This window comes from Eubacterium sp. LMAG:50 (assembly GCF_008680265.1).
Classification (GTDB): Bacteria; Bacillota; Clostridia; order Lachnospirales; family Lachnospiraceae; genus Eubacterium_U; species Eubacterium_U album.
The window spans coordinates 230,687-346,029 of the sequence record NZ_NALP01000006.1 but is presented as its reverse complement, the minus strand read 5'-3'; the positions used below and the strand labels follow the sequence as shown (position 1 = coordinate 346,029).

General features: G+C 31.9%; 93 protein-coding genes, 4 tRNA genes, 2 other RNA genes, 1 pseudogene and 2 other annotated features (2 of these 102 running past the window's edge). Of the genes and pseudogenes, 84 read left to right on the top strand and 16 right to left on the bottom strand.

The window, feature by feature from the left end; genetic code table 11:
* The 8 genes from feoB to CCC31_RS04335 form a co-directional block, all read left to right on the top strand.
* On the top strand, nucleotides 1–2,410 hold the 3' portion of the coding sequence (feoB, locus tag CCC31_RS04370) for a ferrous iron transport protein B (protein ID WP_290849905.1). 101 nt of this gene lie to the left of the window's left edge; the window shows 2,410 of its 2,511 coding nt (coding positions 102–2,511); the start codon falls outside the window, past its left edge; the stop codon is at nucleotides 2,408–2,410.
* 286 nt (nucleotides 2,411–2,696) lie between these two features.
* On the top strand, nucleotides 2,697–3,407 hold the full coding sequence (locus tag CCC31_RS04365; RefSeq protein ID WP_118565433.1) for a LytTR family DNA-binding domain-containing protein: 711 nt from the start codon (nucleotides 2,697–2,699) through the stop codon (nucleotides 3,405–3,407).
* Nucleotides 3,407–4,732, top strand: a complete 1,326-nt coding sequence (locus CCC31_RS04360; protein WP_290849901.1) for a sensor histidine kinase — start codon at nucleotides 3,407–3,409, stop codon at nucleotides 4,730–4,732. Before CCC31_RS04365 ends, CCC31_RS04360 begins: the two co-directional genes overlap by 1 nt.
* Before the next feature lie 186 nt (nucleotides 4,733–4,918).
* On the top strand, nucleotides 4,919–7,846 hold the full coding sequence (locus CCC31_RS04355) for a glycoside hydrolase family 3 N-terminal domain-containing protein (protein ID WP_290849900.1): 2,928 nt from the start codon (nucleotides 4,919–4,921) through the stop codon (nucleotides 7,844–7,846).
* Between the two features lie 500 nt (nucleotides 7,847–8,346).
* Nucleotides 8,347–10,770: a glycoside hydrolase family 3 C-terminal domain-containing protein gene (locus CCC31_RS04350; protein ID WP_290849898.1), complete on the top strand. Its 2,424-nt coding sequence runs from the start codon at nucleotides 8,347–8,349 to the stop codon at nucleotides 10,768–10,770.
* Between the two features lie 90 nt (nucleotides 10,771–10,860).
* Nucleotides 10,861–11,445 carry a hypothetical protein gene (locus CCC31_RS04345; protein ID WP_290849896.1) on the top strand — a complete coding sequence of 195 codons (585 nt, stop codon included), beginning with the start codon at nucleotides 10,861–10,863 and terminating at the stop codon, nucleotides 11,443–11,445.
* Between the two features lie 200 nt (nucleotides 11,446–11,645).
* Entirely contained in the window at nucleotides 11,646–12,824 is a 1,179-nt protein-coding gene (locus CCC31_RS04340) for an iron-containing alcohol dehydrogenase (RefSeq protein ID WP_290849894.1), read from the top strand.
* 106 nt (nucleotides 12,825–12,930) lie between these two features.
* Entirely contained in the window at nucleotides 12,931–14,283 is a 1,353-nt protein-coding gene (locus CCC31_RS04335) for an MATE family efflux transporter (protein ID WP_290849892.1), read from the top strand.
* Nucleotides 14,284–14,345: 62 nt separating this feature from the next.
* On the opposite strand, the gene CCC31_RS04330 is transcribed toward CCC31_RS04335, so the two are convergent.
* Complete coding sequence (locus CCC31_RS04330; RefSeq protein WP_290849890.1) at nucleotides 14,346–15,137, bottom strand: YibE/F family protein; 792 nt, start codon at nucleotides 15,135–15,137, stop codon at nucleotides 14,346–14,348.
* A complete protein-coding gene (locus CCC31_RS04325) occupies nucleotides 15,128–16,171 on the bottom strand; it encodes a YibE/F family protein (RefSeq protein WP_290849888.1) in 1,044 nt (347 codons plus the stop codon). Before CCC31_RS04325 ends, CCC31_RS04330 begins: the two co-directional genes overlap by 10 nt.
* 479 nt (nucleotides 16,172–16,650) lie before the next feature.
* Here CCC31_RS04325 and CCC31_RS04320 point away from each other — a divergent pair, with 479 nt between their 5' ends.
* On the top strand, nucleotides 16,651–17,205 hold the full coding sequence (locus CCC31_RS04320) for a phosphatase PAP2 family protein (RefSeq protein WP_290849886.1): 555 nt from the start codon (nucleotides 16,651–16,653) through the stop codon (nucleotides 17,203–17,205).
* Between the two features lie 184 nt (nucleotides 17,206–17,389).
* Here the strand turns inward: CCC31_RS04320 and CCC31_RS04315 are convergent, their stop codons facing one another.
* Complete coding sequence (locus CCC31_RS04315; RefSeq protein WP_117909585.1) at nucleotides 17,390–18,934, bottom strand: M15 family metallopeptidase; 1,545 nt, start codon at nucleotides 18,932–18,934, stop codon at nucleotides 17,390–17,392.
* A 555-nt stretch (nucleotides 18,935–19,489) separates the two neighbouring features.
* On the opposite strand from CCC31_RS04315, the gene CCC31_RS04310 reads away from it, so the two are divergent.
* The 7 genes from CCC31_RS04310 (at nucleotide 19,490) to CCC31_RS04280 (ending at nucleotide 25,154) form a co-directional block, all read left to right on the top strand.
* On the top strand, nucleotides 19,490–19,864 hold the full coding sequence (locus CCC31_RS04310; protein WP_022089797.1) for a GntR family transcriptional regulator: 375 nt from the start codon (nucleotides 19,490–19,492) through the stop codon (nucleotides 19,862–19,864).
* A gap of 1 nt (nucleotide 19,865) precedes the next feature.
* A complete protein-coding gene (locus tag CCC31_RS04305; protein ID WP_290849883.1) occupies nucleotides 19,866–20,729 on the top strand; it encodes an ABC transporter ATP-binding protein in 864 nt (287 codons plus the stop codon).
* Complete coding sequence (locus CCC31_RS04300) at nucleotides 20,726–21,379, top strand: ABC-2 transporter permease (RefSeq protein WP_117909581.1); 654 nt, start codon at nucleotides 20,726–20,728, stop codon at nucleotides 21,377–21,379. Before CCC31_RS04305 ends, CCC31_RS04300 begins: the two co-directional genes overlap by 4 nt.
* A gap of 66 nt (nucleotides 21,380–21,445) precedes the next feature.
* Nucleotides 21,446–21,685, top strand: a binding site (T-box leader).
* Between the two features lie 101 nt (nucleotides 21,686–21,786).
* Nucleotides 21,787–23,004, top strand: a complete 1,218-nt coding sequence (locus tag CCC31_RS04295; protein ID WP_290849880.1) for an aminotransferase class I/II-fold pyridoxal phosphate-dependent enzyme — start codon at nucleotides 21,787–21,789, stop codon at nucleotides 23,002–23,004.
* 138 nt (nucleotides 23,005–23,142) lie between these two features.
* Entirely contained in the window at nucleotides 23,143–23,655 is a 513-nt protein-coding gene (locus CCC31_RS04290) for a flavin reductase (protein WP_022089801.1), read from the top strand.
* A 45-nt stretch (nucleotides 23,656–23,700) separates the two neighbouring features.
* Nucleotides 23,701–24,399, top strand: coding sequence for a GTP pyrophosphokinase family protein (locus CCC31_RS04285; protein WP_022089802.1), 699 nt, complete (start codon nucleotides 23,701–23,703; stop codon nucleotides 24,397–24,399).
* Complete coding sequence (locus CCC31_RS04280) at nucleotides 24,396–25,154, top strand: exodeoxyribonuclease III (protein WP_260978741.1); 759 nt, start codon at nucleotides 24,396–24,398, stop codon at nucleotides 25,152–25,154. The genes CCC31_RS04285 and CCC31_RS04280 overlap by 4 nt, the downstream gene beginning before the upstream one ends.
* A 128-nt stretch (nucleotides 25,155–25,282) precedes the next feature.
* On the opposite strand, the gene CCC31_RS04275 is transcribed toward CCC31_RS04280, so the two are convergent.
* Genes CCC31_RS04275 through CCC31_RS04265 form a run of 3 tightly spaced genes read right to left on the bottom strand, consistent with a single transcriptional unit; the run spans nucleotide 25,283 to nucleotide 28,335 of the window.
* Entirely contained in the window at nucleotides 25,283–26,716 is a 1,434-nt protein-coding gene (locus CCC31_RS04275) for an ABC transporter permease (RefSeq protein WP_290849876.1), read from the bottom strand.
* The gene (locus tag CCC31_RS04270; RefSeq protein ID WP_147586485.1) at nucleotides 26,709–27,662 is read right to left on the bottom strand and encodes an ABC transporter ATP-binding protein; all 954 of its coding nucleotides are present in this window, start codon (nucleotides 27,660–27,662) and stop codon (nucleotides 26,709–26,711) included. Before CCC31_RS04270 ends, CCC31_RS04275 begins: the two co-directional genes overlap by 8 nt.
* Nucleotide 27,663: 1 nt before the next feature.
* Entirely contained in the window at nucleotides 27,664–28,335 is a 672-nt protein-coding gene (locus tag CCC31_RS04265) for a hypothetical protein (RefSeq protein ID WP_290849873.1), read from the bottom strand.
* A gap of 357 nt (nucleotides 28,336–28,692) precedes the next feature.
* Here CCC31_RS04265 and CCC31_RS04260 point away from each other — a divergent pair, with 357 nt between their 5' ends.
* Nucleotides 28,693–29,667 carry a Gfo/Idh/MocA family oxidoreductase gene (locus CCC31_RS04260; RefSeq protein WP_117909570.1) on the top strand — a complete coding sequence of 325 codons (975 nt, stop codon included), beginning with the start codon at nucleotides 28,693–28,695 and terminating at the stop codon, nucleotides 29,665–29,667.
* A gap of 226 nt (nucleotides 29,668–29,893) precedes the next feature.
* Here the strand turns inward: CCC31_RS04260 and CCC31_RS04255 are convergent.
* From CCC31_RS04255 to CCC31_RS04245, 3 genes and pseudogenes are all read right to left on the bottom strand, one after another.
* Nucleotides 29,894–30,217, bottom strand: a pseudogene (locus tag CCC31_RS04255) (DUF1349 domain-containing protein); the annotation flags it as partial.
* 164 nt (nucleotides 30,218–30,381) lie between these two features.
* Nucleotides 30,382–30,725, bottom strand: a transfer-messenger RNA (tmRNA) gene (gene ssrA / locus CCC31_RS04250).
* Between the two features lie 78 nt (nucleotides 30,726–30,803).
* Nucleotides 30,804–31,604 carry a formate/nitrite transporter family protein gene (locus CCC31_RS04245; RefSeq protein WP_290849870.1) on the bottom strand — a complete coding sequence of 267 codons (801 nt, stop codon included), beginning with the start codon at nucleotides 31,602–31,604 and terminating at the stop codon, nucleotides 30,804–30,806.
* 294 nt (nucleotides 31,605–31,898) lie between these two features.
* Between CCC31_RS04245 and CCC31_RS04240 the strand changes: the two genes are divergently transcribed.
* The 8 genes from CCC31_RS04240 to CCC31_RS04205 all read left to right on the top strand — a co-directional run bounded on the left by CCC31_RS04240 (nucleotide 31,899) and on the right by CCC31_RS04205 (nucleotide 39,988).
* Complete coding sequence (locus tag CCC31_RS04240) at nucleotides 31,899–33,026, top strand: hypothetical protein (RefSeq protein WP_290849868.1); 1,128 nt, start codon at nucleotides 31,899–31,901, stop codon at nucleotides 33,024–33,026.
* A gap of 103 nt (nucleotides 33,027–33,129) precedes the next feature.
* On the top strand, nucleotides 33,130–33,807 hold the full coding sequence (locus CCC31_RS04235) for a response regulator transcription factor (protein WP_022089811.1): 678 nt from the start codon (nucleotides 33,130–33,132) through the stop codon (nucleotides 33,805–33,807).
* Complete coding sequence (locus CCC31_RS04230; protein WP_022089812.1) at nucleotides 33,807–35,318, top strand: HAMP domain-containing sensor histidine kinase; 1,512 nt, start codon at nucleotides 33,807–33,809, stop codon at nucleotides 35,316–35,318. The genes CCC31_RS04235 and CCC31_RS04230 overlap by 1 nt, the downstream gene beginning before the upstream one ends.
* Entirely contained in the window at nucleotides 35,302–35,910 is a 609-nt protein-coding gene (gene hisH, locus CCC31_RS04225) for an imidazole glycerol phosphate synthase subunit HisH (RefSeq protein WP_118565427.1), read from the top strand. The genes CCC31_RS04230 and hisH overlap by 17 nt, the downstream gene beginning before the upstream one ends.
* A 60-nt stretch (nucleotides 35,911–35,970) precedes the next feature.
* Nucleotides 35,971–36,732 (top strand): imidazole glycerol phosphate synthase subunit HisF, encoded by a 762-nt coding sequence (gene hisF, locus CCC31_RS04220; protein WP_117909561.1) that lies wholly within the window; start codon nucleotides 35,971–35,973, stop codon nucleotides 36,730–36,732.
* A gap of 101 nt (nucleotides 36,733–36,833) precedes the next feature.
* A complete protein-coding gene (locus CCC31_RS04215) occupies nucleotides 36,834–37,721 on the top strand; it encodes a YegS/Rv2252/BmrU family lipid kinase (protein WP_117909559.1) in 888 nt (295 codons plus the stop codon).
* A gap of 14 nt (nucleotides 37,722–37,735) precedes the next feature.
* On the top strand, nucleotides 37,736–38,410 hold the full coding sequence (locus CCC31_RS04210) for a uracil-DNA glycosylase (RefSeq protein WP_022089816.1): 675 nt from the start codon (nucleotides 37,736–37,738) through the stop codon (nucleotides 38,408–38,410).
* Between the two features lie 24 nt (nucleotides 38,411–38,434).
* Nucleotides 38,435–39,988, top strand: coding sequence for an ABC-F family ATP-binding cassette domain-containing protein (locus CCC31_RS04205; RefSeq protein ID WP_022089817.1), 1,554 nt, complete (start codon nucleotides 38,435–38,437; stop codon nucleotides 39,986–39,988).
* Between the two features lie 103 nt (nucleotides 39,989–40,091).
* On the opposite strand, the gene CCC31_RS04200 is transcribed toward CCC31_RS04205, so the two are convergent.
* Nucleotides 40,092–44,336: a 2-hydroxyacyl-CoA dehydratase gene (locus CCC31_RS04200; protein ID WP_290849858.1), complete on the bottom strand. Its 4,245-nt coding sequence runs from the start codon at nucleotides 44,334–44,336 to the stop codon at nucleotides 40,092–40,094.
* Nucleotides 44,337–44,606: 270 nt separating this feature from the next.
* Here CCC31_RS04200 and CCC31_RS04195 point away from each other — a divergent pair, with 270 nt between their 5' ends.
* The 11 genes from CCC31_RS04195 to CCC31_RS04150 all read left to right on the top strand — a co-directional run bounded on the left by CCC31_RS04195 (nucleotide 44,607) and on the right by CCC31_RS04150 (nucleotide 55,674).
* Nucleotides 44,607–45,530, top strand: coding sequence for a hypothetical protein (locus tag CCC31_RS04195; RefSeq protein WP_290849856.1), 924 nt, complete (start codon nucleotides 44,607–44,609; stop codon nucleotides 45,528–45,530).
* Nucleotides 45,531–45,555: 25 nt separating this feature from the next.
* A complete protein-coding gene (locus CCC31_RS12675; protein ID WP_363347593.1) occupies nucleotides 45,556–45,876 on the top strand; it encodes a 4-alpha-glucanotransferase in 321 nt (106 codons plus the stop codon).
* The gene (gene malQ / locus CCC31_RS04190) at nucleotides 45,873–47,051 is read left to right on the top strand and encodes a 4-alpha-glucanotransferase (RefSeq protein WP_363347589.1); all 1,179 of its coding nucleotides are present in this window, start codon (nucleotides 45,873–45,875) and stop codon (nucleotides 47,049–47,051) included. Before CCC31_RS12675 ends, malQ begins: the two co-directional genes overlap by 4 nt.
* Before the next feature lie 20 nt (nucleotides 47,052–47,071).
* Nucleotides 47,072–48,328, top strand: a complete 1,257-nt coding sequence (locus tag CCC31_RS04185) for a diaminopimelate decarboxylase (RefSeq protein ID WP_117909548.1) — start codon at nucleotides 47,072–47,074, stop codon at nucleotides 48,326–48,328.
* Between the two features lie 14 nt (nucleotides 48,329–48,342).
* Nucleotides 48,343–49,707, top strand: a complete 1,365-nt coding sequence (locus tag CCC31_RS04180) for a hypothetical protein (protein WP_290849854.1) — start codon at nucleotides 48,343–48,345, stop codon at nucleotides 49,705–49,707.
* Between the two features lie 13 nt (nucleotides 49,708–49,720).
* Nucleotides 49,721–50,044 (top strand): hypothetical protein, encoded by a 324-nt coding sequence (locus CCC31_RS04175; protein WP_290849852.1) that lies wholly within the window; start codon nucleotides 49,721–49,723, stop codon nucleotides 50,042–50,044.
* Nucleotides 50,045–50,063: 19 nt separating this feature from the next.
* Entirely contained in the window at nucleotides 50,064–51,059 is a 996-nt protein-coding gene (locus tag CCC31_RS04170) for a DUF2953 domain-containing protein (protein ID WP_117909542.1), read from the top strand.
* Nucleotides 51,060–51,073: 14 nt separating this feature from the next.
* The gene (locus tag CCC31_RS04165; RefSeq protein ID WP_022089825.1) at nucleotides 51,074–51,424 is read left to right on the top strand and encodes a GerW family sporulation protein; all 351 of its coding nucleotides are present in this window, start codon (nucleotides 51,074–51,076) and stop codon (nucleotides 51,422–51,424) included.
* 287 nt (nucleotides 51,425–51,711) lie between these two features.
* The gene (gene metF, locus CCC31_RS04160; protein WP_117909540.1) at nucleotides 51,712–52,587 is read left to right on the top strand and encodes a methylenetetrahydrofolate reductase [NAD(P)H]; all 876 of its coding nucleotides are present in this window, start codon (nucleotides 51,712–51,714) and stop codon (nucleotides 52,585–52,587) included.
* 8 nt (nucleotides 52,588–52,595) lie between these two features.
* Nucleotides 52,596–53,273: a vitamin B12 dependent-methionine synthase activation domain-containing protein gene (locus CCC31_RS04155; protein WP_290849849.1), complete on the top strand. Its 678-nt coding sequence runs from the start codon at nucleotides 52,596–52,598 to the stop codon at nucleotides 53,271–53,273.
* Nucleotides 53,263–55,674: a homocysteine S-methyltransferase family protein gene (locus tag CCC31_RS04150; RefSeq protein WP_290849847.1), complete on the top strand. Its 2,412-nt coding sequence runs from the start codon at nucleotides 53,263–53,265 to the stop codon at nucleotides 55,672–55,674. Before CCC31_RS04155 ends, CCC31_RS04150 begins: the two co-directional genes overlap by 11 nt.
* A 142-nt stretch (nucleotides 55,675–55,816) precedes the next feature.
* Here CCC31_RS04150 and rpmB read toward each other — a convergent pair whose 3' ends face one another.
* Nucleotides 55,817–56,002: a 50S ribosomal protein L28 gene (gene rpmB / locus CCC31_RS04145; protein ID WP_022089829.1), complete on the bottom strand. Its 186-nt coding sequence runs from the start codon at nucleotides 56,000–56,002 to the stop codon at nucleotides 55,817–55,819.
* Nucleotides 56,003–56,385: 383 nt separating this feature from the next.
* On the opposite strand from rpmB, the gene CCC31_RS04140 reads away from it, so the two are divergent.
* From CCC31_RS04140 to rlmB, 23 genes are all read left to right on the top strand, one after another.
* Nucleotides 56,386–56,745, top strand: a complete 360-nt coding sequence (locus CCC31_RS04140; RefSeq protein ID WP_022089830.1) for an Asp23/Gls24 family envelope stress response protein — start codon at nucleotides 56,386–56,388, stop codon at nucleotides 56,743–56,745.
* Nucleotides 56,746–56,767: 22 nt separating this feature from the next.
* Nucleotides 56,768–58,429: a DAK2 domain-containing protein gene (locus CCC31_RS04135; protein WP_363347711.1), complete on the top strand. Its 1,662-nt coding sequence runs from the start codon at nucleotides 56,768–56,770 to the stop codon at nucleotides 58,427–58,429.
* A 16-nt stretch (nucleotides 58,430–58,445) separates the two neighbouring features.
* The gene (locus CCC31_RS04130) at nucleotides 58,446–58,952 is read left to right on the top strand and encodes a DUF6106 family protein (protein ID WP_022089832.1); all 507 of its coding nucleotides are present in this window, start codon (nucleotides 58,446–58,448) and stop codon (nucleotides 58,950–58,952) included.
* 117 nt (nucleotides 58,953–59,069) lie between these two features.
* A complete protein-coding gene (guaB, locus tag CCC31_RS04125; protein WP_022089833.1) occupies nucleotides 59,070–60,524 on the top strand; it encodes an IMP dehydrogenase in 1,455 nt (484 codons plus the stop codon).
* Nucleotides 60,525–60,788: 264 nt separating this feature from the next.
* Nucleotides 60,789–61,868: an FKBP-type peptidyl-prolyl cis-trans isomerase gene (locus tag CCC31_RS04120; RefSeq protein WP_022089834.1), complete on the top strand. Its 1,080-nt coding sequence runs from the start codon at nucleotides 60,789–60,791 to the stop codon at nucleotides 61,866–61,868.
* Nucleotides 61,869–62,015: 147 nt separating this feature from the next.
* On the top strand, nucleotides 62,016–62,312 hold the full coding sequence (locus tag CCC31_RS04115; protein WP_022089835.1) for a CAP domain-containing protein: 297 nt from the start codon (nucleotides 62,016–62,018) through the stop codon (nucleotides 62,310–62,312).
* Nucleotides 62,313–62,704: 392 nt separating this feature from the next.
* Nucleotides 62,705–64,669 (top strand): threonine--tRNA ligase, encoded by a 1,965-nt coding sequence (gene thrS, locus CCC31_RS04110; RefSeq protein ID WP_022089836.1) that lies wholly within the window; start codon nucleotides 62,705–62,707, stop codon nucleotides 64,667–64,669.
* A 108-nt stretch (nucleotides 64,670–64,777) separates the two neighbouring features.
* Nucleotides 64,778–65,101 (top strand): DUF1540 domain-containing protein, encoded by a 324-nt coding sequence (locus tag CCC31_RS04105; RefSeq protein ID WP_117909529.1) that lies wholly within the window; start codon nucleotides 64,778–64,780, stop codon nucleotides 65,099–65,101.
* A gap of 302 nt (nucleotides 65,102–65,403) precedes the next feature.
* Nucleotides 65,404–65,898, top strand: a complete 495-nt coding sequence (infC, locus tag CCC31_RS04100) for a translation initiation factor IF-3 (RefSeq protein WP_022089838.1) — start codon at nucleotides 65,404–65,406, stop codon at nucleotides 65,896–65,898.
* Nucleotides 65,899–65,928: 30 nt separating this feature from the next.
* Nucleotides 65,929–66,126, top strand: a complete 198-nt coding sequence (gene rpmI / locus CCC31_RS04095) for a 50S ribosomal protein L35 (protein WP_022089839.1) — start codon at nucleotides 65,929–65,931, stop codon at nucleotides 66,124–66,126.
* A gap of 22 nt (nucleotides 66,127–66,148) precedes the next feature.
* Complete coding sequence (gene rplT / locus CCC31_RS04090; RefSeq protein ID WP_290849841.1) at nucleotides 66,149–66,505, top strand: 50S ribosomal protein L20; 357 nt, start codon at nucleotides 66,149–66,151, stop codon at nucleotides 66,503–66,505.
* 166 nt (nucleotides 66,506–66,671) lie between these two features.
* On the top strand, nucleotides 66,672–67,724 hold the full coding sequence (locus CCC31_RS04085; RefSeq protein ID WP_347993420.1) for an ABC transporter ATP-binding protein: 1,053 nt from the start codon (nucleotides 66,672–66,674) through the stop codon (nucleotides 67,722–67,724).
* On the top strand, nucleotides 67,724–69,892 hold the full coding sequence (locus CCC31_RS04080) for a Gldg family protein (RefSeq protein ID WP_290849839.1): 2,169 nt from the start codon (nucleotides 67,724–67,726) through the stop codon (nucleotides 69,890–69,892). The genes CCC31_RS04085 and CCC31_RS04080 overlap by 1 nt, the downstream gene beginning before the upstream one ends.
* Nucleotides 69,892–70,548, top strand: coding sequence for a DUF4340 domain-containing protein (locus tag CCC31_RS04075; RefSeq protein ID WP_290849837.1), 657 nt, complete (start codon nucleotides 69,892–69,894; stop codon nucleotides 70,546–70,548). The genes CCC31_RS04080 and CCC31_RS04075 overlap by 1 nt, the downstream gene beginning before the upstream one ends.
* 338 nt (nucleotides 70,549–70,886) lie before the next feature.
* A tRNA-Val gene (locus CCC31_RS04070) sits at nucleotides 70,887–70,959 on the top strand.
* Between the two features lie 7 nt (nucleotides 70,960–70,966).
* A tRNA-Met gene (locus CCC31_RS04065) sits at nucleotides 70,967–71,040 on the top strand.
* A 274-nt stretch (nucleotides 71,041–71,314) separates the two neighbouring features.
* Nucleotides 71,315–71,782 carry a 2-C-methyl-D-erythritol 2,4-cyclodiphosphate synthase gene (gene ispF, locus CCC31_RS04060; RefSeq protein ID WP_022089844.1) on the top strand — a complete coding sequence of 156 codons (468 nt, stop codon included), beginning with the start codon at nucleotides 71,315–71,317 and terminating at the stop codon, nucleotides 71,780–71,782.
* 3 nt (nucleotides 71,783–71,785) lie between these two features.
* On the top strand, nucleotides 71,786–72,697 hold the full coding sequence (locus tag CCC31_RS04055; RefSeq protein ID WP_022089845.1) for a phosphatidylglycerol lysyltransferase domain-containing protein: 912 nt from the start codon (nucleotides 71,786–71,788) through the stop codon (nucleotides 72,695–72,697).
* A gap of 47 nt (nucleotides 72,698–72,744) precedes the next feature.
* Complete coding sequence (locus tag CCC31_RS04050; RefSeq protein WP_022089846.1) at nucleotides 72,745–73,746, top strand: GNAT family N-acetyltransferase; 1,002 nt, start codon at nucleotides 72,745–72,747, stop codon at nucleotides 73,744–73,746.
* A 92-nt stretch (nucleotides 73,747–73,838) separates the two neighbouring features.
* A complete protein-coding gene (cysE, locus tag CCC31_RS04045) occupies nucleotides 73,839–74,492 on the top strand; it encodes a serine O-acetyltransferase (protein ID WP_022089847.1) in 654 nt (217 codons plus the stop codon).
* 4 nt (nucleotides 74,493–74,496) lie between these two features.
* Nucleotides 74,497–75,903: a cysteine--tRNA ligase gene (gene cysS / locus CCC31_RS04040; RefSeq protein ID WP_117909527.1), complete on the top strand. Its 1,407-nt coding sequence runs from the start codon at nucleotides 74,497–74,499 to the stop codon at nucleotides 75,901–75,903.
* Complete coding sequence (locus tag CCC31_RS04035) at nucleotides 75,888–76,340, top strand: ribonuclease III domain-containing protein (RefSeq protein WP_022089849.1); 453 nt, start codon at nucleotides 75,888–75,890, stop codon at nucleotides 76,338–76,340. The genes cysS and CCC31_RS04035 overlap by 16 nt, the downstream gene beginning before the upstream one ends.
* A gap of 24 nt (nucleotides 76,341–76,364) precedes the next feature.
* Complete coding sequence (gene rlmB, locus CCC31_RS04030; protein ID WP_022089850.1) at nucleotides 76,365–77,105, top strand: 23S rRNA (guanosine(2251)-2'-O)-methyltransferase RlmB; 741 nt, start codon at nucleotides 76,365–76,367, stop codon at nucleotides 77,103–77,105.
* Between the two features lie 170 nt (nucleotides 77,106–77,275).
* On the opposite strand, the gene CCC31_RS04025 is transcribed toward rlmB, so the two are convergent.
* Nucleotides 77,276–77,348 (bottom strand) — tRNA-Thr (locus CCC31_RS04025).
* 261 nt (nucleotides 77,349–77,609) lie between these two features.
* On the opposite strand from CCC31_RS04025, the gene CCC31_RS04020 reads away from it, so the two are divergent.
* The 7 genes from CCC31_RS04020 (at nucleotide 77,610) to CCC31_RS03990 (ending at nucleotide 89,700) form a co-directional block, all read left to right on the top strand.
* Complete coding sequence (locus CCC31_RS04020) at nucleotides 77,610–79,577, top strand: family 16 glycosylhydrolase (protein ID WP_290849831.1); 1,968 nt, start codon at nucleotides 77,610–77,612, stop codon at nucleotides 79,575–79,577.
* A 176-nt stretch (nucleotides 79,578–79,753) separates the two neighbouring features.
* Entirely contained in the window at nucleotides 79,754–84,442 is a 4,689-nt protein-coding gene (locus CCC31_RS04015) for a leucine-rich repeat domain-containing protein (RefSeq protein ID WP_022089852.1), read from the top strand.
* 180 nt (nucleotides 84,443–84,622) lie between these two features.
* Nucleotides 84,623–85,105 (top strand): acetolactate synthase small subunit, encoded by a 483-nt coding sequence (gene ilvN, locus CCC31_RS04010; protein ID WP_022089853.1) that lies wholly within the window; start codon nucleotides 84,623–84,625, stop codon nucleotides 85,103–85,105.
* Between the two features lie 87 nt (nucleotides 85,106–85,192).
* Nucleotides 85,193–86,218, top strand: coding sequence for a ketol-acid reductoisomerase (gene ilvC, locus CCC31_RS04005; protein WP_290849826.1), 1,026 nt, complete (start codon nucleotides 85,193–85,195; stop codon nucleotides 86,216–86,218).
* Between the two features lie 253 nt (nucleotides 86,219–86,471).
* Nucleotides 86,472–87,944, top strand: coding sequence for a nicotinate phosphoribosyltransferase (locus CCC31_RS04000; RefSeq protein ID WP_147585993.1), 1,473 nt, complete (start codon nucleotides 86,472–86,474; stop codon nucleotides 87,942–87,944).
* Nucleotides 87,945–88,142: 198 nt separating this feature from the next.
* Complete coding sequence (locus CCC31_RS03995) at nucleotides 88,143–88,676, top strand: RNA polymerase sigma factor (protein WP_290849824.1); 534 nt, start codon at nucleotides 88,143–88,145, stop codon at nucleotides 88,674–88,676.
* A 7-nt stretch (nucleotides 88,677–88,683) separates the two neighbouring features.
* Nucleotides 88,684–89,700 (top strand): hypothetical protein, encoded by a 1,017-nt coding sequence (locus CCC31_RS03990; protein ID WP_147365036.1) that lies wholly within the window; start codon nucleotides 88,684–88,686, stop codon nucleotides 89,698–89,700.
* 4 nt (nucleotides 89,701–89,704) lie between these two features.
* On the opposite strand, the gene CCC31_RS03985 is transcribed toward CCC31_RS03990, so the two are convergent.
* Both CCC31_RS03985 and CCC31_RS03980 read right to left on the bottom strand, forming a co-directional pair.
* Nucleotides 89,705–90,613, bottom strand: a complete 909-nt coding sequence (locus CCC31_RS03985; RefSeq protein WP_290849820.1) for a TIGR01212 family radical SAM protein — start codon at nucleotides 90,611–90,613, stop codon at nucleotides 89,705–89,707.
* Between the two features lie 651 nt (nucleotides 90,614–91,264).
* Nucleotides 91,265–91,354, bottom strand: a tRNA-Ser gene (locus tag CCC31_RS03980).
* Between the two features lie 145 nt (nucleotides 91,355–91,499).
* Between CCC31_RS03980 and CCC31_RS03975 the strand changes: the two genes are divergently transcribed.
* The 11 genes from CCC31_RS03975 (at nucleotide 91,500) to CCC31_RS03925 (ending at nucleotide 104,945) form a co-directional block, all read left to right on the top strand.
* The gene (locus CCC31_RS03975; RefSeq protein ID WP_022089068.1) at nucleotides 91,500–92,030 is read left to right on the top strand and encodes a sigma-70 family RNA polymerase sigma factor; all 531 of its coding nucleotides are present in this window, start codon (nucleotides 91,500–91,502) and stop codon (nucleotides 92,028–92,030) included.
* Between the two features lie 2 nt (nucleotides 92,031–92,032).
* Nucleotides 92,033–94,234: a beta-propeller domain-containing protein gene (locus tag CCC31_RS03970; RefSeq protein WP_290849817.1), complete on the top strand. Its 2,202-nt coding sequence runs from the start codon at nucleotides 92,033–92,035 to the stop codon at nucleotides 94,232–94,234.
* A gap of 88 nt (nucleotides 94,235–94,322) precedes the next feature.
* Nucleotides 94,323–95,588 (top strand): 3-isopropylmalate dehydratase large subunit, encoded by a 1,266-nt coding sequence (leuC, locus tag CCC31_RS03965; RefSeq protein WP_022089070.1) that lies wholly within the window; start codon nucleotides 94,323–94,325, stop codon nucleotides 95,586–95,588.
* 9 nt (nucleotides 95,589–95,597) lie between these two features.
* Entirely contained in the window at nucleotides 95,598–96,083 is a 486-nt protein-coding gene (gene leuD, locus CCC31_RS03960) for a 3-isopropylmalate dehydratase small subunit (protein WP_022089071.1), read from the top strand.
* 21 nt (nucleotides 96,084–96,104) lie between these two features.
* Nucleotides 96,105–97,592: a threonine synthase gene (thrC, locus tag CCC31_RS03955; protein ID WP_117910160.1), complete on the top strand. Its 1,488-nt coding sequence runs from the start codon at nucleotides 96,105–96,107 to the stop codon at nucleotides 97,590–97,592.
* A 235-nt stretch (nucleotides 97,593–97,827) separates the two neighbouring features.
* Complete coding sequence (gene yfbR / locus CCC31_RS03950) at nucleotides 97,828–98,400, top strand: 5'-deoxynucleotidase (protein ID WP_022089073.1); 573 nt, start codon at nucleotides 97,828–97,830, stop codon at nucleotides 98,398–98,400.
* A gap of 24 nt (nucleotides 98,401–98,424) precedes the next feature.
* Nucleotides 98,425–100,497, top strand: a complete 2,073-nt coding sequence (locus tag CCC31_RS03945; protein ID WP_290849813.1) for a DNA topoisomerase — start codon at nucleotides 98,425–98,427, stop codon at nucleotides 100,495–100,497.
* Complete coding sequence (glmS, locus tag CCC31_RS03940) at nucleotides 100,497–102,317, top strand: glutamine--fructose-6-phosphate transaminase (isomerizing) (RefSeq protein WP_022089075.1); 1,821 nt, start codon at nucleotides 100,497–100,499, stop codon at nucleotides 102,315–102,317. The genes CCC31_RS03945 and glmS overlap by 1 nt, the downstream gene beginning before the upstream one ends.
* An 87-nt stretch (nucleotides 102,318–102,404) precedes the next feature.
* Nucleotides 102,405–103,064, top strand: a complete 660-nt coding sequence (locus CCC31_RS03935; protein WP_022089076.1) for a transferase — start codon at nucleotides 102,405–102,407, stop codon at nucleotides 103,062–103,064.
* Nucleotides 103,065–103,222: 158 nt separating this feature from the next.
* Nucleotides 103,223–103,430, top strand: a non-coding RNA gene (gene ssrS / locus CCC31_RS03930) — 6S RNA.
* A gap of 102 nt (nucleotides 103,431–103,532) precedes the next feature.
* Nucleotides 103,533–104,945: a SpoIID/LytB domain-containing protein gene (locus CCC31_RS03925; protein WP_260978763.1), complete on the top strand. Its 1,413-nt coding sequence runs from the start codon at nucleotides 103,533–103,535 to the stop codon at nucleotides 104,943–104,945.
* Here the strand turns inward: CCC31_RS03925 and CCC31_RS03920 are convergent.
* A complete protein-coding gene (locus tag CCC31_RS03920) occupies nucleotides 104,935–105,783 on the bottom strand; it encodes a YihY/virulence factor BrkB family protein (protein ID WP_022089078.1) in 849 nt (282 codons plus the stop codon). The genes CCC31_RS03925 and CCC31_RS03920 overlap by 11 nt on opposite strands.
* A 262-nt stretch (nucleotides 105,784–106,045) precedes the next feature.
* Nucleotides 106,046–106,273: a binding site (T-box leader), on the top strand.
* A 72-nt stretch (nucleotides 106,274–106,345) separates the two neighbouring features.
* Here CCC31_RS03920 and pheS point away from each other — a divergent pair.
* From pheS to aroA, 6 genes are all read left to right on the top strand, one after another.
* On the top strand, nucleotides 106,346–107,365 hold the full coding sequence (gene pheS / locus CCC31_RS03915) for a phenylalanine--tRNA ligase subunit alpha (RefSeq protein ID WP_260978764.1): 1,020 nt from the start codon (nucleotides 106,346–106,348) through the stop codon (nucleotides 107,363–107,365).
* Nucleotides 107,366–107,395: 30 nt separating this feature from the next.
* Complete coding sequence (pheT, locus tag CCC31_RS03910) at nucleotides 107,396–109,813, top strand: phenylalanine--tRNA ligase subunit beta (RefSeq protein WP_022089080.1); 2,418 nt, start codon at nucleotides 107,396–107,398, stop codon at nucleotides 109,811–109,813.
* A gap of 9 nt (nucleotides 109,814–109,822) precedes the next feature.
* Nucleotides 109,823–110,320, top strand: a complete 498-nt coding sequence (locus CCC31_RS03905) for an HD domain-containing protein (RefSeq protein ID WP_022089081.1) — start codon at nucleotides 109,823–109,825, stop codon at nucleotides 110,318–110,320.
* 249 nt (nucleotides 110,321–110,569) lie between these two features.
* Nucleotides 110,570–111,022, top strand: a complete 453-nt coding sequence (gene dtd, locus CCC31_RS03900; RefSeq protein WP_022089082.1) for a D-aminoacyl-tRNA deacylase — start codon at nucleotides 110,570–110,572, stop codon at nucleotides 111,020–111,022.
* An 11-nt stretch (nucleotides 111,023–111,033) separates the two neighbouring features.
* On the top strand, nucleotides 111,034–112,077 hold the full coding sequence (queA, locus tag CCC31_RS03895) for a tRNA preQ1(34) S-adenosylmethionine ribosyltransferase-isomerase QueA (RefSeq protein WP_117910201.1): 1,044 nt from the start codon (nucleotides 111,034–111,036) through the stop codon (nucleotides 112,075–112,077).
* 27 nt (nucleotides 112,078–112,104) lie between these two features.
* Entirely contained in the window at nucleotides 112,105–113,391 is a 1,287-nt protein-coding gene (gene aroA / locus CCC31_RS03890; protein WP_290849804.1) for a 3-phosphoshikimate 1-carboxyvinyltransferase, read from the top strand.
* A gap of 51 nt (nucleotides 113,392–113,442) precedes the next feature.
* Here aroA and CCC31_RS03885 read toward each other — a convergent pair whose 3' ends face one another.
* Entirely contained in the window at nucleotides 113,443–114,543 is a 1,101-nt protein-coding gene (locus tag CCC31_RS03885) for a prephenate dehydrogenase (RefSeq protein WP_022089085.1), read from the bottom strand.
* A gap of 360 nt (nucleotides 114,544–114,903) precedes the next feature.
* Here CCC31_RS03885 and CCC31_RS03880 point away from each other — a divergent pair, with 360 nt between their 5' ends.
* Nucleotides 114,904–115,343: the start of an elongation factor G gene (locus CCC31_RS03880; RefSeq protein WP_290849803.1), read on the top strand. Its footprint extends 1,651 nt past the window's final position; 440 of the gene's 2,091 nt are visible here — the first part of the coding sequence; it begins with the start codon at nucleotides 114,904–114,906; its stop codon lies off the right edge, out of view.

Sequence of the window (115,343 nt, the reverse complement as noted above, 5' to 3'; positions counted from 1 at the left end):
CGTTACAGTTGAAAAGAAAGAGGGTAAAATCAAGGGAAATAAGGAAGCTACATTGGTCGATTTACCAGGAATTTATTCTTTATCTCCATATACGCTCGAAGAAGTGGTTGCAAGAAATTATCTTATAACAGAAAAGCCGGATGCAATAATTAATATTGTTGATGGTACAAACATTGAAAGAAACTTATATCTTTCAACTCAGATTATGGAACTTGGTATTCCTGTAATCATGGCTGTTAACATGGTTGACGTATTAGAGAAAAACGGTGACAAAGTTAACATCGAAAAATTAAGCCAGAAACTTGGATGCGAAGTAGTGGAAATTTCAGCTCTTAAGGGAAAAGGAATTGATACACTTGTAAAAAAAGCAGTTGCTTTAGCTAACAAAAAACAGGCTTCAACAGCAGTTCATGAATTTACATTAGAAGTTGAAAATGTAATTAAAGATGTAGAAAATATGCTTGGAAGCAGTGTTGCTCCTGAGCAGAAAAGATTCTTTGCAATAAAGCTTCTTGAAAAAGATGATAAAATCAGTGAAATGATGACAGAAATTCCTGATGTATCAAATGAAATAGCAAAGCTTGAAAAAGAATTTGATGATGATACAGAAAGTATTATTACAAATGAAAGATATACATATATTTCTTCTATTATCGGAGAATGTATTAAGAAGTCTTCAAAGAAGGGATTATCAGTATCAGATAAAATTGATAAAGTAGTAACTAACAGATGGGTTGCGCTTCCAATCTTTGCAGTAGTAATGTTTGTTGTTTACTTTGTATCAGTAACAACAGTTGGTTCATGGGCTACTGACTGGGCTAACGATGGTGTATTTGGTGACGGATGGCATTTATTTGGCATAGGAACAAGTTCTTATGAAGATGCATCAGGCGATTATGAAAAGCAGACAGCAGCAGTGGATGCTTTCATTGAAGCAGCTAAGGACAAAGGAATCAGCACAGATAATATCGAAGAAGTTCTTGGGGACGAAGAAGCAAGTGAAGCTGATAAAACAGCAACAGTTGACGCATTTGTTGCTGAAGCCGGAGTATCAGACATTACTGCAAAAGCAGAAATTGAAGATGAAGATGGAAATGTAAAAGACAAGTTTGACGTAACAGTTAATGATTTTAAGACAGCAACAGAAGCTGAAGAACCTGATCCTGCAGATTATGGAGTTTGGGTACCAGGTGTTCCTGTGATTATTGGAAATGCACTTGAAGCAATTAACTGTGCAGGCTGGTTGCAGGGATTAATCCTTGATGGTATTGTAGCCGGTGTTGGTGCTGTACTTGGTTTCGTACCACAGATGCTTGTATTATTTATTTTCTTAGCTTTCCTTGAAAGCTGTGGATATATGGCAAGAGTTGCGTTTATCATGGACAGAATTTTTAGAAAGTTCGGTCTTTCAGGAAAATCATTCATTCCAATGTTAATTGGTAGTGGATGTGGTGTTCCGGGTATCATGGCATCAAGAACAATTGAAAATGACCGTGACCGTAAGATGACAATTATGACAACAACATTTGTTCCTTGTGGAGCAAAACTTCCTATTATCGCATTAATAGCAGGTGCGTTTTTTGGAAATGCAGGTTGGGTAGCAACAAGTGCATACTTTATTGGTATTGCAGCAATTATCTGCTCAGGTATTATTTTAAAGAAAACAAAAATGTTTGCAGGCGATCCGGCTCCATTCGTAATGGAACTTCCTGCATATCATTGGCCAACAGTTAGCAACGTACTTAGAAGTATGTGGGAAAGAGGATGGTCATTCATTAAGAAGGCAGGAACAATTATTCTTCTTTCAACAATCGTACTTTGGTTCTTAATGAGCTTTGGTTGGGTAGATGGAAAATTTGGAATGTTAGAAGCAGAACAGTTAAACGACAGTATTCTTGCTTCAATTGGTAGTGTAATCGCCCCTATCTTCACACCACTTGGATGGACAAAAGCAGGTGAAGGATGGAAGATGGCTGTAGCAGCTATTTCAGGTTTAATTGCAAAAGAAAATGTAGTAGCAACATTTGGTATGTTATTCGGTTTTGCAGAAGTTGCAGAAGATGGTACAGAAATCTGGGGAAATCTTGCACAGATTATGACACCAATCGCTGCTTATGGTTTCTTAGTATTTAACCTTCTTTGCGCACCATGTTTCGCAGCTATGGGTGCTATTAAGAGAGAGATGAACAACAAAAAATGGTTCTTCTTTGCAATTGGATACCAGACAATTCTTGGATATGTAGTTGCATTATGTATTTACCAGTTAGGTACATTATTTACAGCAGGAACATTTGGAGTTGGAACAGTAGTGGCAATCTTACTTGTAATCGGATTTGGATACTTATTATTCAGACCATACAAGGAAAGTACATCTTTAAAAATTGACTCTAAAAAATTAGCAAAAAACTAATTTAAACATAATAAAATATTTATACAGAGGACTTTATAGGATATGTAGGTTAATGCCAATCGTATCCTGTAAAGTCCTTTTTTGTTTTTAGCGTACTATCTTCCAATATATGGTGTAAACAAGACATTAAGGTTTTGTTTACACTAATTTTTTTGTATGTTAAGATATAATTTATAAGGAGTTTTACAATAGTTGCACAGTTATAAATAACGGATTTTAATATTTGAAAATAAAGTTATGAGGGTGTAGTGGTTAATTTTAAAATTACGAAGAGTAGGAGGATACAATGATTAATATTGCAATAGTTGAGGATGAAAAATTATACGTATCTCAATTTAAGGAATATATATCACGATATGAGAAGGAAAGTGGAAACAGAATTAATGTAAGTGTATTTCCAGATGGAGCAGAGATAGTGGAAAATTATTCAGGAGATTTTGATATAATTCTTATGGACATTCAGATGAAATATATGGACGGAATGACAGCTGCTGAACAGATTAGAAAATTAGACAGCGAAGTAATTATAATGTTTATAACAAATATGACTCAATATGCAATCAGAGGATATGAAGTTGATGCATTAGATTATGTTGTAAAACCGGTTGAATATTTTTCATTTTCACAGAAACTTGATAGGGCAATAGGAAGATTGCAAAATAAAAAGAAAGTGTTTGTATCCATTCCTGTAGAAGATGGTGTATTAAAAATGGAAATTGATGATATATATTATGTTGAAAGTATGGGACATTCTCTTATATATAGAACTAAAAAAGGCGAATTTACTGCAAGAGGTACAATGAAAGATATGGAGGAAATATTATCGCCATATGGATTTTTCAGATGCAATAAAGGATATATTGTTAATCTCAAATACGTCGATGGGGTAAAAGAGGGAGTGTGCCTTATTAATGACGAGGAGTTATTAATAAGTAGAGCAAAGAAAAAGCCGTTTATGGAGGCTTTAGTTAATTATATGAGTGGGGTGACTGAATAATGGAAACAATTTATCAGGATATTCCAAGATTTTATACGGCATTAGCAGAATGGGGAGCGTGTGTAATTTATATTTGCCTTATTAAGAATAGGTTCAATAATAAAATAACAGTTGCATTATCAACGTTATTTTTAGTTGCACAGATTGCGTTGTTAGTTCCAACGGGAGATTTGCCAACAGTATGGTGGATTCCATGTATGGTGGCTGCGGCACTTTTAATGTATTTATTCATATATACGGTAGGAAATGTGCATTCAATTACGGCGGCATATTTATGTGCGAGAGCATTTCTTATTGCTGAGTTTACAGCATCATTTCAGTGGCAGTTGGATTGTTATCTGAATGCAAGAGTTGATGTTGAGCATTTTGTATTTGCAAAGATAGTAATGCTGGTTGTTATATATACAGCAATTTTTGTATTAGTTGCATTTATGGAAAAGCCGTTAATGAATCCTGAATATTTAAATAAAATTACATATAAAGAATTTATTGCAGTTATAGCTATAGTGGCAGTAGCATTTACATTTAGTAATTTAAGTTTTATTTGGAAAAATACTCCATTTTCAAGTGGATTTAGAAGTGACATATTTAACATTAGAACATTATTTGATTTAGCAGGAATGACAATTCTTTATGCTTATCAAAGTAGAGTTTGTGAACTTATGGCTGAGTCAGAAATTGTAACAATGGATTCAATGTTAAAGAGCCAGTACAATCAATATAGAAATTATCAGGAAAGCATAGATTTAATTAATATGAAATATCATGATTTAAAGCATCAGATTGCAGGTCTTAGGGCAGAAACGGATATCGATAAAAGAACAGAGTGGCTTGATGCAATGGAAGATGATATTAGAGGATTTGAGAGTGTTACTAATACAGGAAATAAGGTATTAGATACTATTATAGCGGGAAAGATAATGCATGGACAGAAATATGATATTAAGTTTACCTGTGTTATTGATGGAAAATTACTTGAGTTTATGCATGTTACTGATATTTGTACTATATTTGGAAATGCAATTGATAATGCAATTGAAAATGTAGTAATGATTAAGGATATTGAAAAAAGAATTATACACGTGACTGTTTCTGCAAAGAATAAATTTGTACTTATTCAATTTCAGAATTATTGCGAAGTTAAACCAAATGAGGATAAAAGAGGAATTAGATTATTTGAGAGTTCAAAGGCTGACAAAAGAAATCATGGATTCGGACTTAAGAGTATTCAATATACAGTTGACAAATATGACGGAACCATGAAAGCAGGAATGAATAAAGATTGGTTTGAACTCACAATATTAATTCCTTGTAGTAACAAATAATTGTTAAATAAATGTGAAAAGTGCACATATAAGTGCACTTTTTTTGTGCAAAAAGTATATGTAAAATGCAGTTGATGAGTGATTTTCGACAGTTTATGACAGAAAACTCAAATTAAATTAGGATGTGGTAAATTATAGTTACAAGGAAACAGCGGATATCGCTCAGATGAAAAAGGAGGAAATGAGATGTTAGCTATTAACTGGGATGACGTTATAGGAGTTATTCAGAGTATTTCAACACATTTAATAGTAGGTGTAATAGCAATTATTGTCGGTATAATTGCTATCGTAGCAGTAAAAGGATTAAAGAAACCTTTAAAGCGTTTGGTTCGTGGAGAGGTTTTGGTAGCAATGGTATTGGTAATTGTTGTGTTAGCAAATTTAATTTGTACAGGACCAATGAACACATTGTTAACATCAGTAGCAGGAAAGCCGGTTAGCAAAATCGACGCAAAGACAACTGAAGAAGCTACTGATTTAGTTTCAGAAATTGTGGAAGAAGGAGCAGTTCTTTTAAAGAATGATGATAACGTTCTTCCTGTAACAAGTGGTAAGTTAAACGTATTTGGCTGGGGTTCAACAAATCCTTGCTATGGTGGTACAGGTTCAGGTGCATTAAATGATGCATATCCTACAGTTAATTTAATCAAAGGTTTAAATGACGCAGGAATCGAAACAAACAAGGAATTAACAAAATTTTACACAGATTATGAAGATAAACATCCTGAAGTAGGAATGATGAGTTGTGATTGGACATTACCTGAGCCAAATGTAAGTCTTTACACAGATGAAATGATGAACAATGCAAAAGAATTTTCAAACACAGCAATGGTAGTTATTTCACGTGTAGGTGGTGAAGGTGCTGACCTTCCAACAGATATGGCAGCAGTTGCTGACGGAACATACAAAGCAGATATTCCGATGACATATGATGATTCAGTAAATGAAGGAAAAGACTGGGACAAAGGAGATCATTTCTTACAGTTGTCAAACAGAGAAGAAGAAATGCTTGATTTTGTATGTAAAAACTTTGACAACGTAATTGTTGTATACAATGGTGCAAACCCATTTGAATTAGGATTTATTAATGATTACAAACAGATTAAGGGTGCATACTGGTGTGCAGGTGCAGGTCAGTCAGGATTTGACGGATTTGGACGTATCGTATCAGGTGAAGTTAACCCATCAGGTAGATTAGTTGATACATTTGTATATGATTTGACAAAAGCTCCAACATGGAATAACATGGGAGAATTTGAATATACAAATATGAGTGATTTCAAGGTTGATGCAACAGCTTTCAGTCCTGAAACACAGCCAACTTTTGTAAATTATGTTGAAGGAATTTATGTAGGATATAAGTTCTATGAAACAGCAGCTACAGAAGGTCTTATTGATTATGATAAGACAGTTCAGTACCCATTTGGATACGGACTTAGCTACAGCACATTTGAACAAAAAATTGTAAATTCAAGCACAGAAGGTGATACTGTAACATTGACAGTTGAAGTTAAGAACACAGGATCAGTTGCTGGTAATGATGTTGTAGAAGTATATTATAATCCTCCATATACAAATGGTGGTATTGAAAAATCAAGTGCAAACTTAGTTACATATACTAAGACAGGTTCAATTGAACCGGGTGCAACTCAAACAGTTGAGGTTTCATTTGATAAAGAAGATATGGCATCTTATGATTCAAAGACAGCTAAAGCATATGTTTTAGAACAAGGTGACTATGTGGTATCTATAAATTCAGATTCACATACAGTATTAGACAGCGTTAATGTAAATGTTCCTGAAACAATTACATATGGCGAAGATAACAAACGTGAAAGTGATGTATCAGTTGCAACAAACGAATTTGATTTCGCAGAAGGTGATGTAACATACCTTTCAAGAGCAGATAAATTTGCAAACTATGAAGAAGCAACAAAGGCTCCAACAAGTACAGAGATGTCAGATGAAGCTAAAGCAGGATTTTATAATGTATCAAATTATGATGCAAAAGCAGGTGAAAAAGATGAAGATCCTGATGCAGAATATCCAACAACAGGAAAGAATGCAGGAATTAATTTAGTTGACATGCGTGGTGTAGACTATGATGATGAAAAATGGGATACATTTATGGATCAGTTAACAATTAAGGAAATGAACAGTATGACATCTCTTGGTGGATATCAGACTGCAGCAATTAAATCAGTAGGAAAATATAGAACAAATGACTGTGATGGTCCGGCTTCTATTAATAACAACTTTACAGGACAGGGTTCTGTAGGATTCCCTGCAGCAGTAGTAATTGCAGCTACATGGAATAATGAATTAGCAAATAAATTTGGTGATTCAATTGGAACAATGGCAGATCAGATGGATACAGCAGGTTGGTATGGCCCGGCTATGAACATTCATCGTACAGCATTTGCAGGACGTAACTTTGAATACTATTCAGAAGATGGTGTATTGTCAGGAGATATCGCTACAAGCGCAATTCAGGGTGCACAGGCTCACGGAGTATATGCATATATGAAACACTTTGCATTAAATGATCAGGAAACAAATAGAACAAGTATGCTTTGCACATGGGCAAATGAACAGGCAATCCGTGAAGTTTACTTAAAGCCATTTGAAAAATCAGTTAAAGACGGTGGCTCATTAGCAGTTATGTCATCATTCAACTACATTGGAAACTGCTGGGCTGGTGGATGCTCAGAATTATTAGAAGATGTTCTCCGTGGTGAATGGGGATTCAAGGGATTTGTTGAAACTGACTACTTTGGTGTATATGGTTACATGAACGCTGACCAGGCAATTCGTAACGGTACAGACCTTATGTTAGTAAACTATGCAACAGAAGCAAATGATATGAAATATACTGAAACAGCAGGAGCACAGCAGAAATTACGTCAGTCAGCAAAGCGTATTCTCTATGTTGTAGCAAATAGCCGTCAGTACAGTGAACTTGGAATTGAACAGTCACAGCAGCCAAACCGTTGGGAAACAATTCTTAAAGTTGTAGATGTTTGCGCAGCAATTATCTTAATTGCCTGGGAAATCTTATTAATAGTAAACTTCAACAAGAGAAGAAAAGAAGTTGTTGTAGAACAGGCAGAATAATATAGTTGTTTAAGAATAATTATAGATTATAACTAAAGGTAATCATGCTACTTGTAGAGCATGACGACCGGAAAACTCCCTCAAATGCATCCTTACTTAAGTGATTAAAACTTAAGTAGGGATGCATCTTTTTTATGCACAATGAAAGAGTTTCAGCCTGATTAATGTCAAACTGATTTAAAGATATAATGTCCTGGGTTTAAGATAGTATTTATGCTTACAAATAGTGAAAGTGCTCTGCTAGTCCGGCTGACAATTATGCTTATAAGTAGTGAAAGTATTCTACTAATATATCTACAACTGTGATTACAATCAGTAAAAGCATTCCTTAAAGATACCCTTATAAAAGCACCGTTTATGTCTCCAAAACGGCAGTTTATGACAAAAGAATATATTTGATATTTTAGATGATATATTAAGATTAACAAAATGAAAGAAGAATTTAGCAACAAAAAAAGAAAGTTAGTACATAAATATTGCGATTAGAAAAGGAGAGTAAAATGAAACATCAGGACTTACTTAATAAAATGACTTTGGACGAAAAAGCAGCAATATTAAGCGGAATGACAGAGTGGGAAACAAGAAATATTGACAGATTAAATATACCGTCAATGTTTTGCTCTGACGGACCTCATGGGATTCGTAAGCAGGAAGGTGATGGCGATCATTTAGGATTAAATGCATCAGTTCCAGCAACATGTTTCCCAACAGCAGCAACAGTTGCAAACAGCTGGGATCCGGAATTAGGCGAAGAAATAGGAAAAGCTTTAGGCGAGGAAGCAGTAGCTTTAAATGTAAATGTAATACTTGGTCCGGGATTAAATGTAAAAAGAAATCCTTTATGTGGAAGAAATTTTGAATATTTTTCAGAAGACCCATATTTAGCAGGAAAAATGGCTGCTTCATATATTAAGGGAATTCAAAGTAAAGGTGTTGCAGCATGCCCAAAACATTATGCAGTAAATAGTCAGGAATTAAGAAGAATGGCTTCTGATTCTGTATTAGATGAAAGAACATTAAGAGAAATATATTTAACAAATTTTGAAATTGCTGTAAAAGAGGGAAATGCCAAAGCTATTATGAGTGCATATAATCAGGTAAATGAAGTATATGCAAATGAGAATAAGCATTTATTACAGGAAATTTTAAGAGATGAATGGGGATTTGACGGAATAGTTATTACAGACTGGGGAGCATCAAATGACCATACAGCAGGCGTTGCGGCAGGTTCTAATTTAGAGATGCCGGCACCGGGACTAGGTTCAGCAAGAGAACTTTTAAAATCAATTGAAGAAGAAAGACTTACTGAAAAAGAATTAGATGAGTGTGTAGATACATTGTTAGATGCAATTTTAACATTTGCAAAAAAAGAAAAAAGCAATAGTAAGTATGATAAAGAATTGCATCATGAGATAGCAAAAAAAGCAGCAGGAAAGAGTGCTGTATTACTCAAGAACGAAGAAAATATTCTTCCATTAAAAGAAGGAACAAAGGTAGCGGTTATAGGAGATTTTGCAATTGAACCAAGATTTCAGGGAGCAGGTTCCTCAGTTGTAAATGCTACAAAAATAGAAACAATAGCAAATACAATAGCACAATATAAACTTGAAAATATAGGAATAGCAAAAGGTTATGACAGAATAGGTAAGGAAAATAATCAATTGCTTGAAGAAGCAAAGGAAATAGCTTCAAAAGCAGATGTAGTTCTCTATTTCTTTGGATTAGATGAATTAAGCGAGTCAGAAGGATTAGACAGACAACATATGAAAATTCCTGCAAATCAGATTAAATTACTTGAAGAATTAAGCAAGGTGAATAAAAACATTGTAGGAGTATTAAGTGCAGGTTCAGCAATTGAAACATCTTGGGATGTTAATTGTAAAGGACTCTTGCATGGATATTTGTCAGGACAGGCAGGAGCAGGCGCATTACTTGATATTATTACAGGAAAGATAAATCCATCAGGAAAATTAAATGAAACATTACCTGTAAAATATGAAGATGTACCATCATATAATTATTTCCCATCAAAGGAACGAACATCAGAATACAGAGAAGGAATATTTGTAGGATATCGTTACTATGACACAGCTAAAGTTCCTGTAAAATATCCATTTGGATACGGGCTTTCATATACAACATTTGAATATTCAGATATAAATGTTGCAGAGGACAAGGTTACATTTACAATCACAAATACAGGAAAAATGGATGGCGAAGAAATTGCCCAGATGTATGTAAGCTGTAAGTCAGATAAAATATACAGACCTAAAAAAGAATTAAAAGGATTCAAAAAAGTATTTTTGAAGGCAGGCGAAAGCAAACAGGTTGAAATACCATTTGATGATAAGACATTTAGATATTTCAATGTAAAAACAAATAAGTTTGAAATTGAAACAGCAGAATATGTTATTAGTATAGCTTCAAATGTAGAAGACGTAAGAATTTCTGCAGAAATTTCTATAAAAGGAACAGAGGCAGAAAATCCATACGTCAAAGAAAAAATGCCATCATATTACAAAGCAGATATAAAAAATGTAGATGATAAGCAGTTTGAAACTTTGCTTGGAAGAAAAATCCCTGATGGAAGCTGGTCAGGTGAACTATCAATGTATGATGCATTTTGCCAGTTATATTATGCTAAAAGATGGGTTGGACGATTAGTTTACAAAATTTTAACAAGCATAAAGAAGAAGAGCGAAGCAAAAGGAAAACCAGATTTGAACATATTGTTCATTTACAACATGCCTTTTTATGCATTAGCAAAAATGACAGGTGGAATGGTTAGTACAGAAATGGCACAGGGAATTGTAAGCATTTGGAATGGACATTTCTTTAAAGGTGTCGGAAGGGTTATTAAAGGATTCTTTGCAAATAATAAAGCAAACAAAGAATACGAGAAAAGACTTTTAGAAGAAAAATAAATATTAATCAAATATAGAAATTGTTAAGAACAAAAAATATTGAATAATGTGAGAACTTAAAAAGATATAAGAAGTACAAGGAGAGATAAAATGAAACAGATTTGGAGCAATTTTAAAGAAAAACATCCTGAATTAGCAAAGTGGTTATACCAGATTTTCTACTTTATAGTATTCAGCGAAGGTGTAACAATATTTCAGTATTTAGTATTTACATTTATGCCAAAAATGTTAGGTGTAGGACTTGCAGGAACGGAATTTATGTGGCCACAGATTGACATGCATATATTTGGTGTAGATTTCACTTGGAGTTTACTTGGATACAATGTTGTAAAAAATGCAGCAGGTGCAGTAGTAATTGGTGGTGGATTAGGATACTTTATCAGTTATGAAGTAGGTTCATTTTTAGCACAGTGCATTAACTTCCCATTACAGAGAAATATTACATTTAAGAGTAAAGGAAATCCATGGTATCAGGCAATGTGGTATTTTATCGCATGGGTTGTAATTTCATTAATCTGTAACGGATTTAATAACTTATGGATGCCGATAGCATCAGCATATGTATCACCTGCAATTTACAATATTCTTGTAACATTTATTACAGGTGGTGTATCAATGGTAATATTCTTCTTCGTATTTAAAATTATTTTTCCTGAAGGAGAAAAGGATAAATAGATTACTTTATAGTAAATAAAATTATATTAAAAATTAAAAAGCCATAAGTAAATAATAAAGAGGATGCTTTCAGAAAATGGAAGTGTCCTATTTTGCTTGAAAAAATAATATCTTAAAAAATAAATTGAAAAAATAATAAATGAAGAATAAAATAAGGTAGAGAATTTAATAGTCAACAAACAGAAAAGAGGTAATGAAATATGTACAATTTTGAATATTACACACCGACATTTATAGAATTTGGAAAAAAATCAGAAGAAAAAGTGGCACAGCTTATAAAGGCACAGAATGGCAAAAAAGTATTGATTCATTACGGTGGACATAGCGCAAAAGAATCAGGATTAATTGATAAAATTGAAAAATTATTAACAGAAGAAAATATACCATATGTAGAATTAGGAGGAGTGGTTCCTAATCCAAGACTTTCATTAGTTTATAAAGGAATTGAGTTAGCAAAAAAAGAGAATGTTGATTTTATTCTTGCAGTAGGTGGAGGAAGTGTTATTGATTCTGCAAAAGCAATCGGATATGGAATTGCAAATGAAGGAGATGTATGGGATTTCTATGCACAGAAACGTGTTACGGATAAATGTGTTCCTGTAGGTGTTGTTCTTACAATTGCAGCAGCAGGAAGTGAAATGAGCAACAGCTCAGTTATTACAAATGATGAAACAGGACTAAAGCGTTCATATCATACTGAAATTTCAAGACCAAGATTTGCAATAATGAATCCCGAATTTACAATGACATTACCGGAATATCAGACGGCATGTGGATGTACAGATATAATGATGCATACAATGGAGCGTTATTTTACAGCAGGAGAAACGATGGAACTTACAGATAAAATAGCAGAATCTGTAATGCAGATAGTTCTTAAAAATGCCCCAATTCTTTTAGAACAACCGGATAATTATGAATCAAGAGCAGAAGTAATGTGGGCAGGAAGTTTGTCACATAACGGACTTACAGGATGCGGTATTAAAAACAAAGATTTTGCAACGCACATGTTAGAGCATGAATTAGGCGGAGTATATGATGTGGCACATGGAGCAGGATTAGCTGCTGTATGGGGAAGCTGGGCAAGATATGTATATAAAGAATGCCTTGGAAGATTTAAGAAATTTGCAATAAATGTAATGAATGTTGAAGAGGTAGGAAGTGATGAAGAGATTGCTTTAAAGGGAATAGAAGCAATGGAAAAATTTTATCATAGTATAGGAATGCCAACATCGATAAAAGAACTGGGATTAGAATTGTCAGATGCAGATATAGAGAAACTTGCAGACCAGTGTTGTGATGCGTGTGGTGGACATAAAGGTTCAGCAAAAGTTTTATATAGGGAAGACATTGTAAAAATATATAAAATGGCAAGATAATACGATGCCGGGGCCAAAAGTCCTAAGCCCACATGAGTTTACGCATAAGTTGGTAACTTTTACCCTTAACATCATAATATTAGATTAAGTGAAATATGGAGAAAAAATGAGTAAAATAAAGAAAAAGCAAATGGACATGATACATGGACCAATGTTTTATAAGATATTGTTCTTTGCACTTCCATTAGCCGCAAGCAGCATTCTGCAGCAGTTATTTAATTCGGCAGATGTGGCTGTAGTTGGAAGATTTGCAGGAAGTGCAGCTTTAGCAGCTGTAGGAGGAAACAGTCCCGTAATTAATTTGCTTATAAATATGTTTGTTGGATTATCAATAGGTGCAAATGTAATAATTGCAAATTTTATTGGACAGGGAAGAGAAGACAAGGTTAAAGAAGCAGTACACACTGTTATGTCAGTGGCACTTATAAGCGGAGTATCATTGCTTGTTATAGGTATAATCATAGCAAAACCAATTCTCTTAATGATAAATACACCATCAGAAGTTATAAATCTTGCAGTACTATATTTAAGAATTTATTTTTTAGGAATGCCATTTGTCATGGTTTATAACTTTGGAGCAGCGATACTAAGAAGTACAGGTGAAACCAGAAAGCCTTTATATTGCCTTATTATTTCAGGAATTATAAATATATTACTAAATTTATTACTTGTAATAGTATTTCATTTAAGCGTTGCAGGTGTTGCCATAGCAACAGTTATAGCAGATGGAGTTAGTGCTTTTTTAGTAGTATATTTTCTATCGCATAGTGATGATGCAATAAGATTAAATATTAGAGAATTATCGTTAAATAAAGAAATAGTTGTAAAGGTAATCAAAATAGGAGCACCGGCAGGATTACAGGGAGTTGTATTCTCTTTGTCAAATGTATTTATTCAGTCAGCTATTAATGGATTTGGAACACATGCGATGGCAGGTTCTTCTGCGGGATTAAATTACGAATATTTTACATATTACATGATAAATGCTTTTAATCAGACAGCGGTTACATTTACAAGCCAGAATTATGGAGCAAAGGATCTTGAAAGATGTAAGCGGGCATTTAGAATAAGTCTTGTTACAGGTATGGCATTAACACTTGTCATGAGTTTTATTTTTGTGGGCGCAACGGACTTTTTCGCAGGTATCTATACAAATGATCCTGTAGCAATAAAATATGCGATAATAAGAATGAAACATGTAACTTTACTAGAATGCCTTACAGGCGTATATGAAATATCAGGAGGAGCGCTCAGAGGAATGGGACATTCACTTCTTCCGGCACTACTTACTGTAATAGGTTCCTGCGGATTTAGAGTAGTATGGTTATATACAGTATTTAAGGTTGTTCCGACATTTACAATGCTTATGAATGTATATCCTGTAACATGGGTAATAACCGGGGCAATGGTAATGACCTCATATTTGATTATTAGAAAAAGAATAGAAGCAGGACAATAGGTAAATATTAGTAAAAGACTATATAAAATAAATTAAGACAAGAAAATTTCGGAGGAATTAGTTTATTCCTCCGAAAATTTTGCAATGAAATTATGAATTTTTTTATTTCTGCATATGATGGCATAAATGAAAGAAGTAAGAGGTATTATTATTAAGCAACCAATACATGATAATAATAAAGAAAAGATTTCCTGAAAAAATGAAGAAGAATTAATAATGGTATTAGTTGAATATACATAAGTACGGTAATAAATAAACAACATAAGAGATTCACCAAGGAAAACAAACGATAAAGTGTTTACTGTCGTTCCCAATATATCTTTTCCAATAACAGATCCTTCATAAATGAGTTTTCTTTTAGAATAGTCTGGATTATGAATAAATATTTCGTGTAAAGATGAGGATATAGCCATACTTGTGTCAATAACTGCACCTAACTGGCCCCACACAAAAGCAACCATTAAAATATTTACCATTTTAAATTCAACTGCGCTTCCTAAAAAGAAAACCTCTTCTTCCTGCATTTCAATCTCATTAAATCCACCAATATGTCCTTTAATACTGAAAATATAAATAATCACGCATGAAAAAATGCAGACCATTAAAACAGAAATCAGGCTGCTAACAGTTTTAATGTTTAATCCATTCTGAAATTTTATTGTAACAAGGCAAAATACCAAAGAACTTACAATTATAATCAAATAAGGTGAAACTCCAATTAAGAGGAGAAAAATACTAATTGCCCCAATAAAAACATTGCAAACTAAAGTTATAAATGATTTTGCACCTCTTTCGCCACCTAATACAAGCATTAGAACAAACAAAATGAAAAATAATATATAAACTATTCGCATTTTCTAAATCCTTTCTTAAATAGTAAAACAGCAATAATTCCTGAAATTGGAAGAGAAATAACAATCCCTATAGAACCAATTAAAAATCTTACAATATCAAAAATATAATCAATAGTAAAAACGGATATCAGATTGTATCCATTACTCAATTTTAAAATAATAATAGGTAAAGAACTGCTTAAGTAAGCAAAAAATAATACATTAATCATTGTTCCCATTACATCATAAATAATTTCATATATTGAATTTACAAGTTTACTGTAGGAAACAGATGGACTTGTGGCAACAATTTCACTTACAGCAGTATTAATGGTAATTGCATTGTCCATAACCGCACCTAAAAGACCAAGTAATGAACTTAAAAAGAATATATCTTTTAGAGGCAGTGATGCAACTTCGTATTGTTGCATGTCGTAAGGCAAATCACCATTTGCATAAATTGTTACATAGTATAAAGCGGCAATGATTAATACAGATGCTAAAGTTGAAATAATTGCTCCTAAAGTCTTTATATGAAAACCGCTTACCAGAATAAGAGTAACAACTGTGAAAAGAATTATTTCACATATCCACACGGGAAAATTGACTGAGTCTTCTGTAATAAAATTCATACAATATATAAAAGAGCAGATATTAATAATAACTGAAATTATAGTTAAAAATCCTAAACGTCCTGAGGTAAAGATAAGTAAAAGTATAACCATTCCAATAAGTAAAAATAGAAATGAATCACGTTTTTGAGAAATATTTGTTGCAGTTAAATTATCGTTACTTTTTTTTATAGAAGCAAATAATTTATCACCCTTATTATATTTTACTGAGGTAATTTCTGATTCAGAGTATGAATTATCAAATGAGACAGTATGACCTTTGTATTTACCATTTAAAATTTTTGCCTTAATGTTTTGCACAAATGTATTTTCTGTTTTATCGGTCGGACTTGTATTAACACCTGCATTTGATGTGGAAATATCAGTAATATTTATTATTGTCCTTTTGTAAAAAGATTCATTATTAAAAATAAATAATGTCATTATAAGAAAGCAACCGATTAAAAGACAGAATTTAAATATAAGTTTTTTATTGCTTTTTAAAAGTGCTTTAAAGTTCATAATAACTCCTGTTTTTTGTAATTATTCAGCCATGAAGATAAGAATAAATCATTGTTGATATATGAAAATTTTTTAGCACATATTCTGAATAATTATTATATTTTATTTAATCTATTCTAACAAAATAATATAGATTTTTAAAAGTAATTTGTCAAATGAAATTGTTATCTAAATTGTTATCTAAATTGTTAGCATTATGAAATTGTTATCTAAATTGTTAGCATAAATTTTTTATTAGTATAAATTTTATTTGTATTATTAGTGTGAAAATTTGGTGGCAAAATTTTTTTGTTGTTAATGTAAATTTTGGCAACAAAAATTTTATTCGTTTATAATATTTTAGATATGTGATAGTATATTATTGCTTAAATTAAGAAAGATAAATATACGTGAGGTAATGTATGATAGATAAATTGTTAGATATAGATGGTAATATTCTTCTTTGGATTCAGGATAATATAAGAAATGATATTTTGACTCCAATTGTTAAATTTATAACTTCACTTGGAAATGCAGGAATGATTTGGATTGCAATAACATTAATTTTGCTAATTTTTAAAAAAACAAGAAAATTAGGTGGAATATGTGCATTATCTCTTATATCATCACTTGTAATTAATAACTTTATTTTGAAAAATCTTGTGGCAAGAGTAAGACCTTATGATCAGATTTCTGCATTAAATTTGATAATTGAAAAGCAAAAAGATTGGTCATTTCCATCAGGTCATACTGGAAGTTCATTTGCATGTGCATGGGCAATATTTAGAAATGCTCCAAAGAAATATGGGGTACCGACATTAATCCTTGCAATATTAATTGCACTTTCACGATTATATGTCGGAGTTCATTTTCCGAGTGATGTTTTAGCAGGAGTTGTCACAGGAATATTGTCAAGTTATGTAGGTCAGTTTTTATTTGAAAAAATAAGCGAAAAAATTAAAACTGATAAACAGTAGGTAATCTATATGCTTTTAAATTAAAAAGAAAGACTTTAAAAAGTATATATAAGAAAAAATATAAGTAAAAAGCAATATAAAAAATTATGCATACAAAGAACATAATAAAAGGTGTATTTGCCATTTATGTAATAGTAATCTGTTACTGATTATTTTAATGGCTAATACACCTTTTATTTGCTATTTAACCTCCAAAATAAGAGAAGTGCATATAATCTTTACGCTCACCCCAGAATCCTCGGCTAAATCCATATTTTTCAAGAATTTTTACCAAATTACATTTCAAAGGTATTGAGTATTTATTTTTCTTTGGCTTCCAGAAAGAACCGGCAAGAATTTGTTTCCCCTGGACCATATAGTTTTCGTTTGAATTGATGTCAAAGGCAAGGCCTAAGCAATGCTCAGAAGTTGATGAATTTCCGCGCCAATTATAACAACCGATATCATGTATTGGGAATCTTTCCTTGCTTTTATAAATTTCTTTAAACATTTTATCTACAGAAGGAGCAACACCTTTATGAACATAGAGATAAAAAGTTCTCGTATATTTTTTACCATGCCTGTTTATATCCCAAACTTTAGCTTTTACTAATTTCATATTTTTCCAAGCTTGTTTGCTGTTTTTGTATTTATAAATATTTTTATTACCAAATATACGTTTATGTCTGCTTGTGTAATCTTCATCTTTGTATGTGTAGTAATCACAGTATTTTGTATATGTCTCAGGTTCAATACTTTCTAATTTTTTACCTTTTACATTTACATATCCAAATACTTTGTAATAATAAGCAACTCCATTTGTAAGTTTTTTCTGTGTATAAGAAGTGGTTGAGTTACTTTTTATTGTTTTTAATTTTTTGTAACCTGAGTCATAGGATGTTGAGTAATAAATAATATATCCGTCAGCATTATTTAAATTTTTCCAGGTAATTGTATTTGTACCAGGTTTATTAGATGCAGATTTTTTAATTTTAGTTGCATCGATTCTTACGATATCTGATAAAGCAGAAGAAATTGTACCTGAATATTTTTGGCCATTAAATAACACATAAGGGCATACTTTATAATAATAAGTTTGTCCTACAGTTAGATTACAGTCCGTATATGATAATGCTGAATTTTCATAGAAAGAATCATAATATGACAAATTATTATTTGTGGCTGAAGAATTTATATAATCACAAATTAAAGTAAAATCAGAATCCGGATTAGTGCTTCTATAGATATAATAACCTGAAGCATCTGATACAGGATACCAGTTTACTGTCATTGATTTTCCACTTGAAGCTGTAACAGATTGAAGTGCGACCTGATTAAGAGGTATGAGTATCTGATTAGAAACAACTTCATCACTACATATTTCGCCAAAATAATAGTCGTAAGTATAAGCTACGATTTTATAATAATAAGGAACACATTTTGAAATATTGTAATCAGTGTATGATGTGCTGTATCGTGACAATGTAGTTAATAATTCATAAGCCCCATTTTCTGAAGTGGCTCTGTAAATATAAAATCCATTAACATAATAGTTGTCATAGTTCCACGTAAGTGTAACAGATGAAGAGTAAGAATCAGATGAAACAGTTGCGGTAAAATCTGTAGGGGCATTAGGTTTTGTAACAGTTGTTTCTGTCTCTTTCTCGTCAAATGCAAATGCATCTACATGAAAAAATGCTCCTAGTGAAAGAGCAAATATAATAGTCATAACAAGACTAAACTTTTTCATAATAAAAATCCTCCTTTATTTACAAATTCATAGTGTGCTAATAAACATATTCTTGAAAGAATACCTGCGCTATTTGTTACTTTCCGGATTAGACATAATTATATATATCAAACACGTCATTTTTTCTTTTTTTCTGCGCCGTTTATGGTACCTAAAAAAGTAAAACTCGCCTAAAGGCTCAAACATTACTTTTTCAGGTACACTATGCTCGCAAAAATAGAAAAAATTTCCTATCGTTTGATACATATAATTATGTCTAATCTGAGATACAAACAAATATCTGTGGTATTAAACAAAAATTGCTTTTGTTTTGAACTGACAAAAATAAATGTTGTTTCCAGACAAAATAGTAACATATATATAATATGACATGTTTCTATAAAAATCTACTTTTATTAATTAGAATATTCAGCAAAAAATTTTGAACTAAAAATTTTGATTCCCCCAATATATATAATTAAATCCACTCTAGTAAAGATAAAAAAATAAACAGTATATAACAGTTGACAGAACAGTTTGTGCTGTTATATACTGTTTATATAAGGAGGGAGTTATATGAATCTTATAATTAATAATTCCTCGCAGACACCTATCTATGAACAAATTGTTGATCAGGTTAAGGAACAGATAATAAGAGGAAATCTTAAGGAAGGTAATGCACTGCCTTCGGTAAGGGCAATGGCGAAAGAACTTAGAATTAGTGCTTTAACAGTAAAGAAGGCATATGATGCATTAGAGCAGGAAGGTTATGTTGTAACAGTTCATGGAAAAGGCAGCTATATTTCTAATATTGGTAGCAATATTAAGTTAGAGGAACTTAGAAGAGAAGTGGAAAAAGATTTTGAAACTGCCATTAGAAAGGGAAAGAGAAGTGGAATGACTGATGATGAGATAAAAGAATTGTTAGAACTTATTTTGGAGGATATGTAATATGATTGAGATTAGTAATATAAAGAAAAACTATCAGAACTTTAGGCTTGAATGTTCGTTAAATATTGCGCCGGGTAGAATAACAGGAATCATTGGAGCTAATGGAGCGGGAAAGAGTACTTTGTTTAAGGCGATTCTTGGTTTAATTAATCTGGATGAAGGACAAATAAAGATTTTTGGAAAAGACAGCAGAAAGTTAGATGTACACGACAAAGAAAAATTAGGAGTTGTGCTTGCAGAGAGTGGATTTAGTGAATATTTAAAAGTTAAGGCACTGGTTCCGATATTAAAAAATATGTATCCGGATTTTGATGAAGATATGTTTTTGAATAAATGTAACAACTTTAACATTCCACTTAATAAGATGATTAAAGATTTATCTACGGGAACAAAGGCGAAATTAAAAGTAATAGTAGCTATAAGTCACAATGCTGAAATATTGATTCTTGATGAGCCAACAGCAGGATTAGATGTTATAACAAGAAATGAAGTTTTAGATATTATTAGAACATATATGGAAGAGGAAATGCGAACTGTAATCATAAGTTCTCATATATCAAGTGATTTAGAAAATTTATGTGATGATATTTACATGATTAATGATGGTAAAATAATTTTGCACGAAGATATGTATAAACTTTTAGATTTGTATGGAGTTATAAAGGCAAATGAAGAACAGTATAAAAATTTAAAATCAGATACAAATTATAAAAATATAATTCTTTGCTGCGAAAAGGAAAAATATGGATATAAATGTATAACTAACGACAGACAATATATAGTTGATAGTTATCCGGAAATAGTTATAGAAAAAGGCAATATAGACGAATTAATTATGGTTTTAGCGAAAGGTGAGAAGAGATGAAAGGTTTAATAATAAAAGATTTTCAATTACTTTTTAGTAATAAAAGGATTTTGTATATAGTATTTGCTATAGCACTATTCAGTGCGATGATGGGAGATGGAATAACACTTACATATATTTCATCTTTTGTTGCAGTAATGTTACAGGTTAGTGCATTGGCTACGATTTCATATGATAATTATCAGCATGGAAACACTTTTTTAATGACATTACCGTTAAGAAGAAAAGATTATGTGATAGAAAAATATATTTTTTGCAGCATTATTGCATTTGTTGGAATAATTTTTTCTTTAATCCTGGGTTTATTAGTTAAGATGAGAACAAATAATATGAAAATAGAAATAGCTGTCGGAATAGTTATTGCATTAGTATTTTTAATTTATTCGTTTATAGCAATTCCTCTGGAATTAAAGTTTGGAAATGAAGTAGGAAGGACAATACCATTTATTATAGGAGCGGTAATATTTTTAATTGCACAGATTTTAATACAGGTTAATGATAGTTTATTTGATTCAATTATGAATTGGTTAAATAAATTAGAAAATATAAGTGATATAACAGCTTTAATGATTGCGATTGCAGCATTTGTGATTGCATTAACAATAACGATTCCAATTAGTATAAAAATCATTAATAAGAAAGAATTTTAAAAAAATATAAAATCAAACGGTTGAAATTTATTTTATTAAGTGATACTATACTAAAAGATTAGATTAATAAAGGCTGTGAAGGAGAGGAGTAACTTTCGGAGAGTTTATAGAGAGAAGATGGTAGCTGGAAATCTTCAATGAACCGTTAGTGAAGCAGTTCCGGAGCTTTGAACCCAACGGCATTATTGCTTAGTAGGCTTCAACGGGTTCTCCCGTTACAGAGAAATGATGTGGATGTGCATCAGCAGAGTGCAGAATAATAAGTTCTGAATATTAGGTGGTAACACGGAGTAATTCGCCCTAAACGTTTAACAACGTTTAGGGCTTTTTTTATGCATGACAAATCCATATTTATGAAAGTCCGTTTTAAAAGAAAACGAAATTTTGATTATCAGGAGGTAAATGAAATGAGAACATTTGAGAAATCATCAAAATTAGATTATGTATGTTATGATATTAGAGGACCAATTATGGACGAAGCCCAGAGAATGAGTGAACAGGGAATTGATATTTTAAAATTAAATATTGGAAATCCTGCACCATTTGGATTTAAGGCACCAAAAGAAATAGAAGAAGCAATTGGAAATAATGCTGCAATTACAGAGGGATATTCAGATTCAAAGGGACTTGTATCAGCAAGGGAAGCAATCCTTAAATATTGTCAAAGTAAGAATATGCCTAATGTAACAATTGATGATATTTATACAGGAAATGGTGTAAGCGAATTGATTACAATGTCAATGAATGGATTATTAAATTATGGAGATGAAGTTTTAGTGCCAATGCCTGATTATCCATTGTGGACTGCATCAGTTACTTTAGCAGGTGGTAAAGCAGTTCATTACAGATGTGATGACAAGCAAAACTGGTATCCTGACATTAAAGACATGGAAAGTAAAATCACTCCGAAGACAAAGGCAATTGTTGTTATAAATCCAAATAATCCAACAGGTGCATTATATCCGACAGAAATATTAGAGCAGATAGTTGATTTGGCAAGAAAACATGAATTAATATTATTTGCTGATGAAATATATGATAGACTTGTTATGGATGGAAAAGAGCATATAGCTCTTTCGTCATTGGCACCTGATTTATTAACTGTAAGTTTTAACGGATTATCCAAATCACATTTAATAGCAGGTTACAGATGTGGATGGATGGTCCTTTGTGGAGAAAAGAAACATGCAAAAGGCTACATAGAAGGAATTAAATTACTTTCAGCTATGCGTTTATGTTCAAATGTTCCTGCACAGTCATTAATTCCGGTAGCGCTTGATAATTTGGAAAGCACAAAAGAATTACTTGTTCCGGGTGGAAGAATTTATGAACAGAGAGAAGTGATTTATAATGCTTTAAATGAAATAGATGGGCTTTCAGTAGTAAAACCTACAGCAGCATTTTATATGTTCCCTAAGCTTGATATTAAGAAATTTGGTATTATAGATGATGAAAAATTTGTTCTTGATTTCCTCAAGGAAAAACATATTTTATTTACTCATGGTGGAGGATTCCATTGGGATCAACCGGATCATTTTAGAGTTGTATTTTTACCTGAAGTGTCTGTTTTATCGACAGCAGCAGACAGACTCAATGACTTCTTAAGCACATATCATCAGAATTAAAGTATTATAATGAATTAATTTGAATATCGTGGTAAAATGAGACTAGGAATGTTCTTTGACTTGAAAGAAACTTTCCTAGTCTTAAATATGCAGTAAAAAAGTCTGCATAAAAAGAAATATATAACGGAGGTTGCTAAAATGAGTAATTTTAAAGAGATTACACCGGAAGAATATAAAGGAAACGTATTTAATGATATAGGAAAAAAATGGATGCTTATAACAGCTGCTAAGGATGGAAAAGTTAATACAATGACTGCTTCATGGGGCAATATGGGAGTTATGTGGGGAAAAGATATTGTATCAGTGTTTATAAGACAGACAAGATTTACAAAAGAGTTTGTTGATAATGCAGACTGCTTTTCAATTTCATTCCTTGACCATGAAAAGTATGCAAAGGAACTTAGTTATTTAGGAACAGTATCAGGAAGAGATGAAGATAAAATAAATAAAGCAAATCTTCATGTAGAATTTAGCGGAGATGTTCCTTATATAGAAGAAGCAGATGATGTTATGATTTGTAAAAAGATGTTTAGACAGACTATGGAACCGGACGCTTTTATTGATAAAGAAGCATTAGAAAAATGGTATAGCGATAAGAATTATCATGACATGTATATGGCATCAATAGAACATATATTAGAAAAAAAATAATAAATGCAGGGTATTTTGTACCACATGCAAAAGAAAGGATAAGTATTGAAAGTAGGGCATATTAGAGATTATTTCATCCGTGGAATACTAAAAACTGACACATTTCAGAAAGTGCATGAAAATATAATGCCAATGAATGAATTAATGGCATATTACAGATGTGCTATTATGGAGGTAGAAACTAAGTTTAAAGTACTGAATGAAGAATTTTCACTTCAGTATGACAGAAATCCAATTGAAACTATTAAATCAAGATTAAAATCAGCAGATGGTATTGTTGAAAAATTGAACAAAAAGAATTTACCATTTACTGTTGAGGCAATAGAAGAATATATTAAAGATGTAGCAGGTGTAAGAGTTATCTGTTCATTTGAAGAAGATATATATCTTTTAGCAGACTGCTTATTAAAGCAGGATGATATAGTTTTATTAGAGATGAAAGATTATTTCAAAAATCCTAAGGAAAATGGATATAGAAGTTTACATTTAATTGTAGAAGTACCGATTTTCCTAAAAGAGGGAAAGAAGTATATGAAGGTCGAAGTTCAGCTTAGAACTATCGCAATGGATTTTTGGGCTACGCTTGAACACAAACTAAGATATAAAAAGAACATAAAACCGGAAATACTAGAAGAATTATCACAGGAATTATATGACTGTGCAGAAATGACAGCAAAGCTGGATGCTAAGATGTCATTGATTAAGAACAGACTTTCACAGGAAAACGGAGAAGAAATCAGATGAAAAAACTAATATCATGGAATGTAAACGGATTAAGAGCCTGTCTTGGAAAGAATTTTATGGAATTTTTTGATTATGTAGATGCAGATATATTTTGTTTACAGGAAACAAAGATTCAGGAAGGACAGGTAGACTGGAATAAAGAAGGATATTATGCATATTGGAATTATGCAGAAAAGAAAGGATATTCAGGAACAGCAATCTTTTCAAAAGAAAAGCCTTTAAACGTTACTTATGGCATAGGCATTGAAGAACATGATAAAGAAGGAAGAGTAATTACATTAGAATTTGATAATTACTATATGGTTACAGTGTATACTCCAAATTCCCAAAATGGTCTTGCACGACTTGAATATCGTATGAAATGGGAAGATGATTTTAGAAATTATCTTTTAAATTTAAAGAAAAATAAGCCTGTTATAGTAACAGGAGATATGAATGTTGCACATAAAGAGATAGACCTTAAAAATCCTAAAACAAACAGAAAGAATGCAGGATTTACTGATGAAGAAAGACAGAAAATGACGGAACTTTTAGAGGTAGGATTTATAGATACATTCAGATATTTTTATCCTGATACAGAAGGAATATATTCATGGTGGTCATATAGGTTTAAGGCAAGAGAAAAGAATGCAGGATGGCGTATAGATTATTTCCTTGTATCTGATGATTTAAAAGATAAAATAATTGATGCACATATTCATACTGAAATAATGGGCTCAGATCATTGCCCTGTTGAGTTGACAGTAGAGTTATAAAAGAAATAGGTTGTGATTCAGTTAATACAATTGGTGATTGAGGTTGAGTTAACAGTAGAGTAATAAAATAAAGGTTACAGATTATCATATATAGTGATTAGTCTGTAACCTTTTTATAATAAGTTTAATTAAACATTTCTTCTTGTAAATGCATCATGTGCAATAAACAGGAATAAGAAAATGTGTATTGCAATAACGCTAACTGAAAAAATAGGTGTCATACCAAAGAATGTAAATGAATTTTCAACAATGTTTGAGAATGACATATTTGCAAATATCGTGTAACGTACAAAGTCTAATGATAACATTTGTGCAATTGAAACAGCCATATCCGAACCTAAGTAAATCATGATTGGAATTGCAATTGCTATAGCTGAATTTCTAAATAAAGCTGATAACATAAATGCTATGATGGCAGTAATCATTATTGTTCCAAATGACATAAAGAAATTGAAAAGGATAAATAATAATCCTGAATGTACAACAAGGCTTCCGTCTTTTAATAGTAATAGAGGAGTTGATAATTCTCCTGTACCAAATACAATAATAGTAAGTAGAAAAGACAATATATATGACAATAATGTTAAAACAAATCCATATGTTAAAAATGTAATAAATTTGCTCCAAAAGATTTTGTATCTTTTCACAGGTGTTATAAGTAAAAATTTAATTGTTCCATTAGAAAATTCAGATGAAACAGTAGTTCCGGCTAAAATAATCAAAATAAGTGCAATAATAATTGTAGCATTTATACATCTTTTTAAAGATAAAAATGCATTGCCTGTGTATATATATGGTTCATATGATGACATCTGAGGATCAGGGTTTTTATAAATAACTGAATCAGTATTATTTTCTAACTGATATTTTGCTATCAGATAATTTGATTCAGTAGTATTAAATTCTGTTTCGTCATATGAAGCACCACTTTCTTTTGTTGAAAGTAAATCGGAATAGCTAGTATCATATTGTGAAAAATTAGATATAAGACTGTATTTTTGAGCGTTTGAATCAGGATCTATATCATTTTTTAAATAGTTTTCATAAGTATCCTTTAATAATTTAGCACCGTCTTTTGTATGACCATCGTTGTTAATTGAATCGGCAGTTAACTGAATATAACTTTTCCAATCATTATCTTTAAGTGAAGAAACAATTGTATCACATAATTTTTGATAATGTTCACGGTCTTCATTTGAGTTGACTAAATCAGATGAACCATCTTTATCAAATGAATTAATTGAACTTAAATATGAATAGTAATCGCTTAAAGCATTTGATTCCCAACGTGAATTGTCATATATATCTTGCATTGTATAATCAAGAGATTTAGCAAGTTTTAATTCTTCTATATACGCATCGTCTCTATATTCATCAGTTTCACTAGTTGCATATTGTAATTCCTGATCAATAGAAGAGTAATAAATATCATCGTTATTATTACAGGAAAATTTTGTAAAAACTGAAATGCCAATTATAAATAATACAATGGCTGCAAGAAAGAAATAAGTGCTTTTTTTATGAAATAATTTTGAATATTCGTTTTTGATTAAATTAAGCAATTTGGTTACCTCCTTTTACGTTAGTTATTTCCATAAAGGCATCTTCAAGTTTCTGGTTTTCAATAGGAATAATAGCGTAAATGCTGATTTTGTTTTTAACAAGTAAATCTGTAATTGTAGAAACAATGTCTTTAGATGAATCCCTGTTAATCTTTAATTCAAATGTAGTATCGCCTGTTATTGAATTTACAATATCAGGGTTATAGTCTGTAATGATAGTAATAGCAGAATTACTGTCTGATACTTCAAAGTTGTAAGTTACATCCTGACCTGATACAATATGAAGCATATTTTCCATCGTATCAACACTTAAAATATTTCCGTTTGACAAAATAGCTACTCTGTCGCACATTAATTCCATTTCGCTCATAAGATGACTTGATACTAAAACACAAACATCTTCTTTGTGAGCCATGTTTGTTAAAATATCACGTAACTGTTTAATTCCTGCAGGGTCAAGACCGTTGGTAGGCTCATCTAAAATTAACACTTTAGGATTGTGCAATAATGTAATAGCAAGTCCTAAACGCTGTCTCATACCTAGAGAATATTTGCCTACTTTTTCATTTATACGATTTGATAAACCGACAAGCTCAATTACTTCGTTAACTCTTTCAATAGTTACTGACTTGTGTAAACGTGCATATTGTAAAATATTTTGCTTACCGGTCATATATTTATAAAATTCAGGATTTTCAACGATAGCTCCGATATTTTCCATGGCAGCTTCAAAGTCATGCTCAAGACTTTTTCCGTTGATTAAAATTTCACCATCATCTATATTGAGCAAACCTGTAATCATTTTAATTAAAGTTGTTTTACCAGCTCCGTTTGGACCAAGAAGGCCGAATACTTCACCTGTTTTTGTTTCAAATGATATTTTGTTTAAAACAGTTCTGGAACCAAATCTTTTTTCTATATTCTTAATTTCCAATGCTGTACTCATGTTAATCCTCCTTATCGTCAAGTTTTGTGCAGTTTGAGTCTGTAACATAACTGTCCCAGGTACTTATTTTCCATTTGCCTGATTCATAAGTGTAGTAAATAGTACCTTCGCAAGTGCAGTTTACTTTATAATAATCATTAGTTGAGGCGTTGTTGGAATCTTGTGAATCTTCAGAACCATCATCGTAATAATCATTATTGTAATCGCTAAGTGTACAAATAGTACCCGGTGTAAATACTGTAGATGTTTCTTTTCCAACGATATCTACTGTGTATTTTATATTTGCACTGGCAATTTTAGGACCGGCTTTTGAAATCTTAACTGACTGAACTGAACCTGATGCATCTTTTATATCAAATAAAGAATTGTCAGCGTCAAGAGTGGAATCTAAAGTTGCTTTCATGCCTGAGATAGTAGAACCACTTGATGAATAATGTTTATCTGTCCAATAATTATTTAACATGTCTGTAATAAGTTCGCGATGTTTATTTAAATCAACTGATTCAGAGTTTGTTTTTAAAACATCGTTTATATAATTTTCAGTTGTTTGTCTAATAGTATATTTTTGAGTTGAGAATGTTATGTAATCGACAGAAACGTAGATTACAAGAATAACAAGACAAATAGCAGACAATATAATTCCACGATTTGCCTTCTTTAAAAATTTCTTCATAAAAAATAACCTCCAATTTGTTTTGTGAATTTATAATATCAAACTAAAAAATGTTTTTCATTTATAAAAAATTAAAATTGTCTTAAGATATGAGCATCAAAGTCAGGGGATATGACTTCGTCATTTATAAGTAACATATAATAACAAATAATAAAAAATGATAGCAAATAATAAAATGTGTTTGAAAAAACATAAAAGTAATGTAAAATTAACTATATGAATGATAGGAAAGATTAAAAATATAGTTGGAAAAAGAATTTGTTTTATATATACCTTTCCGACCAATATCAGTTAATCAAAGGTAGAAAATAATACATACAAGGTAGGAAACAATACATATTAGAAGGAGGAAAGTGAATGATAAATTTTGCAACGATAGGAACAAATTTTGTAGTTGATTGGTTTTTAGAGGCGGTAGAACAATGTGATAATTTATGCTATGTGGCAACATATTCAAGAGATAAGGAAAAAGGAGAAGCATTTAGCAAAAAGCATAATGGGAAAATGGTGTTTACGGATTTGAATAAGCTTGCTAAATGTGATGAAATTCATGCAGTATATATTGCAAGCCCTAATAGCTTACATTATGAACAGGCTAAACTTTTGATTGAAAATGGAAAACATGTAATGATTGAAAAGACAATTACAAGCAATCAAAAAGAATTAGAAGAATTAATAAATTTGGCAATAAAGCATAATGTAGTAATAATGGAAGCAATGAGAAATGTAATTGACCCGGGATTTTTTGCTATAAAAGAAGCAATAGAACTTGTTAAGCCTGTTAGAAGAGTAAGCTTTCAATATTGTCAATATTCATCAAGATACGATAAATATAAGCAGGGAATATTTGAAAATGCATTTCGTAAGGAATTTTCAAATGGAGCATTAACGGATATAGGTGTATATTGTGTGCATCCGCTTGTAAAATTATTTGGTATGCCACAGGAAATAATGGCAATGGCACAAATATTACCTGATAGTATTGATGGACAGGGAACAATAATTGCAAAATATCCTGAAATGTTGGCAGAAGTATTGTATTCAAAGATAACAAATTCAAAGATACCTAGTCAGATTCAGGGAGAAAAAGGAGCAATTATTATTGAGGACATACCTAACCCGAGAAAAGTAAAAGTTATTTTTAACGATAATACGGAAAAGATAATTAAAGTGCCTGAATGTGAAAATAATCTTGTATTTGAAGCAAAAGAGTGGGCGCGACTTATTGAAATTGGAAAATTTACAGACGAACACATTAAATATTCACATATGTGTGTTAAAGTTATGGATGAAGCAAGAAGGCAACAGGGGGTTGTATTTCCAGCAGATTAGGGAAGAGGAGAAGTATGCAAAAAAAGAACTTGTTGATAGTATGGCGAGTTCAAATTCAAATGATACACCACAGGAATTTGTTGTAATTAGAATGAAATAGTTATAATTAAATTTTAAATCAGAACCACGTCTTTTAGGCGTGGTTCTGATTGTTTAACTTGCTAATTATATATACAAAAGAATAATTGTGCAAAATTATCTATCTCTTTTCTACAAATTGGAAGTTTTATTCAGCATCAGGAGCCTGACCATCATGTGCTAACCACTTACATTCTGTTATTTCCATATTTGTAAATGTCGCTTTAAATGAAGAATCTTCAGGACTACATGCATAAATTCCAAACTGGATTTCATCAGTTGCTTTATACATATGACAGATTCTCATCTGCTTATAATTAATGCCATCTTCTGAGCATTCAATGCAGTAATCGTCTTCACGTCTACTGAATCTATACCACATAGATTTAATTCCAGCATCAATTTCTGTTGTAGCCCAATCTGAATATCCTTTATTCGTTACAACGCTTCCAAGATGCTGAAACTTTTCATTTTAATCTTCCTTTCGTGGATAAATTTCAATTTGTTAAATTCATATCCGTATTATACCATAAAAATAACAGCACTGTATATTAATATTGTAACATACAGTGCCGTTATTTTTATTATTTACATAAGGAGTCATTCCGTCTTCGTTTAGCCTCTCCTTATGAAAACTAGTGGACTAGACGGGAGTTGAACCCGTGTCCAAAAGCCTCTCCATTGTACTTCTTCTATCATAGTCAGTTATTTAACATTCCCTTAAACAAACCGGAACTAACACCGTTTTGCTCTTGGTAGCTTCATAAAATCACTGAAAGCGCAAAGCTTAGCAATCAGAGTTTCCTGCTAAAGTCGATGCCAATATCAGGGCCGCAGGCAACCTTGTATTGACAGCTGCCATTAATTAGGCAGCGTAAGCTAAATTATCTTCAGCGTTTAATTTTAATTGTATGATTTAACGCATCATCTACGGATAGCTTCTCCAACTTCAAAACCCCTGTCGAAACCAGTACTAGCCCTTACTGGGGGTAGGTAAAAGTCTACCTTGGTCTTATATTTTAAATCATATTTTAAATATAGTCAATTGGAAATATTAGCTATTTTTGCTTTGGTGTATATAAGTTAGAATACCAATATAAAACACCAATTCCAACACCACCAATGATATTACCGATAGTTACAGGCAATAAATTTTTAACGATGAAGTTCCACCAACTAAGACCTGTTACATCTAATCCGTAATTTCCATACATCTGATTAATGAATAAACCACCACTTATATAACTCATATTTGCAACGCTATGTTCAAAAGCGCAAATAACGAAAACGATAATAGGGAAGAATAAACATATAATTTTGCTTGCAGCAGATTCGGCCATAAATGTCATAAATACTGCAACACATACTAAAATATTACAAAAAATACCTTTAATAATGGCATCAGTAAATGAAATATTGCATTTAGATACAGCAGTACTTAAAAGATTTGTTGCTAATTGTCCATTAAATAAAGTATAAACATGACCGTATGTGCATAAAAATGTAAATACAACACTTCCTATAAAACTTCCGATATAAACAACAACCCAGTTCTTAATCATTTTCGCTACAGAAAGTTTTTTCTCAAGAACAGAAATAATCATAAGGTTGTTACCTGTAAATAACTCACTTCCGTTTAAAACTACCATTGCTAAACCGGCAGGGAAGATACATGCATTTATCAATCTTGCTATAGCTGTATTTTCTAAAGAACATGATGCAGTGGCAGCACCGGTTCCGGCTATGGAAATAAAGAATCCGGCTATAATTCCTAATACCAACATTTTTAATGTAGGTAAATTACCTTTGACAACACCTACTTTTGAATAACGTTCAGTTGCTTCTCTTGTACTAATCATTTTTGTTACCTCTATTTTTATTTTTCTTTTTTGTCCCCTCAAATATATAAAAAACCAAAGATATTTTTACCATATATTAACGTGAATGTAAAGGTTGTAAACATAGAAGAAACACAATAAATGACAACAAATTATATAAAGTAACAAAATTGTTATTAAAAATTAATAAAATTTACGACAAAAATAATATTTTCTTTTTAAACAAATTATTGTATTATAGGCGTATCGTAAATAAGTATGCCTATTTAATAGGTAAGAAATAAAAATAATAGTTACGCTGTAGCAGGAGGGATTATGAGAAGATTAGCATTATTAATGATTTTTAGCATTGTAGCTACTATGACTTTTGGATGTGGAAAAACAGAAGGAGAAGAAAAGAGTACAAAAGAGGAAGTAACTACAATTCAGGAAACAGAAGAGCCATTGGAAACAAAAGATGACAAGGTTGATTTGCTAGAATACATAGATGAATTAAAAAGAGTAGCTTATTATTTTAATATGAAAGAATCTGATAGTGAAAAAGGAAATGTAGAGCAACATTGGAAAGGAAATGGCATCGAAATAAATGTAATTAAAGGTTCAAGTCAGAAACTTCATGACTATAACTATCCTGATTTTCAAATTATTGTAACTGATAATGATGAGATTTCAGTGCTTGGATACTCTTTAGGGGATGAGATTAATTATTACATGGATCCTGTAGTTGAAAAATTGGGATGGGATGTTAATTATGATGGAAGACTTGATGAAAAAAGAAGTGTTATATTTACGAAAGTTGCAGATGACAGAATACTCTATGTTTCATTTACATCAGATGACAAAGATATTACACAAATGGAAATATATACAGATTATAAAGAAGTAGTAAATGAAGTAGTACAGGATAAACAGAAAGAACTATATGAAAAATACGAAAAAACTTTGTATAAATTACAAAGCAAAGACCCAAATCAAAATGTTGAGTTCGCAAAAATAGGAAATAATTATTATCCATGTATGCTTGTGTGGAGTAAGGAAAGCCGCGAAATGAAACTTTATTATTTGAATAAAAAAGGTAAAATTGCCCATACTAAAGCATTTCAGTCTATGACATATAATCAGGATGGAACAGTTACGCTTGTTAATAATATAATTGGGAATACACAAATTGTTGTATGCCAATACAAGGATGAAAAGTTGAAAGTTATTTCAAGACTTGTAACTGACAACTCAGGAAATACAAAAAAATATCTAATAAACGATAATGAAGTAACAGAGAAAGAATATAATAAAGTCGTAAACTCATATAAGAGAGATAACGACAGATATAGAACATATTCTTATAATGGAGCTGAATACAGTGGATATGAAGACGTTTCACATGCACTTTCAGCATTAGAAACAAAAATTCAGCAAATTGAGCAGGCAGAAGCAGAAAAATAACTATATTTCATAAAATCATCACATATTTTGTGTTATATTTTACATTATAGAAGTTGAAATGTTATTTCTATATGAAATATTAGTGCTGCGGAGGTACACATAAATGGATGAATTAAAGATTTTAGTTGTAGATGATGAATCAAGAATGAGAAAACTTGTTAAGGATTTCCTTGTAAAGAAACAATATAAGGTATTAGAAGCAGGAGACGGCGAAGAAGCAATTGAGGTATTCTTTGGAAACAAAGACATTTCATTGATAATTCTTGACGTTATGATGCCTAAAATGGACGGTTGGGAAGTATGTAAGGAAATAAGAAAATTTTCAAAAGTCCCAATCATAATGCTTACAGCAAAAAGTGAGGAAAATGATGAACTTAAAGGATTTGAACTTGGAGTTGATGAATACATATCAAAACCTTTCAGTCCTAAAATATTAGTTGCAAGAGTTGATGCAATTTTACGACGTGCTAATAAAATTGGCGCTGATATGACAATAGAAGCAGGAGATATTAAGATAGATAAGGCTGCTCATATTGTTAAGGTTAAAGATAAGGAAATTGAACTAAGCTTTAAAGAATTTGAATTGTTGACATATTTTATTGAAAATAAAGGAATTGCTCTTTCAAGAGAAAATATTTTAAATAATGTATGGAATTATGATTACTTTGGAGATGCCAGAACAATAGATACACATGTCAAGAAACTTAGAAGTAAATTAGGTGACTGTGGTGATTACATAAAGACTGTTTGGGGCATGGGATATAAATTTGAGGTAAACTAATGAAACATTCAATTAAGTATAAACTGCCAATATTAATCATTGTAATTATGACAGTAGCTATTGCGCTTGCATCAACATTTGGAACAGCTTTTATTGAAAAATATTATATTTCACATAAAAAAGACGTTATTGTTGATGTATATAATAAGATGGCTCAAGTTGTAAAAGAAGATAAGGATTTATCTGAAAGCGACAACGTACAGGCGCTAAATGATGAGTGTGAAAATGCCGGTGTAACAATAATTATGATAGACAGTTCCGGAAACACAATATATGAATATGGTGCAGGAAAGACATTACAAAGACGTTGGCAGGAAATGATATATGGTGCGGCATTTGGAGCCGAAAGAGAAAGAACTATTATAGAAAAGAATGACAATTATACGATGCAAAGAGCCAGAGATTTATTGTCTGACCAGGAATATTATGAATTGTTTGGAACATTAGATTCAGGCTATTACTTTGTAATCAGGGTATCGGTTCAGAATATGAGGGAGACTCTTAACATTACAAATAAATTCTATTTGATTCTTCTTATATCTATGACTGTTGTAATGACAATTATGATGATTATAGTAACGAGAAGATATACGGACCCGATACTTGAACTTGCAACAATTTCAACAAGAATGTCAAATTTGGATTTTGATGCTAAATATACAGGAAAACATAAAGATGAAATAGGCGTTCTTGGAAATAGTATGAATGAGTTGTCAGCTAAATTGGAAGGGACAATCCTTGAACTTAAAAAGGCAAATATAGAACTGCAAAAAGATATCGAGCAAAAGATTGAAATTGATGAGATGAGAAAAGATTTTATTTCAAATGTATCTCATGAATTAAAAACACCGATTGCTCTTATTCAGGGATATGCAGAAGGTTTAAAGGATAATATTAATGACGACCCTGAAAGTATGGAATTTTATTGTGATGTAATTATTGATGAGTCAGATAAAATGAACAAAATGGTTAAAAAACTGCTGGCACTTACACAGATTGAATTTGGAAATAAACAGGTAAATATCGAAAGATTTAATCTTGTTGATGTCATGGAAGGCATTATTAAATCCGTTCAGTTAAGAGCGGAGCAGGAGAATGTTAAAATAATATTTGAAAATAAAGAACCTGTATATGTTTGGGCAGATGAATTTCAAATTGAGGAAGTAATTACAAACTATGTAAGTAACGCATTTAACCATATTGACGGAAAAAGAATAATTGAGATGAAAATTGTAGAAAAAGATGGTATAGTAAGAATGTCAGTCTTCAATACCGGTAAACAGATTCCTGAAAATGAATTGGAAAATGTTTGGATTAAATTCTATAAAGTAGATAAGGCAAGAACCAGAGAATATGGTGGAAATGGCATTGGACTTTCTATCGTTAAGGCGATTGCTGACAGTATGAATAAAAAATGCGGAGTATTTAACCATGAGGATGGTGTTGAATTCTGGTTTGAATTAGATGGAAAAGCTTCAGAGGAAGGACTGGAATATGATAGCAATAATTGACTATGATGCAGGAAATATTAGAAGTGTTGAGAAGGCGTTTCAATTTCTGGGAGAAGAAACGATACTAACACGAGACAAGGATGTAATCTTAGGTGCAGACAAAGTTGTACTTCCGGGCGTAGGCTCATTTGGTGACGCTATGGAAAAGCTTAATAAGTATGATTTAGTTGATACTGTGAAGGAAGTTGTGTCACGAAACATACCATTTCTTGGAATATGTTTAGGCTTACAGTTATTATTTGAAGAAAGTGATGAAACACCGGGAGTAAAGGGACTTGGAATTCTACCGGGCAAGATTATAAAGATACCTGAAGGTGAAAGTTTGAAAGTTCCACATATTGGATGGAATTCGTTAGATTTTCATAATAATGGAAGATTATTTAAAGGAATAAATGAGAAAGCATATGTTTATTTTGTTCACTCTTATTATTTGAAAGCAGATGACGAAAACATCGTAACAGCAACTACTGAGTATGGTGTACATATACATGCGTCCGTTGAGAAAGAAAATGTATTTGCATGTCAGTTCCATCCGGAAAAGAGTGGAGATATAGGACTGAAAATATTGAAAAATTTTGCAGAGATAAATTAAATTTTTTCGAGTAGGAAAATTCCTACTCGATTTTGTCGTATTTTATATTAGGAGGAAAATATGCACACAAAGAGAATTATACCTTGTTTGGATGTTAATAATAACCGAGTTGTAAAAGGAGTAAATTTTGTAAATTTGCGTGATGCAGGCGACCCTGTAGAGGTAGCAAAGGCATACAATAAGGCGGGAGCAGATGAATTGGTGTTCCTTGATATTACAGCATCATCTGACAATAGAAATACAGTTGTAGATATGGTAAGAAGAGTAGCTGAGCAGGTTTTTATACCATTTACGGTTGGAGGCGGAATCAGAACAGTAGATGATTTCAAAACGTTACTTAGAGAGGGAGCCGATAAGATATCAATAAACTCATCGGCTATTATGAATCCAAGACTTATAAGTGATGCCGCAGATAAATTTGGAAGCCAGTGTGTAGTTGTTGCTATAGATGCAAAAAGAAGAGCACACGACTCGGGCTGGAATATTTACAAAAATGGTGGAAGAGTAGATGTTGGAATAGACGCTGTGGAATGGGCACGTAAAGTAGATAAATTAGGTGCAGGGGAAATTCTTCTTACAAGTATGGATTGTGACGGAGTTAAACAGGGATATGATGTAGAACTTACAAGAATCATATCTGAAAATGTGTCAATACCTGTAATTGCATCAGGTGGAGCAGGTAAAAAAGAGCATTTTTATGATGCATTGACAGAAGGAAAGGCTGATGCAGCACTAGCAGCATCATTATTTCACTACAAAGAATTAGAAATAAATGACCTTAAACATTACCTTAAAGAAAAAGGTGTTCAGGTTAGAATATAATTGGAAAAACGAATTAAGATTCAGTACATAGAATTTTCCAGAAAATAGCCTTAATTTAAAGTTAAGGCAATATAGATTATTATATAGAGCGAGAGATTAAAATGAAATATTATTTTATAATCAATCCTGAAAGTGGCAGATTTGCCAATGATAAAGAAGGGTTTATTGAAAGAATAGATAAAGCGTGCAGACTTAGAGACATAAAATACGAAATTCATTACACTGATGGATTTGGTAAAGCCAGAAAAGTGGCAGAAAGCATTCCTAATGATGAAGAATGCATTGTGTTCTCAGTAGGCGGAGATGGAAATTTAAATGAAATAATAAATGGTGTTGTTAAGAAACATATGACAGTAGGTGTTATACCGGCAGGAAGCGGAAATGATTTTTACAGAACATTGTCTGCACTTGGAAAAGGCGAACACAGATGTGACTTAGGAATTATCAATGACAAGTATTTTATAAATATTGCATGTATAGGCTTAGATGCTGATATAGCAAATAACATAAGTGTAATCAGACAAAAGAAGTGGATACCTGTAGGTCAAAGATATACATGTAGCATAATTTATTCGTATTTTAAATATAAATTTAAAGAATTAACTACAATATTTGGTGAACAGTCTAAAAAAGGCGAATACACAATAGTTACTGTATGTAATGGACAGTATTATGGTGGAGGACACAGAATTGCACCACATGCATTAATAGATGACGGATACTTTGAAATATATATGGTTGATAAAATGCCTAAAATATTAATACCGGGACTTTTATTAAAATTAAAAAACGGAAGACATGAAAAGTCAAAGAGAGTGGTAAGATACACAGACAAAGGATTAAAAATTCAGTCAGATATTCCTGTAACATGTAATGTTGACGGAGAAATGCTAACAGATACTGAATTTAAAATCAGAATCGAGAAAAGTGCGATAAAAGTTTATAATGACCCGCAGTTCGTAGAAGAAATAGTTGGTAACAATATTTGACAGAGGTTAAATAAATGGGAATGATAACAAATGATTGGTTAGAAGCAATACAGCCTGAATTTTCTAAACCATACTACAAAGAATTATATAGTTTTGTTAAAGATGAATACAGTAAAACAATAGTATATCCTCCAGCAGAAGATATATTTAATGCATTTCATTTTACACCACTTAAGGATGTAAAAGTATTGCTGCTTGGGCAGGACCCATATCATAATGTAAATCAGGCGCATGGATTAAGCTTTTCAGTATTGCCGGGAAATGACATACCACCATCGCTTCAAAATATTTATAAAGAATTGCATGATGATTTGGGATGTTATATACCAAATAACGGATATTTGAAAAAATGGGCAGATCAGGGAGTGTTATTGCTTAACACAGTATTAACAGTTAGAGCTCATCAGGCAAATTCACATCAGGGACATGGCTGGGAGCAATTTACGGATGCGGTTATAGAAGCCGTAAATGCACAGGACAGGCCAATAGTAATATTTTTGTGGGGTTCGCCTGCACAAAAGAAAGCTAAGATGTTAACTAATCCAAAACATCTTGTATTAAAATGTCCACATCCAAGTCCACTTTCAGCATATAGAGGATTTTTCGGATGCAAGCATTTTAGCAAAGCAAATGAATTCCTAAAGGCAAATGGAATAGAACCAATAGACTGGCAAATAGAAAATATTTAATTTACCTAAGATGAAAGGAAAAATATGAGCATATTAAATGTAGAACATTTAACACATGGTTTTGGCGATAGAGCAATTTTTGATGATGTATCATTTAGATTATTAAAAGGTGAACATATAGGACTTGTTGGAGCAAATGGTGAAGGTAAGTCAACGTTTATGAATATAATAACAGGTAAATTGCAACCTGACGAAGGCAGAGTTGAATGGGCTAAAAATGTCAGAGTAGGATATTTAGACCAGCATATCGTTTTAGAAAAAGGAATGACAATAGAGGATGTTTTAAAATCGGCATTTGACTTCCTGTTTGAAATGGAAGAAAACATGAATGACATTTGCAATAAAATGGGTGATGCGGATGAGAAGCAACTTGAAATATATATGGATGAACTTGCCGTTATTCAGGATATGCTTACAATGCATGATTTTTATCTGATAGATTCAAAGGTAGAAGAAATAGCAAGGGCATTTGGATTAACAGATTTAGGACTTGATAAAGATGTAAATGATTTAAGTGGTGGTCAGAGAACAAAGGTATTGCTTGCAAAACTATTGTTAGAAAAGCCTGACATTTTATTGCTTGATGAACCGACAAACTATTTGGATGCCGAACATATTGAATGGTTAAAGAGATATTTACAGGATTATGAGAATGCTTTTATTTTAATATCACATGATATACCGTTTTTAAATAGTGTTATTAATTTGATTTATAATATGGAAAATCAAAAACTGGACAGATATGTAGGCGATTACGATAAGTTTAAAGAAGTACACGCCGTAAAACAGGCACAACTTGAGGCTGCATATAACAGACAGCAAAAAGAAATTGCTGATTTAAAGGATTTTGTGGCAAGAAATAAAGCTAGAGTTTCAACAAGAAACATGGCAATGTCAAGGCAGAAAAAACTTGATAATATGGATTTAATTGAACTTGCAGGAGAAAAGCCAAAACCGGAATTTAGATTTAAGGAAGCAAGGACGTCCGGCAAATTTATAATAGACACAATGAATCTGGTAATCGGATATGATAAGCCATTATCTGTGCCACTTAATTTGTCTATGGAAAGAGGACAGAAAATTGCAGTAATAGGAACAAATGGTATTGGAAAAACAACTCTTTTAAGAAGTATTTTAGGAGAAATTAAACCTATAGATGGAAAAGTTGAATTGGGAGATTATCTGCAAATAGGCTATTTTGAACAGGAAATAAAGGAAGAAAACCGTTCTACATGCCTTGAGGAAATCTGGGATGAATTCCCTTCATTTAACCAATATGAAGTAAGAAGCGCGTTGGCTAAATGTGGACTTACTACAAATCATATTGAAAGTCAGATAAGAGTGTTAAGCGGAGGAGAGCAGGCAAAAGTCCGTCTTTGCAAATTAATTAACAGAGAAACAAATCTTTTGGTTCTTGACGAACCTACAAATCATTTGGATGTAGATGCTAAGGCAGAATTAAAAAGAGCGCTTACAGAATACAAGGGAAGCATACTTATGGTATGTCATGAACCTGATTTTTATGAGGATTGGGTAACAGATGTGTGGGATGTAAGCCAGTGGAGTCTGTTAGATTAAGATATAAGACATATAATAAATTAGATAGAATATCACAAAACAAGGCATGGGTTCATTTCGAACCTATGCCTTGTTTTGTGTAATGTACCAAATGGTATATGTTTTAATTTTGCTTTTCTTTTAATCTTTTATTTGCAGTTGCAAGCATAAGTTTAATTCTATTTAACTGGTTAACTTCACTTGCACCGGGATCATAGTCAACAGCTACAATATTTGCTTCAGGATGCATTGCACGAAGCTTTTTGATAACACCCTTTCCAACAATGTGGTTAGGAAGGCAGGCGAAAGGCTGTGTACAAACTATGTTTGGAACTCCATCTTTTATTAAGTGGAGCATTTCACCTGTAAGGAACCATCCTTCACCGGTCTGGTTACCAATTGAAACAACTTCCTCAGCCATTTCTGACATTTCCCAAATATCGCTTGTAGGAGTGAAGTGTTTGCTCTTTATTAAAGCCTCCTTAGCTGTTTTTCTGAAGTATTCTATAGCTTTTATTCCAATGGTACTTAGAATTACTGATGATTTTTTAAAACCTAATTTTTCGGCCTTAAATGTAGAGTTTCTAAATCCATATAAGAAGAAGTCTACAAGGTCAGGCATAACGGCTTCAGCACCTTCAGATTCCAATAAGTTTACAAGGTCATTGTTAGCAGTAGGAGAAAATTTAACAAGAATTTCACCTACTATACCAACACGTGGTTTTTTAATATCTTTTACAGGAATAGCATCAAATTCTTCAACAATCTTGCGAAGATTATTTTTATATCGTTTCATTCCAAATTTATTATCTGCAAGTTCAGCACATAATTTATCTTCCCATTTTTTATGAAGTGCATCTGTTTCGCCGTGATTTACTTCATAAGGTCTTGTTCTGTATACAACTCTCATAAATAAATCGCCGTACATTGCTGCCTGAACTGCCTTAACTGCAAATTTAGGAGTAATCTTAAATCCACTGTTCTTTTCAATACCGGATAAACTAAGGGAAAGAACAGGAATGTATTCTAATCCGGCTTTCTCTAATGCACGTCTGATAAATCCGATATAGTTAGTAGCACGACATCCGCCACCTGTCTGAGTAATAACAACAGCCACTTTGTGTAAATCATATTTTCCAGATAATAATGCTTCCATAATCTGACCTACAACAATAAGTGAAGGGTAGCAGGCATCATTGTTAACATACTTAAGACCCATATCAATGCATGATTGTTCACTTGGAAGAACTTCAAAGTTGTATCCACATGAATTCATTGCAGATTGAAGCATCTTAAAGTGAATTGGACTCATCTGAGGTGTAAGTATTGTATATTTTTCATCAAACATCTGCTTTGTAAATTCAACTTTTTTGATTGAAGATGGCTTGATGTCTCTTTGATAATTTCTTTCTTTTCTTATTCTAATGGCTGAAAGAAGAGAACGTATTCTGATTCTTGCAGCGCCTAAGTTATTAACTTCATCGATTTTAAGAACAGTGTAAATCTTTCCTGATTTAGTTAAAATATCATTTACGCAGTCAGTCGTAACGGCATCAAGACCACATCCAAATGAATTGAGCTGAACTAAATCAAGATCATCTCTTGTTTTTACATAGTTAGCAGCTGCATAAAGTCTTGAATGGTACATCCACTGGTCAGATACAATCAAAGGTCTTTCAACGGGAGCTAAATGTGAAATAGAATCTTCTGTTAAAACGGCAAGACCATAACTGTTAATCATTTCAGGAATACCGTGGTTGATTTCAGGGTCAACATGGTATGGACGACCTGCAAGTACGATACCGTGAAGATTATGTTCCTTTATATATGCTAATGTCTCTTCGCCTTTTTTGCGAATGTCATCTCTTGAAGCTAATAATTCTACCCATGCAGCATGTGCAGCCTGAGTAATTTCGGCTTTAGGAATATCAAATTCTTTTGAAAATTCTTCAACAAGTCGGCTTGTAATAGTTCCCTCATTTGTTAAAGCCATAAACGGATTCATAAATTTGATAGAATTATCGTTTAATTCTTCAACGTTATTTTTTATATTTTCTGCATAAGATGTAACAATAGGGCAGTTGTAGTGGTTATTAGCATCTGGTGTTTCATTTCTTTCGTATGGTATACACGGATAGAAAATAAAATCAATACCGTTTCTGATTAACCAGGTAACATGACCGTGAGCAATCTTTGCAGGATAACATTCTGATTCACTAGGAATTGATTCAATACCTAATTCATATATTTTTCTTGAAGACTCAGGTGAGAGAACAACTCTGTATCCTAATCTTTTAAAGAAAGTAGCCCAGAATGGGAAATTCTCATACATATTAAGTACACGTGGAATTCCTACAGTTCCTCGTTTAGCATTTTCCTCAGACAATGGTTCGTAATCAAACATTCTGTGGAATTTATATTCAAATAAGTTAGGAATGTTATCTTTATTTTTCTCTTTCCCAAGACCTTTTTCACAACGGTTTCCGCTTATGAAACGTCGTCCGTCAATAAATTTATTTATAGTAAGCATACAGTTGTTTGTACAACCTTTGCATCGTGTCATTGTTGTTGTGTAATCAAATTTGTTAATTGCATCGATAGAAAGCATTGTTGTTGCTTCGCCGTGATAACGTTCTCTTGCAATAAGGGCAGCACCAAATGCACCCATAATACCTGCAATGTCAGGACGGATAGCTTCACATCCTGATATTTTTTCAAAACTTCTTAAAACAGCATCATTGTAAAATGTTCCACCCTGAACAACAACTTTTTCCCCAAGGTCTTTAGGGTCTGTGATTTTAATAACTTTATATAAAGCATTCTTAATAACAGAATAAGCAAGTCCGGCAGAAATATCTGCAACGCTTGCACCTTCTTTTTGTGCCTGTTTTACATTTGAATTCATAAATACTGTACAACGTGTACCAAGGTCTGTAGGATTCTTTGCAAATAAAGCTTCTTTAGCAAAATCGACAACTGAGTAATTAAGCGATTTAGCAAATGTTTCAATGAAAGAACCACAACCTGATGAACAGGCTTCATTTAACTGGACGCTGTCTACAGTCTGATTCTTTATCTTAATACATTTCATGTCCTGACCGCCGATATCAAGAATACAGTCAACGTCAGGTTCAAAGAATGCAGCTGCATAATAATGTGCAACAGTTTCAACTTCACCTTCATCAAGCATTAAAGCCGCTTTAATTAAAGCCTCACCGTATCCTGTAGAACAAGAACGTACAATTTCAGCATCTTTAGGCAATTTAGAGTAAATATCTTTAATTGCACCAATAATAGTTGCCAAAGGATTTCCATTGTTACTGCTGTAGAATGAATATAATAAAGTTCCATCTTCTCCGACAACAGCTGCCTTAGTAGTAGTAGAACCTGAATCTATACCTAAGAAACATTTTCCTGAATAAGTGCTTAAATCACCTTTCTTTACTGTATCTTTGTTGTGTCTTACAGTAAATTCAGTATATTCAGCTTCATTTTTAAATAAAGGTTCCATACGTTTGATTTCCATATCCATCTTAATTCCTTTAGAAAGACGGTTATACAAATCTGTTATATTAACTAAAACTTTTGAATCGTGATTCATTGCAGAACCTGTAGCAGCAAATAAATGTGAATGCTCAGGTGCAACAATATGTTCATCATCGAGATTAAGAGTTCTTATAAATGCATTTTTTAATTCAGGAAGGAAGTGAAGAGGTCCTCCTAAAAATGCAACTGTACCACGAATAGGTTTTCCGCATGCCAAACCCGAAATGGTCTGGTTTACAACTGCTTGGAAAATAGAAGCAGCTAAATCCTCTTTTGTAGCACCTTCGTTAATTAATGGCTGAATATCTGTTTTGGCAAATACACCACAACGTGCGGCAATTGGATAAATTGCCTGATAATTAGCAGCGTATTCATTTAAACCACTGGCATCAGTCTGAAGAAGAGAAGCCATCTGGTCAATGAAAGAACCTGTACCACCGGCACAGATACCGTTCATACGCTGTTCAATTCCATTTGTAAAATAAATTATTTTTGCATCTTCGCCACCAAGTTCAATTGCAACATCTGTCTGAGGTGCATAATCATTTAATGCTGTAGAAACAGCTACAACCTCCTGAACAAATGGAACTCCTAAGTGCTTTGACAAAGTAAGTCCGCCTGAACCTGTAATCATAGGTGATAAGGTAATGTCACCTAATTTTTCTTTAGCCTTTTTTAATAATCCGGCTAAAGTTTCCTGAATATTTGCATAGTGACGCTCATAGTCAGCAAACATAATTTCATTATCATTATTTAAAATTGCAATTTTTACAGTTGTTGAGCCAATGTCAATACCAAGGCTGTAATATGCTTTATCATTCATTGTTGTTTACCTTCCTCTTAAGTTATAAAAATCCATAAACGTTATACATTATATTATAATTTGCGACAAATAACAACATATAAATAAGTACATAAGAGTAACAAATTTGTGAATTGTTTTTAAAAATGTCCTGATTTTTTAATTAAAATTTAACAATCAGGGTGTAACATTTGAATGTGCCAAAAAAGATATGTAAAAAATGTATTGTATGTTTGACAAAAGATACTAATAAAATTATACTTGTATAAGATTTTAGAATAGGAGATTTCTATGAAACAATCAAACTTTGAAAGAAAATTCAGCAGATACGCAATTAGCAATTTATCCCTATATTTAGTAATCGGATATGCCATAGGTTATGCAATTTATTATTTGATTCCGGGTCTATATGAATATATTACATTTGACCCATATTTAATATTACATGGACAGATTTGGAGAATTGTAACATGGGTAGTTACAATGCCTGAGACATTAGGACTGTTTACTATAATTATGCTTTTCTTTTATTATTCAGTAGGAAACAATCTTGAATATACATGGGGAAAGTATCGATATAACGTATACATTTTTTCAGGAATGCTATTTACGATTATAGGTTCATTTCTTTTATATGCAATTTTAATAATAATGTGTAACACAACAGGTGAATATGAGACAGTGTTAAATGCAGTTGGCATGAGCTATAGTGGCACAAGTGTAACGGATTTAGCAGTAATATACAGAGGCATTGGTATGGGAATAGGTAATTTTGTAAGTACCTATTATATTAATATGTCAATTTTCCTTGCATTTGCAGCTACTTATCCTGATGCTGAGGTATTGCTTTATTTCATAATTCCTATAAAGGTAAAATGGTTAGGAGTATTATATGGAGCATTCATTTTTGTAGAAATACTTCAAGGCTCATGGGTAACAAGAATGATGGTAATTACATCGTTACTTAATTTTATGATTTTCTTCTTTCAAACAAGAAATAAATTATCACCATATCAGATAAAACGAAAAAGAGAATATCGAAAGAATATACGTCAGGCTACACAGCCTAAATATGAAAATGGCGCTAAGCATAAATGTGCAATCTGTGGAAGAACAGAATTAGATGATCCTAATTTGACTTTCAGATATTGCTCAAAATGTAGTGGAAATAAAGAGTACTGTCAGGACCATTTATTTACACATACACATTGTTAATTGAAAATGGAGGAATAAAATATATATGGCTCAAAAAGAATTTGAAAGAGGTGCGGGAATATTGATGCATATTAGTAGTATTCCTTCACCTTACGGAATAGGTTCTTTTGGAAAAAATGCATATGAATTTGTTGACAGATTAGTTGCTGCGAGACAAAAGTACTGGCAGGTTCTGCCACTTGGAACAACAAGTTATGGAGACAGCCCATACGCTTCTTTTTCTGCGTTTGCAGGTAATCCTTATTTTATCGATTTGGATACATTAATTGAAGAAGGTCTTATTACAAAAGAATATGTAGATAGTTTAGATGGAACATTGAAGAACAGTATGTTGACTATGGTTTGATATATAATTCCAGATTTATTGTTTTAAAAGAAGCTTATAAGAATAGTAATCACAAGGCATTGAAAGAATATAAAGAATTTGTTAAAGAAAATGATTTTTGGCTTGATGATTACTGCTTGTATTGTGTATGCAAAAATGATGCTGAGTCGACTTCGTGGCAGGATTGGGAAGAGGATATAAGATTCAGAAAGCAGGAAGCGTTAGATAAAAAGATAGAAGAATTTTCAGATGAACTGGATTTTTATAGGTTTTTACAGTTTAAATTCTTCGAACAATGGTTTAAACTAAAAGAGTATGCCAACGAAAAAGGAATCGAAATAATAGGAGACATTCCAATTTATGTTGCTATGGATTCAGCAGATGTATGGTCTCATCCTGAAATTTTTCAACTGGATGAGAATCTAGAGGCAAAAAAAGTGGCAGGAGTTCCGCCGGATGCTTTTTCTGATTTAGGTCAAAGATGGGGAAATCCGTTATATGATTGGAAAAAGTTAGAAAAAGATGATTTTTCATGGTGGCGAAAGAGAATGGAACACTCCGCAAAATTATACGATATAGTAAGAATTGATCATTTTATCGGAATGACAAAATACTATACAATACCTGCAGAAGATGAGGATGCCAGAAACGGAAAATGGGAAAAAGGTCCGGGAATGAAACTTATAAAAGCTATATCAGAAGCAACGGGAGATAAGAAAATCATTGCTGAAGATTTAGGTGTAAAAATACCTGAAGTAGTGGAAGTCCTTGAAAAGAGTGGATTTCCTGGAATGAAGGTTTTAGAATTTGCATTTGACGGAGACAGAAAGAATGATCATTTGCCATATTTTTGGACGCAGAATACTGTGGCTTATGGTGGAACTCATGATAACGATACCTTAATGGGATATTTTACAGGTTTGCAATATTGGGAGTTAGGATACATAAGAGAGTTCTTAGAATGTAGACATGGCTCGATTGAAGATATTGTGGATAAATTATTTACATGCGCCTATGCCAGCGTGGCGAATGTTGTAATATTCCAAATGCAGGATGTTTTAAAAGTTGGCAATATTGGCAGAATGAATCTGCCATCATCAATGGGAACTAACTGGCGTTGGAGAATGACCAAAAACCAGTTTGGTGATAAAGAAGTTGAGAGACTTAGATATTTAACCGATATATACGGCAGATAATTATTAGGAGGACTGAAAAAATGGAAAAGAAACCGTTTGTAACACTTGAACAACTTAAGGAAATTGAAAAGACTTATCCTACGCCATATCATATTTATGATGAAAAGGGTTTTATGGAGAATGCAAGAAAAGTTAATGAAGCATTTTCATGGAATAAGGGATTTAGAGAATATTTTGCTGTTAAAGCTGAACCAAATCCATTTATCATAAAGAAGTTAAAAGAAGTCGGATGTGGTGTTGACTGTTCATCATATACAGAACTTATGATTGCTGACAAATTAGGTTTTAGAGACGATGAGATTATGTTCTCTTCAAATGAAACACCTGAAGGTGAATTTGGATACTGCGCAAAGCTTGGTGGAATTATTAATCTTGATGATATTACAATGATTGATTTCATGGAAAAAGAAGCAGGCATTCCTGAAACTGTAAGTTGCAGATATAATCCGGGTGGAGTTTTTGAAGCATGCAATGGAATTATGGATAATCCGGGAGATGCTAAATACGGAATGACTCACGAGCAGATTATTGAAGCTTACAAGATTTTAAAAGAAAAAGGCGTAAAGAATTTTGGAATTCATGCATTCTTAGCTAGTAATACAGTTACAAATGAATATTATCCTAGACTTGCTAAGACAATTTTTGAACTTGCAGTTGAGTTGAAGGAAAAGACTGGAGCACACATTAAATTCATCAATTTATCAGGTGGTGTTGGAATACCTTACAGACCGGATCAGGAACCAAATGATATTATGGTTATTGGCGAGGGAGTAAGAAAAGTATATGAAGAGGTGCTTACACCTGCAGGAATGGATGATGTAGCAATTTATACCGAAATGGGAAGATTTATGATGGGACCATATGGTGCATTAGTAACAAAGGCTGTACATGAAAAGCATATATATAAAGAATATATTGGTGTAGATGCATGTGCTGCTAACTTAATGAGACCGGCGATGTATGGAGCTTACCATCATATTACTGTTATGGGTAAGGAAAATGAACCTTGCGATCACACATATGATATTGTTGGTTCATTATGCGAAAATAATGACAAATTTGCAGTAGACAGAAAATTGCCAAAGATTGATATGGGAGATTTCCTTGTAATTCATGATTCAGGAGCTCATGGATTCTCGATGGGATATAATTATAATGGAAGACTTCGTTCTGCAGAATTATTGTTACAGGAAGATGGAAGCGTAAAATTAATTCGTAGAGCAGAAACTCCAAAAGATTATTTTGCTACATTTGATTTCTGTGACATTATGAAATAGTCATGGAGGAAAATATGAGACAGATAATTAATGAGATTTCTAAGGGTAAAAATATAGATGATAATCTAAAAAAATATGCATATGGATTTAGTAAAATAAATAATAAATTTGCATATATCAGACTTGCGCTTAATTACTATACTTTTTTGCAGATGCAGCAGGATGAAAATGATGTAATAAGTTCTGATATTGTCTTAGAATTAAATAAGATGAATGAAGTTATTGCAGACATGAGTGAAGAAGATATAAGTGTAGTTGAGGATATGCGTAATAACATCATTAGAAAAATGCAGGCCTTAACATATTATGTAGATAAGTATAATGTATACGAATTTGCGTACAACAGAGTTGAATATAAATATCACGATTATGATATGCCGGCAAATTATAGTGATGAAGAATTTACAAGAAAAATAATGAAATATATATTCGATGATGAAGACGCGACAATAATTAACAGTAAAATATGTGAAATTATAGGTCAGCTTCCAATCAGAATGACTAAATCAAAGTTTTTTGAATATGTAAATTCGGGATTAGATGTATATAATCAGGGCGAAAAGAGTAGTTTAGATGATTTTGTTTATAGAATAAGAACAAGTGCTATTTTAGAAGAAAAGGAAGATTACAAACTTTTATATCCGGAAATTCATGATACATTTGAAGAATTAGATAAATATGATTTGAAGAATATAACAGAAGATGAAGTTAATGAATTTTCTGAAAAATTATCAGAGTTAACAGCTTATATTGATGATAATGTGTCTGCAAATATGATGATGCAGGAATTGATTAATGATGTTTTGCTTGTGCTATATACATCAGAGAGTCAGGAAAATGATGACATTACAGCAATATGTAGCGAAGTTGTCAGTGAAACTAATTTGATGTTTACAGGAAAATTTGCTCATAAGACAAATGAAGAATTAGAGGCGATGTTTGTTAAATTAGAAGGCAAACAGGAAGAACTTTATCACAATATAATGAATTACGATATTGTTGACCAGATATTAGATAAGAATAAAGATGACATTATCAGAAATAATCTTGAAAAAACATATGAAAAGGTATCAAGACTTCCTCTGTTAAATTCAGACAGTTTATTTGTGGAATTTGACAAAAAACAGGATAAGGATAAGGTAAATGAAGAATATTTAGAAAAGGTAAAGGAAAATCTGTACAAAGAATTTGTCGACAAATTCGCTAATAGTCAGAGGCTGATAAAGAAGTCAATAATGTCTGCAACATTGAGTGAATTACCTGTATTTTTCAACAATATAAGTGAATTACAGGATTTCGTATACAATTGTTTACATGGATGTACTGATATGGCAGAAAAAAAGGGATGCTTAGAAATCATTTCATCGATGATTGTATAAATAGGAGGTGCATATGAAATGGTGCGATGATTTGTATATAGGACATGAAGCGATGGACGATAAGGATAATATTGTCTCTAAAATAAAAGAAGGAAAAATGCAGTTTAATATTTATGTATTGGCTGCACCCTTCAATGATACGGATGTCCTTGACATTTATCCGTCATATGTGCTCTTACAAAAGAGATATCTTAATTCGGAACTTATGATTTATGGTATAGCTAAAGGCAAGGAAGAAGCTTATGATATGACCCGGTTGATTATTATGGATTGTTTCCGCGCAACCGGACAATTTAAACTAAAGGAATATATGGAAAATAATCATAGTTTCACTTGATTGCAGCAGAAGGAGTAAAATGTTACATATTTTATTAATTTTATTAAAAATAATAGGAATTATTCTGCTGGCGAGTCTTGCTTTAGTTGCGCTGTTGTTTATTTTACCGGCATCATATAAGATTGAAGGAATAAAAAATAAAGAGCAAAGTTATTTAAGAATTCATGGAGGATGGCTTTTTCATCTTCTCCATTTTAATATGGAATATAGTGAAGAATTGAAGTATTCATTGAGAATTTTGGGATTTAAAATTTATAGTGATGATAATGATGAAAATGCAGATGATTCTTATGAAACATTTGAAAATGACGAAAAATATGAAAAACGTGGCAGAACAGAAGATAATGATAAAAATATGAATTCTGTGGAGAGTGATGATTTCATAAAAGCCGGACAAGAGTTTAAGGGTGATAACATTGAGGGAAAAGCTTTGGCAAACAGTCAGAAAAATTTAGATAAAGAAAATGTAGATGAACGTCAGTCTTATATTAACAAAGAAGAATCATCAACCGATGAAGAAAATAGTGATTTAGACTATAAAGTAAAGCAGTTAATAGATTTTGTTAAAAATATATGGTTTAAATGTAGAAAACTATTTGGTAAAATAAAACATAAGGTTCGAAGCACAAAACACAAATTTAAAAATAATCAAAAAAAATTTAAATATTTAATAGATTATTTAAAGAGTGAAGAAGTAAAAACTGCATATAACTATATTAAAAGTAAGACAAAGCAGATTGTAAAGTTACTTAAACCTAAAAAAATAAGAGGAAAACTTGAGTTTGGATTTGACAGCCCGGACAAGACGGGAAAGATGCTTGGAGTTATTGCAGTTGTATGTACTGCGTTAAAGCTTAATATGGATAATTTTCAAATAGAACCTGATTTTGAAAACAAGAAATTTAACGGAATAATCAGAGCGTGGGGACATTTTTCTATAGGAGTTGTAGGTGTTTATATTTTACAGATTTATATGAAAGATGAAGTGCATGCCGTTATTGATAAGTTTAGTTGACAGGAGGTATTTATATGTCAGAAGATAGAAAAGCCACAGATGATTTACTAAGAGCAATGGAAAAATTTATTACTACAAAATCTGTTGTAGGTGAAGCAATAACTGTTGGAGATACAATTATTCTTCCTATGGCTGATGTTTCTTTTGGAATGGGTGTTGGTACTTTTTCAAAAGACACAAGTGCAGGTGGAGGAGTTGGTGGAAAGATAACACCAAGTGCCGTATTGGTTATAAAAGATGGTTCTTCAAAACTTATCAGTATAAATGACCAGGATGGGTTCTCGAGAATCATTGATATGGTTCCTGATATTGTTAATAAATTTACAAGTAAAAATGATGATGCAGATACATTTGATGAAGAGTAAATGAAAATTAAGAATTATTACAATTGATTTTTAGAAATAAATTAATAAAAATGGCTTGTTTATAGGTTATTTTTATTAATTTTTTTCATATAATATCTATATAAAAACACTAGGAATTAAAATGGGAAAAGTTTGTGGATTTGCTTTATTTTGGGTCGCGCTTGGAATGACTATAGCGTTAATAATAAGTAGCACTTTTTTAGTGGTCTGCTTAATAATTATGTGCCTGATTTTAGGGTATAATCTTTTTTGCTCATGCAAATAAAATACAGAAAGGTAAATGAACAATGAACATAGCAGATTTATTTGAAGAAGGAAAAACAATATTTTCTTTTGAGGTATTCCCACCAAAGAAAGAAAGTGGAATAGAAACGGTATATGACACAATAGAAAAACTTACGGATTTGAAACCTGATTTTATTAGTGTTACTTATGGAGCAGGTGGAAGTGGAGTGACAAATCCTATAACAAAGGATATTTGCTCAAAAATTAAGAATGAATATAAATTAGAAACAATAGCTCATTTGTCATGCATTAATAACACAAAGGATGAAATAGATAAGATTCTTGAAGAATTAAAAAAAGAGGGAATAGACAATATTTTAGCCTTAAGAGGTGACAGAGTTGAAGGCTTAGAACCTAAAAAAGACTTTACATATGCATCAGATTTAACAAAATATATTATGGACAAGGGTGGATTCCATGTTTCAGGAGCATGTTATCCTGAAGTACATATGGAAGCAAAAGATGCAGTTGATGATATAAAGAACTTAAAGAAAAAAGTGGATGCAGGAGCAGACCATTTGATTTCACAGTTATTTTTTGATAATAGAGTATTCTACGATTTCCTGGAAAGAGCTAGAATTGCAGATATTAATGTACCGATTGAAGCCGGAATTATGCCTGTAACAAGTAAGAGCCAGATTGAAAGAATGGTTACAATGTGTGGAGCAAGTATTCCTGCATCATTATCAAGAATAATGCAGAGATATGAATCAAATCCGGAAGCTTTGAGAGATGCAGGAATTGCATATGCGATTAATCAGATTATTGATTTGGCAGCTAATGGAGTTGATGGTGTACATATTTATACAATGAACAACCCTTATGTAGCAAGAAAAATTACAGAAGGAGTTGAAAGTGTGGTTAAGCACAACAGATAAGGAATAAAATGAGAGATAAAGACATAATACTTGACTATGTAAATGTAAATGAAGCTTTAAGATATTTAGGATATGGGGATAATAAACCTGACGATAATACAAAAAAATTATTGGATATATGTAGTGAAGAATTGCTAAAGGTTATACAGCCTAAATATGTTTATAGAGTATTTGATTTAAATGAAGATTATTCTATAGATGGTGTGGATTTTGAATTAAAAGGAGAGGCAATAAAAAATCATCTTAAAGGATGTGAAAAAATTGCTATGATGTGTGTTACTTTATCTTCAGGAGTAGACTCTTTGATTAGAAGAAAGCAGATAGGAGATATGGCACAGGCGGCTATAATAGATAGCATGGCTTCAGCTGCAGTGGAACAGGTATGTGACAAGGTTGAAGAAATTATAAAAAAAGAATTTCCTCATTATGAATATACATGGAGATTTGGTGTTGGATATGATGATTTTCCGTTAGAATTACAGCAACAGTTTTTAAATGTTGTAAACGCATCAAAGCAGATAGGAGTGTGCGTTAATGACAGTTTTATGCTAACACCTACAAAATCGGTTACATGTATAATTGGTATGGGACATAATCTTAATACATCAAACAAAAAAAACTGTGAAAACTGCAGCTTCAAAGAAAAATGCCAATATAGGAAGGCGGGAAAGAACTGTGGACGTTAAAGAATTATTGAAAAAAGGATATATTGTTTTGGATGGAGCAATGGGAACAATGCTTCAGAAAAAAGGAATGAAAATGGGAGTAGTTCCTGAAACTTTAGGAATTACAAAACCGGAATGGATTATTGACATTCATAAACAATATATCGAAGCAGGTTCAGATGTTATTTATGCAAATACATTTGGTGCAAACAGATATAAATTAAAGGGTACAGGCTATTCAACAGAAGAAATAATTAAAAAGGCAATTGAAAACGGCAGAAAAGCGTGTGAAGGAAGCAAAAGCTATGTTGCTCTTGACATAGGACCTATAGGACAGCTCCTTGAACCGACAGGAAGCTTGAGTTTTGAAGAAGCGTATGACATTTTTAAAGAAGAAATTGTTGCGGGAAAAGATGCAGATGTAATAGTAATTGAGACAATGACTGATTTGCTTGAAACAAAAGCAGCAGTATTGGCAGCTAAAGAAAATTCAAACTTACCGGTGTTTGTTACAATGACATTTGAAGAAAATAAAAGAACTTTCACAGGATGTTCAGTCTCAGCAATGGTACTTACAATTGTGGGACTTGGGGTTGATGCAATTGGTGTAAACTGTTCTCTTGGGCCTGACCAGTTAGCACCAATAGTAGAAGAAATAGGAAAATGGTCAGATATTCCGGTAATTGTAAAGGCTAATGCAGGTTTGCCTGACCCTGTTACAAATGAATATGATGTAACACCTGAGCAGTTTGTTGAAGATTATAAACAGATGCTAAAATTTGGTGCTAGAATATTTGGCGGATGTTGTGGTACAAATCCTGAGTATATTCGTGCCGTTAAAGCAATGCTTGTAGAAGCACAGAAGAATAATGAATTTGAATCAAACAGACAGGAAAGACAACTTGCAATATGTTCTCCAATTAATACTGTAGTAGTTAATCAGCCAAGAATTATCGGTGAAAGAATCAATCCTACAGGTAAAAAGCGTTTTAAACAAGCGTTAGTTGAAAAAGATATGGACTATATTTTAGGACAGGCAACTGAACAGATAGAAGCCGGAGCTGAAATATTAGATGTAAATGTTGGTCATCCTGAAATCGATGAAAAAGAAATGATGATTAAGACTGTAAAAGAACTTCAAAGCATTGTTTCAGTTCCACTTCAGATCGATTCAACAAAACCGGAAGTTATTGAGGCGGCTTTGCGAGTTTATAATGGTAAGGCAATTGTAAACTCGGTAAATGGCGAAGATAAGGTGTTAGACACGATTCTACCTATAGTTAAGAAGTACGGTGCTGCAGTTATAGGACTTGCATTGGATGAAAATGGTATTCCGGCTGATTACAAAGGCAGAGTTGAAATTGCTAAGAAAATATTAAATAAAGCATTAAGTTATGGGATTCCAAAAGAAGACGTTATTATAGACTGTCTTGTTTTAACGGTTTCAGCAGAACAGAAAGCTGCAGGAGAAACTTTAAAGGCATTAAATATTGTTAAAAATGAATTAGGATTAAGAACTGTTTTGGGTGTATCGAACATTTCATTTGGTTTACCAAACAGAGAATTAGTAAATAAGACATTTTTGACAATGGCACTTACAAATGGACTTGATTTGCCTATTATGAATCCGAATGTTCCGTCAATGGTATGGGCTGTAAGAACTTATAAGGTGCTTGCAGATATAGATAAAAATTCAATGGATTTTATTTCACACGCAGACGAATATACTGAAGTGGTAGGAAACAGCAAGGCACAGGGTAAAGCTGTGACGGCAGAAGGTGCTGATGCAAATGATGGAAAGAATAGTAAATTGTTAAAAGCCATGGAACAGGGACTTAAAAGTGAAGGCACAGAACTGACAAGAGCTTATCTTGAAAATAAAGATGCTATGGAAATAATTAATGATATGCTTATTCCGGCATTAGATGTTGTTGGTGATAAATTTGAAAAGGGAAAAATATTCCTTCCACAGCTAATTATGGCGGCTGATGTTGCTAAGGTATGCTTTGATGAAGTTAAGAACTACATGTCAGCAAAAGGTGGTCAGTCTGAACAAAAAGGCAAGATTGTTATTGCTACGGTAAAAGGTGATATTCATGATATCGGAAAAAATATTGTGAAAGTAATTCTTGAAAACTATGGTTATAATGTAATTGACCTTGGAAGAGACGTGGACCCTATGAAGGTAGTAGAAGCTGTAAAGGAAAATGATGTAAAACTCGTAGGTTTATCAGCACTTATGACTACGACATTAGGTTCAATGGAAGATACTATTAATCTTTTGAAGGAAAATAATCTTGACTGTAAAATAATGGTAGGCGGTGCAGTGCTTACTGAAGATTACGCAATGAAAATCGGTGCCGATTATTATGCAAAGGATGCAAAACGAAGTGCAGATATTGCTAAAGAAGTTTTAGGTTAGAGAATATAAAAATAGCGGTGGTAATAGATGGAAATCTGACCACCGTTTTATTATTGTGCTACTCCAATTCTTGACATAGAGTTAAGTTTGGATATTTTAAATATAAAAATAAAAAAGAACCAACAGTGTTGGTTCTTTTTTATTAAGCACGTTCAACCTTACCTGATCTTAAGCAAGAAGTACAAACGTACATTTTCTTTGCGCCTCCGTTAACTTTAACTTTAACAGATTTGATATTTGATTTCCACATTTTATTTGAACGTCTATGAGAATGGCTCACAGCGTTACCAAAATGAGCACCCTTATCGCAAATTTCACATTTAGCCATAATAGCACCTCCTTACACAAAACAATTAGGTCAAATTAACGTAATTGACCTGACACAAAGAGCATTCTAACAGAAAATATTGCAATTTGCAACAGTTTTTTGTATAAATATAAAAATAAATCCAACAAATTACCTATTTAAATAAGAAACAGTTCAGCCAAAAGCTCGAATCCGCAGATAAATCTGCTACTTCTCGCTTATTTGGCTCACCAAATGCCACCATAACATTAGGCCCAATAGCCTGCGAGCAGTCTTTGAACCTAATGGTATGGTGGCGCTTGGCTGAACTGTTGATAAAATCTGCTTTTATTTTTTTAGAAAAGAATGTATAATATAGTAAGCTATGTATAAAAATGATTTTGAGATATACAGGAGGTATATATATGAAAGGAAAGATGAATACTGATTTAGGTCAGGTTTTAATTAGCCCTGAAGTAATCGCTAAATATGCCGGAACAACAGCATGTGAATGTTTTGGTATTGTTGGTATGGCAATGGTAAGTGTAAAAGACGGTCTTGTTAAATTATTAAAGAGAGACAGCTTATCAAAAGGAATAAATGTTACAATTGATGAAAATAATGAGATTTCAATAGAATTCCATGTTATTATCGCTTATGGTGTTAATATTTCTACAATAGCTGAGAATATTATTTCTAGTGTTAAGTATAAAGTAGAAGCTTATACAGGAATGACAGTTAAGAAAATTAATATATATGTTGAAGGAGTTAGAGTAATAGACTAACTAATTACTCAAGGAGGAAATTATTTTGGTTAATAAGATTGATGCTAGTATGTTTCAAAAAATGTTCTTAGCAGGAGCAAAAAATCTTGAAGCAAAGAAAGAATGGATTAATGAATTAAATGTATTCCCTGTACCGGATGGAGATACAGGTACAAATATGACATTAACAATTATGTCAGCAGCTAAAGAAGTAGGCGGAATTGAAAATCCTGATATGAAAGTAATTGCTAAAGCAATATCATCAGGTTCCTTAAGAGGAGCCAGAGGTAATTCAGGTGTTATCCTTTCCCAGTTATTCAGAGGATTCACAAAGGAAATTAAGACATGTGAAGAAATTGATGCAATGGTTTTAGCAAAAGCCTGCAATAGAGCGGTTGAAACAGCATACAAAGCAGTTATGAAACCTAAAGAAGGTACAATCCTTACAGTTGCAAAAGGAATGGCAGATAAAGCAGCACAAGTAGCTGAAACAGAAGAAGATTTAACAGTAATGATTGATGAAATCATTAAACATGGTGATGATGTACTTAATCAGACACCTGAAATGCTTCCTGTTTTAAAACAGGCCGGAGTTGTTGATTCAGGTGGACAGGGATTAATGCAGGTTGTAAAGGGTGCTTACGATGCATTCCTTGGAAAAGAAATAGACCTTACAATAGAAGATGCAGCTAAACCGGTTGACAAGTCTAAATTAGAAGTTACAGATAATTTTGATATTAAATATGGATACTGCACTGAATTTATTATTAATTTAGATAAAGAAATGCCTATTGAAACAGAAAAAGAATTTAAAGCATATCTTGAATCTATAGGTGATTCTATTGTAGTTGTTGCTGATGATGAAGTAGTAAAGGTTCATGTTCATACTAATGATCCGGGACTTGCTATTCAGAAAGCTCTTACATTTGGATCTCTTTCAAAGATGAAGATTGATAATATGAGAGAAGAGCATCAGGAAAGATTAATTAAAGATGCTGAGAAAGTAGTAGCTCAACAGGAAGAAGAAAAAAAGAATGAGCCTAGAAAAGACTATGGATTTGTAGCAATTTCTGTAGGTGAAGGCTTAGATGAAATATTTAAGGGATTAGGAGTTGACTATATTATTTCAGGTGGTCAGACAATGAATCCAAGCACAGAAGATATTTTAGAGGCAGTTGATAAGATAAATGCCGATACAATATTTGTTCTTCCTAATAACAAGAATATTATTCTTGCAGCACAGCAGGCTGAAAGTTTAGTTGAAGATAAAAAGCTTGTTGTAATTCCATCAAAGACAGTTCCTCAGGGAATTGCAGCTATGATTGGATTTGTACAAGAATCTTCAGTAGAAGAAAACAAGGAATCAATGATTGAAAACATGTCATATATAAAGACAGGACAGTCAACTTACGCAGTAAGAGACACAGTTATTGATGATAAGGAAATTCATGAAGGAAATATTATGGGTATAGGTGATGACGGAATCCTTTCAGTAGGTGAAGATATTGCTGATACAACAGTTGATATGATTCGTGAAATGGTTGATGAAGAATCAGAAATTGTCAGCCTTTACTATGGTAGCGATGTGACAGAAGACGATGCAAATGAATTAGCAAAAAAAGTTGAAAAAGCACTTCCGGACGTAGAAGTAGAAGTTTATCCGGGTGGACAGCCAATTTACTATTATATAGCATCAGTGGAATAGGCTTGGAGGAATACGTATGGAAGAAACATTTGTAGAATATATTGTTAAAACAAAAACATCACTTTCAGCAATTGGAATTAGAATAGGATGCATATTTATTGTTATATGTTGCTTTTTACTTACAGCAGTTCTTGGAATTTTAGGTGTAACATTAGGTGTACTGGCCATTTATCTCACATATATGGCTTTTCAGATGACAAGTGTAGAATATGAATATTCAATACTTAACAGTGAAATTTCTGTTGATAAAATAATGGGACAGAGAAAAAGAAAAAAAGTTGCTGAATTTGATATGAAAAATGCAGAAATAATGGCAGATGCAGACAGTGAAGAAATTCTTCGCCGTGTTAATAATGAAATGAAGGTTCTTGATTATTCATCAAGAGAAGCCGGAAAATTAAAATATGCTGTTATTTTCAACGAAGCAAATGGGATTACGGAAATGATTTTTGAACCAAATGAAAAAATGGTTGAAGCATTACACAAAATAAGACCAAGCATAGTTAGAATTGCAAACAGATAGTTAAATATTTACATTCCTTTATGGAAAGTAATTTATTGACAATAAAAAGAAATTTTGTTAGTGTTAGTTCTAATAACTAAAAACAAAAAAGATAAAGAGAAAGAGAGGAATATTCCAATGGGAAAAATTATTGGTGAAGGAATTACTTTTGATGACGTTTTGTTAGTACCACAGTACTCACAGGTTACACCTAATATGGTTGACTTAACAACACACTTAACAAAGTCTATCAAGTTAAACATTCCAATGATGAGTGCCGGAATGGACACAGTAACAGAACACAGAATGGCTATCGCCATGGCAAGACAGGGTGGTATAGGTATTATCCACAAAAATATGTCAATCCAGGAACAGGCGGACGAAGTAGACAAAGTAAAACGTTCTGAAAACGGTGTTATTACAGATCCTTTCTATTTAACTCCAGAACATACATTAAAAGATGCTAACGATTTAATGGCAAAATTCAGAATTTCAGGTGTTCCTATTGTTGTAGGAAAGAAATTAGTTGGTATTATTACTAACCGTGATTTGAAATTTGAAACAGATGGTTCTAAGTTGATTAAAGATTCAATGACATCTGAAGGATTGATTACAGCTAAAGAGGGAATTACACTTGAAGAAGCTAAAGCAATTTTAGCTAAGGCAAGAAAAGAAAAACTTCCAATCGTAGATGACGATTTCAATTTAAAGGGATTAATTACAATAAAGGATATTGAAAAACAGATTAAATACCCATTATCAGCAAAGGATGAACAGGGAAGACTTCTTTGTGGTGCTGCAGTTGGTATTACAACAAATGTACTTGAAAGAGTAGATGCTTTAGTAAAGGCTAAAGTTGACGTTATTGTAATTGATTCAGCTCATGGTCATTCACAGAACATTTTTAATACTTTAAAATTAATTAAAGATAAATATCCTGATTTACAGGTAATAGCAGGTAATGTTGCAACAGGAGCTGCTACAAAGGATTTAATCGAAGCAGGAGCAGATGCAGTAAAGGTCGGTATTGGACCTGGATCAATTTGTACAACAAGAGTTGTTGCAGGTATTGGTGTACCACAGATTACAGCTATTATGGATTGTTACGAAGTAGCTAAAGAATATGGAGTACCTATTATTGCAGATGGTGGAATCAAGTTTTCAGGTGACATTGTAAAAGCAATCGCTGCAGGTGGAAATGTTTGTATGATGGGTTCAATGTTTGCAGGTTGTGATGAAGCACCTGGTACATTTGAATTATTCCAGGGAAGAAAATACAAAGTATACAGAGGTATGGGTTCAATTGCTGCTATGGAAAATGGTAGTAAAGACAGATACTTCCAGACAGATGCTAAGAAACTTGTTCCAGAAGGTGTTGAAGGACGTGTTGCTTACAGAGGAACATTGGAAGATACAGTATTCCAGTTAATGGGTGGTCTTAGATCAGGTATGGGATATTGTGGAGCTAAGGACATTGAAACATTAAAAGAAACAGGACAGTTTGTTAAAATTTCAGCAGCTTCATTAAAGGAAAGTCATCCACATGACATCCATATCACAAAAGAAGCTCCAAACTATAGTACAGAAGTTTAATATTTACTTAATATAGTTTGAAATAATTGTGAATTATAAAATTTTACTATGTAAAATCATAATAATATGTTAAAATTAAAAGGACTTTTGCGGAATGTAGAAGTCCTTTTATATTATGCAGAGGTGTCATTATACTTAATTTTTGTTTAGAAAATGATAAAGGTGTAAATGAGTTGAAAAATAACGGTTACTAAATGAAGCAGTTTAGTGATTGCTTATAAAATTGACACGTGTATAAAATTTGAATTATATGAGGAGAAAGTAATGAAAGTATTAAAGAAGATTTGGGTTCCGGTCTTAATTGCGATTATATTAATTGCATTTGGTGGGGCAGTATATTATCAAAAGGCAGTAGTTCCTAAAAAGGAAATTGATAAAAAAGCAGGAATTACATCCGGTAAATTAGATGATTATATTACATTAGGAGAATATAAAGGTTTATCATGTGAAGTTACACAAGATGATATCGATGAATCAATAAAAGAAGAAACACAGACATATACAGAAGTTGACAGAGAAGCAAAAGAAGGCGATTGCGTTGAAATTACATATACAGGTTATGTAGACGGAGAAAAGGAAAAGAATATCAGCCAGAGTAATTGTGAATTATATGTTGGACAGGAAGAAAGCCTTTATGCAGAATTTACAAATGCAGTTGTTGGACATAAGGCAGGAGATAAAGTAGAATATCAGGCAAAAGATACAGATGACATAAATTATGTTGCGGAAAAAGATTCTGATTACACGGGCAAAAACGTTAAGTTTACGCTTAAACTTGTATCTGTAAGCGAAGAAGAAACAGAAGATGTAACAGATAAATGGGTAAAGGATAATTATAATGAAGATTATGGAATCTCAACAGTAAAAGAATTCTATAAATGGAATGAGGATTATGTTCTTGAAAACAAAAAGAGTGATTTATGGCAGAGTGCAGTTGATAATGCGACAATGAATGGATATCCTCAGGAAATGTATGATAGTGTAAAAGAAGAATTTGATTCGGATGCAGCATATTATGCAGACTCTTATGGAATTACAGTTGATGAATATTTGTATGATTTCTCAGGATATACAGAAGAAAGCTTACAGGAAGAATATTTAAATGAAGTAAAATCTAATCTTGTAATGTGGAAAATTGTTGAAAAAGAAAATTTGACAGCTTCATCATCTGAAATCGAAGATAAATACGAAGAATTATATGCTGATTGCGGATATGATAATGTTGAAGATATGAAGAAAGATTATACTGATAAAGAAATTGAAGAAGCAGTGTTACTTGATAAAGCTATGGATGTTGTGTACGATAATGCAAATATAACAAAATCTTATAGCTTGCCAAAATAAAACTGTAATAAGTTTACAAGTTTTATTATTGAAATACAGGAAAGTTGTTATATAAAATTGATTTATAAGTCAGTAATGAAAAAATAAATAAGACAATAAAGATAGATAGAACAGATAATATGAACGATGTAATTTTGCAAGTGTTATTTGTTCTATTTTTTGTCTAGAGTAAGAACAACTGAATGCGATGAATTATTTAGTTACACAAGACCTGATGGAACATCCTACTTTACAGCGTTTAATCAGGCAGTAATTGATGATTGGACAAGAAGAGCAGAGAATTTGGCAGAGGATTATGATACTCCTGTAGAAGTAGTGAATGCGTGGATGAAATCTCCTACGCATAAGGCAAATATTATGAATGGAGAATTTGAGTACATAGGAATTGGATGTGTTAAAGTTGGGGAACATATATATTGGACACAGGAATTCTTAACAAGATAATGAATAACAGAAAATATACGGTGTTTTATAAAAAAATAAATACAAAATAAATTATAGCATTTGAAGTTGACAAAGCAACTTTAAATGCTATAATTGTGTTTGAATAAAGAAAACGTTGACGAGACGAGTAGATTAGCAGGAGGGCTACAGAGAGAAGCACCAAGGCTGGAAGTGCTTTGCGGATGGCTAATTGAAAACTACCTCTGAGTGACCCCAATCAGGTCCGGTGATTCCGTTATAATCGCAATGAGAGGCCTATGTAAAATAGACAATCAGGGTGGAACCGCGAGATATTCGTCCCTGCTTACTAATTGTAAGCAGGGCTTTTTTATTGTATTAATGAGTCTGGCTTACAAGAAATAATTATCAGATGTGTAAAGGAGAAAGTGAAAATGAAGATTACTTTAAAAGATGGCTCAGTAAGAGAGTATTCAGAACCAATGACAGTAAACGACATCGCATTTGACATTTCAGGCGGGCTTGGAAGAGCAGCATGTGCAGGAGAAATTGATGGCGAAGTTGTAGATTTAAGAACAACAGTAGACAAAGATTGTAATTTAAATATTTTAACATTTAAAGATGAAGCTGGAAAAGCTGCATACAGACACACTACATCACATGTTCTTGCAGAAGCAATTAAGAATTTGTATCCTGATGTAAAATTAGCTATTGGACCTTCTGTTGATAATGGATTTTATTATGATTTTGACAGCGAACCATTTTCAAGAGAAGATTTAGATAAAATCGAAGCTGAGATGAAGAAAATCATTAAGAAAGGTGCTAAACTTGAAAGATTTACACTTCCTAGAGAAGATGCAATCAAGTATATGGAAGACAGAAATGAACCTTACAAGGTAGAACTTATTAAAGATTTACCGGAAGATTCGATTATATCTTTCTATAGTCAGGGTGAATTTGTTGATTTATGTGCAGGACCACATTTGATGTCAACAAAGTCAATTAAAGCATTTAAATTGACATCTTCATCAATGGCATACTGGAGAGGTGATTCTAATAAAGCAAGACTTCAGAGAATTTACGGAACAGCATTTGACAGCAAAGATGATTTAAAAGCTTATTTAGATGAACTTGAAGAAGCAAAGAACAGAGACCATAATAAACTTGGTAGGGAAATGGAACTCTTTACAACTGTAGATGTAATCGGACAGGGACTTCCATTACTTATGCCAAAGGGACAGAAGATGGTTCAGAAATTACAAAGATGGATTGAGGACCTTGAAGATAATGAATGGGGTTATGTACGTACAAAGACTCCATTAATGGCAAAGAGTGATTTGTATAAAATTTCAGGACACTGGGATCATTACAAAGAAGGAATGTTTGTATTAGGCGATGAAGAAAAAGATAAAGAAGTATTTGCACTTCGCCCAATGACATGTCCATTCCAATACTATGTATACAAAGCAAGCCAGAAGAGTTATAGAGATTTGCCATGCAGATATGGTGAAACATCTACACTTTTTAGAAATGAAGATTCAGGTGAAATGCATGGACTTACAAGAGTTCGTCAGTTTACAATTTCAGAAGGTCATCTTATTGTAAGACCTGACCAGATGGTTAAAGAATTTAAGGATTGTATAGCATTAGCTCAGTACTGTTTACAGACTTTAGGATTAGAAGAAGATGTAACATATCATCTTTCAAAATGGGATCCTGAAAATAAAGAAAAATATATCGGAGAACCTGAAGTATGGAATGAAACAGAACAGGATATTAGAAATGTTTTAAATGAATTAAATATCCCATTTGTAGAAGATGTTGGTGAAGCAGCGTTTTACGGACCAAAGGTAGATATCAATGCAAAGAATGTATATGGAAAAGAAGATACAATGATTACAATTCAGTGGGATGCTTTATTAGCTGAACAGTTTGATATGTATTACATTGATGAAAATGGAGATAAGGTAAGACCATATATCATCCATAGAACATCTATCGGATGCTATGAAAGAACACTTGCATGGTTAATTGAAAAATATGCAGGCAAGTTTCCAACATGGTTATGTCCTGAACAGGTAAGAGTTTTACCAATTTCAGATAAATATGTTGACTATGCAGAAAAAGTAGCTGCAGAACTCAAGAAAAACGGAATTGATGTTACTGTTGATGGAAGATCAGAAAAGATTGGATATAAGATTAGAGAAGCACGTTTAGACAAGCTTCCATACATGCTTGTTGTAGGACAACAGGAAGAGGCTGATGGAACAGTATCTGTAAGAAGCAGATTTGCAGGTGATGAAGGAATTAAGAAATTAGATGAATTTATTGATGCAATTTGCAAAGAAATCAGAACAAAAGAAATCAGAAAAGAAATTCCATTAGAAGAGAGAAAATAATACTGATTTAAAAATTTTGTTTATTAAATAAAATGCATAAAAAAAGAACAATTGAAGAAAATAAGCATATCGGAAAATTTCCGAAATATATAATTGGAGGACGAAGATATGCCTATTTTAAATTGTTCAGTTCAAAATTGCTATTATAACAAAGAAAAGAAGTGCTGTCTTGATGGAATAAGAGTGGAAGGAAGCACAGCAGATACTGTTAACTCAACAGCCTGTGGAAGTTTTAAGGAACAGGGTGAAGGAAGCTATACAAGTGATTGTCATTGTGGAATGTCACCGGAAACAAAATTACAGGTGCAGTGCGAAGCAGTTAAATGTACATTTAATGGTGATAAAAAATGTTGCGCAGATCGTATAGGAATTGAAGGTAATGGTGCAAAGCATTATACTGAAACAGCCTGTGGAACATTTAAACCTGAATAAAATGTAAAATGATAAATTAAAAAAGGTATTTCAAAATAGTGATTTAAGGACGGATAAGTGAATTTATCTGCCTGATTAAAGCTTGAAGAAAACAAAAAAACATAAATCAAAAAAATGTGTTGACATATGTATTGCAAGATGGTAATATATATGTCGATGTATAAAACAAAGCAGAGTATCCACTCTCACCCAGACACATAGAGGTGATTCGAGGTTAACATTTAATTCATTTGATTTGAGTTTTTAGTGGATAGTCTGACTATCCACTTTTTTTATGGAGGTGCAATACCATTAGCGAGTTAATGATTAATGAACAGATTAGGGACAAAGAAATAAGACTCATTGGTTCAGATGGAGAACAGCTTGGAATTATGTCTTCAAGAGAAGCATTGAAGAAGGCTGAAGAAGCTGAATTAGATTTAATTAAGATTGCCCCAAAGGCTCAGCCACCTGTTTGCAAGATTATGGATTACGGAAAGTATAGATATGAATTGCAGAAGAAGGAAAAGGAAGCCAAGAAAAAACAAAAGTCAGTAGAAATTAAGGAAATCAGATTATCTCCTAACGTTGAGATTAATGATTTGAAGACAAAGGCTAATAATGCAAGAAAGTTCTTAGAAAAGGGTGACAAAGTTAAAGTAACTCTTAGATTCAGAGGACGTGAGATGGCTCATATTAGTAGTAGTGCGCATGTTTTAGATGACTTTGCTAAGTTATTAGAAGATATATCAGTAATAAGCAAAAAAGCTAAACTTGAAGGTAGAAACATGACAATGTTTCTCGAACAAAAGCGATAGGCTAGAGTTTAAATTAAGGAGGAATATAAAATGCCAAAAATCAAGACAAGCAGAGCAGCTGCAAAACGTTTTAAAGTTACAGGAACAGGTAAACTTAAAAGAAACAAAGCTTATAAGTCACATATTTTAACAAAGAAATCAACTAAGAGAAAGAGAAATCTTAGAAAAGCAACAGTTACTGATGCTACAAACGTAAAAAATATGAAGAAGATTTTACCTTATTTATAATTCTGAGTAGGAGGAAATTATCATGGCAAGAATTAAAGGCGGAATGAACGCTAGAAAAAAACATAATAGAGTATTAAAGCTCGCTAAGGGTTACAGAGGAGCAAGATCAAAACAGTATAGAGTAGCAAAGCAGTCAGTAATGAGAGCTTTGACTTCAGCTTATGCTGGTAGAAAGCAGAAAAAGAGACAGTTCAGACAGTTATGGATTGCAAGAATTAACGCTGCAACTAGAATGAATGGTCTTTCATACAGCAAATTTATGTATGGCCTTAAATTAGCAGGTGTTGAAATGAACAGAAAGATGTTAGCTGAAATGGCAGTTAACGATGCTGAAGGATTTGCTAAATTAGTAGAAGTTGCTAAAGCAAAATTAGCATAATTTTAATATATTTAATACTTATAAAAAAGCAGTGAGTTATTCTCACTGCTTTTTTATTTTCACAAAAGAATCACAATTTGAACGAAATAACGTCACAATTGAAACATAGAATATACAAGAAAGTTATTGTAACGATACAATGCAATAAAATAGTAGGAGGAAAGACATGAGTATTGTAGAGATAAACAATCTTGTAAAAAAATATGGAGATAACGTTGCAGTTAATGATTTAAGTCTTAATATTGATTCAAAAGGTGTCTATGGATTTTTAGGACCAAATGGTGCAGGAAAATCTACAACAATGAACATATTAACAGGATATATAGGAGCAACATCAGGAACAGTTAAGATTAATGGCTATGACATTTTTAAGGAACCTGAAGAGGCAAAAAAGAATGTTGGCTATTTGCCGGAGATTCCACCCCTTTATCAGGATATGACTGTATATGAATACTTGGAATTTGTATCTAAGATAAAGAAAATAAAGAAGGAAGAAAGAAAGGCTTGCATAGAACAGTCTTTGGAAATGACAAGAACGACAGAAGTTAGAGAACGACTTATTAGGAATTTGTCAAAAGGATATAAGCAAAGAGTAGGAATTGCGCAGGCAATTATGGGAATGCCTGACCTTATTATTTTAGACGAGCCAACAGTAGGTCTTGATCCAAAACAGATAATAGAAATTAGAGATTTGATTAGAAATTTAGGAAAAGAGCATACTGTAATTTTGAGCTCGCATATTTTGACTGAAATAAGTGAAGTATGTGAGAATATATTTATTATTTCTCAGGGCAAACTTGTGGCTTCAGGTAGGGAAGAAGAATTAATTGAAGAACTTGCAGGAGAAAACAGAATTGAGGCTATTATTAAAGGAGATGTGAAAGAAATAGAAACCATACTTGATGAATTTGGATGCAAACATTCAATCGAAGTTATGGATGACGAAAAATGTAAAATTCAAATTGTTACTTCACGAGAAATTGACATAAGGGAAGGATTGTTCTTTGCTTTGGCAGAAAAGAGATTGCCGTTATTAGAACTTAAGTTTAAGACTAAATCTCTTGAAGATTTATTTATTGAACTTACGACTGAATATAAGGCACAGCCAAAGAAAAAAGGTCTTAAGTTTAAAAAGAAAAATTCAGAAAAATTGGATGATAAAAACTTAGCAGATAATTTAAAAAATGAAGAAAAAGAAGTGCAGGAGGTAGAAAAATAATGCTAGCAATATATGAAAAGGAACTTAAATCATATTTTACTTCAGTAATTGCCTGCATGTTTATAGCAGTTACAACATTTATAGCAGGTATATTCTTTATCTATTATAATCTTACATATGGCTATACACAAATGTATGCTGCATATAATGCATTATTAATTTTAGTATTTACAATACCAATTCTTACAATGAAAATTGTTGCAGATGAACGAAGACTTAAAACGGACCAGTTGATTTTGACATCTCCTATTTCAGTTGGAAAAACAGTTGTAGGTAAGTTTTTGGCGTTGGTTACAATATATTTGATACCTGTTTTAATAATGTGTGTATATCCACTTATTTTATCCAGATTTGGCGAAGTGTCATTTAGATTGGCATACACAAATATATTAGGATTATTTTTATATGGCTGTGCATTTATTGCAATAGGTGTATTTATTTCATCCATAACGGAAAGTCAGGTTATATCGGCCATTTTAAGCATAGTAATTTTATTTATGGGTTACATGATGAATTCCTTAGAAAATATGATTTCATCTTCAGGAAATGCACTTACAAAAATACTTGGCGCATTTGATTTGTTGTCACCTGTAGATGAATTTATGAGTGGTGTAATTTCTCTTTCAGGAGTAGTTTATTATCTGACAATTATTGTTTTGTTCCTATTCCTCACTTGTCAGTCAATACAAAAAAGAAGATGGAACGTATCTAAGGCAACTATTTCAACCGGTGTATTTAGCACAGGATTTATCGCTATAGCAATCGTAGTAGCAGTATTTGTAAATCTAGTTGCAGGTAAGGTTACAGATAAATCTTTATGGGCAAGCATAGACATGACAGCGTCTAAGTTGTATTCGATAACAGATGATACAAAGAAAATGCTAAAGAAAATAAATGATGACGTTGTTATCTATGTTATGGCAGCTAAAGATGGCAGTGATGATACAATAAAGAAAACATTAAAAAATTACGAAAATAGCTCAAAGCATATAAGTGTTGAATATAAAGATACAAAATTAAATCCTTATTTTTACGCAGATTATACAGATTCAGCACCTACATCAAATAGTTTAATTGTTGTAAATAAAAAGACAAATAAGTCAAAGGTTGTAGATTACAATAACATTTATGAAGCAGATACAAGTTCATATTACACTACAGGCTCCACATCTTACACAGGATATGACTGTGAAGGTCAGTTAGACAGTGCTATATCATATGTGTTATCAGATAAGAATCCGGTTGTTTATCAGATAACAGGACATGATGAAATTGGAATGGGCTCGAAGTTTTCAGATGCAATTTCTAAAATGAATTGTGATGTTGAAGAAATAAAATTAGCAAGTATGGACAGTTTATCAGTTGATGATTGCGAAATGATAATGATTTTAGGACCTACAAAGGATTATTCTAAAGATGAGGCACAGAAAGTTATTGATTATTTAAATGCCGGAGGAAAAGCAATTATTGCATGTGAGGCTTACAAGAGCGCACAGACAGATAAACCAAATTTTGAATCGATATTAGAAGCATTTGGAGTGAAAGTTGTGGATGGTGTTGTGGCTGAAAATGATATAAACTTCTATTCAAGCCAGTATGGTCCGTTCTTTACATTTGCAAATGGTTCAGGAAGTTTTGCGTCAGGAATAGATAACTATATAATTGCTCCATATGCAAAAGGATTACAACAGGCAAATAAAGATGACTCTTCAATAACATATACATCTTTAGCAACAACATCAAAAGCAGTATCAAAAACACATTTGAAAAGTGCAAAAAAATATACTAAAGAAGATGGAGATGTTGAAGGAACATTTGATTTAGGAGCACAAATAAAGAAGAGTGTAACAAGCGAAAATGAAAATGGAGAAAGCACAACTACAGAAACCAACATTTTGGCGTTAAGTTCAGTTTATATGTTAGATGACAATATGAATGAACTTGTTGCAGACGCAAACCTTGAAATGTTCAATAATGCTTTAAGTGAGTATATTAATACAGATGATTCTGTAGAGACTTTGTCAATTCCTTCAAAGAGCCTCCAGGCTTCTCAGTTGACAATTACAGCATCAGTTTCAAGACTTGTAGGAATAATTGTTGCAGTTGTACTTCCTATAGCTATTTTAGTTGCGGGAATCGTAATTTGGACTAGAAGGAGAAAGAGATAATGAATAAACAGAAAAAACAATTTGTTGTAGTAGTTATTTTGATGGCAGTATGTATCATTGGCTATTTTGGCGTTGGTAAATTTTATAAAAATCAGGAAGAAAAAGAATCTGAAAATAAAGAGGCAACTGCAATAACGGCATTTGAGTTAAAAGATTATGAAAAAATAACAGCTTTTAACTATATAACAAATGGCACATCGATTACATTAACAAAAGATAGCGATGGAAAATGGCATGATTCAAGCGATGCATCAGTAAATATAAGCAAAGATTCAGTTGAAACTGATATGCTTGCAAAACTTGTGTCAGTAACTGCAGATGAAAAAATTGCTAAAAAGGACGACGTATCTCAATATGGATTTACCATAGATGATAATGGAAATGTAATTGCAGAGACAAATACAATAGCGCTTACAGACGAGGATAACACAACGTATACATTGTATATTGGAAAAGAAAATCCTTATGATACAAGTAAATATTATATGATGGTTGAAGGTGCTGATAATATTTATTTGGTTGACTCAGATATTCAAACGGCATTTTCGAAGAATATATCAGATATAACTGAGACAACAACAGAAGCTGCGACACAAGAGAGCACAGAAGTACAGACAGAAGAAATAACTGATGAGGCTGAAGCGAGAACAAATTAGTAAAAAATAGCAAACTATTGAAAAATGTAAAAAAGGAACTGCGAAGACAGAACAAATAAATAATTTTATGATTATCCAAAAAAAGTTGATTTATAATAATTAAATATAAATCAACTTTTGGGTATTATAATGATAAAGCAAGGGTGAAATTATAAAGATAGTTAAATTTAATTGATGTTAATTAATAAAAAATGATGAATAGAAAAGGTAAATTCAATCTTGTAAGAGTGAATTACACTACAAATTAAACTACTAGTTAAAAAAATTAAAAAAAATGAAAAAAGTTGTTGACAAAAGTTGCACAAATGGTTATATTAATAAAGCAGTTTGATTGCAACGGGATCTTAGCTCAGCTGGGAGAGCACCTGCCTTACAAGCAGGGGGTCACAGGTTCGAGCCCTGTAGGTCCCATTTATATGGCGAAGTAGCTCAGTTGGCTAGAGCACACGGTTCATACCCGTGGTGTCGAGGGTTCGAATCCCCCCTTCGCTACTTAAGAAGGTTCTGATTAAGGAAACCTTCTTTTTTTTCGTTTATTTAGAAGGTTTATGAAATTTATAAGAAAAAATTGAGCATTGATTATTTGTTACAAAACTTGTAATCTTTGTAGATAAAAATACATGAATAGTGTTATACTAAAAAATATGTGTCAGAGAGTGTATAAATATAGTATTTTAATTAACAAGTCGTATATCGACTGAGATATAGAAAAATGCTATAATATATATTTGAATTAATTTGTTGTATTTATTAAAGGAAATAGATTATGAGAATTGGAATGGGATATGATGTTCATAGATTAGGAAAAGAGAGAAAATTAATTTTGGGTGGAGTTACAATTCCGTATGAATATGGATTGATTGGTCACTCAGATGCTGATGTTGTTGTTCATGCTATTATGGACGCACTTCTTGGTGCAGCTGCACTTGGAGATATCGGAAAACATTTTCCTGACAATGATGAACAATATAAAGATATATCGAGTATTATATTATTAGAACACGTAGGAAAATTGTTAAAAGATAACAATTATACAATTGGAAATATTGATGCAACAATTATTGCACAAAAACCAAAACTTGCTCCATATAGAGAACAGATGGTAAAAAACGTAGCGAAAGCTTTAAATATAAACGAAAATCAGGTTTGTATTAAAGCAACGACAGAGGAAGGATTAGGATTTACAGGAGAAGGCTTGGGAATTTCATCTCAGGCGATTGCACTGCTTAATTAAGTTATGAAGGATGTAGAATTAAAAGATATTAGAATTGAAGACTACAATAAGTTACAGAAATATTATTTAATGAGAAGGCCAGAGACGGCAGACAGTAATTTGTTGGATTTATATATGTGGACTGATTGTTATCCAACACAATATTTTTGTAATGAAAAAGGAGTGATGTGGGTAGCAAAAAGCGAAGATAATAAATATTATTCTTCAGTTCCATGTTGCAGGAACGAAGATTTAAAAGAGTGCTTTTATGATACTCAAAAATACTTTAATGAAGTTTTAAATAAGAAGCTTGTTATGTATGTAGTTGATAAAGAAGCAGTTGATATTCTTAATTTGCCGGAAGATAAGTATACTGTAATTCCTGATAGAACTTATTATGATTATGTATATGATGCTCAAAAATTACAGACATTAAGTGGTAGAAAATATCATAAAAAAAAGAATCATTACAATGCATTTTGTAGGGAATATGAAGGAAGATATGAATTTAAACTGTTAGATAGTACGCATCATGATGAGATAATGGATTATTTGGAAAATTGGAAACAGCATAAAGAGCATACAGAAGAAAAAGAATTTATAGATTTTGAAGCAATTGGAATCAAATATCTTTTAGAACATGAAAATGTATTTGATTATAAAATTGGCTCAGTTTATATAGATGATAAATTAGAAGCGTTTACTATTGGAAATTACTACAAACAGGAAGATATGGTTTATATTCCTGTGGAAAAAGCTAATCCAAACATTCGTGGTTTATATACTTTTATATGTAGCGAGTTCTTAAAAGTAGCATTTCCAAATGCAGCAAAAGAAAACAGAGAAGACGATATGGGATTAGAAGGACTAAGAAAGTCAAAATTGTCATATAATCCAATATATATGGTTGAAAAATATACAATAATTCAAAAATAGTTTCTAATTGTTCGATTAGAAATTGTTTGAATATCAGGAGATGGAACATGATTAGATATTTAGAAAAAAACGAAAAACTGAATATCCGAAGTATTTATGAACAATGCTTTCAAGATAGTAAGGAATATACGGATTACTATATGAATAATTGTCTTAAGAATAATTTTGTTGCAGTTGATGAAGAGGACGGAGAAATTATTGGTGCAGTACATTTGATACCAAAGACTGTAACAACAGGTAAGCTTAAAACTAATGTATTTTATATATACGGTGTATCAACATTAGAAAAATACAGAAGAAAAGGTGTAATGAAATCAATATTCAAGTATATTCTTAGTGATATGTATGAAGATATGGAGGCATTCACATATTTGATTCCATCAGATGAGACAAACGCCATGATTTATAGAAAACTAGGCTTTGAGTATGTAATGGATAAAGAACTACAGAAAAAGGAAGAAGCAAGGAAAAAACCTAGCCATTCACTTATTCTTAGAAAGGCAGAGCCTTCTGATTTCCCAAGATTAGCAATTTTTGCTGAGTCGGCAATGGAAGAAAGGTATGATGTGTCTTTGACTAAAAATAGAGATTATTTTAAAAAAATGAATGATTTATTAGAAGTTGAGGATGGCAGAATCGAAATTTATGTTGAGAATAAGGTTGTTGTAGGATATCGAATAGTTGTAGATGATGAAGCAATTGAGGAAGTTCTTGACAATGAAACACAAAGTATGACATGGTTGCTAAATGAAAAAAAGCCATATGCCATGGCAAGAATTATAAATTTAAGAAAAACACTAAGACTTATAGGAATGAGAGGAGTAGGACAGTTTGTGATAGAAATTGAGGATTCAGTCCTTCCGGGAAATAATGGAAGATTTAAAATTTCCTATGAGCATACAAATATAAAAATGGAGCCAACAACTGAAGAAGCAGAGTTTCATGTTACAATTGGACAGTTGACACAACATGTATTTGGTTATAAATTAATTGATGGATTGCCTGAAGTCTGTATGAAGCACGGATTTTTTATTAATGATTATGTATAGAAATTATCATTACAAGTGTGTATAATCTATGTTGATATCTATGAATATAGGTTATTGATATTTATAGAAGGAAGTAAAAAGAGGGATTTAAAATGGGATTCATTCAATATTATAAAGAGCAGGTGGAAGTAATTAAGGATAGAGACCCTGCAATTAAAACAAATTTAGAAGCATTGTTATACCCAAGTTTTTGGGCAATATATAAATATAGAAAAGCTCATAAGTTATATGAAAAAGGACACGTATTTCGTGCAAGAATGATATCACAAAGAGCTGCAAGAAAGACTGGAATAGAAATTCATCCTGCAGCACAGATTGGTAAAGGATTATTTATTGACCATGGTCATGGAGTTGTTATTGGTGAGACAACAATAATAGGAGATAACGTAACTTTGTACCAGGGTGTTACATTAGGTGGTTCAGGAAAGGAAAAAGGTAAAAGACATCCAACTTTGCAGGATAATGTAATGGTTGGAGCGGGAGCTAAAGTATTAGGCTCATTTACAATTGGAGAAAATTCTAAAATTGGAGCAGGTTCTGTTGTTTTAGAAGAAGTGCCTCCGAATTCAGTAGTTGTAGGTGTACCGGGTGAAATTGTAAAACAGGATAATGTAAGAATGCCAAGGCTCGATTTGGATCAGGTTAATATGCCAAATCCTGTTCAGTTGGAAATAAAACAACTTAAAAAAGAAAATCTCGAATTAAAAGAAATAATGATGAAACTAGCAAATCATATTAAGGAGTAATAAGATGCAAATATACAATACGCTGACGAAGAAAAAAGAAATATTTAAACCGATAGACGAAAAACAGGTAGGAATGTATACATGTGGGCCTACAGTTTATCATTATGCACATATTGGAAACTTAAGAAGTTACATAATGGAAGATGTTCTTGAAAAAGAATTAAGATACGAAGGATATAATGTAAAAAGAGTCATGAACATTACTGATGTAGGTCATTTGTCAAGTGATGCCGACACAGGTGAGGATAAGATGCTTAAAGGAGCAAAAAGAGAACATAAGACAGTTCTTGAAATTGCAAAGTTTTATACAGATGCTTTCTTTAGCGATTGTAATAAATTAAACATCAAAAGACCTGATGTAGTTGAACCGGCAACAAATTGTATAGATGAATTTATTAAAATGATTTCCGGATTGTTAGAAAAAGGATATGCATATATCGCAGGTGGAAATGTATACTTTGATACATCAAAATTGGACAAATACTATACTTTGTCAAGCCATAATGAAGATGACTTGATGGTTGGTGTAAGAGATGATGTTGATGTTGATGAAAATAAAAGAAACAAGACTGATTTTGTATTGTGGTTTACCAAGTCAAAGTTTGACGATCAGGAATTAAAATGGGATAGCCCATGGGGAGTAGGATATCCGGGATGGCATATTGAATGTTCATGCATAAGTATGAAGCATTTAGGTGAAAATTTAGATTTGCATTGCGGAGGAATTGATAACATTTTCCCTCATCATACGAACGAAATTGCACAGAGTGAAGCATATATTGGACATAAATGGTGTAATTACTGGTTCCATGTTCATCATTTAAATGATAAGCAAGGTAAAATGAGTAAATCAAAAGGTGATTTTCTTACAGTATCTCTTTTAGAGGAAAAAGGATATAATCCACTTGTGTACAGAATGTTTTGTTTACAGTCTCATTACAGAAAACCATTGCAATTTTCGTATGAAGTATTAGATTCAGTTGCTGCAGGATATAAGAAATTAAAGAATAGAATTGCTAAATTAGACAAAGAAGGAACTGTTAATGAGGCAAAGGCAGCTGAATATAAAAAGAAATTTATAGAAATAGTTGGAAACGATTTAAATACAGCATCAGGTATTACTTTAATTTATGACTTATTAAAAGATGATGTAAATGATGCAACAAAGAGATACATTATTGAAGATTTTGATAAAGTATTATCTTTGGATTTATTGGAAAATGAAAATACACAGGAAAGTTCAGATGTAGATTCTGAAATGGAACAGTATATTAAAGAAAGGATTTTAAAACGAGCTGAAGCTAAGAAGGCAAAAGATTTTGCAACAGCAGATGCTATAAGAGAAGAACTTGCAGCTAAAGGAATTGTTTTGAAAGATACAAGAGAAGGAACAACATGGACAAAAGCGTAAATAATAACGACATTTTTAAAAGCATAAAAGAATCCATGGGATTAAAAGAAATTAATATAGTTGATTATTCACCTTTGACATTGGCTTACATTGGGGATGGAATTTATGAAATTGTAATCAGAACAATGATAGTTGATGAAGCAAACAGGCAGGTTAACAAAATTCATAAAGCAGCTGCAGATTTAGTAAAAGCTAAAACCCAATCAGATATGATACTTAGTCTTTATGAAGATTTGACTGAAGATGAGGCTCGTGTTTATAAGCGTGGAAGAAATGCTAAAGCTATAACAAGGGCAAAGAATGCATCAATGGGTGATTACAGAAGAGCAACAGGTTTTGAGGCTGTAATGGGATATTTATATTTGACTGAGCAGTCTGAAAGAATGATGGAACTTATAAAAAAAGGATTAAACAATATTAAAGAGGATAAGGAATAAGCTTTAAGATTAAGAGGAAATAGAATGAGATATAGCGAGTTGACTTTAGAAGGACGTAATGCTGTAATTGAGGCGTTCCGTGCGGGAAAAACAATCGATAAATTGTTTGTATTAGAGCATTGTCAGGAAGGCTCGATGAACACAATTATCAGAGAAGCTAAGAAAAAAGATACAATTATAAATTATGTTAAAAAAGAACGTCTGGATCAAATGTCTGAAACAGGAAAACATCAGGGAGTAATAGCGTATGTAGCTGCATATGATTATGCTACAGTTGATGATATTCTTGAAAGGGCAAGAGAGAAAGATGAACAGCCTTTCATTATAGTTTTAGACAATATTGAAGACCCACATAATTTAGGGGCGATAATAAGAACTGCTAATTTAGCAGGTGCACATGGAGTTATTATATCAAAACACAGAGCAGCAGGGTTAACAGCAACAGTTGCAAAGGCTTCAGCAGGTGCAATAAACTATACTCCTGTAGCAAAGGTTACTAATATAGCAAAAACAATTGAAAAACTTAAAGACCAAGGATTATGGTTTGTATGCGCTGACATGGGTGGAACAAGAATGTATGACCTTGATTTGAAAGGACCTATAGGTCTTGTTATAGGAAATGAGGGAGAAGGAGTAAGTAGACTTGTAAAAGAAAAATGCGACTTTATTGCTTCAGTGCCTATGTTTGGAGATATAGATTCCCTTAATGCTAGCGTTGCTACAGGTGTTTTAGCATATGAAATTGTAAGACAGAGAATGCTATAATATATTAAATGCTTTGTTTGATAGACAGAGAAGACTATAATGAATGAAATTCTGATAGAAAGATGATTATATAGTTTTAATTTTTTTAAAGTGTAATTAAAATTTAGCATTAAGTATTAAATAGAAAAAATAAGAATCAGCAAATCAGATGCTGATTCTTATTTTTTAGAAGCTCCCGACGGGACTTGAACCCGAGACCTCTACCTTACCAAGGTAGCGCTCTACCGACTGAGCTACGGGGGCTTAATTAATTTAACTTAAATGATAATAACATAAAGATAGTAAATAGACAATAGAAAAAAGTAAATGTAATTTATTTGATTGTACAAATTGTATTGCTTAATTGAAATGTTAACGATTAAAAAAATAAAATAATTGTGCAAAATTCATAAAAAAACATTGCAATATTGAAAAAGATTGTGCAAAATGATAAACTATATACAATTGGAAATTGGGGAATGATTATAATGAGCTATATGATGTGTTTGAAGGAGGACTTTTTTAATGAGAAAATTATCTAAGAAAATACTTTCTTTGTATGCAAAGAAAGCAATTATTGGCTTAGCATCAGTTGCGATGGTTGCGACTATGTCGTTGAGTACAATAAATGTGTCACCGGTTAAGGGAGCGACAACTTCATCAACGTTAGTATGGAGTGATGAATTTAATGGGAATTCTATTGACGCTTCAAAATGGGGATTTGAAATAGGAACAGGTTCAAATGGATGGGGAAATAATGAACAACAGTACTATACCAATAGAACAGATAATGCATATGTTGCTGATGGAGCGTTACATATTAGAGCTAAAAAAGAAGCGTATGGTGGAAAAAATTATACATCAGCAAGACTTAATACAAATGGAAAATTTACATTTACATATGGATATGTAGAAGCAAGACTTGCGCTTCCGTCTAGTCAGGGAATTTGGCCTGCATTTTGGATGTTGGGAGCAAATATTGGAAGTGTAGGTTGGCCATCGTGTGGTGAAATAGACATTATGGAAGCAATAAATGCAGAAAATAAAACATATGGTACATGTCATTGGAATGCAAATGGACATGCAGAATATGGAAAACCAACTGGAAATTTTGATATAACACAGTATCATACATACGGTCTCCAGTGGGATAATCAGTATATTAGATTTTTTGTAGATGGAAATAAATTCTATGAAATGTCAATAGCAAATAATGCAGGAGATACAGATGAATTCCACAAGCCATTTTATTTATTGCTTAATGTGGCTGTAGGTGGCAATTGGCCGGGATTTTCAATTGATGATAGTGCATTCCCACAGGAAATGAAAGTTGATTATGTTCGAGTATATCAGGACAATCCTTCATTTGATAGTTCATCATCAAATAATGTAGATAAAAACAATGGTGGAAATAGTGGTAATACGGGAAGTACAGGAAATACAGGAAATACAGATACATCAAATACACCAGCTAGTGGAATGGGAATGAATTCGTCAGGAAACAATTCAGCTACAGCTTATGTAAATGATTCAAAATGGACAGATATTCATTATTCAGTAAATAATGGTGCACAGCAGAATGTAAGAATGACACAATCAGGAAATAAGGCAACATATACTATTAATGGATTGAAATCAGGAGATAATGTTAGTTATTGGTTTACATATTGTAATACATCAGGATATGTAAAAGATACATCAAAATACACATATACACATAACAGCAGTGGCTCATCATCAGGAAGTGGTTCATCATCAGGAAGCAGTTCATCAGGAAGCAGTTCATCAGGAAATGTAAATTCAACATCAGGAGATGTATATATTTATCAGGATATTAATTATGGTGGAAATACAGCATCTTTAGGAGTTGGAAATTATACATTAAGCAGTCTTTTGGCAAAAGGATTTAAAAATGATGATTTGTCATCTATTAAAGTACCTTTTGGATACAAAGTTACATTATATGATAATGATAATTTTGGTGGCGAATCAATGGTTGTCACATCAGACACTAAATGGATAGGCACAGCATTTAATGATAGAGTATCATCTATTAAAGTTGAAAAAGCAAGATATAAGATTGTTAATAAACATAGTGGACTTTGTCTTGATGTTGCAGGAGCAAATAAGGCAAGTGGTACAAATGTACAGCAGTGTGAGGCAAATGGAAATATAGCTCAGGAATGGGAGTTAGATTATAACAATGATGACTACACATATATTATTAAAAGTGCATTAACAGGAAAAGCTCTTGATATGGGCGGATGGTCACAGGATAATGGTGGTAATGCCATAATTTGGGATAATAATAAAACAGCTAATCAAAGATGGTATATTACTCAGGTTGATGGAGGATATGTATTCTTCATTAACAAGCATAGCAATAAGTCATTAGAAGTTGGCGGATGGTCTACATCTAATGGTGGAAATGTTCAGCAGTGGGATTATAAAGCTCAGGCTAACCAGTTGTGGAAATTTGAAATGGTTAATTAAAGTAATATATTATAAAAGGGAATTGTTACGGTAACGTGACAATTCCTTTTTTAGGTGTTTAGAGCGAAAAAGTAAAAGTTATTTTAATAAAAAACAATGCATATATTGTTTGAATAAGAAAAATATGCTAAAATACTTATGTTATATATTTATTTTATATTGAAAAGGGGAGTTTTATGCTGAAAATTTCAAAAAGAATTTTAGCTACAATTTTAGCAACAGTAATAGTATTTACGATGGCAGATTATTCGGGAATAAATTTGTTGAAAGAAAACGTATCTGCATCAACAGACCAGAATAAGTATTCAGATTCAAAGGTGGTTAATGAAGAAATTATACCGGATACTGAATTGAGAAATGCTTTAAAAGACATAATTTCAAATGGAAACGATTTGACTTTTAAAGAATTAAAGGAATATGAGGGAGATTTGGATTTAAGCAATTATCCTCAAATTCAGGAAGTTACAGGTTTAGGATATATGAGACTTGTAAAAAATATGGATTTGTCCACTCTTTCAAAAGTTAAAAAGATTGATAAGTATGAGTTCCAGATGTGTAATCTTACATCAATAAAATTACCAGAAAATTTAGAAGAAATAGATGAAGCAGCTTTTTATAGGTGCGAAAGTCTTGAAACGGTTGTATTACCTGATGGTTTAAAGAAAATTCATAATGATGCATTTAGCAGATGTACAAAGTTAAATAATGTAACATTACCTGAATCGTTAATTAAAATTGGTAATGGAGCTTTTAGTGTTTGTGAATCATTGGAGAGTATAAAGATACCGGATTATATTAATGCAGCTTTGGAAAACTCAAGTGATGATTCTGTTAATGGATTGGGAACAGGAGTTTTTGACGGATGTACAGCATTATCAAATGTTACATTTGGTGCAGCCATGACAGCAATTCCGGCTGGCTTTTTTAGAGGAACAAAAGCTCTAAGAAAAATAGCAATTCCGGAACAAATTATAGATATAAGAAATAATGCGTTTGGTGAAAGTGGATTATATTCAATTGATTTGTCAAAAAATACAAAAATGACTACTATTTCAGGAAATGTATTTAATGGGTGCTCATCATTATATAAAGTTATTTTGCCTAAATCAATTGAGAGAATTGAAGAAAGAGCATTTTGGGGAACAAGTGTATATGATTCTGATATATTTAAAGGATTAGATAAATTAACTTATATTGGCGATTATGCATTTTTAGGTTGTAAATTTATTGAAATAAATATGCCGGATAATATTGAAACTATAGGATTCGAAGCTTTTAAAAAATGTAGTTTGTTACAAAAAGTTAATTTTGGGGAATATACACATGAAATAAAAGAAAATACAATACTTTCTATAGGAAGTGAGGCATTTATAGAATGCTATAATTTAACAGATGTTCATTTCCCTTCAGAAAATCAGGATAATATTAATTTTGGTATAGAAATATTAAGTAAGGCTTTTAAAAACGCTACGAATTTGCATAATGTTAATTTTACATCAAGCATTACATTGATTGGTGAAAGTGCATTTGAAAATTGCGGGGCAATAAAAAAAGAAGAAGTTTGTGAAGGAAGAAGAAGCGTATATATTTCAAAGAAAGATATACATAAAACTTACCAGGAGGGAGATACTGAATATAGATATTATACATATGGAAATGGGCAGGAGTATTATGAACTGAATATTGGATATTTTAATCAGGAAAATTTTAGAGATAGTTACAATAAATATGATTCTGATATAGAAGTTGTATTATGTGTACCGGGAGCAAATAAGCAAAAGGTATATACACATTCATATACAGGATTAGAAGATATTGATTTGTCGAATAATAATAGAACTGTATTTGGAAAAAATGTATTTAAAGGATGCATAAATTTGAAAACTGTTAAACTTCCTACAGAAATGACAGAGGTTCCTGAAGGAATGTTTGATAATTGTTTTTCTAATTTATATGGTAGTGATGATAGAACTGTATCTTCCTTAAAGCGTGAAAATGATACATGGTATGTGGGTTTAAATAAAGTGGAATTTCCTAGCACATTGAAAAAAATTGGCGTTAAAGCATTTTATCAGTGTAAAAATTTAGAGTTGAATAATAAATTACCTGAAAGTCTGGAAATAATTGAGAAAGATGCTTTCAGCGGATGTGAAAATATTGGTAAGTTGAATCTTCCGTATAATTTAGTAAAAATAGGAAATAATGCTTTTAATAATTGCTCAAGAATCATTGACGGTGTTGTTTCAAAAAAGAGAGGATTAACAGAGTGTGATGCATCCGCACTTTCAAAAATTGAATATATTGGAGGAGGAGCTTTTGCAAATTGCCCTTTTACAAACTTTATTATGAATAAAGAAGGAAAAATTAAAAACATAATGTCTGGCACATTTTCAAACTGTCAATTTTTGAAAGATGTTAGATTTTGTGATTCCGTTGAGAATGTACAGAATAATAGTATGTCTAATGATGTGAGTTTAAAATATATTGATATACCGGATATTTGTACAATTAATCAAAATTTTGCATACGGTGTATTAACTATACCTGTTAAATACAGAGACAGTTTTAGTGAATTATCAGATAGTTGTATTGTAAAGATGACAGAGGATAATATTTCATATGTTCCGCAATTTTCTTTATCTGTAAGAGTAGTTAATAAAGATCAGGTTGTAAGGGTTAATTCGGAAGTAGTATTACCGTTTTACACTATACAAAAGGAAACATGGAATAAAATAAAATTAGTAAAAATTGGCGATACTAAATTGGAATATGATCAGGATAATGATTCGTTCTCAGGAATAATGGACGAACTTCCTATGAGTGTAACTGCAGACTTGAATTTTTCTCACAATATTTCGGCAACAAATTGGACGGGAAGTGGAAAAGTTAATATTATTGCTCCAAGAATTCAGGGAAAATATGAAGCAGATGACGTACCAGTTACAGTAGAAGGCGATATTTCTTTTATACTTGGTAAAGGGGATAGTGGATATTATGTTAATCCGTGTGCTGTTTCAGGATTATATTTAGTGGATGTTCAGGCAAATCCGTGTAAGGAAATTATTGCAGATGATTCATTATATATAAATAGTACAAATAATAAAAAGTCATATAGAATTAAACCTAATTTTATACCTGAATCAAATGATAGCGATATGACAGATAAGATTGAATGGAAGGTTGAAACAGGAGAAGAATTTATAAGTTATACAGTATCAGGTGATGGAAAATACATAGATGTAAAAACATCAGGCACAGGCTGTGGCACAAGTAAAATTGTAGTAAAGGCAGGAACAATTATAAAGACAATATATGTTTATAATGTAATCCCTGGAACAATATCATCTGTTAAAGATGAAAATAACAAAGAAATTGCGAATAAAGGAAATGTGGATATTACTTTGTTAGACAAAACAAAAATTACAGCTACATTGTCATATCAGCTTGATGTCCCAAGTGGATATGAAGATAAAATATCATACACAAGTGATGATGAGTCAGTTGTAAAGGTTTGTAATGTTGAAGAAAAAGATGGAGTGACTGAGTGTGAACTTGAAGCTGTAGGTATGGGAAAAGCCGTTATAAATGTCAAATCAAAAGCAGGAGAAGCTGTAAGGACGTTTAATGTAGTTGTTTCATCTGATAATTTAAAATTAGTAGTAAAGGATCAGAATGATAATATTGTTGAATCCGGTAATAGACTTGATTTGTTAAATACTAATGGAATTAAGTATAAATACGAATTTAACGAAAATATTGCAAATAAAATGCTTACATCGGTTGTAGAGGACGACAGTATAGTTGAAGTAAGAAACATTGATACAAATAGAATGACATTTACCTTAGTTGGCAAAAAAACAGGTAAAACAAAAGTTACAATTTATCCTGCAATAGGAAATGAAAAGTGTGGTGTAACATATGAAGTTGTGGTAGACGGAGATATTTCTAAAATAACATTAGAGAATAAGTCGATAGAATTAGATAGTACATACTGTATATTGACAAGTGTTACAAACGTTTTCAATCAATCTATTAAGGATGATATTATGTCTAACATGTCAAGTATTACTACAAATACATTAAAATTTACTTCAAGTAATGAAAATGTTGCGACTGTGGACAATTGGGGAAATGTAACCATTATAAGCTTGCCGGATGATAATAGTAAAGTGACAATTTCATGTTGTGCTATGAGAGGTGGCGAGATTGTAAATAACACTACAAGAACAGTCACTGTAACTCCAACAAAGAAAAAAGTTTCCAATATTGTTTATAGTGGCAATACAAATATAACTGTTAATGAAAAAACAAAAATTGATTTGAGTTTTGAACCAGTTAACTCAATGTATAAAGGTGTTGAAGTTTCGTATGTTAACGATGGAAAGAATTTTGTATCTTATGATTATAAAGATAAAGAAAAAGCTATCTATGTAACAGGGAAAAAAGCTGGAAAAGCTGCGATAAAGGTTAGAGTAAAATTAGAAAATAATGTTTATATTGAGAAAATAATTGAATTTAATGTTTCTGATAAAATCACAGATACAACTAAAAATAGTATTTCTGATATTTCAGACACTAAAAATCTTAATAAGATTATAAAATTGAAAGTAAAACGAGGAAAGAAAAAGGCAACTTTAACTTGGAGTAAAATCAGTGGAATTACTGGATATCAGATTCAAATGTCAAAGAATGGCAAAAAATATAAGACTATAAAATTTATTAAGAAATCGTCGACTTCTAAATTTATAAAAAAGAAATTGAAATCAAAGAAAAAAGTGTATTTTAAAATTAGAACTTATATTCAGTCAGGAAAACAGAAAAAGTATGGAAAATGGAGTAAGGTAAAAGCTGTAAGAATCAAATAATATTTATAAAGTGTTTATATAGAGAAAGATAAATACTTTGTTATAGAATGTTTATAAAAATGATATGTTGAACTAAAAAGAATGCTGGTTTTATATATGTGGTAAATGTGCAATTATTGACAAAAAATGCATATGTGATAATATAAAATGAGTAAAATAAAAAGAAGGAGTTACTCAAATATGAATAAAAAAGTTTTATCAGTTTTGGTAGATAATACATCAGGTGTACTTAATAGAGTAGCTGGTTTGTTCAGCAGAAGAGGTTATAATATTGATAGCTTAACTGTTGGAGTAACACAGGATCCTAGATATTCAAGAATGACAATTGTTGTAACAGGCGATGATGATATAATCGAACAGATTATTAAACAGATTGAAAAGCTTGTAGACGTAAATAAGGTTGAGGTACTTGAAGATAATAATTCAGTGTGCAGAGAATTGATTTTAACAAAAGTTAAGACAACACCTGAACAGAGACAGCAGGTTATGGCAGTAGCTGATATCTTCAGAGCTAAGATTGTTGACGTTGGTATAGATTCACTTATTATTGAATTAACAGGAAATCAGAATAAATTAGATGCATTCTTGAATCTTTTAGCTGATTACGAAATTTTAGAACTTGTAAGAACAGGAATTACAGGTCTTGCAAGAGGAACAAAATAATAAACAAAAATTATATCTGTGATAAAGCAGATTGGTTTTTAGTTGCTTTATGCAACAAATAATACATATATTTACGGAGGCGTAACAATGTCAGAAGCAAAAATTTATTATCAGGAAGATTGTAACCTTTCATTATTAGATGGAAAGACAATCGCAATCATCGGTTATGGTAGCCAGGGACATGCACATGCATTAAACTTAAAGGAATCAGGATGCGATGTCATCATTGGTTTATATGAAGGAAGCAAGTCATGGGCTAAGGCTGAAAAACAGGGATTTAAGGTATATACAGCAGCAGAAGCAGCAAAGAAAGCTGACATCATCATGATTCTTATTAATGATGAATTACAGGCTGATATGTACAAGAAAGACATCGAACCAAACCTTGAAGCAGGAAACATGCTTATGTTTGCACACGGATTTAACATTCATTACGGATGTATCGTACCACCTAAGGATGTAGATGTTACAATGATCGCTCCTAAGGCACCGGGACATACAGTACGTTCAGAATATCAGGCAGGAAAAGGAACACCATGTTTAGTAGCAGTAGAACAGGATGCAACAGGTAAGGCATTAGATATGGCTTTAGCATATGCATTAGGAATTGGTGGAGCAAGAGCCGGAGTTCTTGAAACAACATTCAGAACAGAAACAGAGACAGACTTATTCGGAGAACAGGCAGTACTTTGCGGTGGTGTTTGTGCATTAATGCAGGCAGGATTTGAAACATTATGCGAAGCAGGATATGATCCAAGAAACGCATACTTTGAATGTATCCATGAAATGAAGCTTATCGTAGACTTAATTTACCAGTCAGGATTTGCAGGAATGAGATATTCAATATCAAATACAGCAGAATATGGTGATTATGTAACAGGACCAAAGATTGTTACAGCAGAAACAAAGAAAGCAATGAAGAAAATACTTAGAGATATTCAGGACGGAACATTCGCAAAAGAATTCTTACTTGATATGTCACCGGCAGGACGTCAGGTACACTTCAAGGCAATGAGAAAGTTAGCTTCAGAACATCCATCAGAAAAAGTTGGACAGGAAATCAGAAAACTTTACAGCTGGAATAATGAAGAAGACAAGTTAATCAATAACTAAGATTGATTTTTAATGAAATGCGGTTAATTCGATAGGATTGACCGCATTTTTTAGGCTCTTTTTTAGCATGAGGTAATCCAAAGAGTATAATCAGGTTGCGAATAACATCCACAGTTTGGTATTTTTTATTTTAAAAGGTAGACAATTTAAACTTCAAGTAATAAAATTAAAAAGATATACAAATATAATAAAGAAATAAGACTAAGTAAAATGGGAATAGTGAAAAACAAAAAGAAAGACAGAGGTAAGTTTGATGAAAATATATAATGGATATAAACGTTTACCAAGAAATTATACTCTTATGACAGATGAATATGAATTTACAATGGCGAACGGATATTATCAGAATGGAATGCAAAATCAGATTGCTGCATTTGATGTTTTCTTTAGAAAAGTGCCTAACAATGGCGGGTATGCTATTATGGCAGGATTAGATAAAGTAATAGAATACATTAAAGATTTCAGTTTTGGAGAACAGGAATTATCATATTTAGAAAGAAAAGGATATGGTAAGTCATTTGTAGAATATTTAAAAAATTTGAAATTCTCGGGTGATATATATGCAATACCTGATGGAACTCCTGTATTTCCAAATGAGCCTATAATAACGGTAAAAGCACCTATAATTGAAGCACAGATAATTGAAACTGCAATTTTATCTATGGTTAACGGAGCAATGGAACATGCAACAGGAGCAAGAAGAATAGTAGAAGCTACTCCTGATGATGTGACAATAATGGAATTTGGAGCTAGAAGAGCAGATGGTTGTGAAGCAGCAATAGATGCGTCAATATATGGAATTATGGCAGGATGTGATGGAACAAGTAATGATATTGCTGCGGATATGCTTAATATGAAAGGACTGGGAACTCAGGCACATAGTTGGATTGAGTCATATGACACTGAGTATGATGCATTTTTAGCATATGCAAAAGCTTATCCGGATAATTGCTTATTATTAGTTGATACAATTGATACTCTAAGAAGTGGCGTTCCAAATGCTATAAGAGTTGCAAAAGAGTATTTAGTTCCAAACGGTTATAGATTAAAAGGAATTAGAATTGACTCAGGAGATTTAGCTTATTTATCTAAGAAAGCAAGAAAAATGCTTGATGATGCAGGATTAGAAGATGCAGGAATATGCTTAAGCAATGGACTTACAGCTGAATCAATAGAATCATTAATTATACAGGGAGCAGAGTTCTCAAGTCTTGGTGTTGGCGATAACATTTCTAAACCTGAAGGAAGAATGGGATGCGTATATAAAGAAGTTGCATTAAAGAAAGATGGAAATTGGATTCCTAAAATAAAATTAAGTAATGATGTTTCAAAGACAATCAATCCTGATTTTAAAAAATTATATAGAGCATATGATAAAGAAACAGGATATGCAATTGCAGATATAATGGCAAGAAGAATAGAAAATGTATCAAGGGATAAAATAGTTATTGCTGATCCGGCCAATATATTAAAACATACTACAATTACTAATTTTAAATTAGAAAAATTACAAAAAACAATATTTAAAAATGGTGAATTAGTGTATGACGATCCGGAAATTTTAGAAAAACAGAAGTATTGTAATGAACAAATGAAAAAAATTTATCCTGAAGTAAAGAGAACAAAAATGCCACATGAGTATTATGTTGACGGAACTGAAGAATATGTGGAATTTAAAAATGTTTTGATTGACGAAACAAAGAAAATAGCTAAAAATAAAATATAAAACTTAAAAAGTTGAATAGAAACTAAACTTTTTGCTTATTTTTTATTCAATTTTTTAGTTTATATGCAATAAAAATCAGTTTTGCATTTAATTTATGCAATAAAAATTGAACATATCACGTTTAATTAGTAGATAATAGAGTATGAGATGATACTAATTACGGGGTGAATAAAAAGGGGATATAATAAGGTAATATTTATGCAAAGTGAAAATAATAAAATAGATGAAGAATTATTTGCAAAAATAGCAGATGGTGATAATGAAGCTTTTGCACAATTATATTATGCATCGTATAAACAATTGTATGGGTTTTTATTATCGCTTACGAGAAACAAAGAAGATGCAGAAGATATACTGCAAAATACATATATAAAAGTGCGTAATGGAAGTCATTTATACACAAAACAAGGTACACCTATGGGGTGGATGTGTCGTGTCGCAAAAAATGTATATCTCGACCACATAAGAAAATATGGAAAAATTACAAAAGTTGATTTTGATTTGGTGGAGAATTATGTGACAGATAATGAAAATAATGTTAGTGAACAACGAATTTTATTAGAACAGGCACTTGCGTCATTAAAAAAAGAAGAAAGAACGATTGTAATTATGTACATATATATGGGGATGAAACATAGAGAAATTGCTGAAATTACAGGATTACCGCTATCAACTGTATTATCTAAATATAACAGAGCATTAAAAAAAATGAAGAGTAAAATTGAAGCATAGGAGGCATATGATGAAAGAAAAGGATATAAAAGAAATTTTAGATGACAAATTTGAATCAATGGCTCCGGATTTAGTTAATAAAATTTGTGAAAATAAAATAGAAAAAATAAAAGACGAGTCTGAACTTTTTGGTAATGATGAGCCGTTATTTAGAAAGAATAATAAAGTTATATTTGGTGGTATTGTTACTGCTATGGTGGCGTGTATTATGATTGTTATAATGGTATTTTCTCCAAAACAGCAGTTTAAGGAGGAAAAATATGCTTTTTCCATAATTGTAGATGTTAATCCAAGTATTACGGTACAATTTAATAAGGAAGGATGCGTTGAAAAAATTGTAGCAGGAAACAAAGATGCAAAGTTAATTGTAAAAAAATTGAGAAACAAATTGAATGAAAAATCTAAATGCGAAGATGTAATGAATGGAATTATAAAAGAAATATCGAATGAAGGATATTTGAAAAAAAATAAGAATTCTATGCTTGTAACAGTTGTGTCAGATAATGCAAAGACAAGAAAAGAAGTACTAAATTCAGTTCAATATAATACTGAAAAATACGAAATTGATAAGGGAAAGAAATTTAAAACAATTTATCAGGATATAAAAGTAGATAAAAAGGTTGAAAAAGTTGCAAAGAAAAATAATGTTTCACTAGGAAAAGCTGCATTGTGTATAAAATTGGCAGAAGCAGGAAAGGAAGATTATAATAAACTATGTAGGAAAAGTATTAATACCCTGGCAGGAGAAGTTGAAAAAAAGGGTGTGGCAAATGACGATGATGAGCTAATATTGAATATAGAACCAGAAATAGTTGAAGAAGAGATTTCTGAACCTTTTACTGAAGAAGAAATCACAGAAACGATAAGTGAAACAGAAAGTCAGGAAACGACTTCTGAATATGAAAGTGAAGTAACGACAGAAGAAACCAGTGAAGTAGAAAATACACAGGAAATTGAAACTACACAAAGTCAGGAAATACAAACAACTCTTGAGAGCGAAACAAAACAAGGTGTAGTTAAGTAAATAGTTAGTTGATAACTTTACTCCCTTGAATAATGTCCATATCAGATAAATATTTATTGAGAGTATTTAAAACTAATTTTTTATTTCCGCTCCATAAAGGCTCTATTAATAAAGATTTTGGACCATCTCCGGTTAATCTATGAATAACAATGTTTGAAGGAATGTGCTCAAGACATTTGCCTATCAGGGAAACATATTTATCCATAGTGAAAACATGAAAAGGATTTCGCATATAAATATCTGCAAGAGTAGTGTTTTTTAATATGTGGAGTAATTGAAGCTTAATGCCTTGAATATGTAAGGAGCAAACATAATCAACTGATTGTAATATATCTTCCATAGATTCTCCGGGAAGTCCTAATATTAAATGTACTATAATATCTATATTAGCTTGATTGAGACGTGTTACAGCGTTATTAAAACAATCCAAATTATAACCGCGATTAATGAATTCTGCAGTTTTTTCGTGAATTGTCTGTAATCCAAGTTCAATCCAGACAGGTTTAATTGAATTTAATTCATTTAAAAGTGCAATTACTTCGTCAGGCAAACAGTCAGGTCGGGTCCCAATTGACAAAGCAACAATATCAGGATGATTTATTGCTTCTGTAAATATTTTTCTTAAATATTCAACAGAACCATATGTATTTGTAAATGATTGAAAATAGGCTATGTATTTACCTGATGATATTTTCTTTGAAACTTTTTCTTTTGCTTCCTCAATTTGGGCAGTTATTGAATATGAAGGATTGCTAGCAAAGTCACCTGAACCACCTTCACTACAAAAAATACAACCACCCGTACTAATATTACCATCTCTGTTAGGACATGAAAGGCCGGAACTTATAGACAATTTATATACTTTACATCCAAATTTATTTCTTAAATAAGCATTTAAAGAGTTGTAATACATTGCGGATACTCCTTTATAAATTAGTAAAATGATAAAAGTGACAATATTGAAATTGTCAGCATAAATAATAGTATAAAGTTTATGCCAGGGGCAAAAGGTTTAAGTCCACATAAGCTTGCTAATGAGTGGGTGAAAGACCTTTTTGATTCCAACATAAAGTTATAAACTATTATAATAAACACACTTTGTAGTTTTATGTTTTTGTTTTGACATAATAATATATCTTATCATAAAAAGTAGCAAAAATAAAATATACATACAGGTGAAATAAGATATAAAAATAACCAAAAAAGAAGACGTAATATTGGCTATATTTGTCCGTGGAAAAACAAGCTTAGTCATAGAAAAACAAAGGAAAAAATGATATAATTTTATATAAATAAAGGAATCGGATTTTAGAAAGGAGGAATTCATTATGGAATTTTATGAAAACAAAAAAGGAATGGTGATTTTCTTCGGATATTTAGCTGTTATGTGCTTTTTATTATGGTGTTTTATGATGGCAGTGTAATTTGATTTCATAAGGTCAAAGTCACGTAAACGAAAAAACTCATCTTACATGAAGAGTAATGCATGTGAATATGCAAATAATCATGTAAGATGAGTTTTGTTGTTATATACAAAAAAGTCATGTGTATAACAAGAGAAAAGCGGAGCGAGTGGGATTCGAACCCACGTGCCCAAGTAAATGGACAAACTGATTTCGAGTCAGTCTCGTTATGGCCTCTTCGATACCGCTCCAAAAAGCAACAAGAAATTTATAACATATTTTAAAGAAGAATGCAACAAAACGGAAAAAGAAGAACACTATATATTTGAAGGGTAAAGTGTACACAACCTGGAAAACACTATTGTTTATTCAGGAATAAATTATGGAGAAAACAATATGAATTATGAAATCAATGATGTAGAAAAAGCAAAGGTGGGAAATAAGACTGCATTTGAAAATCTGTATTCAGCAGTATATAGAGATTTGTACAAATTTGCATTTTACACAATAGGAAACAGTGAACAGGCTAAAGATGCAGTAAGTGAAACATTTTTAGATGCTTATAAAGGAATTGGAAAACTAAAAAACACAGATAAATTTGATATTTGGATTATAAAAATATTATCAGGCAAATGTAAAAGACAAATGCGGGAAAAATATGATAAAGTAACAATTCAAAATCCTAAAGTTATCCAATTTGATGAATTAACAGGTGTTGAAGGAAAAACAGATAATAAAGAAGAAAAAATCGACTTGGAAATGGCTATGAGCATATTGAATAAAACAGACAGAATGATTGTGACTTTATGCATTATAGAAGGATATAAAAGTGAAGAAGTCGGAAAAATATTACATATTAAATCATCAACCATAAGATCTAAATTGAATAGAAGTTTAAACAAATTGAAAAAATATTTGGAGGATTAGGAATGGATAAGAAAGATTTTTTTGAGGATGTAAATAAAGAAAATAAAAAAATTGCAAGTTTTATAAAAGAAGAATCTGATAAAACAATAATTCCTGACAAAATGAACAGTGAAGAATTAAACGGATTATTAAACAAAAGTAATGAAAGAAAAAAACAGGGGAAAATACTTAAAATTGGAACAATTGCCGCATGCCTTGCGTTAATTGTTGGAGTATTTAATGTTACATACAATTATATAACTAACGATAATAATAGTGGAACGTTCAATGTAGTTGTAAATGAAAAGAATAATGAGAGCAAATCAGACAATAATGAAAGTTATTCGGATATATATGATAAACTTAAAAATTTACAAATTGCAAATAATGCAATTTACTATGGAATGAAAGAAAGAAACGGACTTAAAACTGCAAAATCTGAAAGTACTAATGTAGCAGATTCTTCAGCATCATCACAATCTAAATCTTACAATACAAATGTACAGACGCAAGGCGTAGATGAAGCAGATATCGTAAAGACGAATGGCAAGAATATATTTCTTCTTAATCAAAGCAAGAGTAAAGTTTTAATATGCAATGCTGATGGAGAAAATACTAAACAGGTTGGAGCAATAAACTTATCATCAGGAAAAAATAAAAATAAATATGAGTATCAGGAAATGTACGTTAATGATAATAGACTCGTAGTTTTTGCAAGTAAATATAGTTCTTCAACCGGAAAAATGGGATGTTATGATATAGCAATTTATTCGGGAAATACAGAAGTATTGATTTACGATATAACAGATATTGAAAATGCTAAATTAGCATCAACTTTGAAGATAGAAGGCAATTATAATTCTTCAAGATTAGTTGGAAATATTTTATATACTGTTACAAATAAACCGATAGACAATATTTCAATAGACAATTGCGTACCATATGTTCAAAATAAAAAAATGGCAGCTTCGGATATTTATATTCCTGAAAATAGTGATGGTAGTGATTATGTTATTGTTACATCAGTTAATATTTTAAAACCCGACAAAATAATGGGAACAAAGGCTATAGCTGTCGGAAATACTAATGTTTATATGAGTGAGGACAATTTGTATTTATGCATATCAAAAAGCAGTGAGGAAGATATTTCTGACACAAAGGAAGGAAAAAAATATATAAGCAAAATAGATATAAAAGATAAAGATGTAAAAATAAGAAAGGAATATAAAAAATATCTTAAAAAAGCATATCCGGATATTAATTTTAATGAAGTATATGCAAAAGAAAAAGTAGTTTATGTACGTGAAAAAAGCAATACCGAAATAATAAAAATACAATGCAAAGATGGAAATTTGAAAATAATTGCAGATGGAGTTGTAGATGGAACAATAGATGACAATTTATCTGTTGATGAATATAAAGGGCATATTAGAATGGTTACAACCGTTAATGATTATAAAAATCTTGTTAGTAGAATTGTTGTTTATAATAAACAGGATGAAGTAATAGGATACGAAGACATATATAATGAAAAAGTTTTAGAAAATGATTTCTATAAAAATGATATGCACAATAATCTGTATGTTTTAGATTCAGGCATGAAAGTTGTTTCAAAAACAGAAGGATTAGCTGAAAATGAAGAAATTTATTCAGCAAGATTTATGGGCGATTATGGATATTTTGTTACATATAGAAATACAGACCCTCTTTTTGCAGTTGATTTTTCTGATATAGAAAATCCAAGTATTATTGGAAAATTAAAAATTTCCGGATACTCAGATTATTTGCATTTCTATGGAGAAGATAGTTTATTAGGATTAGGAATGAATACAGAAAATGAAAATAATCAGGAAATAAAACTTGATATGTATAATATTAAAAATGGAAAAGCTGAATTAGAATCCAGAAAGGTGATAAGTGGAACTGAATATTCAGAAGCGTTATATAATTATAAAGCGGCTATGGTATCTTATGAGAAAAATATAATCGGATTCATGGCTGAAGAATATAAAAATGGTAATATAGAAAATTATTATTATATATTTGGATATGATAAAGAAAATGAAAAATTTGTAAGAAGAGCAAAAATAAAAATGTCCGGAAATATATATTCTTCTAGAGGATTATATATAGACGATAATTTGTACGTTATTGGATTTGATGGAAATGTAATAGTTCTCGATATGGATAATTATAATGAATTGTTAAGGTTTAAAATGAAATAAATAATTATCATCAATTGACGCTGATTGAATTTTGTTATAAAATAGTGCATTAGAATAAAATCGTATTCAATTAAGGAGGAATCTGAACATGGGAATGACTATGACTCAGAAAATTCTTGCAGCACATGCGGGATTAGATAAAGTCGAAGCAGGACAGTTGATTGAAGCCAATTTAGATTTGGTTTTAGGTAATGATGTAACAGCTCCTGTAGCGATTGGTGAAATGAAAAAAATGAATGTTGATTGTGTGTTTTGCAAAGATAAAATTGCATTAGTACCAGATCATTTTACACCAAATAAAGATATTAAATCAGCAGAATTATATAAATGCGTTAAAGATTTTGCAGAAGAAAACGAAATTACTAATTACTTTGAAACAGGAAGAGTTGGAATTGAACATGCATTACTTCCTGAAAAAGGGTTAGTTGTTGCCGGAGACGTAGTTATTGGTGCAGATTCACATACATGTACATATGGAGCCCTTGGAGCTTTCTCAACAGGTGTAGGAAGTACTGATATGGCAGCAGGTATGGCTACAGGTCAGGCTTGGTTTAAAGTTCCATCAGCTATTAAATTTAATCTTACAGGTAAACCGGCTAAATGGGTAAGTGGAAAAGATATTATTTTACATATAATTGGTTTAATCGGTGTTGACGGTGCATTATACCGCTCAATGGAATTTGTTGGAGATGGAATTAAATACTTATCTATGGATGACAGATTCGCTATGACAAATATGGCAATCGAAGCAGGTGGAAAGAATGGTATTTTCCCTGTAGATGATTTGGCTATTCAGTATATGAAGGAACATTCTACTAAAGAATTTACAGTATATGAAGCAGATGAGGATGCTGAATATGATGAGGAATACACTATTGACTTAAGTAAATTAAGACCGACAGTTGCATTCCCACATCTTCCTGAAAATACAAGAACAATTGACGAAGTTGGCGAAGTTAAGATTGATCAGGTTGTTATTGGTTCATGTACAAACGGAAGAATTGAAGATATGAGAATTGCTGCCAAAGTATTAGAAGGCAGAGAAGTTAAAAAAGGTGTAAGAGCCATAATTTTCCCAGCAACTCAGGCAGTATATTTACAGGCAATTGAAGAAGGATTAATTCAGACTTTCATTAAAGCCGGATGCGCAGTAAGCACACCAACATGTGGCCCTTGTCTTGGAGGACATATGGGTATTCTTGCAAAGGGAGAAAGAGCAATAGCTACAACAAACAGAAACTTTGTAGGACGTATGGGAGACCCTGAATCAGAAGTTTACCTTTCAAGCCCTGCAGTAGCAGCAGCAAGTGCAGTTACAGGTAAGATTTCAGGACCAGAAGAATTAGGACTATAGGAGGCAGAAATGGAAGCTAAAGGAAGAGTATTTAAATATGGCGATAATGTTGATACAGATGTAATTATTCCAGCAAGATACTTAAATGTTCCTGATGCAAAGGAACTTGCAAAGCATTGTATGGAAGATATAGACGTTGATTTTGTAAAAAATGTCAAAGAAGGCGATATTATAGTAGCTGATAAGAACTTTGGATGTGGTTCATCAAGAGAACATGCACCAATAGCAATTAAGGCATCGGGTGTAAGTTGTGTTATAGCTGAAACATTTGCCAGAATTTTTTATAGAAATGCAATAAATATTGGTTTACCAATTATTGAATGCCCGGAAGCTGCTAAAGGCATTGAGGCAGGAGACGTGGTAAGAGTTAATTTTGATACAGGTATGATTTACAATGAAACAAAAGGAACTGAATTTAAAGGTCAGGCATTCCCGGAGTTTATGCAGAAAATCATTAAAGCAGAAGGTTTAATAAACTATATAAATAACAAATAAGGTTATCAGTAGGAGGAAAAGATGGAAGTATTATACAGAAGTACCCGTGGACAAGGTGGAGAAGTAAAGGCATCACAGGCTATTTTAAAAGGATTAGCAGATGATGGAGGATTATTTGTACCTACAACTATTCCGAAGTTAGAAGTATCTGTAAATGAATTGTCAAAAATGACATATCAGGAAGTTGCATATGAAGTTATGAAATTATACTTTACAGACTTTACAGAGGAAGAATTAAAGAATTGTATTAATAAAGCATATGATTCTAAATTTGATACAGAAGAAATTGCTCCATTAGCAGAAGTTGATGGCGCATACTATTTGGAACTTTTCCATGGCGCAACAATAGCATTTAAGGATATGGCATTGTCAATACTTCCACATTTACTTACAACATCAGCTAAAAAGAATGATGTTAAAAATGAAATTGTTATTTTGACAGCTACATCAGGTGATACAGGTAAGGCTGCTTTGGCAGGATTTGCAGATGTTAAAGGAACAAGAATTGTAGTATTTTATCCACATGGTGGAGTAAGCCCTATTCAGGAAAAACAGATGGTTACACAGAAAGGTGATAACACATTTGTTGTAGCAATAAATGGAAACTTTGACCAGGCACAGAGTGGAGTTAAAGCTATATTTGGAAATAAAGAACTTGCAAAAGAAATGGATGAAAAAGGATTCCAGTTCTCATCAGCAAACTCAATTAATATTGGACGTCTTATCCCACAGGTTGCTTATTATGTATATGCATATGCAAAATTATTTGCAGAAGGAAAAGTTGCTAAGGATGAAAAAATTAATGTTGTAGTTCCAACAGGTAACTTTGGTAACATTTTAGCAGCTTACTATGCAAAGAATATGGGACTTCCGATTGATAAATTAGTATGTGCTTCAAATGATAATAAAGTACTTTATGATTTCTTTGAAACAGGATGCTATGATAGAAACAGAGAGTTTATTTTAACAAACTCACCATCTATGGATATTTTGATTTCAAGTAATCTTGAAAGATTAATTTATAAAATTGCTGAAAATGATTCAGAAAAGAATGCTGAATTAATGGCAGAACTAGCAAAAGACGGAAAATATACTATTACTGATTCAATGAGAAAGCAACTTGCTGATTTTTATGGAAATTATGCTACTGAAGCTGAAACAACAGAAGAAATTAAACGAGTATATGACAAGACAGGATATATTATGGACACTCATACTGCAGTTGCTTCATGTGTATATGGTAAGTACAAGAAAGATACAAATGATGATAAGGTAACTGTTATTGCAAGTACAGCAAGCCCATTCAAATTTACAAGAAGTGTTATGAATGCAATTAATCCTGCATATGATAAGCTTGGCGATTTTGAATTAGTTGATGAATTAAGCAAGATTGGAAATGTTAAAGTTCCAAATGCAATTGAAGAAATCAGAAACGCAGAAATCCGTCATAATAACTTATGCAATGTAGATGAAATGGAATCTGTTGTAAAGAAATTTTTAAATATGTAAAGAGAGCATAATTGTGTAAACATGTAGTGCACAAGAGTTTGTGAAGTATTATTTTATTTCTCAGATATATATTTAAAAATTTGAAATATGAAGTTAAATAATATAGATATATTGTAAGCGAAGGTAATACCGTAAATTACAAATACAAAGGTCTTTTTGTTGATGATGTTTAATGACAAAAAGACCTTTGTATCTATTTAAAAGGTAGAAAACTTTTGTAATATGGAGAGAATAAATGAACAATTTTTTTGGTATGCTTGCCCGAATGAAATATATAAACAGATGGGGGCTTATGCGAAATACAATTCAGGAAAATATAGCAGAACATAGTTTAGATGTGGCTGTTATTTCCCATGCTTTAGCTACTATAGGAAATATCTATTTTAATAAACAAAATGATGCAGAACACATAGCGGTTTTAGCGATGTTTCATGATACATCCGAAATTATTACGGGAGATTTGCCTACACCTATAAAATATTATGCACCTGAAATAAGAGATTCTTATAAAAAGGTAGAGGAAGTGGCTACTAATCAGCTTATAAATGAATTGCCGGAAGAAATGAGAAAGGTTTACAGAACTATCTTAAAAGAAGAACAAAATGAAGAGTGGAAATATGTAAAGGCTGCAGATAGATTATCAGCATATATAAAGTGCATAGAAGAGTCAAAAATGGGAAATACAGATTTTGTTAATGCACAAAATTCAATTAAAAAGAGTATAGACGAAATGAAGATGCCGGAGATTGCTTTTTTTATTGAAAAATTTCTTCCATCATACAGTATTACATTAGACGAGATAAATTAATTACCGGACAAGGCAGGAGTGTTAATGGGAAAATCACTATTTATAGCAGAAAAACCAAGTGTTGCTGCTGAATTTGCAAAAGCATTAAAAGAGAATACAAAACGTGGTGACGGATATTTAGAAAGTGAAAATGCTGTAGTAACATGGTGTGTGGGTCATTTGGTTACTATGAGCTATCCGGAATGTTACGATGAAAAGTTGAAAAAATGGAATGTTCAGGATTTGCCTTTTATTCCGGAAGGAGAATGGAAATATGAAGTAATTCCTGGAGTAAAAAAGCAGTTTAATATTGTAAAAGGTCTTTTGAACAGAGAAGATGTAGAGACGATATATGTTTGCACTGACTCAGGAAGAGAAGGAGAATATATATACAGACTGGTGGCTCAGGAAGCAGGAGTACATGATAAAGTACAAAAACGTGTATGGATTGACTCTCAGACTGAAGAAGAAATTTTAAGAGGAATTAGGGAAGCAAAAGATATATCTGAATATGATAATTTGTCTGACGCGGCTTATTTAAGAGCGAAGGAAGATTATTTAATGGGAATTAATTTCTCTAGATTATTAACTCTTAGATATGGAAATTCAATTGCAAGATTTTTAAATAAAAAATACACAGTAATTTCTGTAGGTAGGGTTATGACGTGCGTATTAGGAATGATATGCAATAGAGAACGGGAAATAAGAAATTTTGTAAAAACACCATTTTACAGAGTAAATGGTAAATTGCAGATTGAAGATTACAAAGTAGATGCAGAATGGAAGGCAGTTGAAAATACAAAATATTTTGAAACACCATTTTTATATAAGGAAAATGGTTTTAAAGAAAGAAAGACGGCAGAAGAATTAATTGAGGCAATAAATGTTTCACAGCCGGTCGAATTAATGGTTAAGTCAATTACTAAAAAAGATGAAAAAAAGCAACCTCCATTGTTATTTAATCTTGCAGAACTTCAGAATGATTGCTCTAGATTATTTAAGATAAATCCTGATGAAACATTGAATGTAGTTCAGGAACTATATGAAAAGAAACTGGTAACTTATCCAAGAACTGATGCACGAGTTTTATCTACTGCGGTATCAAAAGAGATTTATAAGAATATAAATGGATTAAGAGGATTTACTCCGGTAAAAGGATTTGCTGAAAATATTTTAAAAGCAGGTTCTTACAAAGGGTTAGAAAAAACTAAATATGTAGATGATAAGAAGATAACAGACCATTATGCAATAATTCCTACAGGACAGGGATTAAATGGCTTAAATAGTTTAAAACCGGTTGCACAGAAAGTATACGTGCTTATTGTAAGAAGATTTTTAAGTATTTTTTATCCGCCAGCTATATACAAAAAAGCATCATTGATAGGAAATGTTAAATCTGTTTTCAAAGATGGTAGTGAAACAATGGAACAATTTGGAAGCAATTTTAAAATATTAGTTCAGAAAGGTTATTTTGAAATTGCAGGCGTTCCGGGCGAAAAGAAAAGCTCAAAAGATAAGCAGGAAAATGATGCTGAAAATCAGGATGGCACTAATGATAGTGAAAATCAGGAGTTAACACTAGACAGCAAATTTTTTGAATTGTTGAAAAATATAAAGAAAAATGATAAAATTTCAATGGTAGGTCTGGATATTAAAGAAGGTGAAACAAAACCACCAAAAAGATATAATTCAGGTTCTTTAATTCTTGCAATGGAGAACGCAGGTCAGCTTATAGAGGACGAGGATTTAAGAGCACAGATAAAAGGAAGTGGAATTGGTACAAGTGCTACCAGAGCCGGAATAATAACCAAACTACAAAAAAATGAATACATTAAGTTAAATAGTAAAACACAGATTGTGACACCAATGCAATTAGGAGAAATGGTTTATGGCGTAGTTTATATGTCAATAAGATCTCTTCTTAACCCTGAATTGACAGCAAGTTGGGAATTAGGTCTTACCAAGGTTGCAGAGGGTGAAATAACAGCTGATGAATATATGAAGAAATTAGATGATTTTATAAGAGGTAGAACAGATAATGTTCTAAGAATCAACAATGCTAATCAGATGGTGAATTACTATAATTATGTGGCACAATTTTACAGGAGGAACAAATAATGTGTGGAATAGTAGGATATGTGGGCAGTAAAGACTGCGCTGATGTATTAATAGACTCATTAAGTAAACTTGAGTATAGAGGATATGATTCAGCAGGAATAGCAGTATTTGAAAAAGGTGAAATATCTGTATGTAAGGCAAAAGGAGAATTAAAGAACCTTACAGAAAAAATGAAAAAAGAACATAAACCATATGGACATTGTGGTATTGGACATACAAGATGGGCAACACATGGTGAACCATCAGACATTAACTCTCATCCACATGGAAATAAGAGAGTATCAATTGTACACAATGGGATTATAGAAAATTATAAAGAAATTAAAGATTTCCTAATTGATAAAGGATATACATTTGTAAGTGAAACAGATACAGAAACAGTTGCAAAATTATTAGATTACTATTATGAAGGTGATCCTATAGATGCAATAATTAAGACATTAAAAGATGTTACAGGTGCATATGCATTGGGAATTATTTTTAAAGATTTTCCTGATACAATTTATGCAGTAAGAAAAGACAGCCCGTTAATTATTGGAAAAGGTGAAGAAGAAAACTTTATCGCCAGCGATGTACCTGCAATCTTAAAATATACAAGAAATTATTATCTTCTTGAATATGGTGAGATTGCAACAATTAAGTCAGATAGAATTGAATTTTGTGATTTTCATAAGCAGAATATTAAGAAAGAAATTCAGGTTTCAGAACTTGATATGGATGCAGCTGAAAAGGGTGGATATGAACATTTCATGTTAAAAGAAATACATGAACAGCCAACAGCAGTAAATACAACAATTGCACCAAGAATTGTGAATGGTATGCCTGATTTATCAGAATGTGGACTTACACCTGAAAAATTAAAATCATATCATAAGTTATTTATTGTTGCATGTGGTACAGCAATGCATGCAGGAATGGTTGGAAAGTATGTAATTGAAAAATTAGCAAGAACAGAAGTCACAGTTGATATTGCATCAGAATTTAGATATAGAGACCCTATAATTGGAAAAGATGATTTGATGGTTGTTGTATCACAGTCAGGTGAAACGGCAGATACTAAGGCAGCATTGCAGTTAGCACATGAAAGAGGCGCAGAAGTACTTTCAATTGTTAATGTTAAGGGCTCTTCAATTGCAAGAGAATCAGATATGGTTCTTTATACTCATGCAGGTCCTGAAATCTCAGTAGCATCAACAAAAGCTTTCTCAGTACAGATGTCTGTTATGTATTTAATAGCATTTGAAATGGCATATGCTAAAGGATGTATAGACGAAGCAGAGTGTAAGAGACTTACAGAAGAGTTAAAGAATATTCCTGAAGTTTTAGAAAAAACAATGCAGGCTGAGAGTAAATGTAAATATATTGCCAGCAAGTTAATAACAGCGTCAAGCTTATTATATATTGGTAGAGGGCTTGATTATGCACTTAGTATGGAAGGCTCACTTAAGTTGAAAGAGATTTCATACATTCATTCTGAAAGTTATGCTGCAGGCGAATTAAAACACGGAACAATTTCTCTTATTACAGATGGTATGCCGGTAATAGCAGTTGCTACACAGAGTCACTTACTTGAAAAAACAGTAAGCAATATTGTTGAAGTTAAATCAAGAGGGGCAATGACAATTACTGTTTGTAAGGAAGGAGAGCAGTTTGCAGAAGGTGTAAATGATTATATAGTAGAAGTACCTGAATTAGAAGATGTATTAATGCCAATGGTAACAGTTATTCCGTTACAGATGATAGCTTATTATACTTCTGTATTAAAAGGATTAAATGTAGATAAACCAAGAAATCTTGCAAAATCAGTTACAGTAGAATAAGATCATATCGAAAAACTGTTACTTATATTAGTAACAGTTTTTCTTTAAATAGTGAAAGAAAAATAATTCACAAAGAGAGGTGCTAGAATGTACAAAATAAAAGATTTATATGATTTAAACGAAACAATTGCAGCTAAATTATTTGATGGGGTAGAATATCCATGGGAAGTATTAGCTAATATAGGTGATTTTATAATTGAATTAGGTAAGACTTTGCCGAAAGATAAATTTGACCATCCACAGGAAGATATATGGATTGCTAAAGATGTAACAATAGCAAAAACAGCAACATTAAACGGACCATTGATAATTGATGAAGGTACAGAAGTAAGACCTGGGGCATTTATCCGTGGAAAAGTTATTGTTGGAAAAGATTGTGTTGTTGGTAATTCTACAGAATTAAAAAATGTTGTATTATTCAATACTGTTCAGGTCCCACACTATAATTATGTTGGAGATAGTATTTTAGGAACGCATTCGCATATGGGAGCCGGATCAATTACTTCAAATGTAAAATCAGACAAAACATTAGTTGTGGTTAAAGATGGAGAAGAAAAGATTGAAACAGGTTTAAAGAAATTTGGAGCAATGCTTGGAGATTACGTAGAAGTAGGATGTGGTTCAGTCCTAAATCCGGGAACAGTCATTGGAAGAAATGTAAATATCTATCCTTTATCAAGTGTTAGAGGCGTAGTTAAAGCCAATTCAATCTACAAAAAGCAGGGAGAAATAGTAGAAAAAAGATAAGGTAAAAAATAGATTGTTATACGACAATCTTCAAGTGGAAATGCAAATTATAATGTTAAAGTTTTGTGAAAATAATAAATAGTCAGTATTTTCCATTGATAAAAAGAATAATATATTCTATAATAATATTACAAACAACACAGTCATTGATTGTGTTTGTTTCCTTGGAATGCTCGTAGACTTGTATATTTTGAACCTACATTTATCGAGACGGGATTCCTATATCTTTGCATGGATGTCAGGCCTCATATATGCCGTCAGTACATAGTACAGGTGGCTAGCTAGTGGAAGGCAGAAGTGTGAATGCGGTTGCCCACCTGGCGCAAGCTAGGACTCAAAAGGCAAGGACGGCATTTCGAGTATAAATCAAAAGATAAGTTGGCACAGCATTTTTGCTGTGCCTTTCTTATGTAATAGTAAATTTAGATATAAAGCTGTAAGTCGTATTTGAAAGGCTGGGTGCAAAAAATGAAAAAGATAATTTTTGCTTTATCTACAATACTTATAGTTACTTTTTGTGCATATACAATTAAGTGTCAGGATGTACTTATAAAAATCAATCAGTTAAAAACATATGGTCAGGATATCATAGTTAATAAAATTATATATGATGATGAAAGCAAAGCAAATGAAGAAAAAAATCAGACTGAAAAAATTATAAATATGGAATTGAATAATGTAAGAATAGTTCTTATGAATAGTGATTTTAGTTCGATTTATCACAATAATATAGAAATAAAGAAAAAAGAAAAAATAAATATTAATTATGGAAAAGACTTTCAAAATTCAGAAATTGTAAATGAAGATAAAATAATTTCATGTGGGTCAGAATATTTTAATGGAAGTAGTATAATAAAGATTTCAAATAATAAGAAAAAAATTCATATTAACTCGATAAAAAGAAATGGAAAAATTAACGGTTACAAAGGAGATATATATTTATATAAGACAGAAAATGGAATTGTTGTAGTAAATGAAGTGGGAATTGAAGACTATGTAGCGGCTGTTGTATCAAGTGAATTAAATAACTCATATCCAAATGAAGCATTAAAAGCCCAGGCTGTTTGTGCAAGAACATATATTGCAAAAAGAATTAATAATGAAAAATATAAGGAATATAATGCTTTTGGAGATGATAGTACAGCGTATCAGGTATACAATATAGTTGAGCCTGATAATAAAATAAAAGATGCGGTAGCACAAACAAAAGGCGAAGTAGTTACTTATAATGATAATTTAATAAACACTTATTTCTTTTCTACATCATGTGGGTATACTACAGATTATAAAATTTGGGGAACAAAAAAACAAAAATATCTGGAAAGCGTTCATGTAAAACAAAATTTAGAAGAAGCAGAAACGCAGGCAGATTTTGATACTTATATAAAAAAGAAATCTAAAACGGATTTAGAAAATAAATATCCGTTCTATAGATGGAATGTAAAAATGTCTAAGTCTCATTTAAGATATGTTGTAAATAATTATATAGGATACGATATAGGAAAAATTAGCAAAATAGAAATTAATAATAGAGGTGCAGGAGGTATAGTTTCTAATATTACCGTGTACGGAAAAAATAAGCAGATTAGCATAAGCAACCAAATTAATATAAGAAAAGCACTTAATCCATATGGCTTAGGGATAAAGCTTAATGATGGTGATATAAGGAGTAATATGTCAATGCTTCCTAGTAGTTTTTTTTCAATTGAAAACATTTATAGGAATGGAAAATGGTGGGGGATTAAAATATATGGTGGAGGATTTGGACACGGTTGCGGAATGAGTCAGAATGGTTGCAAAGAACTTGCACTTTCCGGCTATAGTTACGAAGATATAATTGAATTTTTTTATAAAAAAACAGCAATTGCCGTTATTGGTTAATTGCTGTTTTTTTTGAAATTTCAGGATAAAAATAAACATTTATTTCTGCTCCGATAAATAAAATGTAAATACAAAAGTAAATCCAAAACATCATAATTATAACTGCGGTTAAGCTGCCATACATATATGTCATATTAGAAAAATTATCTACATAAATTGAAAATGCAAATGAAAACAAAATCCATCCAAGAGAACTGAATACAGCTCCAGGTAATATTTTCCTGAATTTAGCTAACTTTAAATTTGCAACCTTGAATATTATTAGAAAGAATAGTGTTAATATTATAAAAACTGCCGAGTAACTTGTTATTGTATATAAAACAGAAACATTTATCAAAGGCGGAACAATTGAAATTGCAAGTTTAAACAGTTTGTTTCCAAATACTAAAAGTACTAATGTGACAACCATGGCAATTACAAAGAAAACAGTATATATCATAGAGATAAATCGTGATATAAAATAGTTCCTTGATGAATGCACATTATAAATATTATATATACCAAACATAACAGATAATACACCTTTTGACGCAGACCATATAGCGACAATAGCTGTAATGGAAATAACAGTACCGGATACATTTGAATACATCTCGTTTATTATTTGAATAATAAGAGGCTTAACGCTATCAGGTAAATAAGAATTTGCAAAATTAACTATGTAGTCTTCAGTGATTGGAGTAAGCCCAATCATATTTAAAATCAACATAGCAAATGGAAAAATTGAAAGCATAATAAAGAAAGAGGCCTGAGCACTATATACACCAACCTTGTCTTTACCAATTGCATTAACAAAATCCATGATAGTGTTGATAAATTTATTTTCTATTTTTTTCATAAATATACCCTTTTCATTTTAAATAGAAGAAAATGATATTACTTCTAATAAATAATTATATTCTTTTTGTATTTAAATAATTCCTTTAGTAATTTAAGGAAAACATATTTATTATAACATTTTTTGTTTAATGAAACAAGAAAGACGAAAACTAATAATGAACAGAGTAACAACAGCAGAATGGTTATTGCTGCAAAATGAGTTAAATAATGCCTAATTAGCGTGTTGACACTAAATTTTATGTGTGTTAGAATTACTAAAGTTAAAGGCAATGATAGTGTAAGTAAAGTTGCAGTATTCTTTAAGAGAGAAAGATTCATCGGCTGAGAGATTTTTTAGGTTACGCTGCAATTTGAATTTCCCACTGGAGCTGCATTTGTAAACGGAATTTTCTTAGTAATGAATGACGTTTATGCGCGTTAAGCATATAGAGAGCTTGATTATTTTAATCAGGAACTAGGGTGGTACCGCGGATATTTCCGTCCCTTAATCAAGGGTACTTTTTTTATGCAAAAAAATATTTTAAATAGTATCCGAAAATAAGTGAAAGGAAAAATAAATAATGAAGGAAAAGTTAAAAGCAATCAGAGAAGAAGCTGTTTCTAAAATCTTAGAATCAGAAAACTTAGATAAGTTAAATGAAATTAGAGTTGCTTATTTAGGTAAAAAAGGTCAGTTAACAGAAGTACTTAAAGGAATGAAGGATGTTGCTCCTGAAGACAGACCTAAGGTTGGACAGATGGTAAATGAAACAAGAACAGCCATCGAAGAAAAAATGGAAGAAGTAAAAAATAATTTGGCAGCTAAAGCAAGAGAGGCTAAATTAAAGGCAGAAGTAATTGATGTTACACTTCCTGCAAAGAAAAATAAGATTGGTCATTTACATCCAAATACAGTTGCATTAGAAGAATTAGAAAAGATTTTCGTAGGACTTGGATATGAAGTTGTTGAAGGTCCGGAAGTTGAATATGATTACTATAACTTTGAAGCTTTAAATATTCCGGCAAACCATCCGGCTAAAGATGAACAGGATACTTTCTACATAAACAGAAATATGGTTTTAAGAACTCAGACATCATCAGTTCAGGTGCATGTAATGGAAAATGAGAAACCTCCTATCAGAATTATTTCACCGGGAAGAGTTTTCCGTTCAGATGAAGTAGATGCAACACATTCACCATCTTTCCATCAGGTAGAAGGACTTGTAATAGATAAGAATGTTACATTTGCTGACTTAAAAGGAACATTACAGGAATTTGCAAAAGAATTATTTGGAGCAGATACAAAGGTTAAATTCAGACCTCATCATTTCCCATTCACAGAGCCAAGTGCTGAAATGGACGTTACATGCTTTAAATGTGGAGGAAAAGGATGCAGATTCTGTAAAGGTGAAGGATGGATTGAAATTTTAGGATGTGGTATGGTTCATCCTCATGTATTAGAAATGAGTGGAATTGATCCTGAAGAATATACTGGATTTGCTTTCGGCGTTGGTTTGGAAAGAATCGCATTATTAAAATATGAAATCGATGATATGAGATTGTTATATGAAAATGATGATCGTTTCTTATCACAGTTCTAATTTTGTTTATAGAGAAAGGAAGAATTAATCATGAATACACCATTATCTTGGATTAAAGCATATGTTGATGATTTGGATTGTACAGATCAGGAATATATGGATGCAATGACTTTGTCAGGTACAAAGGTAGAAGGATTTGAAAGATTAGATGCTGACCTTGATAAAATTGTTGTAGGTAAAATAGAAAAAATTGAAAAGCATCCTGATGCAGATAAACTTGTTGTCTGTCAGGTTAATGTTGGAAAAGAAACAGTACAGATTGTTACCGGAGCACAGAATGTATTTGAAGGTGCCATCGTACCAGTTGTTCTTGATGGAGGAAGAGTTGCCGGAGGACATGACGGCTCAAAGACTCCGGGTGGTATTAAAATCAAAAAAGGAAAACTTCGTGGAGTTGAAAGTTTTGGTATGATGTGTTCAATAGAAGAATTGGGCTCAACAAATGAAATGTACCCGGAAGCACCTGAAAATGGAATTTATATTTTCCCTGAAGGAACAGAGGTAGGAAGTGATGCAGTAGAAGCATTAGGATTACATGACAGTGTATTTGAATATGAAATTACATCTAACAGAGTTGACTGCTACAGTGTAATTGGTATTGCAAGAGAAGCTGCAGCAACATTTAGAAAACCATTCCATGCACCTGAAACTCATGCAGTTGGAACAGATGGAGATGTTAACGAATATATTAAAGTAGAAGTTAAAGATTCTGATTTATGCTCAAGATATTGTGCAAAAGTAGTTAAAAACGTAAAAATTGGACCATCACCTAAATGGATGCAGAGACGTTTAGCAGCTTGTGGAATCAGACCAATTAACAATCTTGTAGACATTACAAATTATGTTATGGAAGAATTTGGTCAGCCAATGCATGCTTACGATTTAGATACAATTGCAGGTAAACAGATTGTTGTAAGACGTGCAAATGATGGTGAAACATTTACAACACTTGATGGACAGGAAAGAAATCTTGATAGTGAAATGCTTATGATATGTGATGGAGAAAAAGCAATTGGATTAGCAGGAATCATGGGTGGAGAAAATTCAAAAATCACAGATGATGTTAAAGATATGGTATTTGAGGCAGCATGCTTTGATGGAACTAACATCCGTTTATCATCAAAACGTTTAGGCTTAAGAACAGATGCATCAGGAAAATTTGAAAAAGGATTAGACCCTAATAATGCTGAAGCAGCAATCAACAGAGCATGTCAGTTAATAGAAAAACTTGGAGCAGGTGAAGTTGTTGCCGGAATAGTAGATATCTATCCTGAAAAGAAAGAAGAAAATACAGTTAAATTTGAGCCTGAAAAAATTAACAAGTTATTAGGAACAGACTTATCAAAAGAGGAAATGTTAAGTTACTTCCCTGCATTAGAATTAAAATATGATGATAATACACAGTTAATTACAGTTCCTACATTTAGACAGGATTTATACAGAACATGTGATATTGCAGAAGAAATCGCAAGATTTTATGGATATGACAAGATTCCAATGACACTTCCGTCAGGAGAATCAACATCAGGTAAGATTCCACTTAAAGTACAGATTGAAAAAATTGCAAGTTCAGTTGCACGGTTCTGTGGATTCTCTCAGGCAATGACATATTCATTTGAAAGCAAGAAAGTATTTGATAAACTTTTATTACCTGAAGATTCAGAACTTAGAAATACAGTTTCTATAATGAATCCATTAGGTGAAGATTTTAGTGTAATGAGAACTACATCGTTAAATGGAATGCTTACATCACTTGCAACAAACTTCAATAGAAGAAATAAGAATGTTAAGTTATTTGAACTTGGAAATATTTATCTTCCAAAATCAATGCCTGTAACAGAACTTCCAGATGAAAGAATGCAGTTTACACTTGGATTTTATGGAGAAGGTGATTTCTTTACAATGAAAGGTGTTGTAGAAGAATTCTTTTCACAGGTTGGAATGGATAAAAAAGTAACATATGATGCTAAAGCAGGAAAGACATTTTTACATCCGGGACGTCAGGCAAATGTTATTTATAATGATACAGTTGTTGGTTATTTAGGAGAAGTTCATCCTGAAGTATTAGATAACTATAATATTAAAGACAGAGTATATGTTGCAGTAATTGATATGCCATATATCGTTGAAATGGCATCATTTGATACAAAATATAAAGGAATTGCTAAATATCCTGCTGTAACAAGAGATATTAGTATGGTAGTTCCAAAAGAAATACTTGTAGGTCAGATTGAAGAAGTAATAGAGAAATGTGCCGGAAAGAATCTTGAAAACTATCAGTTGTTTGATATTTATGAAGGAAATCAGATTGAAGAAGGATTTAAGTCAGTTGCATATAAGATTGTATTTAGAGCAAGTGACAGAACACTTGAAGAAGCTGATATCACAAAGGCAATGGACAAGATTCTTAAAGGATTACAGGAACTTGGTATTGAATTAAGAGGTTAAAGGACAAAAATGGATCATATAGAACTTTTTAATAAAATGATTGAGTATTATGAAGGCAATCCAAAGAGAATACAGCATTTTACAAAAGTATTTGAATATTGTAGACTCATTGGAACAATGGAAAATATTCCTGAAAAAGAGCAGTTCGCTTTAGAAACAACAGCTTTAGTTCATGATATTGGAATAAAAAAAGCAGAAGAAGTACATGGAAAAGGAAACTGTAGTGGAAAATTACAGGAAAAACTTGGACCTGAAATTGCTGAAAAAATGTTAAATGAATTAGGTTATCCTAAAGATGTCATTGAAAGAGTAAGTTATTTAGTTGCTCATCATCACACATATAATGATATATGTGACAGCGATTACCAGATTTTAGTTGAAGCAGATTTTTTAGTTAATATGTATGAAGACGGATTGCCGTCTCAGAATGTAAAGGCTGCTTATGAAGCTGTATTTAAGACAGAATCAGGCAAGCGTATATGCAGAACGATGTTTGGAATTAAATAATTTTAATTCATGCATTATTTGCAAAGTTCCAATAAAGAAAGGAACATTGTCTGTGCGGATGTATGTGAACAAAGTTTTTCATATATCTGTAGGATTAAATTAAACAGGGAAGGTTGGAATAAAATTTCAACCTTTCCTTTGTTGCTATAGTAGGAAACAAAATGAACGAAGTTCATTTTTTATAAATGTTTCCGACGAATAGCCGCTGACAGAAGGGCAGGGGCATTACATATTGCACAGGAGAATAAAATGAAATTTGTAATACAAAGAGTAAATCATGCATCAGTTAAGGTTGATGGAAATGTAGTAGGTAAAATAGATAAAGGCTATATGGTACTTATAGGTATATCTGAAAATGATACAAAGGAAATAGCAGATAAAATGATTAAGAAAATGATTGGCTTAAGAATTTTTGAAGATGAAAATGGAAAAACAAATATTAGTTTAAAAGATGTATCAGGTGAACTTTTACTTATTTCACAATTTACTTTGTATGCAGATTGTAAAAAAGGAAACAGACCTTCTTTTATCAATGCGGGAAAACCAGATATGGCAAATGAAATGTATGAATACATTATAGAACAATGCAAAAAAGAAATAAGCGTTGTTGAAAAAGGAATATTTGGCGCAGATATGAAAGTTAGTCTGGAAAATGATGGACCATTCACAATTGTTTTAGATAGTAAGGAAATTATAAAATAATGGAAAAAACAATGAATTTACATGATTTTTATTATGATTTACCACAGGAACTGATAGCTCAGGACCCACTTGAGGACAGAAGTAGTTCAAGACTTATGGTATTAAACAAAAACACAGGAAAAATACAACATCATATATTTAAAGATATTGTTAAATATTTGCATAAAGGAGATTGTCTTGTAATTAATAATACAAAAGTTATTCCTGCCAGACTTTTTGGAAGTAAAGTCGGAACAGATGCGAAGATTGAAGTATTATTATTAAAAAGAAAAGAAAATGATGTTTGGGAAACATTAGTTAAACCGGGTAAAAAATGCAAAGTTGGAACTGAAATTTCATTTGGTGAAGGACTTTTAGTTGGAAAGGTTATTGATGTTGTTGAAGAAGGTAACAGATTAATACAATTTAAATATGAAGGCATATTTGAAGAAATACTTGATAAGTTAGGACAGATGCCGCTTCCACCATATATTACACATCAGTTAAAAGATAAAAACAGATATCAGACAGTATATGCAAAGTATGAAGGTAGTGCCGCAGCGCCTACAGCAGGTCTTCATTTTACAAAAGAATTGTTAAATGAAATCAAAGAAAAGGGTGTTGAAATTGCAAATGTAACTCTTCATGTCGGACTAGGTACATTTAGACCTGTAAAAGTAGAAAATGTATTAGAACATCATATGCATTCCGAATTTTATGATGTAGAGGAAGAAGAGGCTAAAAAGATTAATGAATGCCGTAAAAATGGTGGACGAGTTATTGCTGTAGGAACAACAAGCTGTAGAACACTAGAATCTGTTACAGGTGAAGATGGCATTGTTAAGGCAGGAAATGGCTGGACAGAGATATTTATTTATCCGGGCTATAAATTTAAGGCAATTGACTGCCTTATAACTAATTTTCATCTTCCTGAATCAACACTTTTAATGCTTGTATCAGCACTTGCAGGAAGGGAAAATATTATGGCAGCTTATGAAGAAGCAGTAAAAGAAAAATATAGATTTTTCTCATTTGGAGATGCTATGTTTATAACAGATAATGAAACAGAAGAATAGACACATAAACTTATATGAGGATTAGTAATGACAGATGTTTATATAGTACAGAAATTAGAAAATAATAAAGATATTATTGTAAATGTGCCGGGTTCAAAAAGCATAACTAACAGAGCATTAATGTTAGCTGCATTGTCTGATGGAGAGTGTAACTTAGATGGGGTACTTTTTAGTGATGATTCCAGAGCATTTTTAGATTGCCTTGAAAAATTGGGATTTCAATTATTTATAGACGAAAATGAAAAAAGAGTAAAGGTTGTTGGAACATCAGGGAAAATACCAAATAGAAAAGCAACAATAGATGTAAGAAGCGCCGGAACTGCAGCCAGATTCCTAACGGTTATGCTTGCAGTTACAGGAGGAGAATATACTCTTAATTCTTCAGAACAAATGAAAAAAAGACCGATGGGTGAAATTATTGATTTGCTAAGAAATGCAGGAGTTAAGATTAGTTGTTTAGAAGAAGAAGGTCATTTTCCATTTATTATTTCTTCAAATGGTTTAGACAAGAAAAAAGTTTCGATTAACACAGATACAAGTAGTCAGTATGCAAGTGCATTATTAATGGCTGCTGTTATGACAGGTTTGAAAATAAAACTAACAGGAAAACGTGTTAACGGTGCATATATAAAAATTACCTTAAATATGCTTAAGCAATTTGGAATTAAATATGTTCAAGCTGAAGAAAATAAATATAATATAGAAAAACAAAGTTTCAGATTAGAAAAATATCAGATAGAACCTGATATGTCAGGAGCATGTTATTTCTATGCAATGTCATTAATGCTTAAGAAAAAAGTTTTGGTAAAAAATCTACATTTAAATTCAATGCAGGGAGATATTAAATTTTTATATGCTTTGAAAAAAATGGGATGCCTTGTAAAAGATACTGATGAAGGGATTATAATTGATGGTTCAAATGTATCTGAATACAAAGGAATAGAAATTGATATGAATGATTTTTCTGATCAGGCATTGACAATGGCGTGTGTAGCTGCATTTGCAAAAAGTAAAACATTAATAAAAAATGTAGGACATATAAAAATGCAGGAGTGTGATAGAGTAAATGCCATAATAACTAATCTTAATTGTTTAGGAATAAAAGCAAGAGAAGAATTAGCGGATGGTAAAGTTAATATTTGCATTGAACCGGGAAAAGTCAACAGTGGAGAGATAGAAACTTTTAATGACCACAGAGTTGCTATGGCATTTACACTTATTGGGTTAGTTTGCGGAGGCATAACTATAAAAAATCCGATGTGCTGTAAAAAAACATTTGAAAATTACTTTGATATAATTGATTCGTTGTATTAAATAAAAAAGTGTAACAATTATTTTTGTTAATTGTTACACTTTTTGTTATATTTATTGTCTCTTTACTATGTCATATTTATGTCTTTCAAGCATTTCTACAGCTCTATCAGCTGAATCCTGGTCATAGAAAGAAATTTTAAGAACACCATCTTCAAATTCCCTATTATGAACAATTCCGATATTTTTAATGCTGACGCCACTTGTTGCAAGGATAGTTGCAATAGTAGCAATTGCACCTGATTCATCGATAATATTACAGTAAATTCTGTAACTTCTAGGTATGATAGAATTGTTATGTTCTTCAATGTTATCTCTGTAATCACGGCTTTCAGTAATAAGAGCATTGATGTCTGAGCCACGTTTGTTATCAAGGCTTGATTTAATATCTTTTAAATCATGAATATATTTGTCAAGCATAATGCTGATGTTTTTGGTGTTAGTCATACAAATCTGTTCCCACATTTCAGGTGAAGAACTGGCGATTCTTGTTATGTCTTTAAATCCTCCGGCAGCTAAAGTTTTCATATACTCTTCCTTTGAGTCGTTATGTTTTACTAAGTTAACAAGACTGGCTGCAATCAAATGAGGAAGATGACTAATTGCTGCAACAACTTTATCATGTTCTTCATAAGATATACGAATTGGAATTGCTCCAATCATTTTAACAATTTTAGTTAATTCATCTACATATTTTTGCTCGACTTTATTTGTAGGAGTAAGAGGGTAGTATGCATTTTCAACAAGTCGGTCATTAGCATTTTCATATCCTGTTTTCTCAGAACCGGCCATAGGATGTCCGCCGATAAAATGTTCTTCAAGACCAAGGGCATTTACAGCCTGATGAATATTTGTTTTTACACTACCAACATCTGTTATAATACAGTTATCATTTATAATTTTTTTTAAAATACTTAGGTATTCAACATTTTTTTCAACAGGAGTGCATAAGAAAATATAATCACATTGTGAAAATGTTGAATCAACCTTATCAGTTGCAATATTTGCAGTACCATCATTTAAAGCTAATGTTCTGGATGATTCACGTCTGTTATATACAATAATTGTTGATTCAGGTAAAACACGTCGAATAGCTTTTGCAATAGAACCACCAATTAATCCGATTCCAATAAATCCAAATGTTAGTTTTCTCATTTTTTAAGTCCTTTCTTCCCGTAAATTAATCTTCCAACTTTAACGCTTTAAAGTTTAGCACTTTAAAGCAAGGTATTCAATATAAAATTTAAACTTTATGTATTAAATAAAAAATTATAAGAATTATTCAAGGCATTATAACCCATTTTATAGGAAAAAACAAATTTTTATTGTAACGTTTTTTAACATAGAGGAATGTTGTAAATCATATAATAATTTTGTAAAATAGATTATATGATAATGAACGGATTAATTAAATATTAAAAATGGTGAACGAAATTATTTTTTATAAATGTTTCAAGAAATAAGCCACCAACCACTGGAAGGGGCAATACATAATAATATTAGGAGGGTACAGCTATGAATGTGTATAAAACATCTCAGGTTAGAAATGTAGTTTTTTTAGGACACGGAGGCGCAGGTAAAACTACATTAGCAGAAGCAATGGCGTACGCAACAGGAGTGATAACCAGAATGGGCAGTGTCGATAATGGAAACACTATAAGCGATTATGACTCAGAAGAAATTAAGCGTAAGTTTTCTATTAATGCGGCAGTTATTCCAATAGAATGGAACGGATTAAAGATTAATATATTGGATGCTCCGGGTTATTTTGATTTTGTCGGACAGACAGAGGATGCCATGAGTGTGGCAGATGCAGCTGTAATAGTAGTAAATGGCAAAGCAGGATTAGAAGTAGGAACGATAAAGGCATGGGAAATATGTGAACGAAGAAAAATTCCAAGAATATTTTTTATTACAGGAATGGATGATCCTAATGCTAAATATATGGAAACCGT

Coding starts and splice junctions, on each gene's coding strand:
- CCC31_RS04365 (WP_118565433.1), top strand. CDS start 2,697: ATGATTAATATTGCAATAGTTGAGGATGAAAAATTATACGTATCTCAA.
- CCC31_RS04360 (WP_290849901.1), top strand. CDS start 3,407: ATGGAAACAATTTATCAGGATATTCCAAGATTTTATACGGCATTAGCA.
- CCC31_RS04355 (WP_290849900.1), top strand. CDS start 4,919: ATGTTAGCTATTAACTGGGATGACGTTATAGGAGTTATTCAGAGTATT.
- CCC31_RS04350 (WP_290849898.1), top strand. CDS start 8,347: ATGAAACATCAGGACTTACTTAATAAAATGACTTTGGACGAAAAAGCA.
- CCC31_RS04345 (WP_290849896.1), top strand. CDS start 10,861: ATGAAACAGATTTGGAGCAATTTTAAAGAAAAACATCCTGAATTAGCA.
- CCC31_RS04340 (WP_290849894.1), top strand. CDS start 11,646: ATGTACAATTTTGAATATTACACACCGACATTTATAGAATTTGGAAAA.
- CCC31_RS04335 (WP_290849892.1), top strand. CDS start 12,931: ATGAGTAAAATAAAGAAAAAGCAAATGGACATGATACATGGACCAATG.
- CCC31_RS04330 (WP_290849890.1), bottom strand. CDS start 15,137: ATGCGAATAGTTTATATATTATTTTTCATTTTGTTTGTTCTAATGCTT.
- CCC31_RS04325 (WP_290849888.1), bottom strand. CDS start 16,171: ATGACATTATTTATTTTTAATAATGAATCTTTTTACAAAAGGACAATA.
- CCC31_RS04320 (WP_290849886.1), top strand. CDS start 16,651: ATGATAGATAAATTGTTAGATATAGATGGTAATATTCTTCTTTGGATT.
- CCC31_RS04315 (WP_117909585.1), bottom strand. CDS start 18,934: ATGAAAAAGTTTAGTCTTGTTATGACTATTATATTTGCTCTTTCACTA.
- CCC31_RS04310 (WP_022089797.1), top strand. CDS start 19,490: ATGAATCTTATAATTAATAATTCCTCGCAGACACCTATCTATGAACAA.
- CCC31_RS04305 (WP_290849883.1), top strand. CDS start 19,866: ATGATTGAGATTAGTAATATAAAGAAAAACTATCAGAACTTTAGGCTT.
- CCC31_RS04300 (WP_117909581.1), top strand. CDS start 20,726: ATGAAAGGTTTAATAATAAAAGATTTTCAATTACTTTTTAGTAATAAA.
- CCC31_RS04295 (WP_290849880.1), top strand. CDS start 21,787: ATGAGAACATTTGAGAAATCATCAAAATTAGATTATGTATGTTATGAT.
- CCC31_RS04290 (WP_022089801.1), top strand. CDS start 23,143: ATGAGTAATTTTAAAGAGATTACACCGGAAGAATATAAAGGAAACGTA.
- CCC31_RS04280 (WP_260978741.1), top strand. CDS start 24,396: ATGAAAAAACTAATATCATGGAATGTAAACGGATTAAGAGCCTGTCTT.
- CCC31_RS04270 (WP_147586485.1), bottom strand. CDS start 27,662: ATGAGTACAGCATTGGAAATTAAGAATATAGAAAAAAGATTTGGTTCC.
- CCC31_RS04265 (WP_290849873.1), bottom strand. CDS start 28,335: ATGAAGAAATTTTTAAAGAAGGCAAATCGTGGAATTATATTGTCTGCT.
- CCC31_RS04260 (WP_117909570.1), top strand. CDS start 28,693: ATGATAAATTTTGCAACGATAGGAACAAATTTTGTAGTTGATTGGTTT.
- CCC31_RS04245 (WP_290849870.1), bottom strand. CDS start 31,604: ATGATTAGTACAAGAGAAGCAACTGAACGTTATTCAAAAGTAGGTGTT.
- CCC31_RS04240 (WP_290849868.1), top strand. CDS start 31,899: ATGAGAAGATTAGCATTATTAATGATTTTTAGCATTGTAGCTACTATG.
- CCC31_RS04235 (WP_022089811.1), top strand. CDS start 33,130: ATGGATGAATTAAAGATTTTAGTTGTAGATGATGAATCAAGAATGAGA.
- CCC31_RS04230 (WP_022089812.1), top strand. CDS start 33,807: ATGAAACATTCAATTAAGTATAAACTGCCAATATTAATCATTGTAATT.
- hisH (WP_118565427.1), top strand. CDS start 35,302: ATGATAGCAATAATTGACTATGATGCAGGAAATATTAGAAGTGTTGAG.
- hisF (WP_117909561.1), top strand. CDS start 35,971: ATGCACACAAAGAGAATTATACCTTGTTTGGATGTTAATAATAACCGA.
- CCC31_RS04215 (WP_117909559.1), top strand. CDS start 36,834: ATGAAATATTATTTTATAATCAATCCTGAAAGTGGCAGATTTGCCAAT.
- CCC31_RS04210 (WP_022089816.1), top strand. CDS start 37,736: ATGGGAATGATAACAAATGATTGGTTAGAAGCAATACAGCCTGAATTT.
- CCC31_RS04205 (WP_022089817.1), top strand. CDS start 38,435: ATGAGCATATTAAATGTAGAACATTTAACACATGGTTTTGGCGATAGA.
- CCC31_RS04200 (WP_290849858.1), bottom strand. CDS start 44,336: ATGAATGATAAAGCATATTACAGCCTTGGTATTGACATTGGCTCAACA.
- CCC31_RS04195 (WP_290849856.1), top strand. CDS start 44,607: ATGAAACAATCAAACTTTGAAAGAAAATTCAGCAGATACGCAATTAGC.
- CCC31_RS12675 (WP_363347593.1), top strand. CDS start 45,556: ATGGCTCAAAAAGAATTTGAAAGAGGTGCGGGAATATTGATGCATATT.
- CCC31_RS04185 (WP_117909548.1), top strand. CDS start 47,072: ATGGAAAAGAAACCGTTTGTAACACTTGAACAACTTAAGGAAATTGAA.
- CCC31_RS04180 (WP_290849854.1), top strand. CDS start 48,343: ATGAGACAGATAATTAATGAGATTTCTAAGGGTAAAAATATAGATGAT.
- CCC31_RS04175 (WP_290849852.1), top strand. CDS start 49,721: ATGAAATGGTGCGATGATTTGTATATAGGACATGAAGCGATGGACGAT.
- CCC31_RS04170 (WP_117909542.1), top strand. CDS start 50,064: ATGTTACATATTTTATTAATTTTATTAAAAATAATAGGAATTATTCTG.
- CCC31_RS04165 (WP_022089825.1), top strand. CDS start 51,074: ATGTCAGAAGATAGAAAAGCCACAGATGATTTACTAAGAGCAATGGAA.
- metF (WP_117909540.1), top strand. CDS start 51,712: ATGAACATAGCAGATTTATTTGAAGAAGGAAAAACAATATTTTCTTTT.
- CCC31_RS04155 (WP_290849849.1), top strand. CDS start 52,596: ATGAGAGATAAAGACATAATACTTGACTATGTAAATGTAAATGAAGCT.
- rpmB (WP_022089829.1), bottom strand. CDS start 56,002: ATGGCTAAATGTGAAATTTGCGATAAGGGTGCTCATTTTGGTAACGCT.
- CCC31_RS04140 (WP_022089830.1), top strand. CDS start 56,386: ATGAAAGGAAAGATGAATACTGATTTAGGTCAGGTTTTAATTAGCCCT.
- CCC31_RS04130 (WP_022089832.1), top strand. CDS start 58,446: ATGGAAGAAACATTTGTAGAATATATTGTTAAAACAAAAACATCACTT.
- guaB (WP_022089833.1), top strand. CDS start 59,070: ATGGGAAAAATTATTGGTGAAGGAATTACTTTTGATGACGTTTTGTTA.
- CCC31_RS04120 (WP_022089834.1), top strand. CDS start 60,789: ATGAAAGTATTAAAGAAGATTTGGGTTCCGGTCTTAATTGCGATTATA.
- thrS (WP_022089836.1), top strand. CDS start 62,705: ATGAAGATTACTTTAAAAGATGGCTCAGTAAGAGAGTATTCAGAACCA.
- CCC31_RS04105 (WP_117909529.1), top strand. CDS start 64,778: ATGCCTATTTTAAATTGTTCAGTTCAAAATTGCTATTATAACAAAGAA.
- infC (WP_022089838.1), top strand. CDS start 65,404: ATGATTAATGAACAGATTAGGGACAAAGAAATAAGACTCATTGGTTCA.
- rpmI (WP_022089839.1), top strand. CDS start 65,929: ATGCCAAAAATCAAGACAAGCAGAGCAGCTGCAAAACGTTTTAAAGTT.
- rplT (WP_290849841.1), top strand. CDS start 66,149: ATGGCAAGAATTAAAGGCGGAATGAACGCTAGAAAAAAACATAATAGA.
- CCC31_RS04085 (WP_347993420.1), top strand. CDS start 66,672: ATGAGTATTGTAGAGATAAACAATCTTGTAAAAAAATATGGAGATAAC.
- CCC31_RS04080 (WP_290849839.1), top strand. CDS start 67,724: ATGCTAGCAATATATGAAAAGGAACTTAAATCATATTTTACTTCAGTA.
- CCC31_RS04075 (WP_290849837.1), top strand. CDS start 69,892: ATGAATAAACAGAAAAAACAATTTGTTGTAGTAGTTATTTTGATGGCA.
- ispF (WP_022089844.1), top strand. CDS start 71,315: ATGAGAATTGGAATGGGATATGATGTTCATAGATTAGGAAAAGAGAGA.
- CCC31_RS04055 (WP_022089845.1), top strand. CDS start 71,786: ATGAAGGATGTAGAATTAAAAGATATTAGAATTGAAGACTACAATAAG.
- CCC31_RS04050 (WP_022089846.1), top strand. CDS start 72,745: ATGATTAGATATTTAGAAAAAAACGAAAAACTGAATATCCGAAGTATT.
- cysE (WP_022089847.1), top strand. CDS start 73,839: ATGGGATTCATTCAATATTATAAAGAGCAGGTGGAAGTAATTAAGGAT.
- cysS (WP_117909527.1), top strand. CDS start 74,497: ATGCAAATATACAATACGCTGACGAAGAAAAAAGAAATATTTAAACCG.
- CCC31_RS04035 (WP_022089849.1), top strand. CDS start 75,888: ATGGACAAAAGCGTAAATAATAACGACATTTTTAAAAGCATAAAAGAA.
- rlmB (WP_022089850.1), top strand. CDS start 76,365: ATGAGATATAGCGAGTTGACTTTAGAAGGACGTAATGCTGTAATTGAG.
- CCC31_RS04020 (WP_290849831.1), top strand. CDS start 77,610: ATGAGAAAATTATCTAAGAAAATACTTTCTTTGTATGCAAAGAAAGCA.
- CCC31_RS04015 (WP_022089852.1), top strand. CDS start 79,754: ATGCTGAAAATTTCAAAAAGAATTTTAGCTACAATTTTAGCAACAGTA.
- ilvN (WP_022089853.1), top strand. CDS start 84,623: ATGAATAAAAAAGTTTTATCAGTTTTGGTAGATAATACATCAGGTGTA.
- ilvC (WP_290849826.1), top strand. CDS start 85,193: ATGTCAGAAGCAAAAATTTATTATCAGGAAGATTGTAACCTTTCATTA.
- CCC31_RS04000 (WP_147585993.1), top strand. CDS start 86,472: ATGAAAATATATAATGGATATAAACGTTTACCAAGAAATTATACTCTT.
- CCC31_RS03995 (WP_290849824.1), top strand. CDS start 88,143: ATGCAAAGTGAAAATAATAAAATAGATGAAGAATTATTTGCAAAAATA.
- CCC31_RS03990 (WP_147365036.1), top strand. CDS start 88,684: ATGATGAAAGAAAAGGATATAAAAGAAATTTTAGATGACAAATTTGAA.
- CCC31_RS03985 (WP_290849820.1), bottom strand. CDS start 90,613: ATGTATTACAACTCTTTAAATGCTTATTTAAGAAATAAATTTGGATGT.
- CCC31_RS03975 (WP_022089068.1), top strand. CDS start 91,500: ATGAATTATGAAATCAATGATGTAGAAAAAGCAAAGGTGGGAAATAAG.
- CCC31_RS03970 (WP_290849817.1), top strand. CDS start 92,033: ATGGATAAGAAAGATTTTTTTGAGGATGTAAATAAAGAAAATAAAAAA.
- leuC (WP_022089070.1), top strand. CDS start 94,323: ATGGGAATGACTATGACTCAGAAAATTCTTGCAGCACATGCGGGATTA.
- leuD (WP_022089071.1), top strand. CDS start 95,598: ATGGAAGCTAAAGGAAGAGTATTTAAATATGGCGATAATGTTGATACA.
- thrC (WP_117910160.1), top strand. CDS start 96,105: ATGGAAGTATTATACAGAAGTACCCGTGGACAAGGTGGAGAAGTAAAG.
- yfbR (WP_022089073.1), top strand. CDS start 97,828: ATGAACAATTTTTTTGGTATGCTTGCCCGAATGAAATATATAAACAGA.
- CCC31_RS03945 (WP_290849813.1), top strand. CDS start 98,425: ATGGGAAAATCACTATTTATAGCAGAAAAACCAAGTGTTGCTGCTGAA.
- glmS (WP_022089075.1), top strand. CDS start 100,497: ATGTGTGGAATAGTAGGATATGTGGGCAGTAAAGACTGCGCTGATGTA.
- CCC31_RS03935 (WP_022089076.1), top strand. CDS start 102,405: ATGTACAAAATAAAAGATTTATATGATTTAAACGAAACAATTGCAGCT.
- CCC31_RS03925 (WP_260978763.1), top strand. CDS start 103,533: ATGAAAAAGATAATTTTTGCTTTATCTACAATACTTATAGTTACTTTT.
- CCC31_RS03920 (WP_022089078.1), bottom strand. CDS start 105,783: ATGAAAAAAATAGAAAATAAATTTATCAACACTATCATGGATTTTGTT.
- pheS (WP_260978764.1), top strand. CDS start 106,346: ATGAAGGAAAAGTTAAAAGCAATCAGAGAAGAAGCTGTTTCTAAAATC.
- pheT (WP_022089080.1), top strand. CDS start 107,396: ATGAATACACCATTATCTTGGATTAAAGCATATGTTGATGATTTGGAT.
- CCC31_RS03905 (WP_022089081.1), top strand. CDS start 109,823: ATGGATCATATAGAACTTTTTAATAAAATGATTGAGTATTATGAAGGC.
- dtd (WP_022089082.1), top strand. CDS start 110,570: ATGAAATTTGTAATACAAAGAGTAAATCATGCATCAGTTAAGGTTGAT.
- queA (WP_117910201.1), top strand. CDS start 111,034: ATGAATTTACATGATTTTTATTATGATTTACCACAGGAACTGATAGCT.
- aroA (WP_290849804.1), top strand. CDS start 112,105: ATGACAGATGTTTATATAGTACAGAAATTAGAAAATAATAAAGATATT.
- CCC31_RS03885 (WP_022089085.1), bottom strand. CDS start 114,543: ATGAGAAAACTAACATTTGGATTTATTGGAATCGGATTAATTGGTGGT.